Origin of the sequence: Marinifilum sp. D714 (assembly GCF_030851345.1) — a bacterium.
Lineage (GTDB): Bacteria > Bacteroidota > Bacteroidia > Bacteroidales > Marinifilaceae > Marinifilum.
Window position 1 is genome coordinate 230,687 of sequence record NZ_JALPNU010000003.1, and the last position, 115,343, is coordinate 346,029.

Genomic DNA, 115,343 nt, shown 5'->3' on the forward strand with positions numbered 1-115,343 from the left:
TATATATTTCATTTAGGCAGAGTTCTATTAACCTACTAAATTTAACCATCAACTTCTACAATTACAAATGCATGATATTAACTTATCATCTTTATCATTCAGACTAATTTTTCTTGATGGCTACATTCCCATAATTGTCTAATTAGAGCTTAAAATTTATGCACAATCATTCATGCATAATATTTCATAAAATTCTCAGCACATTAAAAAGGCCCAAAACACATCATTAGTTTCTGATAATCTGACAAAAAGAATCTATTATGAATGTTTAATAAAACATATAATCTATATGAATCCTACTACTTTTAGGCCTACAACATCACTTTTATATAAAAAGGTGATAGACGATTTAAAATTTGAATATACTTCTTGTTGAAGACTTAGTATGCTTCTTGTCGGAAACTTAGTATGCTTCTTGTTGAAGACTTAGTATACTTCTGGTTGGAGACTTAGTATACTAAGTTTTTGATTTGTGTTTCAATTCCACTATCAAACCAGAGCAATTTCAGTAAAATCAATCTTACCTTTAGTATTTTTCACTAAAGTGTAACCCGTGCAAATAAATCTACATTTGAATATTAAAAAATCCCGAAACAAAAATTTGCTTCGGGATTCTCAATCAATAAACAAAACTTGCGGATTAATTATCCACTTTAAAAACTTTTCGAAGAATATCGTCCATCAAACACCATTTGGTAATTGAAGATTGTAAGAGGTTTAAACCTACAAAGGCTGTTAATAATAACCAGTTAATGTTTACATAGACTGCCAGTAAAATACTAACCAATACCAAGGTCCCGGCAATTGCTCTTATAATTCTCTCTCTCATTATATTACTTATTATATAAATTTTTCAACATCCAACATATATGCATGAATTGGACTACAACCATCAATTCCTTCATTGAATTCTTCAATTTGCTTCATCAATTCTTCACCTTTTCCCTGATCTAAAAAAGAAAAAGTAGCGATAGAATCGTAATGGTCTTTATTGGAGGCAAACCAGTTTGGAGCCTCACATTGCTCATTACGTTTACTGGTATAACCTTTAACATCAAACTCACTATAAGCATCAATAGCTGATTTATTATAAATCTGTTTTAACTCTTCATAAAATGCTTTCACACAAAAAATGATAACAACTTTCATCTGTTTAAATTTTATTTATTGGCTAGATGGAACTCTCGATTAATTTAATCATTCTCATGTCTGTAATTTAGAATGCTAAAATTCATGATCGTTTCATATTTACCATATTATGTGATTATTCATTTGAAACTTCTAATTCTTCTTTTACATCGGGATACTTCTTCTTCTCAGTCATATAATAAATCAATGGAACAATAACCAAAGTAAGAAATGTAGAAGCAATCGATCCGCCCATTAATGAAATTGCAAGTCCCTGGAAAATAGGATCAAACAAGATAACTACCGCTCCAATAACCACGGTTCCTGCGGTCAATAGAATTGGTGTTGTTCGAACTGCACCAGCCTCAATTACAGCTTCTTTCAATGGTACTCCTTCGGCCAGTCTCAAGTTGATAAAATCAATCAACAGAATGGCGTTACGAACCATGATTCCTGCCAGAGCAATCATTCCAATCATTGAAGTTGCAGTAAAGAATGCACCCATTAACCAATGACCAATTAAAATCCCTACAAGGGAAAGTGGTATTGAAACCATCATCACAAACGGAACTTTAAAATTCTGGAACCATCCAATAATCAACATATAAATCACCAATAACACAACAGCAAATGCAGCACCCAAATCACGGAAAACTTCGTAGGTAATTTGCCATTCTCCATCCCACTTCAAACTGTAGTTGTCTTCGAAAAATGGCTGTTGTGTATACTCTTCCAGTAGTTCATATCCTTCCGGAACCTTCACATCACTTAAATGATCGGAGATTTCCATGATACCATAAACCGGACTTTCCAATTTTCCGGCAACATCAGCGGTTACATACACCACTCTTTTCTGATTTTTCCTATAGATGCTCTTCTCCTTTATTTTTTTCTGAATATCAACAATATCACCCAAAGGAATCAGATTTCCCGATTGAGTCAGAATATTTATTTTCTTCAGATCCGTTAAGCTGCTTCTATCCTTTTCCTGAAGTCTAAGGTCAATTCCAACCTGCTCATGTTCATGCTCCTGATATAATTGAGAAACCTCTTGTCCACTCAACCCCATGTTCAAAGTATGAACCACCTGCTGAGTTGAAACCCCTGCCAACATGGCTTTTTCCTTATCTACATTAAACTGAAATTCTGTCTGATCATCTTCCACCAACCAGTCTACATCAACCACATCCTGTGTTTTTCCAAAAATTGCTTTCAACTGCTTAGCCACATCAATCTGACCTTCAGTATTTGGTCCATAAATTTCAGCTACCAAGGTTGACATTACTGGTGGTCCTGGAGGAACTTCAACAACTTTTACATTCGCATTAAATTTCTTGCCTATTTCCTGTAAGCCCGGTCTCATTGCCTTGGCAATATCATGACTTTGTAAGTCTCTTTCTCCTTTGTGAGTAAGATTCACCTGGATATCTGCGACATTTGATCCTCTTCGCAAATCGTAATGACGAACCAAACCATTAAAGTTTATTGGTGCTGCAGTTCCAACATAAGTCTGATAATCTACCACATTTTCTTGTTGAGCGATATAAGCAGCCAACTCCTTTGCCACCACTGCGGTGCGTTCTAATGTTGTTCCTTCAGGCATATCAATCACCACTTGGAATTCATTCTTGTTATCGAATGGCAACATTTTTACAGCAACCATTTTAAAATAAATCAGTGTTGTAGAAGCCAGAAGTAATACACTCACAATTCCAATAAATCCCCAACGCTTCAATTTAGATTCTAACATTGGTCGAATGGTGGCTGCATACAACTTGTAAATTCGCGAGTCTTCAAGCTTAAACACTTTTTCCTCTTTTCCGTTCTTTTCATCATGATGAAGTAATCGGTATGCCAAGTAAGGGGTAATGGTAAGTGCCACCAATAATGAGAAAATCATAGCAATGGAAGCACCAATTGGCATCGGACTCATATAAGGTCCCATTAATCCGGAAACGAAAACCATTGGCAAAACAGCGGCAATTACCGTAAAAGTTGCTAAAATGGTTGGATTTCCAACTTCATCGATTGAACGCAGAGCAGCCTGAATCAGCGGTAATCGCCTCATCTTAAAATGCCTGTGCATATTCTCAGCAATAATAATTGAATCATCAACCACAATCCCTGTTACAAATACCAACGCAAATAATGTAATTCGATTTAATGTGTAATCCAGAAAATAGTAACTGAACATGGTTAATGCGAAAGTAATTGGTACTGAAAGGAATACAACCAATCCTCCACGCCACCCCATGGCAAGCATTACCACAAATGTTACAGCCACAATGGCTCCAAGAAGATGTAGAAGCAATTCAGCTACCTTATCTGAGGCAGTTTCACCATAATTCCTGGTGACATCAACATGCACATCCGAAGGGATCAAATCTTTACGAAGCGATTCTATCTTAGTCAGAATTTGTTCTGATACGTGCATGGCATCAGCACCACGACGTTTCGCTACCGATATAGTAACAGCAGGGTATTCTCCCTTAAATTGTTCTTTGGCATCGTTGATTTTACCATATCCAAAATTCACATATTGCGATGCAATTTCAGGCCCGTCAATCACTTGTGCAACCTGCTTCAGGTAGATTGGACTCCCTTTGTAAACGCCTACTACCAGATTGGACACATCGTCGGCATTCTCCAGAAACTTACCCGTTTCAACAAGGTATTCCTGATCGTTACTGTTAAAGGCCCCTGAACCAATTTGCTGATTGGATATCTGAATTTGCTGAGAGATGCTTAATGCATCAATATTGTAACCAGCCATTTGTTCACGATTCAACACTACTCGAACCTGACGTGAACGTCCGCCAATTATTTTGGTTTCCGATACTTCGTTAACCTTTTCTATTTCATTGTTTACTTCCTGCGCGATTCTCTTTAGCTGAAAATCATCATAAGTTTCGCTCCAGAAAGTCAGTCCCAAAACAGGAACATCATCAATTGCACGTGTTTTAATCAAAGGCATGGATGTTCCTTTTGGCATCTGATCCATGTGTTTCATAATCTCGTTGTACATTTTAACGAGAGATCTTTCAACATCTTCCCCTACATAAAACTGAACGATTAACATAGCCTGTCCCGGCATAGATGTAGAATAAACATACTCCACACCCGGAATATTCGTCACTACTTTCTCAAGTGGTTGCATTACCCGCGATTCAATTTCCGATGGGCTTGCTCCCGGATACATTAAAAAGATATCAGCTATGGGAACATCAATTTGTGGCTCTTCCTCTCTAGGTGTTAAATAGGCGCTGTACATTCCAATAATCATGAATGCAACCATTAACAGAGGAGTCAATTTTGAATTTATAAATAAGTTGGCGATACCGCCTGCAAATCCTGTTTTCATCTTTTAAGACATTTGATTTTTGAACTCAAATTTTCTTTTAACGATCGTACTACTTGATGCTTAATTTTGCACCATCCCAAATTTTACCTTGATAAGAAACGATATACTGTTCTCCATCGCTTAATCCTGATAATACCTCTGCCATATTATCTTTGGTTTTGCCAACTCTTATCCAACGTAACATGGCTGTTCCCATTTGACTAACCGTATAAACACCTATTAGTTGTCCTTTTCTTACCAAAACATCATTCGGAATAAAAATACCTGGCATCCCTCCTTTTTCAAGGCTCACCTGTGCATACATGCCACTATATAATTTTGTCTTTTGCTCTTTGGTGGGTTCCAAAACAATCTTGGCCTCAAATTGGTTTCCAGTATACAAAGCAGAAGGATTTACTTCCGTGATTTTGCCATTCACAACTTCATTCAAAGCAGTAATTTTCACCTTTACCACATCATTCTTTTGAACCTTAGAAATCTCTGTTTCCGGAATTCTAGCCATCACCTTATACTCTCCTGGTTTTTCAATGGCCACCAAAGGCATACCCGGAGAAGCCAAATCTCCCTCGTTCATATATTTTCTAGCTATGATACCATGGTAAGGTGCTTTTATTGCCGAATAGCGTAACATTTCATTTACTTCAGCTTCCATTTGTTTCACAGCTTCCAATTCGGCTTTGGCCATATTGTAGTGTGTTGTCACATCATCCATTTCTTTCTGCGAAGCACTTTTTTGTTCGAACAGTACCGTAAATCTCTTGTAATCCTTCTCTGCATTTTCAAAGGCAGATTCGGCTTTAATCATATTGGCTTTAACCTGTGCTTTTTTAGCTTGAATATCCTGATCTTTAATCTGAACCAACAACTGACCTTTGCTTACTTTTTGGCCAGGTTCTACATATATCCGAGCAATTTGCCCCATAATACGTGTACTTAAGTTAGAATGGGTTTCTGCCTCAATCTTACCCGAAAAATTCAAAAGTTCAGGTTGGTTTAGCATTTTAACGGTTTGTACGCTTACCGCAACATCCGCTTTCTGATCTTCCTTTGTATTTGATTCTCTACCGCACGATTGGAATCCCCAAGCAAGTGTGGCAGTCATTGCAATCAATAATATTGTCTTAGAGTTCATATTTATTATTTTTTTGAGATTTGTTTTGTTTATTGTAATTCCTTTTCAAGCAATAATTCCAAGTGGAAAACTGCTACATGATATTGATACAGTGAGTTGATATAATCCAGATTTTTCATCATCGCCATCGACTCCGACTGTAATACATCAATCGTTTTTTCCAATCCTTGCTTGTATCTATTGGTTCTGATTCTATAAGCCTCTTCTGCCTGATTCTTTGCCAATTTGCTCATTTCAATTCTGTCGAAGGCAACTTTCAAATTTCTTTTGGCAGCTTGTATTTCCATACTAGATTTGGATTGATAGTCGGCAAGATCCAGTTCTGCAATCCTTAATTCTGCCCTTGCTTTCTGCACCTTTCCAACATTTTTATAACCCTTAAAAATATCCCAGGATAAACTTGCTCCAATCAAATAATTGTTGGCTGATGTTCCCAACAGTTGAGAATCGTTCCATTCGTAAGCTCCAAAAGCATTCAAGCGCGGAAGAAATCTCATTTTTTCTGACTTTAGCATATTCTCACGTGCCTCCAGGCTTTTCCTGTAAGCCATAATATCGGAACGCATGCCTTCATCCTGATCCTTATTTAAAGCTTGTAAGAGAGAAGGCTTTTGATCTAATTTCTCTGTAGTCTCGATTTCAGTTCGAATGTCCAATCCTAATATATAAGCTAGAAATTCATTAGCTTGTTTTTGGGCATTTTTGGCATCGGCCAGCTGATTCTTCAATTCAAGAACCCTAACTTTGGCAGAGAGCAAATCAGCCTCCTTTACATATCCTTGCTCCAGGTTGTCTTTGGTAAGCTGTAAAGCTGATTTTGCAGTTTCCAAGGATTTTTCAACCACATTAACTGCTTCTTGCGCCAATTCCAATTGGTAGTAAGTCTTCTTAACTTCAAACCTTGTAAAATTTATGGTTCGCTCCGTTGTAAAATCTACAGCTTGCATTTTTGCATTAGCTGCTTTCCTCCCATACAAACCATCAATATTAATAATAGGTTGTTGAACTTCAATTTTGGTATTGTAATTTTCAATTCGATCCGGATCATTCAGCAAAACAGGATTAAAATCGGCTTGCGCAGTAATTTCCTGCTTCAATTTAAAACCAAAGGCAGCCAATGGATCATTTGTTGTTATTGCTGTATGAGATAAATTTAAGTTGGGAAGAAAAACCGAATTGGTTTGACGGAATTCTGCCTTTGCAGCTTTCCCTTGTGCTTTTGCTTTGTTAATTTGCCTGTTATTTTGGGTCGCTTTTAACAAAGCATCCTTCAAACTTAATTGTAGTTCTGCTTCTTGAGAAAATATCTTAGAGATATTTGCAAATGTCAGAACAAAGGTCAATAGGTAAATAATCTTTCGCATGTTTATTTATTGATTGTTTATTGATTTCGGTTCAAATGTATATACTTTAATCTATATATGCAAACATCTAGATATTTGTAGTTTTATTTAAATTTGTTGATTAAAGCATAAATTAAGATTAGCTATTGAAATTTAGGAAATTATGAAACAAAAACCAATAAATACTTTATATAATATTATCTATCTGAATAAAAACCGTTCTCATATTTAAATTGCCTACACTTGTAATCACAAAAAAAAGGCTTGCCATAAAGCAAGCCTTTCAAATCATCTATCTCATTTTATTTTTCCAATTCTTTTCGGAGTAAGTTCAATACTTTAAAAGCGGAAACCTTTATATTTCTTTCCCTTACTTTATATAAGTCGAGTTTTTCTGATCGCACACCAAAATCTCCAGCGAGTGCAATCCAAACCGTACCAACAGGTTTTTCATCGGTTCCTCCATCAGGACCTGCAATACCAGAGGTTGCTACTGCATAATCTGTATTTAGCACCTTCCTTGCTCCCACAGCCATTTGTTCAACCACTTCTCTACTTACAGCTCCGAACTCCTCTAAATCTTTAGAATTTACTCCCAATACATTTTCTTTGATTTCATTGGAGTAAGAAACAACGCTTCCTTTAAAATAGGCAGAACTACCCGCTTGCAAAGTAATCAAGTGAGCTATATATCCTCCAGTACAACTTTCTGCAGTTCCCAGGGTTTTTCCCTTCGATATTAAAAGTTTGGCTATACATTGCTCAATGGCAATATCGTCGTAAGCAAAAATATTATTAGGAAGTATCTTTTTCAATTTCTCAACTTCCTTATCAATAATCTTTTCAAGTGTAGGTTTATCCTCGCCAGTAATACTTAAACGCAACCTTACCTTTCCTGGGGAAGGCAAGTAAGCCAACTTCATCTGCCTTGGTAGGTTTTCCTCCCAATCGCTCAGTATATCAGCCAGAACCGACTCTCCTATTCCATCAGTCATAATGGTTTTATGAACTATTTCAGGAGTTTTAAAATACTCTGTAATTGCTGAAATTAAACCGTTCTGCATAATTCCTTTCATTTCGAACGGAACGCCAGGCATGGATATCAAAACCCGATTGTTTCTCTCGAACCACATGCAGGGTGCAGATCCAAAATTATTAGGAATGATTCTGGCACCATCAGGAATTAGAGCCTGTTCCCGATTGAATCGGTTCATGGGTATACTATACTTCGCCAATCTATCTTGAATTTTTTGATACAATTCATCATCCTGAATGAGCTTCATTCCAAAATAATCACTCAAAGTCTTCTTCGTGATATCATCATTTGTAGGACCTAAACCACCCGTCATTAATACAAGAGGAGATCTTTTCAAGGCTGCTTCAACTGTTGTTACAATATCATTTGCCTCATCCGATATACTTGTGATTTTGGATACACCAATTCCATATTTGTTTAACTCCTTCGCCATCCAGGCAGAATTTGTGTCCACAATCTGCCCAATCAATATTTCATCTCCTATGGTAATTATTTCTGCTTGCATTCCTTTTTTTAATTAGTCTTTGTTTCTAGTAAAATTAATTGCTTTCAACCTTTGCAATAAGGTTGGATGCGAATAATAGAAAAACACGTACGCCTTGTGTGGTGTTAGATTACTTAATGTACTTACCGATAGTTTTATTAAAGCATCCCCCAGTGATTGTCCATCGTAGTTTTGCTTTGCGTATTCATCTGCCTGATATTCATTAGCTCTGGATAATAAATTCATACCTAATCCTAATATGCTTGAAATTGGAGAGTAGAGTATTCCAAATGCAATCAATCCTAAATGGAAACCATGCTGTTCTGCTCCGAGAGCTGCCGATAAGTTTTCATTGCCAATAAATAGAGAAAAGATATAAAACATCAATCCGGTTTGCAGCAATGACAAAATGATCCCGCTTCGGGTATGCTTTTTCTTGTAATGACCAATTTCATGAGCCAAAACCGCAACAATTTCTTTGGTTGATAATTCACTGATCAATGTATCAAACAGAACAATTCGTTTCTTGGCTCCCAAACCACTGAAGTATGCATTTCCCTTCGACGATCTTTTTGAACCATCCATCACATATACATTATCAAGCTTGAATCCTGTTTTATCCGCAAACTTTTGAATCTCATCCTTCAATTCACCTTCCTCCAATGGAGTTTGCTTGTTAAATAATGGAACAATTAATGAGGAATAAAACATGGTCATGAATATCATGAAAGCGGCTAAAACAGCCCAAGCCATCCACCAAAAGTTATCGGTTGTCTGGAGGTATATCCAAATTAAAAGAGCTAGCAATCCTCCTCCAATTAACATGCCTAGTAATCCTCCTTTGATCAAGTCCATGATAAACGTTTTTAATGTCATTCTGTTGAATCCATACTTTTCTTCAATCACAAAGGTTGAATAATACGAAAATGGCAAGCTGATAATGCTTGATGCCAACATGATGACTCCAAAGAAAAGAAGGGCCAACCAAATAGGATTTGTTGTGTATTCTCTAACCAACTCATCAACCCAGGCAAATCCGCCAAGAGCGATCATTAAAAAACTTGTTACAAAACTTATTACCGATGAGATAAAACTAAGCTTGTACTTCTCTTTCTGATATTCCTGAGATTTCAAATACTTTTCTTTCTCATAAATACCTTCCAATATTTTCGGTAAAGTTGGTGACCAATTTCTTAGATTCAGAATATCCAATATACGTTCAAGAATAAAATCAAAACTTAAAATGATAAGTATGATGTATAAAATTGTTGTTGCGTTCATTTCTCAAATTTTTATTTGCTAAACAAAATTAAAAAACCCCTGAAACTATACTCTTTCAGGGGATCTTTTTTTATTCTGTTTTCTCTTTTCCAAAGAATTTGTCGAGTAAATAATTATTTTGCGTTCTACCGATTAATTCTTTATAATATTCTTTTACAAATTTAAATTCCTTTGGCTCTTTATCAATCTCTCTATACTTTTTAATTGCTCTTCTCACCCAACTACTCGCCTCTTGATATTCTTCCTTTAATTCGTATGCCAATGCCATGTTGTAACATGCTCTACCTGCTAATTTCTTATCTTCTGAATCCACATGTTTTTTCCACATTTCAATTGCCTGATCAACACTATCATTATTCAAATAATAACTAGCTAAAGAAAAATCCTGATGCCCGGCAATAAAATACTTTCTTGTGAAAGAAATCCATTTAGGAGAAATTAAATCAGCATAATCTCGACCTATATCATATGCTACTTCGGCATTTATCTCTTTACGTTTAGGCATTTTCTCCTCTATCAATTTTGTGTAAGAGTAAGAACTAGTTTCTGTAAATAAACTATCCGTAATCATTCTTTCATCATGAAATTTTTGTGATAAAGGATCATAAATTCTCCAGACAACAAAATACTTTACATCTGTTATTCCCCAGTTTTCTTCGCCTTTTATGATTTCATATTCATTATATATTTGAAGGTCTTCCAGGCATATTAAGATATCTGAACCGTTAGACTCACAAATACTATCAACTCTATCCCAAGACATGGGATCATAGTGTCTATCTCCTTCAATATGATTTTCTGGTAATCGTGTATATGAAACGCTGTCCAATTCAAAATATGCAGAGAGATTTTCATTTAAACCTAAATGACAATTAATAGCACGAATCTCTGAATAGTCTACACTATCCTTCAATCTTAAATTATTTACCTTATAGTAATTCGATAAAGTATCTAAATCAAAACTCAAATTTCTATCAACAAATCCAATTGTCTTAACATCGGGAGGAATAATTACCTTGGGCGCCTTTAACCCTTCAAAATCATATAATGCCATGGTTTGGCAACCAGCAAAAATAATTGGTAAAACACCTAATAAAAGGAATTTTCGAAAATTACGCTTTGTAAAAGATATTCGTTTTGTCATTAGTGTGAAATTTCATGTGGTTAGAATTAATTTCCTAGCCAATATTTTCTCAAAAACCATTCCAAAATCATTAATATGATAATGAAACTTAATAAATATATTAAACTTACTGCATTACCATAATTAGATTCATAAGAAATTGTAGGTTTTATATATTTATCATTCTGAAAGTGAGTTTTTATCTTTTTAGAATCAAAACTACCAAAGTAGATTCCATTCGTACTTTCTGAAATTTGTTTTAATGTTATAGTTTCCGCTTGCAATCGTTTCGATTCAATAGTATTGGAGCGAACTATAAATTCACCGGAACGCACCAAATTCTTAGATAATCCAACTGTCTGAACTTTATAATTATATCTTCCATTTTTTAAACTATTGATTGTTAAATCATAGTCATTTTCCTTTCTTGAGAACTGATAATTATAGGTCTTCCCATCTTCATTAGTTAATACAAATTGAAGGTCTAATTTGTTTATTAATTCATAACTGTCATTATACAATTCGGCTTGAATTTTTACTTGATTTCCTTCTGCATAGTCTTTATCATGCCTAATAATCAACTGATCTTTCTTCACTTTTAAAGCCAAATACTGGATAGTTCTATTGACAAAATCGTTAAAATGATTATTCGAGTCAAACAATTGAAATTCATTCAATTTCCAACGCCACATTCCTTCTCCAAATATCCAACCCATTTTTCGATCTTGCACAGAGCCAAAAGCAATTAATGGATATTGCGTATCTACTCCTTTTATTTTCTGATAAGCTAATATTTGAGATTCATTGTTCAATTTAATATCACCAAAAGGAGTTCGAATCGGAGGTAATTTTTCAAATACATTCTTTTCTTTTGATTGCAGATTAAATAAAGAAAAATTCTGATTCCCCATATAAACAGCATCCTGATAATACTCATTTTCGCTATTTAAACGAACTCCCAGATTTAAAGAATTCAATGAATTTAAATCTGAACTTGCTCCCACAACAATTAATGTAGGAATTTTAGCCAATTCAATTTGTTTGAACAAATCCTGATAATTCTTTCTTTTGGATGGTATTTGGTACAATACAATCAAATTGGTTTCTTCAAAACTTACTTGTTTCTGACTTAGATTAAGCAATTCACAGTCGAAATTAAAATTCTCCAAAATTGCTGATTTAATGGCTGCAATATCTGGATGATATTGATCGAAAGCAATCACAATTTTTCTTTTGGAATCCAGAACATCAACAACAAAATCCGCAGTATTATTTTTTAAAGTATATTCAGGGAAAGCAGAACTAACTTTTACACTATATCTTTGTAAACCTTTTTGCTCGGCATCTAACAAATAATCTTTTTCAAGATAAAAGTTTTCTCCCGCTACATTTATTTCATCTTGCAATAAGAGCTTAGTCTTATTTCTTATCTCGACAAATAGTTTTTTATTTTTAAAGTTTAAAGCCTTAATTCCTACTTTTACTGGTAGTTTGGTATTTGTAAAACCAATTCGATTAGATTTTATAGAGTAAATCGACACATCATTAATTTCCAATGTATCTCCAAGCTGAATCGTATGAATTGGCATACCAATATCAGAGCTTAAATAACGAGGATTTGCACCTGAATTGTATAATCCATCACTAGCCAAAAGCATTTGAACATTTCCCACACTTCCATAATTGTCTTTTACAAACTGAAATAAGGAAGAATAATCGGTTGAAGGTTCATTAAAATCCAATTCTGATAAAGCCGAAACCTTTTCACCAAAACTTAAAGATCTTACCTCATAATCATCTTGTAATGAAGCTATCAGTTCATGAAGATCTTTATGGTATTGATTTAAATAATAAGATGAGTCCTGTCCCAATTTCAAGGACATTGAATTATCCTGGGCAACAATTAATACTGGTTTATTTTTAATTCTCTTTTGGTACTTAATCCTTGGTCCTATTAATAAAAACAACAATAAAAAAACAACAAAAAAACGTAAACCAGCAAGCGTTGTAGTTTTCCAAACAGCTATTTCTTTTATTAAGATTTGTTTGTAAAAATATAAGCGATATACAATTGCTATCGAAAGCAAAAATATCGGTAATATCCACCACAATGAGTATTCGGTAACCAGAGAAATATCCAACTTTATTCTTTTTTATGTAGCAAATGTAATAAACTATTCTATATGTACCGTATTAACTCTATTGTTCACTTACATTTTGCTTTTGTAAACTCTTGTGAATTTTATTTACCTGCTTCAAAGCAGCAGAACCATACCAAGGATGTAGTTCCATTACCAACCTACCTGCTTTTATTGCCGGATCCGTCTCAGTTAAAGCCTTGGCTTCTTCAATGCTTTCAACATTAAAAATATAAATCCCCCTAATTTCACCATCATCAAAAAATGGACCAGCCAAAACCAACTTACCTTCTTCTGCCAATCTTTCAATATTTTCTAAATGAGCTTTCTGTAGTTTGGCAGCTGTAATAGAATCTTGACTGCGAACGGGACCTCGCTTTAAAAATGCCATAACATACTTACTCATACCATACTGATCAGCTTTCAATTTAGTTGCTAATTCAGCATTGTATCCGTTTTTTACTTTATTCTCATTTGGTTGGTTAGATGAACACGACAAAAAGATACCAAAGGCAGCAAACAGCCCATATTTTATGAGTTTCATAGCTATTATTTTATTCTGATTGATTCTAAAAAAGCAAGATAATTAAACTTTTAAACTTCTTTAACACTTTTTCGCAGTGCTTAACCGTTTTTGAGCCTACATTTGTAATATAACAAAACAGAAAAGTGGTTTTTTCATAGAGTTATAGGGTTATAAAGTGAATATAGAAAAGTCGGGGTGGTTCCCGACTTTTTTGTTTCTAGTAATTTCCTATCCTTAGAAGAGCTTTTACATCTTTCCCCTTCAATTCGGCAAAAAGAATTCCAATAAATATTAATAATCCACCAAATATGGTTTCTTCTGTAAGCGCCTCATTTAAATAGAAGTAAGCAGTAATTGCAGCAAACAAAGGCTCAAAAGAGAAAATGATAGAAGTTGTAATTTCAGAGATATACTTCTGATAATAATTCTGAACCGTATACATATAAGCAGTAGCAAACAAGGCCGTAAACAAAATAGCCTGCCACAATTTATATTGCATTGGGATATACAAATCGCCATTGATTCCAGCATGGGTCGTACAGATCACCCCTACCAACAGAAACTGAGTAACCGATAGTAATATGCCATCACACTTTTTACTAATGTTTCCAACCATGATAATATAAATTGCAAACAGAATGGCCGATAGAAATACCCAGGTATCACCAATATTTAAATCCAAACTACTGCTTAAGGTTAGCATGGCCAAACCCATTGTTGCCATCAGAACCGCAATAAAAATATTACTGGATGGTAATTTTCGCTGAATGATTGAGAGAATTACAGGAACAAATACCACCGAAAGCCCAGTTATGAAACCTCCTTTTGATGCGCTGGTATACTGTAAACCGATAGTTTGTGCCAGAAAACTAGATAGCAATGGCAAAGACATTAATGCTCCATACTTTAATGTTGTTCTATCCAATCTCTTAATCCTTTTAATAAAGATCAAAGCCAGAACAAATCCTGCCAACAAAAATCGATATCCCAAAAACCCCGCTACACTCATTAATGACACAGCATCCTTAATGAAAACAAAGGTCATTCCCCAGAAAATGGTTCCCAAAAGAAGTAGACCAATTGCTTTAAATCTTAAGCTCATCACAAATAGATTTTAAAATTACTACTCAAATTAGCTTCCATTGAAGTGAAACTCCGATACGAGATCCAGTATCTCTTCCAGATAGAAATCGGCAAATACTCAAATACTTTTTTGAAGTAATCGTACCAATACAACTTCACAAATCAATGATTCAACAATGAAGCTATGGTACACAGAGAAGGTCTGTGATGAGCAAAGGTGATATTCAAAATCTTCCATAGCAGGAATATCACCCGATAGTAACACTCAATCTGCTGCGAATATATGCTTTTTATTAAGAGAGACAAAAACATTTCTCTATAAGGTAAATTTCCCAAATAGAATCGATTTCTTTCAAGAAATTACAAACGGTCTTAATCTAAAAACGAAAAACTTTTTATTTATTAATTTTTAAAGCGTTTGGGCATTAAAAAAACTGTTTTTTTTCGCTTATATATCGAACCCGGGGCGCACAAAGTTTCTTGCCTCTGGAAATACTTCCTCTACCAAGGTTCTTAAACCCGAAAGAAGAAGTAATATTGGCAACATTCTATCTTCTGCTCCTTGAAATTGGTGCATGTAACTTGTCCATGCATCAATTGAATTGTCTATTGAAATCAGAGCTACTTTTGCTGATGCCACGCTGTCGTGAGCATAAAAATCGTTGCCAGTTTCTTCAGTATTCGCTTTACTCCGTAATGCTCTAAAAAGTTTACTTGGGATGATAAACTGAAACCAACGAATAATTTCAGATTTATCGAAAACAAGTAACTCCGCATCATTCATCTCCTCTTCTTCCTTAAAATCAAAAATTTCCTTTAAAGAGTGAGATCCTACGTATAAAAGTGACTCAAAATCAGCAAACCAGGCATCTACCAGTTCCGAATATTTATCAGCCTGAAGCATCAATTGGCTTTTAAAAATTAGCTCATCTTTTTTTTCTTCCTCTTCGGCATCAAAATTCGCTGATTGTTGTGGCAACTCCATACCTAAATCTTTTGCCGCCTGATTCAACAATTCCATACTCAACTGAAACATCTCATCCAAATTCTCCATTGCAGATGAAGCTTCTGCTTCTGTATCATGTTCCGTTGATTTTAAGTCAGGCACCCCTTCTTCCATCATCTTAAAATTAAGACAGTTGGAAGTAAATTTACAACGCTCACACCATCCATCACAGTAATTGTAAATTCCGGGAATAAGGTTAGGATTCTGTATTAGTGCAAAGAGTAAATCTTTATTCATTGAGTATAGTGATCTTAAGTAATAGCATAATAATCAGAAACAATACAGTTTACATATTTTTTATCAAAAATAATTGACATTCTTAATTCAATAGTTTATGTTATAAAAAGTATTGATTCAATTAAATTTTTGCATAGGCGTAAGCCTGGCTTCTTTTTCTTACAAAATCTATTGTACTAAATATTGTTCATTTTGTTGCATAAAAATCCAATGTTTTTAAAAAATAAAAATAGGGGCTCAAATTCAGGCAATGCTAATACTCTTCTAGTAAGCATTATGATTGCCATTTTTTTGGGTTTTTTTGTGGGTGGAATATTTCCAGAAATGGCTTTAAAATTCTCGATATTTGGCGAAATCTTCTTGAATATTCTGATGATGCTGGTGGTTCCCATGGTAATACTCTCCATGCTGGTTGGCATTTCAAAATTAGACAATCTTCGTAGTTTGGGAAAAATTGGCAGTAAAACTATGGTTTATTATCTCTCTACAACGGCAATATCAGTATGCTTGGGAATTGTTTTGGTTAATTTAATTCAACCGGGAAATGGATTAAATATTCCGTTGCCTGATGATTCCAATCAATACATATCAAAAAGCACGGCAATTTCTGAAACATTAAAGCAGCTAATCGTTGGAAATCCAGAACAAGAACAGCAAGGATTAATTGCATACAATTTATTTCTTGCCATGGCAAAAATGGACATTTTGCCTCTAATCGTCTTCTCTTTGTTTTTTGGCGCAGCTTTATCTTCTCTCGGAAAAAAGGCAAAGAAAACCATTCAGTTCCTTTCCGTTTTAAACGATGGAATCATGCAATTGGTAAATTGGGTAATGTATATAGCTCCTTTGGGTATTTTTGGATTAATTACTGCTCGAATTGGAAAAGCTGGTGGTTATGAAGGCTTTCTTCCCGAATTGATATCCCTTGGTAAATTTAGTCTTACTGTACTTTTAGGATTATCTATTCATGCATTACTTGTTTTGTGTTTACTCTTGAAATTTATTGGAAAAAGAAATCCCATAAGTTTTGCAAAAGGAGTTGCTACTGCACTAATGAATGCCTTCTCAACCGCATCAAGTACTGCCACACTCCCCCTTACACTTCAAGGTGTACAGCAACAAAATAAAATATCAAAAAAGATAAGTAATTTTGTTCTTCCTTTAGGTGCAACCATAAATATGGATGGAACTGCCATTTACGAGGCTGTTGCTGCAATATTTATCGCACAGTTATATGGAATGGAATTAAGCTTTGCACAACAAGCCGTAATTTTTCTAACTGCCACACTTGCTGCCATTGGTGCTGCTGGTATACCCGAAGCTGGATTGGTGACTATGGTAATTGTTTTAAAAGCAGTTCATCTTCCTATTGAAGGAATTGGACTTATTTTAACCATCGATTGGTTATTGGATAGGTTCAGAACTACAGTAAATGTTTGGGGAGATAGTGTCGGTGCTGCAATCATAGAAAGGTACGAAAACATAGAAACCACCTCTGAAGAGATGGTTTCTTAAGATTATTATTTCAGGGGGGGAAATATAATCAATGAATTACTTACAATTCTTCAATTTCTGACATATAAGTGTTTGTTTGTACCAATAATTTTTGCAATTCAACCATCAATTTGGTTTTATTCTCATCTTCCATTCTGCACATTGGTGAACGGAATTTTTCCTGTACTTTTCCCATCAAGCTTAAACCTGTTTTTACAGGTATGGGATTAGATTCAATAAAACAAAGCTGAATAATATTTAGATATTTAAAATGCAATTCACGTGCAGTAATTAAATCGCCTGCTAAAGCCGCTTGTATTAAGTCGTGAAACTCTTTTGGAAATAAGTTTGCAACAACCGAAATTACACCGTCAGCCCCAAGGCAAACTGCAGGAAAAGCAAGAGCATCATCTCCTGAAAATACCATGAATCCTTCAGGTTTATCACGTAAAATACAAGCCATTTGCTCTAAGTTTCCTGATGCTTCTTTAATACCTGCAATATTTTCAATCTCATTTGCTAACTCAACTACCAAATCAGCTGGGATATTAGAAGCTGTTCTTCCTGGAACATTATACATGATTACAGGAATCGATATTGCATTGGCAACATGAGTAAAATAGTCTTTAAGGCCTTTTCTGGTAGGCTTGTTGTAATAAGGAGAAACAACCAATACAGCATCTGCTCCCAAAGATTCTGCCATTTGAGAATTTGCTACAGCTGTAATTGTAGAATTAGATCCTGTCCCTGCTATAACAGGGATGCGTTTATTCACCTTATCAATAACGAATTTGATAACCTCAGAATATTCTTCTTTAGACAATGTTGCCGCTTCACCTGTGGTTCCACAAACTACGATTCCATCTGATTGATTTTCGATATGAAATTCAATCAAATCATCTAAAGCTCTGTAATCAACACTTTCATCTTCGTTAAAAGGTGTTACAATCGCTACAATTGATCCTTGCCAATTCATTCTCATTTTTACTTTTTTATTCTTTTATACAGTTAAAAGAGCATTAAAAATAATCCCGATAAACTTCTGAAATCAGATATCTAAAATCATAATCCTCGCTCAGAAGATTACCAGTATTATTCTCCTTGATTAAAATCCTACTTGGTTAATGTAGGGTTGTGGTTTACGTGGGCAAATATAGATGCAGTAAATAAATCAATAAAATTTTTAGAAAATTTATTCAAAAATTCTACATTTTGTGATAATTTCAACATCTTTGTGATGAAATTCAACAAATATCAAGAAACATGATAACAATTCCACAAGTTGTAGAGAAAATTGTGAGTACTCAGCCATTTTTGGCAGAGGCATTGGTCGAAGGATTAATTAACGTTTCTTCTTTAGCGCGCAAAATACAGAATCAAGTTGAAGATACCGTAAAAAAACCCGTAAAAATAGGGGCAATAATTATGGCTTTAAACAGATTGGCTCCAAACCTTGAAGTTAAAATCAATCCTGGCCTAAAAGACGTAATAACCAATGTAGGTGATATTATTGTTCGTTCGAATTTGGTTGATTTCACTTATAAAAATTCAAATACTTTAATTGAAAAGCACACCGAACTCTTGCGTTCCATTGGTCCAAACCAGGAGTTTTTCTACACCATGGTACAAGGTGTTTTTGAATCAAACCTTGTAGTTTCCGGATCCTTACAACAAAAAGTTGAGGAAGCATTTATTGGCGAAGAGCTGGTTGCCAAAAGTGAAAAGCTCTCTTCGGTAACCTTAAAGCTTCCTGCTACCAATTCTCAGCAATTGGGTTTCTATTATTTTATTCTAAAAAATATTGCCTGGGCAGGGATTAACATCGAAGAGGTAGTTTCTACAACCAATGAATTTACCTTAGTTGTAAACGATTCTGATATCGATAAAACATTTTCAGTTCTTAAAAATATGGGGAATAATTAATTATTCCCCTTAATTTTGCCAAAACAGCATTTCTTAAATTTCTTACCGCTACCACAATAGCATGGATCATTTCGATTCGGCAGTTTTGGTTTTATTTCTTTCGGATACTCCCCTGAAACATACACCCACTGTTCATCTTCCTTTTCGAAGAAGGAGTTTTCGTGCAAGCACTGATCTATTCCATCTTCTTTATAATAAGCTTTAAACTCAACATGCCCAATATTGTCAATTGAATTACCATTGTTGATATTTACAACTTCTAATCGTTGCCATTCTACAGATTTGGCCCAGTCTAAAATCTCTTTTACCTGGTTAACCGGACGAGTTTTCGATGCGTAAGTTTTTAAAATATAATCGATGTCGGCAATTACAAATGCAGAATAACGACTTCGCATTAGTTCCTCAGCAGTTTCAGCTTTCTTTTTTCCTGAATGAATGACTCCACAGCACTCTTCGTAGGAATTTGATTTACCACAATAACAAGATGAACTCATAACTATTTTTTATCGAATCCTTGAAAGAATTCATCAAGCTTATCGAAATCCTGTTCTCCAATTAGTCCCAAGAATTTTGAAAACTCAGGAGTTAATGTGGTAAGAGCATCCTTAATTTTAAACATTGCGTTGAATTCCGTAATAAATTCAGATCTCATATCGAATGCACACACCAAAGTTTCATAGAAAACACGGAATAAATTTCCTTGACTATATAAAACCTGATCATCAATAGATATTACCTTCATAAGATTCATCAACAAATCAAGGTTTTTAAGTTCTATAGCAACAGCAAATCCCTTTGTAAAGTTGGCAAATAGCATCTGAAGAGATTCCTTATCATTGTATTCAGGAATCGGAACTGGTGTAAATTTGCAGTCCTTAAACATTGCCAATGCCTCTTCCCTCTTTCCTGATGTTAGCAACATAAAGGCCTTAACATTTGTCAAACACAAGTGATAAAATTCTTGATATTTGTCTTCTGGTAAATCCTGAAAAGCCTGATCAAGAACTTGAACTCCTTCACTCATGGCATTTACAATCTTTTCATCTCCTCTTTTAAACGAAAACTCTGCCATAAATTGCAAAGCCCAATTCAATCCGTAAACCCATTTCCCATTTTTAGAACATGAAGAGTAACCTTTTCGATATTCCTCTCCTGCTTCTTTCAATTCTCCGAATAATGAAAATGCGCCTGCACGTAATTGCAGTATTTCCAGATAATATGCTGCATCATCTTTCAATTTTTCTACTGAATTATCAGCCAAAAATTCTCTGATTAAATTTGGGTTCTTCTCCTGAATACCTTTATTATACGATTCAATAAGAGCCTGATATATTTCTTTATTAGTCTGCATTTATGTTATTTTTTTACTTTTATTAATTGAACAAATCCCAAAGATATAACACTCAATACTGCTCCTGCCAAAAAAGGAATATGTCTGTCAATCATCCAAAGCATTCCTCCCAACACAGGAATGACAACAGCTGAAATGTGATTAATAGTAAAACCAACAGCCATTGAAGGTGCAATATCTTTTTGATCTCCGGTTTTCTGGAAGTAAGTGTTTATTCCCATTGAAAAACCAAAGAATATATGATCGATGATATATAGCCCGGCAACAATCCAGGCATTATCAATAAATGCATATCCCAGGAAAACAAATATCAAGCTAAAATACTCCGCTGATAACATTTTTCGCTCTCCAAATTTATTGATTCCCTTTGCAATATATGGCGAAATAAAATAGGTAATGATGTTATTTACAACAAATAAAACTGCAATATCCTGCACTGAATAACTGTATTTTTCAACAAGCATAAACACTGCAAAAACTACAAAAATCTGCCTTCTCGCACCGCTTAAAAAATTTAGTACATAAAACAGCCAATACCTTTTTCGCAATACCATTCCTTTATTCTGAGGAACAATATTTTTATCTGCAGGTTTCCAAAAAAAAGCCCAAACCCCTAGCGCAAAAACAACCGCTCCAATTAAAATAAAGCTCGCTTGAAGTGACATCACATGTGCAATTCCAAAAATGAATGCTCCCATACTCACATTTGCCACGGCAGTCCAGCTTTTTTGTTTGGCAAACACCATAGGAGAATCCTCAAGAGAGAAATATTGTAAGGTTAAAGATTTGTTGGTAGTCTCAAAATAGTGAAATCCCACTGACATAATTAATGTAGTAAAAACCAAACCCCAGAAACTTGGGAAAAATCCCGTACAAGCAACGCCAACACCAACAAATAAAACTGATATTGCAGAAAGTTTATGTTCTTTAATTACCAAAAGAAGGTAAACAACCAATAATGCCAAAAAACCAGGAATTTCCCTTACCGATTGAATGATACCAACTTGAAACCCATTAATTCCAACTTCATCAACTGCCAAGTTATTAAACAAAGTTCTCCACCCTTGATGCCCAGCCGTTGCCGCAATTACCAACAACATTAAATACTGGTACATGATATTTTTCTTCAAATCTTTGGTCATCCTAAACTCTCTATAAAAATGAGTGGCAAAGTTACTAAAATGCTTATTAATTCGAGTGTTTCTTGGCACATAGAATAGATTATTTAAAGTTCTCTTTTCTTCTTTTTAAATAATTCTCAATTTTGTATCCGAATCAAACTTACAATACATGGATTTTAGAACAATTATAGAAAACCGTTACTCGGTTCGCTCATACCAACAAAAAGAAGTAGAAGAAGAAAAATTGATTAAAATACTTGAAGCAGGTCAACTTGCTCCTTCCGCTGTCAATAATCAACCTTGGCATTTTATTGTGATACGTGAACCTGATAATCATGCAAAATTTTCTGAAATCTATCACAGAGATTGGTTTAAAGAAGCTCCTGTATATATGATAGTTTGTGGAGATCACAACACTGCATGGAAAAGAAAGGAAGATGGTAAAGATCATGCTGATATTGATGCAGCAATTGCGATTGATCACATGACTTTACAAGCTACCGAATTGGGATTGGGAACATGTTGGATTTGTAATTTCTATGTGGAAAAATGCAGAGAATTCTTTCAATTGCCAAAACACATTGAACCCATTGCAATCTTATCATTAGGTTATCCAAGCGATGATAAGATCCCTGCAAAAAAACGTAAATCATTAAATGAGATTGTACATTGGGAAAAGTTTTAAAAAGCATGAGTAAGATACCCGTAACCGTTATCACAGGTTTTTTAGGAGCTGGAAAAACAAGTTTACTCAATAATTTAATTAACGAATACTCGGATAAAAAATTTGCAATTATAGAGAATGAATTTGGTGAAGAAAACATCGATTCAACTCTTGTTGAAAATATTCAATCTGAAGATATTTTCGAATTAAGTAATGGATGTATTTGCTGTAACTTAAACCAAGAATTGTTTGTTGTACTTCAAAAATTGGTTGAATCAAAACATGATTTCAATTATTTACTTATTGAGACTACTGGAATTGCCGATCCGGGAAGTATTTTAGCTTCTTTTATCAGTGATCCAATTATCAAAAATCAATTTGAACTCGACAGTGTAATTTGCCTTGTTGATGCTAAAAATGCAGATTCGGATTTGAAAAAAGAAAATGTACTTTCAAAACAAATAGCTGTAGCTGATATTATTCTTCTTAATAAACTAGACTTGGTTGATGAAAAAAAGGTCAAATCAATTTTAAAGTTGATTCAAAAGCAAAATCAACATGCAGAAATCATTAAAAGTGAATTTTCCAGATTAGGAAATCATCAGCTACTTGATCAATTCTCGTATAAACCGGAAAATATTTTTCGCCACATCTTGGGTTTAGAAACGAATATGCAAGGCAATTCATCAGAAAATAATCATGGGATTCAAAACATGCTATTTAAATGTGATGAACCATTGGATCAAATGAAAATAGGCATGTGGTTAGATGCATTTCTGCAATTTAATCAGGATACCATTTATCGTGTTAAAGGAATTTTGAATTTAGCAGGCGTTGACAATAGGATTATTCTACAGTCTGTTCATACTCAAATTCAAGCAACCGTTGGAAAAGCATGGGATCACGATGAAAAACGAGAATCTAAAATTGTTATCATTGGAAAGGATTTAAATCAAGAAATCATCAAAAAAAACCTTTTAGATTTAAAAGCATAAAAAAACGAGAGTCTTAGCTCTCGTTTTATCATCCTGTTTCACTTATTCGTTCCAGCTGTTCAGCATTTAATACATTAAGATTTTTTCCATCCAATTCTATGATTCCTTCGTTGTGAAACTCCTTTAGTATTCGAATCGCACTATCTTTCGACATTCCTGTTAAATCAGCAATATCCTGTCGGGATAAATGCAATGAAAACTGATTGCTTTCATATATTCTTTTGGAAAGATATAAAATCCCATCTGCGATTCTACCATGCATTTGTTTTTGAGATAAACTAACCATTTTCTCATAGGAAAAAACACCTTTCCGCGTACATTGAGTTATAAAGTCTTCAGCAAAATTAGGATTTTGACGAATCATTTTCTTAAATGATTCTATTTCAATAAAACAGGCTGTACAGTCATCCAAGGCAGCAATAGAGTAATGATGTCTATTGTCAAAGTACAATGATGCTTGTCCAACAATTTCCCAAGGCTTTATAATCCTAATAATCAACTGTTTTTCCTGAACACCTTCCACATAAAACTTTGCCAATCCCGATGTTAGAATTAACAAATGAGTTGCAGAAGTTCCTTGCTTAAAAATGGTTTCTCCAGCTTTAAACTTCACTTCATATCGACTTGTATTAAGCTCGGTAAGTTCAGCTTTAGTAAGAAGCTGAAATAGGGGGATTTTTTTGTTACAATCAACACAATTCTTACAATTGTCAGTTTTCGTAAATTTTGCCATAATTTAGGATAAGAGGGTTAAGGGGTACATAGTTCATTTTTCTAAATCAAACATCTAATTAAACAATTCTAGTTGATATGATCTGTTCTAAAGATAGAAAAATAACAGTTATAAGCCTAGTTATTTGTTGATAAATGTCGATTTGTATTAGATAAATTCCTTTTTCTCTCGAAAGATATCTCGCCACCCCAGAATAGCTGTGCACATTGCAAATTTCTACCTTTAGGAGAGAGTGAAAAGCCCTTATTAACCGAAAACAGTTCATAATCTAAAATCTTTAATACTATGCAAAAGAGCAAAATTGTACATCTTATAACAATTTTAGCGACACTGCTCTGCTTTGTCTCTTGTGAGTACGACACTGTTGAGTTTGACGAAGTTGTTATTCCACCAGATCAGGAAGTTTCCTTTAGCAATGACATTGTTCCAATTTTTACATCGAATTGTACTCAATGTCATGATGGAGGTGTAGATCCAGATTTGAGAGCATCTAATGCTTATAATTCTCTTGTAAATGGTGGTTATCTTAATACCGAAACCCCTTCAAATAGTGAAATATATACTAAACTACTTGAAGGATCTCATAGTACAAGAGCATCAGCGAATGAAAAACAGCTGATTCTTGAATGGATAACCAGAGGTGCTAACAACGACTAAAAACTACAGACTATGCGTACAGAATATATTAACAAAAAAGCTAAAAACATTAGCATATTCGAATCTATAACTGGACTGTTTGTTATTTTACTGATTTTAGGAAGTTCACTAAATGTAAATGCGCAAACCGATGAATTTGCAAATGAACCTGTAAGCGGAACATTTGAATCTGGTTTACTTGCAGAAACTCAAACTGTAGCCACCCCATTTGCTGGTGAATTCGAATTACATATCCAACACCGATTTGGTCTTATTGAAAACGGATTAGAAGATGTTTTCGGAATTTATGCCACTTCGAATATCAGAATGGGGTTAAATTATGGTATTACTGAGAAATTTATGATTGGATATGGTTACACCAAAGAATTTAAATTACAGGAGTTCCATGGTAAATATCGTGTTCTAACTCAAACCGAATCAAATTCCATTCCCGTTTCTGTTGCGGTATATGGAAATTTAGCAATCAACTCTCAAGACAAATCGGTTTTTGGAAATGACTATAAATTCTCTGATAGATTATCGTACTTTTCTCAACTATTAGTAGCGCACAAATTTAATGATAACTTCTCCTTACAATTTGGACCAAGTTTTACTCATTTTAATAAAACAGATACTTTGGTTGAACACGATAAGGTGGCACTTTCTTTAGCAGGTAGAGCAAAGGTAAGTCCTTCGATGTCGCTATTTTTTGAATACGATCAACCTTTAAACATTGATGATATGAGAGAATTTGCTTCGGATGAGAACGATCCGGAAGCAAATCTATCTTTTGGTATAGAAATTGGTACAAGTACTCATGTATTCCAAGTATTTATGTCGAACTATGAGGGAATTACTCCGCAAAGGAATATACTATACAACAAAAATAAAATAGGAGATGGGGATTTTCTAGTAGGTTTTAATATACTGGTTAGATTCTAGCATCCCTCATTAAAACATTTAATTATGAAAACATTTAAGATTTTTATCCTAGTTGCCATTGCATTGGTGGGCTTTTCTTTTACAATTCAACAAAAAAAGGCAACCCCTTGGGAAATTCCAGCAGAATATAAGAAAATGGAAAATCCATTGGCAAATGACAAGGCTAGTGTAAATAAAGGTAAAATGGTTTATATGAAGCATTGTCGTTCATGCCATGGAAATAAAGGTTTAGGAGATGGCCCAAAAGCTGCAAGACTGAAAACTTTCCCTGGTGATTTTAGTTCAGCAGAATTCCAAGCTCATGGCGATGGAGAATTATTTTACAAATCGATAATTGGTAGGGACGAAATGCCTAATTACGAAAAGAAAATTCCTAGTAAAAAAGATCAATGGGCAGTGATAAATTACCTAAGAACATTCAAAAAGTAATATAAACATTTCAATTTTAAAAGGGTATTAGAAATGAATAATACCCTTTTTTAGTCATATCAACCTATCAGCAAAACCCATAAGCCTAATCTTTATGAAATTATCAAAATTAATATTGGGATTTATATTTTTATTGCTTTTCTACAGCGGAAACGCTCAACAAGAAACCAATAAAAACCATTCATGTCTTAAATGTCATGCACATCGCACATACAAATACATGAATGAGGATTTTGGTATGGAAATTAAGGAATCCATGTGTTCGAACCGAATGATTGATACCCTAGCCTACCAACAATCGAATCATGGCATGTTTAAATGTACAGATTGTCACTCGCCGGAATACGAAACATTCCCACATGCAGGCAATTTGAGAATGGAACTAATGTATGCTTGTAATGATTGCCATGCTGGTGATCCGGAATATGCAAAGTTTCATTTCGAAAAAATAGAAGAAGCATTCTACGAAAGCATGCATTACAATCGTGCGCCAGATGCATTTACTTGCTGGAGCTGCCACAATCCCCATACATACAAAACTCAGGCTCGCATAGGAGATAAAATTAGCGAGACAGTAAAATATGACAACAATATTTGTCTATCCTGTCACGCAGATGTGAACAAATTTGAATTATTAACGGAGAGAGAAAATATCAACATTCTTAAATCTCATAAATGGCTTCCAAATCAAGAACTTCACTTTAAAAAAGTGAGATGTATTGAGTGCCACACACAACTTTCAGACAGTCTTTTGGTTAGTCATGTTGTAATGTCAAAGGATAGTGCAATAAGAGAGTGTACCTCATGTCACTCTGAAAACTCACATCTCATGGCAAGTTTGTATCGCTATAAAAGTCTGGAGTCAAGAAAAGGAAGTGGTTTTTTAAATGCTGTAATTATAAATGAATCTTATGTAATTGGAGCAAACCGAAATAAATATCTTAATATTTTAAGTGTAGTTATATTTGGATTAGTATTAATCGGAATTTTCACTCACACTATTTTTCGAATTTTTAAAAGCAAATAACTATGGCAAACGAAAAACTTTACTTGTATCCTTTATGGATTAGAATTTGGCATTGGTTAAATGCAACAATTTTTATTGTATTACTACTAACCGGGATAAGTATGCAGTACTCCAATCCTGAAAATCCACTACTTATATCATTTGAATCATCAGTTCAGCTACATAACATTTGTGGTATTGCTCTTAGTATTAACTATCTCCTATTTGTTTTTGGAAATTTATTTACTTCAAATGGAAAGCAATACAAAATGAAAACTAAAGGTTTGTTCAAAAGATTATACGATCAATCCGTGTTCTATTTGTTTGGAATGTTTAAAAAACAAGATCCTCCTTTTCCAATCTCATTAGAAAATAAATTCAATCCATTACAGCGGTTTATTTACTCAACAGCTATGTATATTGGTTTTCCAATAATCATAGCAAGTGGTATGGCAATGCTCTTCCCCGAAATCATTATTCCTCAAATCTTTGGAGTTAGCGGATTATTGGTGACTGCATTATTACATGTTGTGATAGGATTTGTTTTGTCATTGTTTTTATTCATTCACATTTATGTTTGTACGATTGGCAATTCTATAATAAGCAATTTTAAAAGCATGATAACGGGTTGGCATTAACAACTAAAACATATATATTCAAACAGACACATTTTTTTTGTGTCTGTTTTTTTTACTCTGTATTAATCCATTAACAGTATTTTAACAAAAAATCTCACTTCCTTTTCACCCATTTTCAATCTTTGCCTGTCTTAATATCGTAAAGGATTAAAAAAAAGTATCTATTTTTACATCCAGAAAATGAAAAAAATGCTTCGAAATACAATCATATTGGTTCTTTTAGGATTTTACCTAACAGGATTTTGCGGCGTGCACTTTATTAAGCATAGTTGTTTTTCTTGCGAGCATTCCAAAATTCATTTTACAGTAGATGCTGATTGTATTGACCACGTAGACTGCAATTGCTGTTGTAGCGATCACGATCATAATAAAAAACATCATACCAAAACTTCAGAATGTGGCTCGGTTCTTTGTTGTGATTACAATCTGGTTTATCTAAAAACAGATCCTAATACTACATTAGTTGAAACAAGTAAAGCTCCCATAGCTCTTAAGACTTTGCTTCTTTTCACAAATCCCTTATGCACAATTTCCGATTCAATTACCAACACAACCAAATGTGGTCACCTTGATGATTATCCTGATGACTATATTCAGGTCGACAGGTGTAAGTTATGCACTTTCCTGTGTTGATTCCATAATTACCAAAATATAAATGCATAATGATGTACAAAACTATCATTGTGTAATATTCGCGTGCAATAAATTCTAAACTAATAAGATAACTCAAGTTGTACTATATACAATTTGAAGCTGTATTGTATTAATTTATTTTTATCATGAAGATTAAAATAATAACACTAATCCTCTTAATTGTACCCTTTTTATCAATGGCAAAAGGTACTGTTGTAAAGGGTAAAATTGTAGAAAAGCAAAATTCTGGAGAACAAGTTCCTTTATCGGGAGCATCAGTATTTTGGAAAAATACAAGTATTGGTACTGCTGCCAATATGGATGGTAACTTCACTATTGATGTTATAGATGGTTCAAAAACATTAGTCGTTCAATTCGTTGGCTATAAAACCAAAGAAATCAATATCGATGACTACATAAATCAAGAATTGTTAATTGAACTAGTCCCAAACATTGAACTGAACGAAGTTATCGTTTCGGAAAGAAAGCTAGGAACCATTTTGGATAGAGATAATCCTATTCAATCTCAAAGTATAACAGGAGCCGAACTTTGTAAAGCCGCCTGTTGCAATCTTTCTGAAAGTTTCGAAACCAATGCTTCGGTTGATGTATCATATGCAGATGCCGCAACAGGTGCAAAATCGATTAAACTTCTTGGTTTAACCGGAAAATATATCGAAATGATGACTGAAAAGAATCCAAATTTTAAAGGATTAGCTTCTGTTTATGGTATGGTATATGTTCCTGGACCATGGATGGAGTCTATTCAGGTTTCGAAAGGTGTGGGCTCAGTAATCAATGGTTACGAATCAATTACTGGTCAGATTAATATCAATTACCAGAGACCTCAAACTGCACCAAAATTTTATTTAAACACTTTTGCAAATAGTATGGGGATGGCAGAGGTAAATATGATAGCTTCTGCAAAATTATCACCTAAGCTTAGTACTGCTATTTTAGCTCACGGACAAGATAATGATAGAGAAATTGATCACAATCATGACCATTTTCTAGATGATCCTATGGTAACCCAGTACAATTTCATTAATCGTTGGAACTGGGACGCTAGTGAATTTTTTAAAGTACAGTTCGGTGCTAAGTTTATTGATGAACAAAGAATTGGTGGTCAAAAAGGATTTAAAAAGGACCAACCCAACGATTTAAACAATGCATACCGCATTAATATTGATACCAGAAGGTACGAAGCATTTGCTAAGTTTGGTTATATCATGCCAAATGATGATGACAAAAGTGTTGCTTTAATCACAAACTTTGCATCGCATGAGCAAAACTCATTTTATGGCTTAAGAAATTACGATGCAGAACAAAAGTACTTCTATGCAAACCTGCTGTTTCAATCCTATATCGGCAATTTGAAGCATAAATATACTGCTGGTTTATCCTATGTTTACGATGATTTTAAAGATTATTTGAGCATAGATAACTTGGGGACAGACAGAACTGAGAAGGTTGTTGGTGCATACATGGAATACACATGGTTACCCAATGATAATATTACATTACAAACCGGATTACGTTACGATGATCACAATATCTATGGTGCTTTTGTAACTCCTCGTTTGCATTTTAGATATCAATTTGCACCTAAAACTACAGCACGTTTGGCTGTGGGTAGTGGTAGAAGAACTTCAAATCCAATTGCTGAAAATAGCTTTTTATTAGCCTCAAGCAGATCTTTGGAAATTGCTGAAGAATTAAAACAGGAAAAAGCTTGGAACTTTGGCTTAAACTTAACTCAATATTTTGATTTGTTTGATAGAGGATTTACCCTTTCGGCTGATTTCTATAGAACCGTGTTCGACAATCAGATCATTACAGATTTAGACAATAGCGTTGATAAAGTAAGATTCTACAACCTTGATGGCAAATCATGGGCAAACAACTACCAAGTTGAGTTAAAGTTTGCTCCTATCGACAGGTTTGATATAACAACGGCAATTCGTTTTTCGGATGTAAAAGCTGACATTAATAACCAATTCCAAAAAGTACCATATGTAAATCGATTTAAGGGTTTGATTACAACATCTTATGCCACAAACTTTAACAAATGGCAATTCGATTTCACAACACAGTTTAACGGTGATATGAGAATTCCTTCAACAAAGGCCAATCCAGAACAATACCAAAGACGCGATAAATCTCCTGTTTATGCATTAATGAATGCTCAAGTCACAAAGAGATTTAAAATTTGGGAAATATATGTGGGAGCTGAAAACATTAGCAACTATACGCAGAAGAATCCAATTATTGGAGCTACAGATCCTTTTGGAGAGTATTTTGACGCTTCGATGATATGGGGACCAATCCAGGAAAGAAAGTTCTATGTAGGATTACGATTAACAATTGAATAAACAAACACTAATATATCTAAACCAATAAAAATTAAACAAATGAAGAATTTATCTAAAATTTTCAAAAGCACTCTTTTAGTATTAAGCATTGTAATTACATCTACTCTATCTTATGCTGCAAATAAAAACGATAAAAAAGTTGAAACGGTTGTTTTTAAAGTGGAAATGGATTGCATGGGCTGTGCAGGTAAGATTGAAAAAAATATTCCTTTTGAAAAAGGCGTTAAGAAATTAGACGTTGACTTTAAAGCTCAAAAAGTTACAATTTCTTATAAAGCTGATAAAACAAACAAAGAAAACTTAAAGAAAGCAATTGAAAAATTGAAATTTAAGGTTGAGGAAATAAAAGCCTAAGTTCAAGTGATAGAATAAAAATTAAGAGGGTGTCCTAATTAGGACACCCTCTTTTTATATTGATCAAATTTAGATTAAACTCCAGGAGTTGGTTCGGCCTCAACTGCTTCAATTGTGTTAATAAGCAATGCACGAATATATTTTGGATTATGTGCTCCAAAACTTCTATCTTCAGATAAGCCAACCCAATTAAAGAAAGCACGTGCTTGAACTGTTGGATAAGTACCAGGTACTGGTTCATAGGCTTCATCTTCTTCAACCCATTCAAGAACACCTAATCTTAGAAGTTCATCACGTAAAACATCTAATTTTGCAGCTATGTCAGATCTAACTCCACCATAGTTGAAATCTTCTTCATTCGCCTCATGACAAGTATTACATGCTACTAGAGATACATTCCATGTATGACCTCCCTCATCTCTGTCATTATCAAATTCAGCCATGTGACATCCTGTACATGAAGCTTGTTGTAAATGGAATGACGATCCAGCCTCAGGGTAGTCAACAGATCCTTCAATCTCTGCAAAACCAACACCATATACAGAGTTAGCTTGAGCTCCATGGTGAGGCCCCCAGTGTGTACTTGTAATTCTAAATGTATCTTCGCCTGGATTAGTCATTGCAGGTTCTGCTCTTCTTGATTGGTGACAATTTGCACACAAATTAGAATTTCCATTTAAATCCATAGTAATAGAAGGATCAAAAATAGGATTAACAGGATCTTTAAGTCTTAAAGCATAATCTCCTGCTTCCATTGTTTCATGTAATCCATGACAAGTGGCACATTCCCATGCTGTTGGGTTTGAAATATTACCTGTCACCTCTCCTGTAGTTGCAAATTGCACAAATCCTTGATGAGAGTGACATGCGGCACAAGAAGCTCTACCTCCAGCATAATCTACTGCATTCAAACCTGCATTATGAACGGACAAAGAGAATTGTGCTTCAATATTTGCTTTGGTTGTTGTATTATGACAGGCCATACAGGTAGAATTTCCATCTTCCCCGTCAATTCCGTCTGTACCATCTGCACCAGCTGGTCCCATTGGTCCTTCTTTTGTACAGCTGACAATTAATAATGAAATTGTAAAAATTCCAATGCCAACAAGTTGAAAAAATAAACGAGTTTTTTTCATAATTCCTAGATATAAGGTTAATATTTGATAGTTTACAATAGAGTGAATAAGAGCCCTACTCTTATAGTAATTAAATATATATCAATGTAAAAAGCTTATCAATAATTGCTCAGCGAGATTTATACCCCAGAATAAAGAGTTTTACTACATTAAAAGTACGAGAAATAGGCTATTAAAATCGATATTTATCTTGTGTGAATCGATTTTTATCGTCATGGATTACAACATTCATTGCAGTTAAATAATCTTGTAGAAATTGAAGGAATTTATTTCTATAGAAAAAGCCGACATTTGTCGGCTTTTTCTTTTAATATTCAAGTATTTCTGTTTCTTTTCGCAGTATCATTTTGCCATAATAGGAAAGTGCTCCAAGAACCTCTGCTCCTGGCTGGATAGATACAGGTGCAATTTTATTAACACGAGCCCTTATGGCTTTTACAAACTTCTCATCCTTCGCCATACCTCCTGTAATAATTATCGCATCCACCGTTTCATCCTCAAATACTGCATACATTGATGCAATTGATTTTGAAACTTGATAAGCCATTGCTGCTAAAACTTCAGTTGCTTTTACATCACCAGCATCTCTCATTTTGCAGACATCATAACCACTGTAAGTATTAAAATGAGCAAACAATCCACCCTGGCCAGTTTGCTTATTTAATATTTCCTCCTGTGTGAATTTTCCTGAGAAACATTCCCTAATCACATCGCCCATTGGCAAACTTCCACTACGGATTGGTGAGAATGGTCCATCCCCATCATAAGCCTGGTTAGCATCTATTACTTTTCCCTTTCGGTGAGCTCCAATACTAATCCCTCCTCCCAGGTGTGCTACAATTACATTCATTTCTTCATATTCCTTGTAAACACTCTTGGCATATTTTCGTGCTGCAATTTTTTGATTCAATGCATGAAAGATAGATTTCTTTTTGAATTCCGGACGCCCCGTAATTCGAGCAATGTCTTCTAGCTCGTCAACAACAACAGGATCAGCAATAAATGCGTCAGCATTGCTTAATTCAGATGCAATTGTATTGGCTAAAAGACCACCAAGATTTACAACATCGTCGCCAAATTCACAGTTTGCCAAATCTTTTACCATGGAATCATTTACTTTGTAAACTCCAGATTTAACAGGCTTAAGCAAACCTCCTCGGCCTATTACAACTGCAATGTCTTCAACTGCAATATCATTGCTCCTTAGCTCATCCAGAATAATTTTTGCACGCATGGCAGCTTGATCAACATAGCGATCGAAACCATTAAAATCTTCAGGTTTATGATTTATCTTCTTAAGAAAAACAGTTGTATTCATCCTATATACAGCAATTCGGGTAAATTGCATTCTAGGATTCAATGCCAGAATTAGTTCTCTACTCATATTGTTGGTATTTTGGGTTAAACAAGCTACAAATGGTTAGGAATTTGCAGCTTGTATTCATTAATTCTTTCTATTCATCCATTATGTATCTTGAAATCACCAATCGTTGAATTTCAGAAGTTCCTTCTCCGATTTGCAACAATCTTTGATCTCTGTAAAAACGTTCTACCGGATATTCTTTCATCAATCCATATCCTCCATGAATTTGAACCGCCTCATCAGCTACTTCCTTGGCGATTTCGGAACAATACAATTTCGACATTGCAGCCTCTTTGGCAAAAGGTTTTCCATTGTCCTTTAACCAACATGCTTTGTATAATAGATTCCTTGCCAATTCAATTTTAGTAGCCATATCGGCTAGCTTAAATGAAATGGATTGAAATTTTGCAATTGGTTTTCCAAACTGCTTTCTCTCTTTCGAATATTGCAAAGCCATTTCGAATGCACCTTGAGCCAATCCCAATCCCATTGCGGCAATAGATAATCTCCCTGAATCCAATGTATTCAACATGATTTTTGATCCCATACCACGCTCGCCAAGCATATTCTCCTTGGGGATACAACAAGTATCAAAAAACATTTCAGCAGTATCCGAAGCTCTCCACATTAGTTTTCCGTGCATAGCTCTTGACAACCATCCCGGTGTATCCTTTTCTACTATAAAAGTTGAAAACTCCTTCTCATCTCCATTAATAGCCGTAACAGCCTGAACCGTTACTCCCGAGCACATCGAAGTAGATCCATTGGTAATAAATATCTTGGAACCATTAATTTCCCAATTCACGCCATTGTCCTTAGCAAAGGTTTTTGATCCACGGGAGTCAGATCCTGCATCAGGTTCTGTAAGTCCAAATGCCCATAACTCTTCTCCACTACAAAGCGATGGCAAATACTTCATTTTCTGATCCTCGGTTCCAAACATATACAATGGTCCAATTCCTAAAGAATTATGAGCAGCCAATGTTGCCGCATGAGATCCATCAACTCTTGCTATTTCTTCAACAGCAATAATATAAGAAAGATAATCTGAATCTTGCCCACCATATTTTTCAGGAAGAAACATTCCAAACAATCCCATCTCTCCCATTTTCTTTGTTAATTCTAAAGAAAACTCCTCCTTCTCATCAAGCTCTTTTGCCAATGGCTTAATTTCGCGCTCCGCAAAGTCGCGAACAGCTTTTCTTATGATATTATGTTCCTCGTTTAATTCAAAATTCATTTTCTATGTACTAATTAATAAAAACCAAGTAAAGACTCACAGCTGTTTATATTTGTCGTCTTCATTAGTTATATTTTACACTATTTAAGTTAATAACAATTCTTAATTATCCCAATATAATTAGGCACTTTCACAAATTATTTTTGTGATTCAACCTTCATCATTGACGAAAGCAATTTTTCTGGAATCTTGATTTCTTGATTCAAAAGTGCTGTTGCAAATGTTTTCCCCTGTGCATCAATCATTAAGGATTTCGTTCCTCCTCCATCCAGCGATTCTTCCAATAGAAAATTTAATGCCAATAAATTATCTATTTCGTATCGATGTATTTTTCCTTTCACCATTCCAAAAAACATTTCGGAAAGCTTTTCTGCAGTCAAATCATGTTTCAAGTATTGATAGATCTCTTCCGAACGAGCTAAAACACCAATATTTACAGTATCACCCTTATCGCCAGAGCGACCTAAACAAATGTCGCGCAAAGGAACCGTTATCAATCGATCTTCCTCCCAGACTGGATTAATATAATCGGTATGCTCACTAGCTTCCTTAAAAGTCAACTCTTCTTCGTAGCCCAAAACCGAACCAATGTCATTAGATTCAGTCACCTCACCCTGTTCGTTTAGCACATGCACGGTTGATGTAATACATCCTTTAGGAATCAATGTTGGCCAATAGGTAATTACCTGTTGCATTCTGGCTCGTCCGCCCGTTACTGCCACTCCTGGAGGCCCACTCAAAATTAAAGGAGCAATACTCATTGAGAAATCCCTGATTTTAGCTACATCCGTATCGTAAACCGATAATCGAAGTAAGATCTCATTGGGATCAATATGATCTGCCAGATGTTGATGACAGGCATTGTATCCTACAAACTCGGTATTTTTCTTTAAGAAATCGGTATCCAATCGATCCCAAAAAATCTTTTCAAACTCCTGAGCCTTATTCAATACCCTACCTCCACTAATCACAATGGAACTTGTAGCTTTATATCCATCCTCATAAGCCATTGAAACTTTCAAGTAAGGTGTAGACGGATAACCTTTGGCTCCACTTACCAATACTTTGTTGCTTTCCAATTTCTCCAGCTTCAGATGGGTAAAGTCGGCTACTACATCAGGACTGATATATTGATCGGGATTGCCCATTTCATATACCAATTGCTCCCGAATGGTGTCTACACTTATTAATCCACCAGTATTCTCATGTTTGTAGACAGTAAAATCACCATTTTGTTTCATTTCAACGATTGGGTAACCCATATTATCCCAACGTTCCACTTTTTCCCAATCGGTAAAATTACCTCCTGTCGACTGAGCTCCACACTCAATAATATGACCAGCCACCAAACCTGCAGCCAGTTTATCCCAATCGTTCAGCTCCCAACCCAATTCATAAATCATTGGCGCCATGGTAACCGAAGTATCGGTAACCCGGCCTGCTAAAATCAAATCGGCTCCACTTTCTAAAGCTTTAAGCAAAGGAGGTACACCCAAATACACATTTGCACTTTGAATGTTCTGGATAATCGATTCGAAATCATCACCGGAATCCATATTTTTAAAGTTGGCTTTCGCCGGATAAAATTCATCTATGCGATCAACGATATTGTCACCATCAACCACCGCAATTTTTAAGGAAACACCTTTTTTTTCAAGCTCCGATAAAATCTTTCTTGCACATCCAATTGGATTAATACCGCCGGCATTGGTAATCATGCGAACACCTTTCGATTTCATCAAATCAGCCACATCTACAATCTGATCGACAAAATCAGTAACATATCCCAAGGCTTCATTCTTTAGCTGCTGTTTTCGAAGAATACTCATGGTAACTTCAGCTAAAAAATCGGATGAGATATAATCTACCTCGCCACCTTCCAGTTGTCTGCGTAATACTCCCAAATCATCTCCCCAGAAGCCTCCGGCATTTGCAATTCTGATTTTGGTTTTCATTTTGGTATGTTTTAATATTTAATATTCTATTTTTTATCTATTCAAAAGATTTCTGCAAACCTCTAATTCTTCTTTTTCAGTATTCAAATCTATCCTAATCAAATCAATATTCTTCGAGCCTATTTTAATGATTTTCAGGATGATCTCTGAGCCCTTAAAGATGAACTCTGTTTTCTTCTGGATGAACTTCGTTCCCTTGAAGATTGACTCTGTTTACTTCTAAATGAACTTCGTTCCCTTGAAGATTGACTCTGTTTACTTCTAAATGAACTTCGTTCCCTTAAAGATTGACTCTGTTTACTTCTAGATGAACTTTGTTCCCTTAAAGATTGACTTTGTTTACTTATAGATCATCTCAAAATCTTCCTAAACAAAACTCTAGTTCGCTGATAAACGAATCAGTTCTGTCTCATTCATTACCTGCTCACCCTCCTCAACAAACACCTTTTCTATTTTTCCTTCGAAAGGTGCCAATATGTTGTTCTCCATCTTCATGGCTTCCACAATAACCAATACCTCTCCCTTTGCAACTGATTGTCCCGCTTTTGCTTTCACTTTCACAATTTTTCCTGGCATTGGCGATAGAATCCTTCCATCCGTGGCTCCCGAATTATCATTCGATGATTCACCAGGTTTGGCTTGAACCTCAGACCAACGCTCCAATTGACGCACAATTCCCCTGCAACTTACAAAACTCTTGCCTTCTAAATTTTTCGATCGATAAAATCGATATCGAGCACTTTCATATTCAAATGTCATGTAATTCTCTTCAATCTGAAGATTCTCCAAACGATAGTTGCTCTCACCTATCTTTATTCTGTAAGGATTTTTTTCCTGAATTTCAACATCTAAGGTTTCACCATCCAATACACGAAGCCTTGTTCCATTCATACGCCAATAACCAATATGGTCCCATACAGAATCAGACTTTTTCGGACACAATTCGAACAAAACAAAGCTGATATGAAACAGGAAGGAAGGCACATCTTCTTTTTCCTTTAACATGATTTGATTCAACTCATCAGCATGATGCTGACAAAAATGAGTTGAAATCTTGTTTTGCTTAAATGATTCAGTATTTACAAGTGTATGTAGGTACATGATATTATTTTTGATACCATGTATTTGATAATCATGCAATGCCAAATGCAAGCGCTCAATGGCCAAGTCGCGATTTTCATCCCAAACCACCAATTTGGCAATCATCGGGTCAAAATCGGGATGAACAACACAAGGACCCGTTATGGCCGAATCTAATCGTAGCCTGCCTTCGAACAATTTTGGTACTTTGTAAAAACTGATCTCTCCAGGCGAAGGAATGAAATCTTTCTCTGGATCTTCAGCATAAATCCTTGCCTCAATGGCATGTCCTTTCAGTTGCACCTCTTCTTGCTTAAACGGCAAGTTTCTTCCGGATGCTACCAATAATTGTTGTTCCACCAAATCAATACCAGTAATCATTTCCGTAACCGGGTGTTCCACCTGAATTCGGGTATTCATTTCGAGAAAATAGAAGTTTAACTCCTCATCTACCAGAAATTCTACCGTACCTGCGTTGCTATAATTCATTTTTTGAGTCAACAATACGGCTGTTTCACCCATCTTCTGTCTTAGCTCGGGTGTTAGTGTTGGCGAAGGTGCTTCCTCTATCACTTTTTGGAATCGTCTTTGAATGGAACATTCCCTTTCAAATAAATGAATTACATTCCCATGTTTATCTGCCAGCACCTGGACCTCTATATGTCTTGGATTCTCGATGTACCTTTCAATCAATACAGCTCCATCGCCAAAATAACTTGCTGCTTCACGGGATGTTGATTCCAAGGCTGCTTCCATGTCCTTAGGCTCATGAACAATACGCATTCCTTTGCCACCACCTCCAGCTGCAGCCTTAATCAATAGCGGAAATTTCAAATTCTTGCTTGCCTCCAATAAGCTTTGCTGATCACCAACAACACCTTCCAAAACAGGCACTCCAATGGTTTTGGCAAACTCTCTCGCATTTACCTTGTTCCCCATGAGCTCAATGGCTTTTGCATCAGGACCAACAAAATCAATTCCTGAATCTGCACAAAGCTTTGAAAACTCTGCATTCTCAGCCAGGAATCCATAACCGGGATGAATGGCATCAGCTTTTGCTTTGTGAGCCACATCAACAATTTGCCGTGCGTTCAAATAAGTTTCCTGCAAACCAACACCTTTTAAAGGAAAAGCCTCATCTGCTTGCAATACATGTTCAGCATCTCTATCCTGTTCAGAATAAAGTACTACAGTGTGTATTCCCAGGTTCTTAGCTGTTTTTATCACCCTTAAGGCAATTTCGCCACGGTTTGCTATTAATATTCGTTTGTAATACATATTTTATACATGTGGTAGAGGCGCACGGCCGTGCGCCTCTACAGATATTAATTCTCTAATGTCCAATTTGGTTTGCGTTTCTCTAAAAATGAACTCATTCCTTCTTGTCCTTCTTCCGATTGACGCAAATCAGCAATCATTTTGGCAGTATTCTCCATGGCTTCTTCATGTGTCCATTGGTTTTCCACATCATATATCAATTGTTTGCATGTTGAAACAGCAACAGGACCGCTTGTTTTTAGCTTGGAAATAAGATCTTCCAACTTTGCTTTTAATTTTTTTTCTCCAAATGACCAATTGGCCAAGCCTGCTGCTTGAGCTTCTTTTCCATAAAATCGCATCCCCGTTAGCATCAGCTCTTTTGATTTGTATTCACCTACACGTTTTATCACGTAAGGAGAAATACAAGCTGGTACAATTCCAATTTTCACCTCGCTTAAGGAAAATACCGTGTTTTTGTGAGCCAATACAAAATCACAGGCTGCCAATAAACCATTTGCTCCGCCAATGGCAGCTCCATGAACCATTGCAATGGTCGGAAACTTGCACGAATACACGGCGTTGAAACACATTGACAACTTGTAACTTTCCAGGTAGTTTTCCTCGTAGGAATAATTTGCCACTCCTTTCATCCAATTCAAGTCGGCACCCGCGCAAAATGATTTGCCTTTTCCTTGTAGAATTACTACTCGTATCGTATTGTAATCCAATTTTTCTATTTCTTCAAAGCAATCGATAATCTCTGCAATCATACTTTCGTTGAATGCATTGTGAATATCTGGTCGATTCAAACTAATCGTTCCGATTTTATTATCGATGCTAAATTCTATGGTTTGATATTGTTTCATCTGATTCATTTTGATCCCTGGCATAAATATCAGGGCTATTCATTACATTCTAAACACTCCAAAATCTGGTTCTCCAAAATCTTTATTCAAGGATGCTGCAATTCCCATAGCAAGCACCTTTCGAGTATCAACCGGATTGATAATTCCGTCATCCCACAGTCTTGAAGTACTGAAATATGCTGATCCTTCTTCCTCATATTTCTTTAGAATTTTTTCTCGCAGTTTGATTCTTTCTTCCGTATCAAACTCTTTTCCTTGTTTCTTCAGTTGCTGTTCTTTCACCTGAACCAGCACACCAGCGGCTTGTTCGCCTCCCATTACTGATATTTTCGCATTGGGCCACATGAACAGCAAGCGAGGTTCGTACGCACGACCAGCCATGGCATAATTTCCTGCACCAAACGATCCTCCAACAATCACAGTGAACTTGGGAACCTGAGCATTGGCAACGGCATGAACCATTTTGGCTCCATCACGTGCTATTCCTTTGTGTTCATACTCCTTACCAACCATAAAGCCTGTAATATTCTGCAGAAATACCAAAGGAATCTTACGAAAGCTGCACAACTCGATAAAATGTGCTGCTTTTAATGAAGTTTCCGAAAAAATGATTCCATTATTAGCTACAATTCCAACGGGATAGCCCATAATTTTTGCAAATCCTGTTACAATAGTAGGAGCATAACGTTCCTTAAATTCTTGAAAAGAGCTATTGTCAACAATACGCGCGATTAACTCTCTGGCATCTATTGGCTTTTTTAAATCTAAGGGAGCCAATCCATACAAATCTTCGACTGGATATTGTGGTTCCTTAAAGTCTTCCCTTTCCAAAGGATATTTCTGCACCTTGGGCATCGATTCGAAAATATCCCTACAAATCTGAATGGCATGTCGATCATTTTCTGCCAAATGATCAGCAACACCAGAAATAGAGGTATGAATTTCAGCACCACCTAATTCCTCTGCACTTACTTCCTCACCGGTTGCAGCTTTTACCAATGGTGGTCCTCCAATAAAAATAGTTCCTTGTCCCTTCACAATAATGGTTTCGTCGCTCATTGCAGGGACATAAGCTCCTCCCGCAGTACACGATCCCATTACAATGGATATTTGTGGAATGCCTTTAGCTGACATTTTAGATTGATTGAAAAAGAATCGACCAAAGTCATATTTATCAGGAAACACCTTCGACTGCTCTGGAAGAAATACACCGCCTGAATCAACCATATAGATACATGGTAAATGATTTTCCATGGCTACTTCTTGAGCTCGAATGTGCTTTTTAATGGTTTCCTTAATGTAGGTTCCTCCTTTTACCGTGGCATCATTGGCTACAATCACACATTCACGTGCATGAACTATTCCAATTCCGGTAACAATTCCCGCCGAAGGAAACTGATTGTCATATTGATCGCAAGCAGCCATTGCAGACAACTCTAGAAAAGGAGTATTCTTATCCAGTAGTAGCTCAATTCTGTCACGAACCAATAATTTCCCTCTCTTCAAATGTCTTTCCCGAGCTTTTTCATCTACTCCATTCATCACAGAGTTTAAGCGATCTCGATACTCAGACATCAAGAGATTATAAGACTCTTTATTCTTAATAAAGTCTTCGGATTTGGTGTTTATTTTTGATTTTATTGTTTTCAATGTATTATAGATTTACAGCAGAGACGCAAGACCTTGCATCTCTACCTATATAATTTACATGTTACGTCTATATTGACCGCCTACTTCGTACAAGGCATTGGTAATCTGTCCGAGTGTACAATATTTACAAACCTCCATTAATTCAGCAAAAATGTTCTCATTCTTTAAAGCAGTCTCTTTTAACTTACTCAAAGCCAATTCTGCTTGCTCTTTATGATTCTCCTGAACCAACTCCTTGAATTTTACCTGATTTTCTTTCTCTGATTCATCTGAACGTATCACCTCTTTCGGCTGAACAGTTGGTGAACCTTCAGAGCTTAAGAAGGTATTCACACCAATAATTGGTAACTTTCCATTATGTTTCAAACTCTCATAATGCAAGGATTCCGATTGAATTTTACTACGTTGATACATGGTTTCCATGGCTCCTAAAACACCACCACGCTCAGTAAGTCGATCAAATTCCATCATTATTGCCTCTTCCACCAATTCTGTTAACTCATCGATAATAAATGCTCCCTGCAATGGATTTTGATTCTTCGCCAATCCCAATTCATTGTTAATGATCAATTGAATGGCCATTGCCCTACGAACCGATTCTTCAGTTGGAGTCGTTATTGCCTCATCGTAAGCGTTGGTGTGTAGCGAGTTGCAATTGTCGTAAATGCCAGTTAATGCCTGTAAAGTTGTACGAATATCGTTAAACTCAATTTCCTGCGCATGCAAAGATCTTCCTGAAGTTTGAATATGATATTTCAGCTTTTGAGAACGCTCATTGGCCTTGTACAGATACTTCAAGGCTTTGGCCCAAATAATTCGAGCCACACGACCAATTACAGTATATTCCGGATCCATTCCGTTGGAGAAGAAGAACGACAATTTGGGTGCAAAATCATCTACATTCATTCCTCTTGAAATGTAATACTCAACCAAGGTAAATCCATTTGCCAATGTAAATGCCAACTGACTAATTGGATTGGCTCCTGCTTCGGCAATGTGATATCCCGAAATCGAAACCGAATAAAAATTCCTAACCTGATTCTGTATGAAATACTCTTGAATATCACCCATCATCTTCAAAGCAAAATCAATGGAGAATATGCAAGTATTCTGAGCCTGATCTTCTTTTAACATATCAGCCTGCACGGTACCACGAACTCTGCAAATTGTTTCCGTTTTTATCTTCTCGTAAACCTCCTTCGGAAGCACCTGGTCTCCTGTTACCCCAAGTAACATCAATCCCAATCCATTATTGCCTTCCGGCAGATCTCCAATATATTTTACTCTCTCTTTTGACTTATAGATTTCTTGAATTTTAGCCTCAACCTCATCTTCCAATCCATTTTCACGAATGCATTTCTCGCATTGCTGATCAATGGCAACATTCATAAAATATCCGACTAACATTGGAGCCGGACCATTAATGGTCATAGACACCGAAGTTTTAGGATCTACCAGGTCGAAGCCGGAATAGAGTTTTTTTGCATCATCCAAAGAAGCAATAGAAACTCCTGAGTTGCCCACTTTCCCATAAATATCTGGTCTAATATCCGGATCTGCTCCATATAAGGTTACTGAATCGAATGCCGTTGATAAGCGAACTGCAGGTTGTCCTTTTGCCAGATAATGGAATCGCTTATTGGTGCGTTCCGGAGCGCCTTCTCCAGCAAACATTCTGGTTGGATCTTCTCCTTCTCGCTTAAAAGGAAATACACCTGCTGCATACGGAAATTCTCCAGGAACATTTTCTTTTAAACTCCACTTTACAATATCGCCCCAGCTTTTATAATCGGGCAAAACTATCTTTGGTATTCTGTTGTGAGATAAGGTTTCAGTGTGTGTATCCACACAAATTTCCTTGCCTCTTACTTTGTATATAAAAATATCTTCCTTGTATCTTTTTACTTTTTCCTTCCAACCCTCAACAATATCCTGATGCTTAAAATCTGTTGAAAGTTTGGTAAACTCCTTCTCAATTGACCTTTGGGCAATTTCATCATCTACCAAATCAGATGATTTTCTTAATGCATATAACTGATCAGCTATTTCAGCCTGATCTTCAACTTTTCTGTTGTATTTTCGAACGGTCTCTGAAATATCAGACAAGTAACGAACTCTGGAAGGAGGAACGATCTCAATCTTCTTACTTGCCTCTAATAATGGCTTTCCATTAATCTCAAACTGCTTCACTCCTTGTTTCCCAAGAAAATTGATTAAAGCATGGTACAAATCGTTAACTCCATGATCATTAAATTGCGATGCAACCGTTCCGAACACAGGCATTTCTTCAGGATCCTGATTAAAGAGCATGTGATTCCGTTGATATTGCTTTTTTACATCTCTCAATGCATCCTGCGCTCCTTGCTTATCGAATTTATTGATAGCGACCAAATCTGCAAAATCAAGCATATCAATCTTTTCCAATTGAGTTGCTGCCCCAAATTCAGGGGTCATCACATACAACTTCACATCGCTGTAATCTACAATTTCGGTATCCGATTGTCCAATGCCTGAACTTTCTAGAAAAATACAATCAAAACCAGCCGCTTTCATAATCATCAAAGCATCATCCACATGCTTCGATAAAGCTAAATTTGCTCTTCTTGTTGCTAAAGATCTTAAGTAGATATTGGAGTTATGAATGGCATTCATTCTGATTCTATCTCCCAATAAAGCTCCGCCGCTTTTCTTTCGTGATGGATCTACAGATAGAATTGCCAGTTTCAAATTGGGATAATCAATCTGAAACCTTCTAATTAACTCATCGGTTAAAGATGATTTTCCTGCACCACCTGTTCCTGTAATTCCAACAACTGGAGTATGATTTATTTTTGCATTGTTCTTTAGCTTTAAATACAAATCAGACCCTTGAATTTCATCATGTTCAGCTAAACTTATTAATCTTGCCAATGTATTAACATCAGAAAAATCAATCTTTTCGATACCAGGCAAATCAATACGATTCAACGCATAATCTGCTTTCTGAAGCACTTCATTTATCATGCCTTGAAGCCCAAGATTGCGACCATCATCCGGAGAATATAGACCTGCAATACCATAGGCTTCCAGCTCCTTAATCTCTTCAGGCAAAATTACACCACCACCTCCACCAAATATCTGAATATGTCCTGCATTTTTCTCCTGCAATAAATCATACATATACTTGAAAAACTCAATATGTCCTCCCTGATAAGAACTGATTGCAATTGCTTGAGCATCTTCCTGAATGGCACAGTCAACAATCTCTTCTGCAGAGCGATTGTGCCCAAGGTGTATAACCTCTGCACCTGAGGCCTGAATAATTCTGCGCATGATGTTAATAGAAGCATCATGACCATCAAATAAAGAGGTCGCAGTTACTATTCGTACAGCATTTTTCAGTTTGTATGTAGCAGGTGTGTTCATGATACTTAATTTCTATAATTCGAGTGCTTTCTCTATAATTTCGGCAACATCTAAATTCTGAAGTTCCGATTCCTTATTTTTTAGTTTGATTCCATCGGTAAGCATTGTCATACAAAACGGACAAGCCGATGCCACCTTATCCACTTTTCTTTCAATAATTTCCTCAGTTCGTTCTATGTTTACTTCCTTATCCCCCTTTTCAGTCTCCTTAAACATTTGCGCTCCACCAGCACCACAACACAAGCCAAAACTTTTGGATCTCTTCAATTCTTTCACATCACCAAAAACGGCCTTAACCACATTTCTAGGAGCATCGTAAATCTTATTTCCTCTTCCCAAATAGCAAGGATCATGATAGGTAATGGATTCTCCCTTAAATGGATTATTTTCCAGTTTCAACTTTCCAGCTTGAATCATTTCATCCAAAAATTCGGTATAGTTAATCACATTGTAATTCCCTCCTAATTCGGGATACTCATTCTTGAGTGTGTTGTAACAATGCGGACAAGTACAAATGATTTTATCCACTTCGTACCCGTTTAACACCTCAATATTTTGCATGGCTTGCATCTGAAAAAGCATTTCATTACCTGCACGCTTAGCAGCATCGCCAGTGCAACTTTCTTCTTTCCCCAAAACAGCATAGCTCACCTCAAGGTGATTTAATATTTTGGCAAATGCCCGTGCCACTTTTTGATATCTATCATCAAAAGCACCAGCACATCCAACCCAGTATAGATATTCCGGCTTTTCTCCTTTAGCAGCCAAGTCGGCCATTACCGGTACATGTAGTTTTTTATCTGTCATTCTATTTATATTTTATGGTAGAGACGTACGGCCGTACGTCTCTACATTAAAATCATTTTTAATTTATCCTTCTGTCCATTTCAGGCGATCTTCAGGGGAAAATTGCCATGGTGCACCATTGTTTTCAATATTCGTAAACATGGCATTCAATTCTGCAGGTGCTGCTGCTTCTTCCATCACCAGATATCTTCTCATATCCATAATCAAATTTGGATGACTGATATCAATTGGACATTCCTGGGCACATGCATTACAAGTTGTACATGCCCACAGTTCTTCCTCAGTAATGTAATCTCTCAACAAGGACTTACCATCATCCTCTCCTTTTATGGCTATAGGACCCTTTTCATCCATTCGCTTGCGCAAATCCACAAATATTTTTCTGGGTGATAAAAGTTTACCAGTAATATTGGCTGGACAAACATCCGTACACCTACCACATTGCGTACAAGCCAAGGAATCCATGTAATTTTTCCAGCTTACATCCTCAACATCTTTAACACCAAACCTTGCTACCTCTTCGCTTTCATCATAAGCCGCTTCAGGATCTAGCATTAACTTAACTTCTTTGGTAATGCTTTCCAGATTAGGGTATTTGGTAAGTGGTTCTAAATTGGCAAGAAAAACATTCGGAACCGAAAGGAATACATGAAAATGCTTGGAGTAAGGAAGATAGTTTGCAAATGCAAAAATCAGTAGAATATGTACCCACCAACCAGGCTCCTGCAACCAACCCAAATCCGCATTAACCAGGTTTACAATTGCTGCTGATACTGGATAAACCCCTTCATATCCATTGGGATGATTGCTGATGTATCCTACATTAAATGCTAACAAGGATAGCATCAGAAATCCAATAAAGGTTAGTGCAATTTGTGCATCCCAATAGGATTTGGATGACATCTCAACTCCTGAAAATCGCTTAACGCGAAGAATACTTCTTCTTAAGCTGAATGCTTTTATAAAGATGATAATTAGCAATGCAAATATATCTCCAGAAGCCATTACAAAATCGTAAAACCAGCCAGTAAATGCAAATGATCGCTCCAAGCCAAACACTCCATCAATCACAATTTCAATACTTCCAAGGGTGATGACCAAAAATCCCCAAAATACCAATGCGTGCATTAAGCCAATCACAGGTTTTCTGAAAATTTTGGTTTGTCCAAAAGCCACATCCAAAGTATGAGAAATTCTGGCACCAATGTTTTTGATCGGATACGAAGGCTTTGTCAGTTTAAAGAAAGCCCATAATCGTTTCACCGACCAGGCAAAAACCCCCAAGGTTATTGCCAATGAAATAATGAAGAGGATCTGTTTTGTCATTGTTTTTTAGAGTTAATCTTTGTTTATGATTTTGAATTCCTTAAAGCCTTCGTTAATCTTGGTAATACATCCATCACATCTCCAACAATACCATAATCGGCCACACTAAATATCGGTGCCTCAGGGTCCGTATTAATCGCCACAATACACTTGCTTCGGCTAATACCTGCAACATGTTGAATTGCACCTGAAATACCTGCTGCGATATATAAATTCGGAGCAATTACCTTACCCGTTTGTCCAACATGTTCTTCATGTCCACGCCATCCTTCATCAGAAACCGGTCGAGAACAAGCAGTTGCAGCACCTAGTACCTCAGCCAATTCTTCCACTGGAGTCCAATTTTCGGGACTTCGCATCCCTCTACCTGCCGAAACAACAATATCAGCATCAGATAGAATCACTTTATCTTTTTGTTCTTCCTCTTGAATAATCTTTACCTTAAACAAGTTTGTATCGATGTCTAATGCAAACTCTTCAATGGCTACATCACAAGGATTTGCCACCAAGCCAAAACAGTTTTTTGCAATAGTGAGTATCTTTTTATCAGACTTGATTTGTATATGCCCAAATGCCTTTCCTGAGAAAACACTTTTCTTCACCACAAATGGGTCTAAAGAAAGCGGCAATTCTTGAACTGCAGCTACATGACCTGCTTTTAATTTGACCGAAACTCTTGGAGCGATTGCTTTTCCACTGTTGTTATCAGACAACACAATTACCTCAGCTTCTACCGAATTAGCTGCCTTTGCAACAATATCAGCATAAGCTCTACTAGTTAATGTATTTAATTGCGGATTACTGACAGTGAGAACTTTATCTGCACCATAATTTCCTAATAGTTTTAATTCTTCTTCGGCAACCTCCCCAATAGAAAGAACCACCATATTTGTATTTAGCTGATTAGCTAAAGCTTTTGTATATGAGACCAATTCAAAGGTGGAATTCTTAAATTTCCCATTCCAATTCTTGGCAAATGCAATTACAGACATAGGCTAAGTTTTAAATGTTATTACTTAGTTTTAGATTTGAGAAAGAGAGGCTAACTTTACTACACTTCATTCTCATACCTATTTCTTGATTTCAATTAAAGCACTTTTGCTTCATTTTTTAGCAGTTCAACCAGTTGTTCTGCCGATTCTGAATCAATCATTTTACATGCTCCTTTTTCCTGTGGCAATTCAAACTTTATCGATTCAGTTAACACTTCCAGCTCTACAGCTGGTTTGACCTCCAGAGGCTTCTTACGCGCCATCATAATACCACGCATAGATGGAATTCTAGGTTCCGTTGCAATTCCCTTTTGAACAACCGCAACAAATGGAGCTTCAGTTTTTAGTACCTGCTTTCCACCCGGAATAGCTCTGTTTATCTGAATGTCATCATCATCCAGATTCACTGAGGTAACGGATGAAATTCCAGGATAATCCATAAACTCAGCGATCATGGCACCAACAGAAGAACCATTGTAATCACTCGATTCAATACCACTTAAAATGATATCAAATGGATTCTCCTTTAGGTATTCCGCAATTTGTCCTGCTACATGATAAGCATCTGCAGGACATGCATCAATTCTTACTGCTTTATCAGCACCAATAGCCAAAGCTTTTCTTAGAGTTGCATCTGCACTTGCACCACCAACATGTATAACACAAATTTCATTCACTGAATTACCAGCATCTTCTTTTAGTTCCATAGCACGAGTCAAAGCCAACTCATCCCAAGGATTAATAATCCACTGTACACCAGAGTCATCAAACAAGCTGTCTCCCTCTTTAAATTTAACTTTGGTGGTTGTATCTGGAACATTACTTATACATACTAATATTTTCATAAGCGATCTTTTTTATATGATATAAGAGAAATAGAAGATTCCTTTCTCTTTTATTTATTCAAATTTTTAATCAACCAATCCTCTCGAAATTACAATCTTTTGAATTTCTGAAGTACCCTCATAAATCTGCGTTAACTTGGCATCTCTCATTAATCTTTCAACATGATATTCCTTTACATAGCCATAGCCACCATGAATCTGAACTGCTTCTGTAGTGACTTTCATTGCTGTTTCCGCAGCATATAGTTTAGCCATCGCACTTGCATGTCCATATGGTTTACCCTGATCTTTTAACCATGCAGCCTTTAAACAGAAAAAACGAGCAGCTTCAATCTCCGTAGCCATATCTGCTAATTTGAAGGCAATTGCCTGATGGTTTATAATTTCTTTTCCAAATGTTTTTCTTTCCTGAGCATATTTCAGTGCCAACTCGTAGGCTCCCGAAGCAATTCCCAATGCCTGAGATGCAATACCAATTCTTCCTCCTTCAAGTGATTTCATTGCGAACTTGAATCCAAAACCTTCTTCTCCCAGTAAATTCTCCTTTGGTACTTTTACATTGTTAAACATTACCGAATGAGTGTCGGATGCACGCATTCCCATTTTATTTTCATGTGGTCCAACAGATATTCCTTCCGAATCAGCTTCTACAATTAAAGCATTAATTCCCCTGTGCTTTAATTCTGGATTTGTTTGAGCGATTACAATATATGTAGACGCTGTTTTTCCACTTGTAATCCAATTTTTGGTTCCATTTACCAGATAATGATCCCCCATATCAACTGCAGTTGTTCGCTGAGATGTGGCATCCGACCCGGCTTCAGGTTCTGATAAAAGGAAAGCACCAATTTTCTCTCCTCGAGCCATTGGCTTTAAATACTTCTGTTTCTGCTCTTCGGTTCCATACTTTTCAACCCCCCAACAAACCAATGAATTGTTCACTGACATGATTACAGAAACCGATGAGTCGATTTTAGAAATTTCTTCCATGGCCAATACATAAGAAATGGTATCCATTCCTCCTCCATCATAATCAAGACCTACAAGCATTCCAAGAAAACCAAGTTCTCCAAGCTTCTTTACTTGTTCAGTTGGATATATCGCTTTTTCATCTCGCTCAATTACTCCAGGCAACAATTCTCTTTGAGCAAAATCACGAGCCGCATCTCGAATCATCAATTGTTCTTCGGTGAATTCAAAATTCATAGTGTTTGTTTTTAGGTGTGATAAAATGAGCTAATAGCTGTTAGCATATTGCCATTAGCTCATTTACTTATTTCTATTTCATTCTAATCAATTTAATTCCTACTCTCCTCTCTTGTAAACAATTGCCACAAGAGATTTATCATCTCCCCCCATATTTACGGTCATACCGTAAGGTCTGTCTTCTTTCATTTCTATCTGGGCATCACCAGCTTTACCTGTTAATTGTTCCCAAATTGTAACTGCCTGATGCACTCCGGTAGCTCCTGTTGGGTGTCCCCAGCCAATAAGACCACCTGTTGTATTAAACGGCACCTTACCACAACGTGATGTATGTCCTTCCAATACAAAATCTACACCCTTGCCTTCTTCTGCAAAACCAATGGCTTCAGCACCCATGATACCAGCAATCGAGAAACAGTCATGTACTTCAACAGTTCCAATCTGATCCACTGTAACACCAGCCATTTCCATCGCTTTGGCAGCTGCTGCTTTCATGGTAGTCAAACAAGTCATGTTCTCAGGTTCCTGAGTAATATCAGAAGCAGCTTGACCAATACCAACAACTTCAACTGCATCTTTTGGATCAATACCTACTTTCTTCAAACCTTCTTCAGATACAATTGCAATGGCAGATGCACCATCAGAAACTTTAGAACAATCGGAATAGTTCAAATGATCTACAAACTTTTTAGGATTCAATGGCATTTTTGCCGTTCCTTCCAAATCTTTGTTTTGATTATGGAATTCCTGAGCCGTTTCGCACAAACGAGCATTTTCTATGGCATTGCAATACCACTTTGCCATAGCTTCCCTGGTCTTCTCTTTTCCAAACTTTTCGTAATAAGCTCCTGCTCTCTTACTAAATACGCCTGGAAAGAAATAAGCATGCCCCTCTTTTCTGGTTTTCATCCAGCCAGCACCTGCCAATACATCGGCACCATACATGGCTTTCATGGTGTTCTGAACCTCGAAACCAACAGCCAAAACAACATCCGCAGTTTCAGCCAAAATCGATTTGATTCCACTTGCCAATGCCAAGCCACCTGAAGCACAAGCTCCTTCAACACTAATGGCTGGTTTGTACTTCAAACCTTCATCAATCATAGGTAAAAATGCTGGCAAATTGGCCTGCTTATTAAAACGAGCTGCCATAAAGTTTCCAATTACTCCTTCATCTACATTTTCAGCGCCACCAATCATTTTCAATGTAGCCTGTCCAGCTTCCTTAATGTAATGCTCCAAATCCGGACGTGGCTTTTTCGGGTGAAACTCTTTTCGGCCGGTTCCCATTGAAACGGTATTGTAACCAGCTACCATATATACTTTTTTGCGTAAAGCTTTCATTGTTGTGTTTGTTAGTTCTTTTAGAAATAATCGTTAATGGGCCCGTAAGCATGGAAAAATCCTGTTTCCAATACTGTATTTACATCCTCCGCTGAAGCAGCTACCTCTGTATCAACAAGCATTTGACCAATTGCTTTAGAGTTCTGACCATATGCTACTGCAAGGTTTGCGCCTACACTATCAATCTGATGAAGTTCTTTGAAGAATTTCTCCAAATACTCAGCCTTGTTCTTATCTCTCACAACTGTTTTCCAATAGATTTTCAATGTTGGCAACTCACCCATTTTTGCTGCACAATCCATTTCAATATCTTCCTTAGAAACATATTTACCAGCGCCAAAATCATATACATGTGTGATTCTGCCTTTCTGATACTTGAAAACTCCATCCTTCTGAGATCCGTCGGCATACTGTCCACCTTTTACTTCTCTATCAAACAATTCATTTAATACACCATGTGATAGGGTTTCATTTGGGAAAGAAGGCTGCATGCTGGCCAAAATAAATTTGGTAACATCCACTCCTACATAATCGATTAACTGGAAGATACCCATTGGTCGAACCAATAAATCTCTACTAATGGTATCGATCATGAAGAAAGCTTTTGCCCATCCTTCAGTCTCCGCCAATTTTTGAGCTTGATTTAGAGCATACAAAGCATCGCGCATGAAGTGACCATTACCAATAAAACCAGCTACATCTTTCGATGGAACGATAATTTTACGCATCGATTTTGCCAATGCAATTGAGAATTCATTCAATTCATCTCCTGTATTATCACACTTGATAATTTCCAATAATTTCTGAATTACAGGAGGGTTATAGAAATGGTATCCAACGATATCTCCATTCAAGCCAGCTTCTTTTTCAATCTCCCCAATAGGAATGGAAGAGGTATTGGTAAGGAACCATGCATTTGGATTGTTTTGCTTGATTTGAGAGAACAATTTAACCTTCAAATCTTTATCTTCCTTAATTGCCTCAAAAATTAGATTTGATTCGTAAGTGGTTTCAATTCTGGTTGATGTTTGAATCATTGCCATCACATCTTCAACAAATTGATTAATGACATCTTCATTGTCAACAAGGTTTTCCTTGTCGGCATACCATTCACGAAGTTCAACAATATTCTTTTCTGCATGTTTCAGCAACTGCGATCTAACATAGCCTAATAAATTCACTAGAGCAGGCTGCGATACATCAATCGCATTCAACACAAATTGTTCGTTTGATTTTTTGCCAATCTTCAATTTGGCCATTTCGAATGAAAGTAATACCAGAATTCCGCTACCCATTTTCCCAGCAGCTCCCAATACACTCACATTTTTCATTTTAGGGACTAAATCCATACGTTTATTGTTTTATTTAATTTTCTTAATCAGTTCATGGTGTAATTCACCCAATTGAGTCAACTTAAAAAACCCATCATCACTACCTACAAATCCCCTTTACGGAGATAAGCTTCCCCACTAAAATTGAATGTTACCAATTAGGTTGACGCTTCTCCAGAAAGGCATTTATACCTTCTTCGCGTTCTTTCTGATCCTCCTTGAACAACCTACCGAACTCTTTCGATTCCATTTTACCAGCATCTTTGCTGCACATTTCCAATCCATTGCGAACCATCTCTTTTACAAGGCGCAATGCATTCGGACTTTTACCCGCAATCTTTTCAGCAAGTTTTATGGTATCTTCCAGAACCTGATCTGGTTCGGATAGTTTCTGAACAACTCCCAGGTTATAAGCTTCCTGAGCAGTTATTCCTTCTCCGAGCATCATTAAATACATGGCATTACCAGCTCCTACCAATCTTGGCAAACGTTGCGTTCCATTGAATCCAGGAATCAATCCCAGGTTGACCTCAGGCAAACCCAAGCGAGCTTTTTCACTGGCAACTCTGATATCGCAGGCTAATGCCAATTCCAAGCCTCCCCCAAGGGCAAATCCATTAATGGCTGCAATAACGGGAATTTCTAAATTCGCAATCAGGTCGAATACTCGTTTGCCTGTTTCTGAAAAATCGTAGGCATTTTGTGGAGAGTATTCCTGCATGGCTTTGATATCGGCTCCAGCAATAAAGGCTTTGCCTTCTCCGGTAATGATTAATACTCGAATGTCATTCACATTCTCGCTTTCCAAAAAGCAAGTCAAATCCTTAAAAACCTCTTCGCTTAAGGCATTTAAGGCTTTAGGACGATCAAGAGTTAGAATCCCAATTCTATCTCTTTTTTCAAATTTTAAATAATTGTACTTCATAGGTGTGAGTAAGACGTTTTTCATCTACATATCTAAATATAACAAAAACTCTTAACACTCAAAAGGCAATTTATATTGCATTATAATAATTGGCCTACACCCCCTAGATTTACAGGCTATTAGAAAGGTAAAAAAATTAAAAAAAGATCTGCAATTCTTTAATGAAAAGTGGGAAATAAAAAACCCGATTCAAGTTTGAACCGGGTTAACTATAATAAGAATTAAATCTTTTTCTAATTATGCCATGTTGTGATATACGTTTTGTACATCATCGTTATCTTCCAATTTTTCCAATAACTTTTCAACATCAGCAACCTGATCTTCAGGCAACTCTTTGGTATCCATTGGTATTCTTTCGAAACCAGATGAAATCACAGTCATGTCATTCTCTTCAAGGTAAGACTGAATTTTTCCGAAATCAGCGAAACCACCATAAAGCATGATGCCATCTTCTTCAGCAAATACCTCATCAACACCAAGATCGATCATCTCCAATTCCAATTCTTCTACATCGTAATCGGCATTTTCAATCTTGAAATGACATTTGTGCTCAAACATAAATTCAACGCTACCAGCAGTACCTAAACTACCCTTGCATTTGTTAAAGTATGAACGAACATCAGCTACAGTTCTGGTATGGTTATCGGTTGCTGTTTCTACAAGAATAGCGATACCATGTGGTGCGTATCCTTCGTAAACAATCTCTTTAAAATCCTTTTGCTCCTTTGATGAAGCTTTCTTAATGGCACGCTCAACATTATCCTTAGGCATGTTAGCTGCCTTAGCATTTTGAATAACCGCACGCAAACGAGCATTAGTTGACGGATCAGGGCCACCTTCTTTTACTGCAATAACAATATCTTTACCAATTCTGGTAAAGGCTTTGGCCATCTTATCCCAACGCTTCATTTTACGCGCTTTTCTAAATTCGAATGCTCTTCCCATAATTTATGTATAAAATTTTTTCGCAAAAATAACACATGTAATTCAATCTGTGAAACGAATCTGGAATTTTTATTGGTTAATCCAGTTAATGATTTAAATTTCTTTAATTTATTATCATCCTCAAGCCGGAAGGCTCTGACTTTTTTCATTGATAAAAAAGTCAGCAAAAAATCTAGGGCGAGTAAGCCCAAACTTCTTCTACTTAAAAACTTTAAGTGCGGCGGGGTGATCTTCTCTCCCGATTATGAACTTTGTTGTATTTGGCTCCCAAATGCTTACAAATTCTATTTCGGGACGAAGCTTCCCCTTCTTTCTAAAAGTTTTTTTTGCGGATAAGCAGTTTGTCCTTCCAATGCCCACTGACAAGGTAACCAGATATTAATGGGTCTCTTTAAATATCTATTAAAGAACAACATTAACAATTCAAAGTTGTCTACTCTCTATATCATTTATTGTGATTGTAAACTGAGATTGCTCATTGTTTACGGGTGAGCGATTTCTTATATTAGCCCTGTTAATTCAATTTTTAGATAACAAACCTAATCAGATGAAGAAAATTTTTATTCTTTGTGCTGCATTTTTAACTTTAGTAACCACTACTAATCAAGTTATTGCAGAAAAGAAGGCAGAAACCTCTAACATTACTGCCGAAACAATTAAATCGACCATTGAGGAGTTAAGCACCAATTGTTTGGACAAAGCTTTACTTGAAAAAGGCGTAAAACACGCTGCAAGTCTTTGGCGCATGAGCGACGGAACAGAAGCCGATTTCAAAAACTTCTGTAAGAAAAGCTATATCGCCGACAAGGCTGAAAAGGAAATGGTGTTCCAGAAAATTTCAAGAAACCTTGAGATCATTACAGGACACTTCAACAAGATTACTCTAGATTTATTGGAGCCTGTTCACTTGAACACCTTCGAGCAGCACCCTATCGACAATGCTTTTGGTGCTTATAGCGTTGGTTCGCACTGGATGAACGATTTCTACAACAACAAAATCGCTTTTACCATTGCATTGAACTTCCCATCGTTTAGCCTGGCTGAGAAAGAAGCAAATGCGAAAAACTGGACTCGCCAAGAATGGGCATACGCTCGTTTGGGTGATTACTTTACAGCAAGAGTTCCTTCGGATTTGTTGCAAGCTGCAGGAACAGCTGCTGCAGGTTCTGATGTGTACATTGCAGATTACAACATTTATGTAGGTCATCTTACCGATAAGAAAGGAAACCGTTTCTTCCCGGAAGATAAGGTATTACTTTCTCACTGGAACCTTCGTGATGAAATCAAAGCAAACTATGCCAACAAAAAAGATGGTTTAGACAAGCAAAAGATGATTTACCAGGTGATGAAAAGAATCATCTCTCAGGAAATCCCTGAAAAGGTAATTAACTCGGGTGATTTTGAATGGGATCCATACACAAACGTGGTTTACAAGGCTGGTAAAACAGTTGATGCAACTCCGGAACCAAACGAGAGATATCAGCAAATCCTGAATAACTTCCACGCAAACAAAGCAATTGATCCTTACTATCCAGATCAGAATACATTTATCAAAAGACAGTACGACGGAGCGAAAGAGATCTCTGCGGAAGCAACTGAAAAGATTTTCTCTGCATTCTTAAGCTCTGAAGAAACCAAAAAAGTGGGTAAACTGATTCAAAAGAGATTGGGTCGTAAGTTACAGCCATTCGATATTTGGTACGATGGTTTCAAGGCTCGTAGCGGAATGGATGAATCGAAACTAGATGCTCAAACCAGAGGTTTGTATCCTAATGCTGCTGCTTTGGAAGCTGATTTGGCGAACCTATTGGTAAAATTGGGTTACGACAAGGAAAGAGCTCAGTGGTTGGCAGACAGAATTGCTGTTGATCCTGCAAGAGGTTCAGGTCACGCCTGGGGTGGCGCTGCAAAAGGACAAAAAGCTCACTTGCGTACCAGAGTTGGTGCAAAGGGTATGGATTACAAGGGTTACAACATCGCGATCCACGAGTTTGGACACAATGTTGAGCAAACCATCTCGCTATATGATGTGGACAACTTTGTAATGAACGGTGTTCCTAACACTGCATTTACCGAGGCTTTGGCATTTATCTTCCAGAAGCGCGACATGTTGCTATTGGACGTTAAAGATGATTCGCCACAAAAAGAAGCTTTAAAGAAATTGGATCTTTTCTGGAGTGCTTACGAAATTATGGGTGTTTCCTTGGTAGACATTCGCATGTGGAGATGGTTGTATGCTAATCCTAATGCTACTGCTGCTGAATTGCGCGATGCTACCATGGATATCGCAAAAGCGGTTTGGAACGAGTTCTATGCTCCTGTTTATGGTGTGAAAGATCAACCAATTTTGGCGGTATACTCGCACATGTTGAACAGTCCGTTGTACCTATCGAACTACGCATTTGGTAACGTTATTGAGTTCCAATTGGAGCAACACCTAAAAGGTAAAACTTTCCCGAACGAAGTAGATCGTATCTTTAAGCAAGGTCGTTTGACTCCTAACCAATGGATGGTTGAGGCTACTGGTAACGATTTATCGGCAGAACCATTGTTGAATGCGGCTAAAGAGGCTTTACAAGAATTAAAGTAATAGCGATGGCATTTGCGCCATGAACACAATAGAATTGAAGGCCATCTCGAAAGGGATGGCCTTTTTCTTTCGGTACTATTTACAGTATTGCAATCCTAAGTAAAGACAGCATGAGTGCTGTCTCTACCACCAGCTATAATAATGGTAAAGAGGATGTCCAAAAAGTTCAATATAATTGTCATTCTGATCCCGAAGGTTCGGGAGAAGAATCTGTCCCTTTGATAAACAGATGTTTCACTTCATTCAACATGACACTATGTTCGATTGAACTTACTTTTTGGACACCCTCACTACATCATACCCTTTGCCTGAAAGGCAAATATCATTCAGCCCAGGGCAAGGAAGTGATAACGACCGTCGCCCTGTGGTAATGACACGGTCTATAATCGTCACAAGTGTGAATATGGTTTGTTCTGGGTTATTTTATGCGACGAATATGGATTGTTTATTTTGTCTTCGAGCCAGACGAGCTGTATTTTTATCCTCAAGCCGGATGGGCTCAAACTTTCTCCATTGATGAGAAAGTTTGCAAAGAATCTACGGCGTATCTACTCAGTGACCCATAACGGATCAAAAGCGAATAGAAATAGATAGTCTCACTCATGCTTCGTTCGACAGCATTTCTATTTGCCGCTTTCTCTCCTATGGGGCCCCACTTGCGCAGCTGATGCCGATCCCTACAAAATTTTTGGCTTACCACAGGACATCTTCATAAATAACCTACACGCTTATATACTTTTCACCACTTCCTCTCCTTTAGGAGAGGATTGAGGTGAGGTGAATTAATTGAATAAAAAATGAGGGCATCACATGAAGTGATACCCTCTAAACAATAGAACAAATATTTAAAAAAACAGAATTAACTTTTTACCAAGATACCCAAAACCTCTAATTGCTGAGGTGTATCGTAAAGTGCAATTTTTGCAAGGGTATCAAAATCATCCATCCACTCGCTTAATTCGTGAAGGGCTTGATTTTTAGAAACAGTAGCTGCTTGCGACTCCCCCATTTCTCTATCGAAATCTGCGCGAAGTGTAAGCAAGGCTTCCAGCTCTGTTAAACACTCGGTAGCCAATTCGGGCGTTAGATTAATTACAGCCACTTTAGCCTGAATATCGGTATTCGATTTTACCACAGAATAAAATAGCTTGCACTTGTCGAAAAAATCGTTGTAACGATAAGGAAAACGGCCTCTTATCCCCAGCTGTATCAATGTATCAGGATCTTTTTTACTGAGAATCAACACCAAATCGCGATGACGTTTGAACTTCATTTCCAAATTGCCAAAGGCTTGATGATAGGCATTGGATGCCAATCGAGTTTCAGACTCTTCTTCCTGATTTAACTCCCACCTTTCTTTGGCTTTGTTATACACTTGCCAACCTTCGGCATACTTGGCTTCATCTACGCCAAATGCAGCTAATGCAGCTTTAATTTCCGGGTGGGTTTCTGCATTGGTCAATGCAATGCGTGAACGTTCTAAAAACTTAGACTCCGATTTAATTGTTGTCATCTTTTTTAATTTTTAAAATTTTTGAAAATAAATTTAAGTTTAGTCGTAAGCGATAGTTAAATTACTTATTTAGAACGATAAATGAAAACATATTATAACATAAATTTAAAAACCCACACAATACAGGCGTTCTACTGCCCTGTTTTGTTGGTAGAATGAACAAATGAAGCTTCGGATTGACATTTTGCCTGGTAGAATTGACAAATCACTCTTTCGGATCGATTCTGCACGCTTCGAATCGACTTATTTACAGGTAGAATTGACAAATCACTTGTTCGGATCGGTAAATCAGTCGTTCGGATAGGCACTCTGTGCTTCGGATAAGTTCCGCAAGCGGTTTTATGCCCCCGCAGCTGGTAGAATTGATGTTTTCAGCATGGATCATAAACAAATTAATCGATTCTTTAAACTATACCATAAGATACAAGGCCCATTTCTTTGATTAACTATTATTGTTTTGTAAATTACCAATCGATTTTATAAAAGGTGCACATATCAACTAGTTAGACACAATTTGATCATTGCACAAAAAGAAAATTTGAATGAAACAAACTGAAGAAGAAAGTATTAATTCATTATTAATAGAATTAGGATTGGTGTTTTATTTAGGTCAATCTGTAGAATCTAATCTCGTTATACTATTAGGAATGGCTAAGAAATCAGGCGAGTTGAAATCTGACAAATCTGTACGAGAGTTAATGACAATGTATTTTTCTCGAACAATGGGAAGCATTAAAAGAAGCGTTTCTGAATTAGTTGATATTAATGAAGATCTTGAAGAGATTCTTAAAGTTGCTTTGGACGCAAGGAATTGGTTAGCACATAGTTTTTATAGGGAGTATGCCCCTTCAGCTTTTGATGAAAATTACCGGAGCAAAGCAAAATTAGTTTTAAACAAGGCGAAAGAAATATTTGAGAGAACAAATGAACTAATAACTAAAGAAATAGAATTACAAGGTGCAAAATGTGGTCTATCTCATGATAAATTAGATCAAATGAGAATTGATGGAATGCAAAATTATATTGCTTGCGAAAAAGCTCCTAATGAAATGTGGGATGAATCATTAAATAAAACTTCCTGGCAAAGTTTTGAAATATAAACTGTGCTAATAAAAGTTAAATTTCAAGGGCGGTGATGCCGAACTAGATAATGTAAAAAAACAATCCCTCCCCGCTGGTGCGCGATTCTATCGCGTTCCTTTTTAGCAGAACCACACGAGAGGACTCGTGCGGTAGCTGGGGGCAAAAGCTTAGTCATCAGTTAAAAATGAACAAAAACAAAGGATTAAAATGAAAAAAGAAACATGTTTAATTAAAATTCAAAAAAGACTTCCCGATGATATTATTGTCGTAGATGAAACTCCTTTTGAATTTACAGATGACGAGTTTATATGTATTCTCTCATGGATTAAATACTTTAATGCACATTATAAAGAGTATGGAAAAGAAAAATATCCAGATGTAATGTTCCCTATAATTTCCAAAAGACTTCGTCTTGATTTTGGAATATACCGTGTACCAAATAAAAACGAACCATATAGAGGCAAATATATAATTTACTTATCACAAAATGGTAAACGAATGGATGGAACGGTTAAGAAAAACCTAACAATAAAGGAGTTAGTTAACACTTGGCATCTTTGATACTTAAATAAAAAAAAATTAGTGCTAGTGCCTAATTGAGTAGGCAGTCCCCCCCGCTGGTGTGCTATTCTACCACGTTCCTTTTTAGAATACCACACGAGAGGACTCGTGCGGTAGCTGGGATGCACCTGTGCACATACAAACAAGTCATGTACAATTACACTAAATGAAGAATGATGAACTATAAAGACCCAAAAAAAGTTTTAAGCCCTAAAGATGCTATAAGTAAAGTAGATGTTATTTATGATGGAGGAGAAAACTCAATTTCTATCGCTAAAATAATATGGAATGGAGAAGAAGTAATTGGGATGAGATGGAATGTAGCTATGAGGGAATGGCATAATAAAGAAAAAATTGCTGGTAAACAATGTCTTGGTATGCCAACATCAAGTGGACATTCAGTTTGGTTTGTTGTACCAAATGATTTCTTTGATAGGAACTCTGATTTGTGGAAAGAAATTGAAAGCAAACTCTAATACATAAAATAATGAAAGAAGCAACGAAACAAAAATTAAGAGGTGAATATCTTGAGATTGATTATCCCTGCTGGTGCGCGATTCTATCGCGTTCCTTTTAGCAGAACCACACGAGTAGATTGATTTCATCGAACTTTGTTTTGTGCGATAACGAGGGGCAAAAAAAAGATTCTGTTACTTTTACATTCCATTTTCAGCTGTGTAAACGTATACAATCAAGCAGATATAAGAAAAATAATCACAACTGGTTGTGTTTATATATAAGTTATGGCCAAGCAAAAAAACGACATAGCAAATATTGTAACATAAATAAAAAATATTAATTTTGAATCGGACTTGTAGTTTAACAAGGTAAAATGCCTAGAAATAGGAGTTCCCGGTTCGATTCCGGGCTAGTAATACGGACTGTGGTTCGTATTACTAGCCTTGACAGACCAAAAATTATGATTGAAATATACAAGTCATCCGTCCAAAATGTTCGTGAGCTAAAATCTAGCCGAAAGAAATTCAAAAGGTTAATCAACCAATCAATTAAGGATAAAAAGAAAGATGTTCTTTCTATTTTGACGAAGAATTATGCTTTGTTGTATAGTTCTTTTGCTGAAACATGTTTTCTAAAAATGATTCATACGCCTTATGGATTTTCAGAAGACAAGATTCAACAAATTTCAAGACAAAGAAATCTAGAAGAAAAGTGGAATAAATGTTTGGAGTTGGCTTTAAGAGAAATCGATAATGGTAATGGAGAATTCAGAAACAAAACTCAAACATTAACGAGACTTATCCAGAAATATATAATTGAGCCTAGTCAAATAAGAAATAAAATTGCCCATGGTCAGTGGGTTGTAGCTTTTAATTCTGAAAATACTTCGATTAATACGAACACTACTAGCAAAATTAATTCTTTAGATTTTGTAAAAATTGACATTTTATTTGATGCCTATGAGAAAATTGGTCAAGTAGTAGAAGACTTGATTGAATCTCCGAGAAAAGCACATTTTCGAGATTTTTATGTACACCTAACAGAATTAGAACTCTTAGTCGACAAAACTAATGATTGGTCTATTAAGTCAAAAATAGCTGTATTAACAAAAAAATACGAAAAACAAAAGAATGCCAGGCCATAACAGCGGGTGCTATGTAATGCATAAACCATAACACTGCCCAATTTACGGCATTATTTTGGATTTTTCATCTTGTAAACCCCTCGCTGGTGCGCGATTCTATCGCGTTCCTTTTTAGCAAAACCACACGAGAGGACTCGTGCGGTAGCTAGGGGAAGTGCGAATTTAACGATAGAACAGTTAACAACAAACCTGCGGAATTGGAGGCAAGACGCCATACCCGCAAAACGTTAGTAACAATAACAAACAAACCTTGACATAATGGAAATATTTTTATTAATCGCAGGTGCAATACTTGGCGTCATATTTAGCGAATATTGGATAAAAATAAAACGAAATATCTTAAATAAAGTTAGATATAAGAAAGCAGTAAAGAACGTTCAAAATTTGGGATTTAGTCCTGAACCTGGATTTAAATATTTTGACCATGCAATCCCTGCATATGAAAGGAATCATCTAAAAACTGAAATGTCAGACAGTAAGATGATAATTGAGATACCTAAAGAATTCGCAATCCATCTAAATAGTTCTAATTTTATATTTCGTAAGCAAAATATTTCAGCATGGGAGGAACAACTTAAGAAAACATTCAACCATTTGGGTATTGATAATTATCAATCAATACTCAAAGAAAGTGCTTACGAAGTTGCTCTACAAATGCAAAAAGATATAAACTATGGTCTTCAACGATTTAATGGAGAAATGTTAGGTGTTAAACAAATACATTTACAACGAATTGGAGAGGATGAGCAATCCTCATTACGGATTACTTTTTATAAAACAGACTTTTTTACTTTTAGAGTATTTGCCAATATTTATCAGAAATATAAACATTTAATAAAAGTAAAAGGGATTCAGGATTTAAATAGCTATTATACTCCATTTTTAAGTTCATTTGGAATCTCAAATTATTTAATAATTGATGATGGGAAGGAAGACAAAGTTCTTTTTGGGTACAGAAGCAACAATGTATCAGTAGATAAAAATAAAATTCATTATAGCATGAATGAAGCTTTTAGTTTAAAAGACGTTGATACAACAGAAAATCATTTTAAACTATCATTAAATACTTGTCTAAAAAGAGGTTTAAGAGAAGAACTTGGTATTGCAAGTGACATTCAAGATTCGAATTTGGAAAAATTTGGTTTTATGAGTTTACTAATGGATGTAAACAGATTTGAACTTGGTCTTTCATCATATGCCCGTTTAAGAATTGATGAGAGCTTTACTTTATCTGACTTTAAGAGAGCATATCATTCAGCGCAAGATTCAGAACTAGAAACGGATGGATTAAGCCTAATTAAAATCAAGGATGTTCCGAATTTTGTAAAAACTAACAATTTAGAAATGAGTGTTGGAGCTAGAAACGTTATAAATACCCTATTAGCTAGATATAAGGCCGGATATTTTAAATAGTTACTGTTGCTAACAAAATGGATAACTTATGGCAGGAAATCGAAATATGCAACAACTTTAACCCCAGAAAGCGCGAGCTTATGGCTCGTGCTTTGCGAATGCAAAGAATCATTTGCAAAACCTATCATCTTAAGTAGAAATCCTTCAATAATTGCCAAGGCAGAGTACGAGCTATAAGCTCGCACTAGCGGGAGGCTACTATATCATTTGAACAGGCATTGGTGGTGGCGGAGCATCAAATTTCATTCCATGAAACTCTGTTAGTTTCTCTTTAAAGTACAATTCAAAACTATCATTTGATCCAGCTACCTTGTGCAAAAAATCATCGGCACCGGGCCCCTCATGTAAGGCAACGACTACCTTGCCACCCGGCGTTTCTGCCAGCCAGGCATTATGTCTGGTCAAACCATACTTTTTATTAAAATCATTAAACTCATTACTTTTCTCATTCGAAAGTGACTTAGCCCAAGCTTTCCAAGCTTCCACTTTCTCATCAAATAATGGAACAACAACTATCCCCATGACTTAAAATATTAATATTAAACAATCTATTTTATCTATAATAATTTAAGACATATTTGTCCTTTAATCAAGTTTTGCAATTTAATTATTACTAATTCATATTTCTTATAATCAAGCAAATACTACTTAAAAATAAATATATTGATGTTGTTGACTTATGGAATAATCCTAACAATTATCCAAACCCCAGTTAGGGTGAGCTATAAGCTTGCACTAGCAGGGATCTGCCCATATTAATCATACAAATAAGCATTAGTCCAAACAATTTCTCGTCTATTTTGTGTATTATTAATACTAAAACCAAATAGTAATACCATACAATGGCAAGATCACACGGCTCCGACACCTCTAGTGTTCCGAAAGGAAAGATTAACCGCAGCGGATTAAGCAGCGCTTTGCGTTTGTACAAATACATCAAACCTTACCGGGGACAATATTTTTTAGGAATGTTTTTCCTTTTGGGATCGAGTTTGGCAAGTTTGGCATTTCCCAAGCTGCTGGGCGATTTGGTAAATACTGGAAACAGTACCACACTGGGACAAAGCCTGAACCAAACCGTTATCCTGATTGCGGTTATTCTGGTGGTGCAAGCTACCTTTGCCTACTTTCGCATTGTGCTCTTTGTAAATGTTACCGAAAAATCCTTAGCGGCATTGCGTCAGGCCAGCTATCGCCATTTGATTAAGCTGCCTTTGCAGTTTTTCGAAAAAAGAAGGGTTGGCGAACTCAACAGCAGAATATCGGCAGATGTAATCCAGTTGCAAGAAACCATGACCAGTACTCTGGCCGATTTTATTCGACAAATTATTGTGATTACAGGTGGAATCATCCTATTGGCGGTGATCTCCATCAAGCTAACCGCCTTTATGTTGATTACGCTTCCTCCTACCATGATCGCCGCAAGATTCTTTGGGAGATTTATTCGTAAATTCTCCAAGGAAGTACAAACAAAGGTTGCCGATTCGAATACCATTATTGAAGAAACCCTGCAAGGGATACAAAGTGTAAAAGCCTTTACCAATGAGTTTCTCGAGATTGCCCGTTACAAGAAGAAAACTTTGGAAATTGCCGATTTGGGCATGACTCGTGGGAAATATCGTGGTGCATTCTCCTCTTTTATCATATTGGGATTGTTCGGAGCCATTGCTGCTATGGTTTGGCAAGGATCGAGATTGCTGCAGGCAGGAGAAATGGCTGCCGGTGACCTCTTCTCCTTTGTTATCTATTCGGTTTTTGTGGGTGGAACCATCAGCGGATTGGCTAACGTGTATACCAACATCCAGAAATTTATTGGTGCAACTGAGGATCTGTTCAAAATATATGATGAAGTTCCCGAGGAAATTCAAGAGATCAAGGAGGTCGATTCCAAATACAAAATGAATGGATCAATTCAGCTTAAGAACCTAAGTTTTGCCTACCCTTCCCGATTGGAACAAAAGGTTTTGAATGATATCAATTTAGAAATTAAAAGCAATCAAATGGTGGCCTTGGTTGGACATAGTGGGGCTGGAAAAAGCACTTTGGCTTCCTTGTTTTTAATGTTGCATCAACCACCGGGCAATAGTTTGTTTTACGATGAGCTCGATTGCCACGCTTATCCCTTATCGGCCTTAAGAAATCAGATTTCGCTGGTTCCACAGGATATTTTTCTCTTCGGGGGAAGTATCAAAGAGAATATAGGCTACGGCAAACCCAATGCCAGCGATCAGGAGATATTCGAAGCCGCTCAAAAGGCCAATGCTTTAGAGTTTATCGATCGTTTCCCTGAAAAGTTCGATACCATTGTTGGTGAACGCGGCACGCAGCTTTCTGGAGGACAAAGACAAAGGATCGCCATTGCACGAGCCATCTTAAACGACCCTAAAATTCTAATTCTGGATGAAGCTACCTCATCCCTGGATTCTAAATCGGAACTTTTGGTGCAAGAAGCTTTAGAAAAACTCATGCATGGAAGAACCTCCATCGTAATCGCTCATCGTCTGTCCACCATCCGAAAAGCAGATGAGATTGTTGTATTGGAACATGGTGAAATTGTAGAGAAAGGAAATCATGAAGAGCTAATGAGGCTATCTAATGGGCAATACAAAAAGTTGATTGAATTGCAGTATGCGACTTGATGGATAATCATGTTAAATTGGTTCGTATAAAATATAAACAAAGACCGAATGCTTACACCATCCGGTCTTTTGATGGCTTCCCAGCCATCACTCACACTTTACAACTACCTATTTGCTACATACAAGTTTTTCATGCATATCACAACCAAGCATTTACCATGTTTTGATTTAAGAATCGTTTTGATTCCTTTCTATGTAGAAACCAACTTTTTTCAAGCTCTTATTTCCTGCTTCATCCTCTACTTCGATTTGGAAGTAGTAATCTCCTACCACTGCATTTTCATCAACGCCTATGGCAAAATCCAAACAGGTCTCTTTCTTTCCGGATATAACAGGGATATCATTCCCATTTGCATCTTGTTTTGCATTTACCATGTGATTGCAGGAAAAATACTGAGCAAAGCTAAGTGAGCTGTCCCCACCCTTCGTTATCTTGATTTGGAAATCCTTTAAGGCCTGATTGTCTTTCACTAGCGCATTCACATTTACCGTTTCACCTTGCATCACTTTTACTGCATCAACAGGGCTAATTAAATTGATACTGGGTTTTATTACATCTCTTGAATGATCTGTAGAAAAAAGTGTTGTAAGCATAAGAATCACTGCGCAAAAAAAATGGTTCATATCGTATTTTCTATTAGAAGAATATTGCTTGCATTATTTCTGCAATACCCTCTTCATTTGAGTAAAAAATTTGGCAGGTCGGCTTATAGTTATATTTGCAGACTATGTTAATAATTCAATTTATAGAATAATGCCAACCTGCCCACAGACATATCGTTCATGTTTTCTTAGGAGAATAGAGAAAGGGGACTTATTAGGGGTATATTCCCCTTTTCTCTAGTCTGCCACTAACTAAAATTTGTGTAAAGTTTACTCCACTGGCCATTGAGTTATTGAGAAGAGCTCCCCCAATAAACTGGGGGAAAACTCTAATTGTTGTTGTTGTTATAAAAAATAATCTACTATTGCTTGGTGAAAACGGTTTCTCCATAATATGCAAAAGATCCTGCAGATACGGTTGGAGCCCACATTCCTGTGGTAATGTTTCCATTTTCATCAATTGTACATTCGATGTTATCCTGAGGATGGTACACCACATCTTTTTTGCCATCACCATTATTGTCAGGAACGATTTCAAAACTCACTGCAAAACAGTCACCATACGTGCTATGCACAAACAACAACTGTCCTGGGAGAATACTCATCGTTTGGTTTTCAATATCAACCGACGCTACAATGATCTTGTCGTTGATTCCCCAGAAACCTGTCATGAAAACTTTAGTATCATCATTAGGATCTGCCTGGATCACCATATCATTTCCAGAATTTGAATCATAGGATCCATCAGTAAAATAGTCATCCTGAACATAGTTACCCAAGATTAATGCTAAAGGATGCTCATCATCAGAAATGTTAACCACACATTGAGTATCCGCTCCATCTGCCAAACCTTGGTTTATGCCAGCAGAATTAGATTTCAATTTAATCACAAACTGCTTGTCGCCATCCTTACTGTCATTGTCGATGGTTTTGATGCGAATTTCATCAACAAGCTGAGTAGATGAAAAACTCAATGTTTTTGATTCGTTCATGATTTGGTAATCTACTCCTTCTTCAGCCGGAGTGTCTAATCCTTCAAGAACGATTTCATATTCCAAAGTCACATTTTTCGGGTTAACTGTTGAAATCCTTACCGGGATTTTCAATTCATCGGTTGCATTCTCAGCTACTGCAGCAGATGCCACATTGAATGCAATGTAAGAATCATCTTCCTGAAAGTATTCAGGATCGGCATCACAGGCTCCAAAACCAATGGAAACCAGTACGATAAAAAGCCAATATATATTTCTCATTTTATTAATTTTTTAGTATCCAGGGTTTTGAACCATATTGTCATTTGCAAAGATTTCCTCAATTGGAATTGGGAATACAAATCGATAGTCTCCCGCTTCAAGATCTGCATTAGATGCTAGTAGTCCATCCTCTTCGATACGATGAATCGATTTCTCAAATCTTCTCAAATCATAGAATCGGTGCCCTTCGTAAGCCAATTCTTTTCTTCGTTCCAGTAAGATTTCGTCCATTGCCAATGTTTGTGAAGCAAAGCTGATATTGGTATAATCAGCAATACGATTTGCTCTTAGCATATTGATGTCATCAGCTGCGTTTGCAAGGTCGTTGCCTTCATTTCTTCTAGCAGAAGCTTCGGCACGAATCAAATACAATTCAGAAATACGCAATAGTTTCACATCTACAAGGTTTAATGTTCCACCTACTTTGCCTCTGTGCTTCGCAACAACATCTTTGCCATCAACCTGAGTAAAATAAACGCTGAATCTTGCATCCTCAGCAGAATACTTTGACATCAGGTCAACTCCAGGGTGGAAAAAGATATCTCCGTTACCAGAGCGAGTGTAAATATCACCCAATAAACCTTCACCAGGAGTAGTACGAGCTCTGCGGAACAATACTTCTACATCCTCAGCAGACTCATCGGTCCAAAGACTCGCAATTTCAGAAGCATTCGCCATTCTTACAGCAGAGTTATCAATCACATCGCTTGCATAAGCAATGGCATTTGCCCAGTCGTTTTGGTACAAAGCAACTCTTGCCAACAATGCAGTAGCTGCATCTTTGGTTGCGCGAGTGCGATCTGTAAAATCAGCAGGAAGAAGATTCTGAGCATCTTTCAAGTCACTAATAATATTGGCATAAACAACCGATGCTTTCTCTCTTGCTGGCTCAGCACCAACATTTGATTCAAGCATGTAAGGAACTGCCAAAGCATCTGGTGAATAGTTACCAGAAAACAAACGCACCAATTCAAAATGACAGTAGGCACGCATAAATTTAGCTTCTCCAACAATTCTATTTACCAATGCAGCATTTTCGTTATTCGCAGCAAATTTTTCTGTAGCTGCCAATACTCGGTTTGCACGGTCGATGGTATGAGCCATATCTACCCAAACACTCCCTGTACTACCTTCGCTAGCTGTGAAAGTCCAGTTGTGCATTTGTACACCCTGACCTGTATTTTCATCAGATAGTCTTAAATCATCACCTGCACGAGATGAATTCACAATTGCCCCTGAACCACCAAAAGAGGAATAAACTCCTAACATTCCTGGCTCAAGATCTTCTACATTTTCAAAGGCCTTCCCTTCGTCAATTGAGTCGGTTGGTTTCAAATCCAGCAGATCCTCACAGGAACTGGACAGAACCATTACTGCCAATAACAGGCTATAAAATATCTTGTTCATTATTTCTATAATTAATCTCTAAAAATTAAAAAGCAACATCAACACCTACAGTAAAGAATCTTGAAGATGGATATTCATACTTTGCAATGTTGTCGCTATCCTCAGGATCGAAACCAGTGTAGCTGGTCCAGGTATACAAGTTTTGTCCTTGCGCATAGATTCTTACATTATCAATTACCTTTTGATTTTGAAGCAAGCTCTTAGGTAGAGTATATGCAATCATCAGGTTTCTAAATCTCAAGAATGAAGCATCTTCAATGTCTTTAGAAGAGAATTCTCTCTCGGTTCCCAAACGCTGAATTTCTGTGATATCGCCAGGCTTTTGCCAGATGGTATTCATCACTGTAGAAAGGTTAAATTGTGCAAAGTTTGGATTCTCCTGGAAGAAGCTCTGGTTGTTGAAACGCTTGTACCCATGTGCGAATGAGAAGTTTGCAGAAAGCTCGATCCCTTTGTAAGATAATTTGGTATTGAAACCACCAATGAATGGAGGCTCGCTGGTTCCGAAATCGGTAACCGCATCAGAGCTACGGTAAGTATCAGTTAGCTGTCCATCTTTTGTATAATACATTGGGTTACCTGTTGTTGGATCAACACCAGCCCATTTTACGATGTAATGAGATCCCAAAGGTAAGCCTACTTTCACAATAGAAGTTCCCTGTTCGAACTCATCTACCTGACCCAATGATAAGATTTCATTGTCATTGTAAGAAAGGTTGGCTCCAACACTCCAGGTAAAGTCTTTGGTACGCATCACATCCGCGCTGAATAGGAATTCCACACCACGGTTTCTCATTTTACCTGCATTTACGCTTTTTGAGTCGCCAGGAACACCCGCCCAAGAGCTTAAGGATTGTACAATAAACAGATCGGAAGTGATATCATTATAGAATTCAACCGAACCCGAAATACGATTATTAAACAAGTTGTAATCAATACCAAGGTTGAATTTCTTCCCGATCTCCCATTTGATGTCCGGATCACCAGCATGTGTCAAGCCCATTGAAGGCTGTCCATTATATGATCCTGCACCGTAAAGAGTTTGCGATTCATAGCTTCCGATACCTTCCTGGTTACCGGTTGTACCATAACTTGCTCTCAATTTCAGGTTGTTCACCCAGCCAAGGTTACTCATGAATGCTTCCTCTGTAATATTCCAGGTAAAACCTAATGAATACAATACCGCATATTTGTTGTTCTCGCCAAACGCCGAAGACCCATCTCTACGCAAACTTCCGTAGAATGAGTATTTTGAATCGTAAGTATAATTCAGAATTGAGAATACAGAAAATAAGTTTCTCTCCGATTTATAACCACTTACATTTGGAATAAAGTTATTATCAGGAGATCCCGGAGTAACAGCAGCAGGTGTTTCAGGCAATTTACCGTTTAGTCCATATCCTGTATATCCGAAACCATCATATTTTCTTTTGATTAACTCAGAACCAACCAAAGCACCAATTACATGCTTCTCACCAATTTCAGTTTTGTAATCGGCAGTATTGGTAAAGTTCATTTCACTTCTTCGGGCAAAATTTTCGCTAATAGAACCTTGCTGTCCATTGGTTACTTGCTGACCAGCATATGAATTCGGATCAAGCCAACGCTCGTAAGTCGTCATTCTATAGTCGATCCCAACTTGCGACTTAATGGTTAAACCTTTAATAAGGTCATATTCTAAGTGCATGGCTCCAACACCTTTGGTTTCTGCTTTGTTATTCGATGAGTTCAACAAACGATCCAAAGCATTAGAACCTGTGCGACCACCTCCAGTTACAATATTTCCTTTTTCATCATATGGATTTTCATATGGATTTGCCAGGTAAGCTGCAGCAAATGGATTAGCCAAAGCAATTCCACCTTCCGATTCAATCATGCTTGAAGTTGTGTAACCCATAGAAGTTGACAATCCGAAACGTAACTTGTCGTTGATCTTATGATCCAGGTTCATACGTCCAGCCGTTCTTTCCAAATCGGAACGAATGGCTTGTCCTTCCTGCTCGAAACGCTGTAAAGCAAAATAGAATTTGGTTTTATCGTTACCTCCAGACATGTTAATCTCGTGACTTTGAGTTTGCCCCGTACGAGTAAATACATCTCTCCAGTCGGTATTTGTATTTCTTAAGCGGTTTAACTCTCCTTCATTGGCAGCCAACTGAGCTTCAGACAAACCAGCATTGGCTGGATTCATTGGAGACAATCTCCATCCTTCCCCTCTCATGGCCAATTCTTCAAATGCCAACTTCTCAGTTGAATTCATCATGTCAAACTTATCACGAGTTCTGCTGGTCCAACCATTTTGAAAGCGATAGTTAAACTTGGTCTCACCTGCCTTACCACGCTTGGTTGTAATCAAGATTACCCCATTTGATGCACGAGAACCATAAATTGATGATGCTGAAGCATCCTTCAAAACAGAAATCGATTCAAAATCGTTCACATTTAAAGATGCAAATACTGAAGGCTCAATAGGCACACCGTCCATTACATACAATGGAGCATTATTACCAGTAATAGATGCATTACCACGAATACGCACCTTAGTATCTCCCGATCCTGGCTGACCAGAACCCGAACTAATGTAAACCCCAGTGGTTTTCCCCTGCAGAGCCTGATCGAAAGTTGCCATCGGCACCTGCTCCAACTCGTCTGACTGTACCGATGTTACAGCACCTTTCAAACCCACCTTACCTTTAGAACCATAGGCTGTTACAACAACTTCCTCCATACCAATGGTTTCTGCTTCCATTTCCACGTTTACAACAGTTCTTGCACCAATGGCAATTTCCTGCATTTTCATCCCTACAAAAGAGAATACCAATACATCCTTGCTATTTGCCTGAATGGAATAATCACCTTCAATAGTGGTTACCGTACCTACCGTTGTACCTTTTATTACAACAGATACGCCGGGGATTCCAAGTCCATCCTCCTTACTGGTAACCTTACCAGTAATTTGTTTGGCTTGCGCGACTACCATCTGCACTCCCAACACAAAGAAGAGTACCGACAGTCCAATGATTTTTTTCATAGAAAACTTTTTAAATTAGTAATTGAGACAATTAGTTTAGTATTTCTCATTCCCATATCTTAACCTCTTTTCGCCTGAAAAGAGAAGCTATAAGGCTTTTTAAAATTGAAATCCAATCAAGTAATCCTTATACATTATTTTGAATTCCACTTCATCAGTTACATTGCCCGAGACAAGTATTCTCTTGTATCTTTTCCCCTTCTAATCCTCTCCATTTTTCGAGCTGCACAAGGATAAATCTTCCTACTTTTATTCTTAAAAAAACAGCCCTATCATAACTCCTACACGAAAGGCTTTTAGCCATATATTTATTACTACTCCCAAGTTTCTTCAGCATATCAACACCACTACAAGCAGGGCTTTTATATCTGGTTTTATGCCACTTATAATCTGACCAACTCTTAATGTGAGTTTTTTAAAAAGAAGTACAGAATGCTCCCATTTGAAGAAATCTTCCATTACATTATCTCAAAATCAACAAGGCAATGAGAAATAGAAAAGGGATTTTCACTTTGGAAAATCCCTTTCTCTTATTCTTTAATTTTGGAAGCTAAGGTTCAACTGCGAATATGGAGCACAAAACGTACGCAGCTTCCAAATAATTAGGAGAACCGTACTTTTGTTCTCCATGGAGTAATCTACTAATGATCCTCGATTTGCTCTATAAAATCCCTATCTTTTCTGAATTGAGTTCAGTTGTCATTGATTAACACCTACAATTTAGCGCATAAAAACGCTCTTGACTGAAAATCAAGCAATCTAAATGAGGAAATTAAGCTCAAAAAAAAGGGATCTACTTTGCAGCAGACCCCCCATTTTCGCATATCAATTTCCAATTAAGGACGGGAAATTTCCAATTGTAATGTTTCTTCACTTCCATTACCAGCTTGATCTTTTACTGATAAAGTGAAAGTATAAAAACCGGCACGAGCATTATCAGCTATGCCAATATCAAAGCTCAATTCTGTGGATTTCATCCCCTTTATTGCAGGTAGTGAATTTCCATAAGCATCCGTATCAGTATAGGAATTAAAAGAAAACTCCTCTACATTTTTAACAGACTTTGTGCCTCCGGCTGAAATGGTAAGTACATATTCTTCTAATCCAATATCATCTGACAGGCTGGCGCTAACTTTTAATACGCTTCCCGGTAAGATAGTCGTGGCTTCTGTTGGACTATTTAGTGTGATACTTGGATTTGTTCCATCAACAGAATCATCTCCACCACTACCACAAGCAAACAAGGCCAAACCTATGAATAAGCATATGATTTGATTTACTATTTTCATTTGTTTTGTTTTTAGTTATTAGTTCAAAATTGTTAATTACTCCTTTGCTCTTACTCTTTTGAAGAAAAGAACTCCTGCACTTATTAAAAAAGCTACGGGAAACAAACTAGTAATTCATAAATTAAATAAAGAGGGGAAGCCGTGAAGGCTTCCTCTTCTTATTTTTTAACAACTTTTCTCACGATATCACCATCGTTTGTACGAATACGAATCATATAAATACCTGATGGCATATTTGCAATATCAAGCTTAGTTACATATTGACCTTTTGATTTGGTTAGCTTGGTGTTATACTGACTGCTACCAATAATATTTAATACATCAATAATTACTTCACCTTCAATTTCGCCACCCAATACAATATTTAAAGGACCATCCGTTGGGTTAGGGAATACTTTGGTTGAAGATTCTGTGATCTCTTCAATACCTGTAACAGTTGCAATTATTACTTCGAAAGTAGTTTCTGCTTTTAATCCTAAAGGATCAATAGCAATCACCTTCACTGTTGCAGTACCTTCTGCCAATGGCTCAATCACAATACCTGTAGCTGAAGTGTAAATATTCACCACAGACTGATTGTCCACAGATACTTCATACCTCAATTCCTCACCGTCAGGATCGATAAAATGTTCATTTAAATCGATGTTTTCCAAATCTTCATCTTCATAGTATTCTTTGGTAACAATTGAATTTGTCAATTCAGGAGCACGATTCACATTTACAACCTCTACCTGGAAATTATAAGAACTCTTTGCTCCATGCTCATCGGTTGCAATCAACTCTAAATCATGAATACCCTGATCGAAGTATCCAGGCGCAAGGCTAATCGTGATGCCTTCTGCGGTAGAAACATAGGTATAATATTCACCAACTCCATTAACTTCAATATTATAACTATCACCTTCTTTATCAGTAATTGTAAATGGTACTTCCAAAGTTTCCATCTCAATCACTGTTGGGTAAGGAACTGTTGTCGTAATATCCGGACCTTCGTTCATTAACAGATTCACATCTAACTCAAATTGCTCGTTATTCGGATCGTTGGTATTTACCAAAATGGTAGCATTGTTACGAATCTCCTGAGCATATTCTGCCTTAAAATTCAATGTTAATGTTGAAACCTCTCCTGTTGCTGCAGTTCCTGACATCTGATCAACTGTAACCCAGGTTTTCATATCTTGCTCCTTCTCCATGGCTTTCACCATGAAAGTATAAGTTTCAAAACCACCCTGAGAAGTAAGATCATACCAATCTCCCTCATACTCAAAGAAGAAACGATCTGCCACAGCATCATCTTTTTTCTGTAGAATTCTAGTTCCCTGAGGGTTGCTTACTCCTAATGGATAGTGAATTACCACATAAAAATCTTCTCCCGGATAAACAAAAGGAACTTCGTCCAATTCAACGGTATAAAATTCTCCTATATCATCATTATCACCAAACGAGTAATCCAATTTTCCTTCGGCCACTTTCGTTGCAGTTGCAATACCATTGCCTCCTGCACGAATTTCAACATGCAGAACTCCTGTATTAACAGTTTCTCTTCTAAACCAAGTCTTAATATGAGATGGTGAAAATCCATCTAATGGTGCCGTAAACTTGGTTGCTGAAGTAAAGCTTAAGCTAGCACCAAATCCTAACCAGTTATCTACTTCCGTATCATTGTTATCATACTCCAATACACGGTTGTACTCCTCCGATTGGGTAGCCTTTACTGATGATGGAGCAGGATTGTTATTCATTTCTGAATCCAGAGATACTGGTGCCTTCACAGCAAATGTTTGTGCAGAAGTAGCAGACTCTTCCACTTGTCCTCTATTGAAAACAAACTCAAGATTCCACTCCAAATCATTGTTACCATCTTCGTTACCAATTACAAATTCACGAGTATCAGTAAATGTATAATCATCGGCGTGCAAAGTAATGCTTTCATCGCTAATGGTAGCGGCAGGTGGCAACATCGCATTTACAGATGCATTCCAAACAAGCGCCTCGTTACCATCCACATCAACAATCACAACATTGGCATTGGATGCACCCGGTGCTGTTGGTGTATAGGTTACAAAGAACTGCCAAGAATCACCAGGAGCCAATTGAGAACCATCAGCAACTAAAATAGGTCTTCTTCCAGGAATTATAATTTGTTCACCAATAAAATCCTTAACCGGAACATATCCTTCTGGATATCCGAAGATACCTGGAGCTCCAGGGTAGTAGAACTCCACTTTCATGTCGTCATTCATGGTAACCTGAGCTGAATCCAACTGAATGGCTTTGGTACCGGTATTGGTAATGGTAAACCCTTCTACCACTTCCATTCCTTCGGTGTACCAAATATCTCCCAACTCAACATCTGCGGCCGTCAATTCCGGTGAACCAATCACAGTTAAGTTCAGAGGCACAAGTTCTACACCTTCACCAACAGTATTGTTATTTACAACAATATTCGCATTGTAAGTACCATCACTCAAGCTATTTGCATCCAAACGCAGGGGTATATCCTTTGTTGTTTGAGCCGGAACAATTTCCTTCTTCACAGGGAATACAGTATAAGAGTATGTATTAACCCCAGTAGGCATCATCCCGTAATGTACCAAAAGACCTTGCTTTTCATCTGGACTTTCTACACCAACAAAGCCAAAAGATTTTACGATCTCAAAATTCTTATAATTGAAATCTATTCTTCCATTATTGTATAGAATCACCTGGAAATCGTAATTTTGACTCATAGCAGTCATATCGATATACTCGTTCCAGGTTACAATTACCTTGTCTTCATCTATCTGATAATAAACACCATCCTTTTTATCAGCTACTGTTCCATTAGGAACATGAAAACCACCCATAGGAGCAATTGCACCTGGAACATTATCCTCTAAAGGAATTCCATTTACACGATCCCACATTGATTCTCCTTTAGGTTTTACAAAACTGACCCAACCCATGAAGCCAATGTATAGGGTATCGTAGGTTTGACCATAGTAAGGAATTGGATTATCCAATTTCACAGCCTTGTATGGAAGTTCATCAAAAACAAACTGATCTCTCAAATTCGTTTCCGCAGAAGTTTCGGTAATATCAATCCAACCATTTCCATCTCCTTCTACATAGATGTACTCAAAATCTTTGATATCCATTGCTGGAGAGGAAGTCTCCAAAGGATAATACCACGAATCCGGAAGGATTGCGAGTTCTAAATCCCCCAAGCCATCGTTAGTGATCTGAAGCACTGTATCCTTTATGGTACGCGCAGGCATTTCCCAGGTAATACCATCAGCAGGAGCAATGCTAATCAATGGATTCTCCACCACATTTCCTTTCAGTACTACTTTAAACTCCTCGCCTGCAGCAGTTGTTATATATATTGCACCTTCCAGTACAGCAGCTACTTCCGTATTGATCTTCACAGGAATATAAGCAGACTGTCTGGTTCCCACTTCGATTGGTACCGACCTGTTTGTGCTGAAATTACCATTTTCGAATCGAATACCAGTAATTGTTTCTTGTGCCGTTCCGGCATTAACCACCTGCACAGCAATTGAGTCCTGAGCCGTTTTGAAAACCTCGCCAAAATCGATGGTATCCTTTTTTACACTCATTATAGGAGCTCCTCCTGCTACGAAATTTGCATACGTAGTGAAAGTTGAAATTGGTGAAGTAATATCATTACTGATAATAGGCAGCTTCTGGTAAATTGAATCCTGCAACACTTTATCAGTATTGTAGCTCAAAGTGATATCAGCTGTCTGACCTGGCATCAAAATACCTGATGCATTGGTAGCAGAAGTAATCATATCCTCGCCTGGATGATAGAATCTGAAGTAAGAATGATATGAGGTAGTTTCACCCATATTCAAACTGTACTCACTGTTTGTGGCAAAACAAACATCCTCATTCTTTTCGTCAATCAAACCTACAAGCCAGCCTTTAGCTCCTTCAGCCGCAGTACCCGTTTTATTAAAGAGTACATCTACATCACCATTGGCGTGCAATACAATCTGGTAGTTAGGAAGCGACTTTCCATATTTCAAATATTTGAACTGAACACGGAATGTACCATCCTCTTTTTCATAGTAGATTGCAGCATTTGAATTGTTCAAATCAGCTCTTGCCATTACTGCGGTAATCATATCTCGATCCTTCAAATAGCGAGGATCGAGAGGTGTTCCACTAGCCCAATCTAATCCTACGTTACCATCCTCACCAAAAATTAAGGCTCCTTCATAATTGATCCAAACCTTGTCGTAAAATTTATCACGGAATGGGAAAGAGAAACCAAGATCTACTTCAATCGCAAATACCTGATTGGTTTTGATTTGAGGAAGAATATTGTTAGAATATATGTTTTTCCAGCCATATTCCTTTGAGTCATTGTATGTACCTCCAATCACATAGTCATATGAATATCCAAATTTGTTGAAAGGTCTTTTCAGTCCTTCCACCTCGTAACCGGGAGCAAATTTAGGAATCATATAATCCAACGGATACTTTCCATCGTTGCGAATGGTAAAAGTACGATCAGCAATTGTATCGCCAATAGTTAAATCACCTGGTATAGTATCTCTTTCAGGTAAAATAGTCAATTTAGCAGGTTCTGTAGCAACTCCATGTACATTAAATGTATATGGATGGCTTCCATCAGTAATGGTGATGGTTTCGTTGAAAGTACCTGCTTCTGTTGGTTTAAAAGTCACTCTTACCCAACCTCCATCACGGGCAGGAATGTTATTCCCGCTGGTCTTATTATCCGTGAAGAATATATTTTCGTTTGAAGATGAGTGAGCATAACTGCCTAGTTTATAACCAACATATCCTTCGTTTACAATCTGAATATCCAGAGTCTTCGTATTGCCAACAAATACGTCTCCAAAATTTACGGTTTTCTCAGATTTCAATATTGGAAGGTGTCCATCAACATCCAAATTAATTTTGGCTTTCATCACCTTATTAACAGGGTCGTTGGAAGTGAACACAATGTTTTCGGTATACTGTCCGTCCACAAGGAAATCAGAAACCACATCAATAGCAACCTGAAGGGAATCCCCTCCGTCTACTACTCCATTATCAGGGGTTAAAGTTATGTATTCACCAAGATCTTCGAACTGGCTTCTTAGGGTCATTGCCCAGGCCCAAGTATCATCTTCTATAACCTCTGAAAGGGGTTGCCAAGATTGTCCACCGTTAAAACTCATCAAACAGTTGTCTGATCCGGTTTCGGCCTTTTCAGGAGCAATCCCCAAAGGATACAAGTTCCCTGCCGGCACATGTATTACCACCCAGTAATAGGATCCTTTCTTCATGAATACCTGTTCATCCATATCCACAAAACGAGAATAATCAACGTTTGCTTCTGAAAAAATATTCTGAGCAGTAATTAACTTAGCTTCTTCAAGTACAGGACCTTCCCAAATTTCAAGCACTGCAGGTCCAATTTCCGGATCAAATTTTAAATGTGTCCACAAACCCGTTAAATTAAAACCTTTATCCCGCTCTACATAAAAACGGGAAGCCGAAGAATTGGTAACTGTAACGTCATTATCTCCAATAAGTCTCCAGGCTTGTGACCCTTCAGTATTACCCATTCTCTCGTCAATAGCCATGGAGGTTGGAGCCATTACTTTTTCAACCTGTGGAATCTCGTTTCCACCCAAACTTGTACTTTGCGAAAAGGTGCTTACATTTGGATAAACGACATCCTTAACACTAAAAGCATCAGGTTCAAGACCCACCAAACCAACATGAGCATCCCAGTTTAATACACCAATAGAGTCGTTGTACACCCATAGAGCATCTGAAACGTTAGGGTTAACTGCTACGTCAGCTACAATATTTACATCTTCTCCCAAGCGAATGCCAGGGCCAGAATTGGTAGAAACAACTTTCACATCAGAAAGTTCTGACTCATTTCCCCAACGGTCATAAGCCTTAATCGCAAAATAATATGGAGTATTGGCATCCAATTCTTCGATCAGGTAATTCAGTTTATCACCTGCATTTGAATAGAATGATTTAATTACGGCAGAACTTGCATATTGAACCTTTTCGGCATCAAACTCATTTTTGCTCCAATAAATAGAATAGCTAACTGCTTTTCCATCATCTTCATCTGCAGGCACAGACCATGTTAGGGAAGCAAAATCCTGAGCTGCATTGACCGCTAAGTCGTTAATTTTTTCGGGAGCTTTGGTTGCATCACCTGCTTGAAGAGCCATGGCTGCATCAATATATCCATTCCCCATCTTCCCTTTCGCAAAATCTTCAACGAAAGGATCAATATCGTGAACTGAAGTCAGCAAGTGTCTTTTCAAACCCTCAGCTGTAATATTCCCTTTGAACTTCGATACGACCAAAGCAGCAATACCTGAAACATGTGGACAAGCCATTGAAGTACCCTGTAAATAGGCATATTTATCTCCAGGAGAAGTACTTAAAATCCCCGCTTCACGTGCAATTCCCATGTTTCCACCAGGAGCCGCTACATCAACCCAATCACCATAATTGGAGTAACCTGCACGACCGTTGTCAGGACCAAGTGAAGATACAGCAACACAAGGCTCATAATAAGCAGGGTAAGCATTCATTTCAGCTCCATTATTACCAGCGGCAAAAATGGCAACCCCACCTTTCATAGCGCTACCTAAATAATTACCTGCTTCTGCAATAAAGTAGTCAATCGCATCCAATACTGCCTGGTCGTAATGATTGTGAGTCTTCCATCCCCATGAGTTCTGAGAAATAACGGCTCCCATATCAGCTGCGTAAACCAGAGCGTTAGCAAAACCACCAACTCCACCATCTTCAGTAAAAATCTGGCAGGAGATCATTTTTACACCAGTACCTTCGGTTCCATCACCACCAGCAACACCAGCAACACCAATACCATTGTTGTTTACCGCACCTACAGTTCCTGCAACATGTGTTCCATGGTAATGATCTGTGATCTCACCTGAGTTGGTTACAAAGTTGTATCCATAGATATCATCAGGGTAACCGTTTCCATCATCATCAACTCCTGCCACTCCATTCAGCTCTGCCTCATTCACCCACATATTAGCAGCTAAATCCTCATGATCAACATCAATACCACCATCAATAATAGCTACCACAACATCTGAAGAACCTGTTGTTTCCTTCCAGGCTTCAAATAAATTAATGTCAGCACCTGGTATAGCTCCATCCACAACAGTTCCATCATTATTGTAATGCCATTGTGCATTCAAAGCTGGATCATTCATTGGCAATTCTTCGGAGGTAAGAACAGGAGCCTCACTTGGCTGTGGTCCATCGATTAACTGAACTTCACCAATGGTTTCTGCAATGCTTACTTCTCCTAATTGTGTATAAGATTTTGCTACTTCTGCGGCATTTAAACTAGCATCGAATTTTACTTCATACCACAAGTGTAAACCGTGTTTGCGGTGTTTGTCTTCATGTGCTGGAGCATAAGGGAATACACGCTCCAAATGATATGCTGACACTTTTGCTGATACTGCATCAAAAGCAGATATGCCAGTTTTTACGCCACGGCGTGTAGTTTTAAAGCTTTTCGTGGCTGCTGATAATTCGGGTTTAAACTTTATTCTAATGGCACCTTTCTGTGCTCCATTCTCGTATTCCTGTGCATTGGCAACTCCTGTTACGAGGATGCAGGATACGAGTAGTAAGAATAAAAATTTCAATCGTAATCTTTTTTTCATAGAAATTTGTTTTGAGTAAATCACTTTATTAATTCATTAGATTCAGGACATCCACTATGGGCTGTTGTTTTGGGTATTCATTGTTTATGGGTTATTTTGTCTTGTTGTCTTTTCCTCTTGGCCAAAAACAATCGTTCATGACCATTGTAAAAAAACCAGAGATTGATAATTTCAACTCCCAAATTTTATAGTTCGAAAAAGCAACACTTGTAGTTATTTCGTTTTTTGATCTCTCTTTTTCTCAATCGACTCCAGTATCTTTCGCAAAGCTTCTGTCTCATTTTTTTTCTTATCAATGAGTTCAAGAATTTCTTTCTCTCGATCTGTTAGTTCTTTAGTTTTCTTTTCCCAATTCATATGCTGGCAATTTTATTTGCTCACAATGATAGACGGTATTTAATAGAGAAAAGAAGGATGTGCCTTATCAGGAATCTTCAACAATTAAAAATGACCTTAGAAATGGCTCTACATTCCTATTTAGACACCATAGCGGCACCTTAACAAAAACACATTAACAATTAATTGTCTGACACTTACGAATAGACAGTACTCAAAACACTCCAAATCTTAAAACAGAGTATGAATACAATTTTTAGGGGTAAAACAGTTGGCGTTAGGAAAGTAGAATTAAAAGGAAAGTCCTATACTATCGGAAATAGTAATCAGCTGATTTCAAATGAAATTCAGCTGATTAATTCAATAAAAAAAGAATATTTCTGGCGAGTAAATAAATCAGACTTGAGATGTCCTGATCAATTGCTCTGCATTATAACATTCAATTGGCATTAATATCTCATTTCATGCATGTTGCAAACACTCACAACAAAGGAAATGAATCTTTACAATTCGGATAAGAAAGTAACCAAATTCACATCCTTGCCCGTAAGATCCAGCTTCTTGCGAATACGGGATCTGGACACTTCAATACTTTTCACACTTTGGTGAATGATACTGGAAATCTCCTTGCTGGTCATGTTCAGTTTTAAAAATGCACAAAGCTTAACTTCTGAAGGAGACAAGTTTGGGAATCGTTCCTGTAATTTCTTGTAGTAATCGTTATGAACCTGTTGAAAACGCAGCTCAAATTCTTCCCACACATCCTGATCGGCGCCAGCCTGAAGGTCGAAAATGATCTTTTGAATGGGCTCCTTGTTTTCTTGTTTTAGCTGGGATTTCAGCTGTAACAAACGACTGGAAACACTTGTAATCAATTCATTTTTCTTTAAAAGGTACATGACATTGGTGGTAAGCTCCTTGTTCTTAATCTCCAAATCCTGATTCTTCAGAACCAAATCTTTTTCCAATGTCTGCTTCTCTAAACTAATTGCCTTGGCTCTACTCTTTATAAAACCATAAAGCAATCCGGTAATGATCATTCCCAAAACCAAAATGGCCATCAGAAAAAGGTAAATCATTTCCTTGCGTTGCTGCTTTACCTGCCTCTCTTTTTCAAGCTTATCGAACTCGTATTGCATTTGTAGACTGGTAACTTCGCGAACCGATGCTTCATTGATAATACTATCGTTATATGCATGAAATTTCTGGTAAGCCATCAAAGCTCCATCCGAATCGCCCAACTCTTTTTTTATTTGTGAAATAGTCTGGTAGGCTTCCATTAAAGACAGCATCGATCCTGCTTCACTGGCCAAATCTTTCCCAATATTGGCCTCGTCCAAAGCTTTTTGAAATGCTCCTGTTTTCCGATAATACTCGGCCATAAACAGGTGTGATCGAGACATGCCATTTTTATCATTTATTGCCTTACGTGCTTGTAACGAGAGTTTCATATATTCCAATGATTCTTCATACTTGCCTGTTTCCATGGAAACTTTTCCAAGATTGTTATAGATAACACCCAAATTCAATTTATCATCAAACTTTTTGGCTCCTTTCAAAGCCTTTAGAAAGTAAGTTTTGGCTATTTCATACTCTTTTTTCACATTGTAACAGTTCCCAATGCTATTGTAAAAAGCATGATGTTGAGTATAGTAAGTCGAATCTCCCATCGCTAGAATTTTATTCTGCATGGAAAGAGCTGCCTTATAATGTTCCAATGCTTTATCGTACTCCAGCAAGCGATAAAAAATACTTCCCATATTGTGCTCCACCCCCACCAAAGAGGTATGGTCCTTTTCTTCTTCAAATATCTTTTTACTCTTTAGGTAATGGTCCAGGGAACGATCATATATACCTTTTCGAAATAAGATATCAGCTATTTTCTTATGGCTTCTAGCCTGTAGTAATCTCAACTTACCTGAATTAGCAAGCCCAAGGGCTGAATTTGCATATTCAAGACTTTGTTTAAAATCTGTAAACTGATAGGTATCTGATAATTCAAGAAGTATTTTAACTTTGGTACTATCTTCCGTTGCTGCTTCCATTCGCATACTCAAGCTATCGACCAGAAAACGTTCCTGGGCCAGAAGCATCAATGGGAGCAAAAGAACTGATAGTAAAACGTAACGTTTCATAGATTGAGGGGTTTGTTTGGTTGTTTGTAATTTTTTCTTGATGTGCCAAATTATTTGGCACATTGCTTATACGATGCAGGCAATACCCAATGGTTGCGTATAAACAATCTCTTTTCTTCCTAGTCCTTGCTTAGACTTCTCTACCCCAGAATATACGAAATTTACAGGGAAAAACATTTATTTGTTTAGATAACGTGAAGAATCCCATTTCAGGTAAGAATAAAATAAATAGGCAATTGCACCCACAATGGGAATCAAAAGAATGACAAGTGAGTAAATCAGTAAGAATCTGTTTTTTTCATTTCGGATCACAAAATAGATAGACACAACACTTAGTAGTAAATGAACTATAAGTAAAAGAATCCAATCATCAGGGCTAATTACATCAGACATATTCATACGATGATATTTTGGTTCGATCGAAAGAATTGAAAAATTGTTTACAAACCCAAAGCTTACTCCTTAGGAATTTACCTTACCTGCCATAGCAATACCATAGCAGCAACTTTCATTCTCTTGATAATAAGATTAGAAAAAAGATAGAAGCAATATTTACTTATTTATCCCATTGATCTGAAACTATTCGAATTGAATTTCCAAAACTGTTATTTGATTTCGAAATGATTCAATAGGTAAGTACTTTTTCAATTGAAGGATGAAATATTTTTCGAAGCCAAATAAAATCAATCCCTACAAGAAATTAATACATAAAAAAGGCAACACAACGTGCTGCCTTTAAATATTATCTAATAAGTTGAATTCTTACAATCCAAAGAAATAAGTAAACACCTTACGAACGTATGTATTATCTTCTACTCCACCTGTTTCGCGAACCGAGTGCATTCCGAACATTGGGTTACCTATATCTACAGTGCGGATATCAACCTGACCTGTTGACACATTACCAAGAGTGCTACCTCCAACTAAATCGGAACGGTTCACAAACTTTTGATAAGGAACATCAGCATTCTTACACAATGTTTCGAATACTGTACCCGAATCACCATCGGTAGTATATTTTTGATTTGCGTGGATCTTAATTACCGGTCCTTTATTAATAAACGGGCGGTTGGTAGGATCGTGCTTCTCACCAATATTTGGATGTACAGCGTGAGCCATATCCGCCGAAATCATGAAAGAGCTGTAGATGGCACGGTGCAATGCTTCCATATCTTTACCCAATTTGAAAACAATGCGCTGCAAGATGTGACGCAATACTGGAGAACCTGCTCCCTGCTTGGTTACACTTCCAACTTCTTCGTTATCGAAAATAGCAAGCATCTGCGTTTTCTTAGAGTTACCAACCGACAATAAAGCCTTTAAACCTGCATGAGCCATTGCCAAGTCATCCAAGCGTGGAGAAGAGATAAATTCATCATTCAATCCGAAGATGCATCCTTTTTCAACTTCAAATAGATTCACATCAAAATCGATAATGGCTTCAGCATCAATTTTCAATTCTTCGGCAATCAATTTCACCAAACAATTGTCCTTTTCCATTTCTTCTGTAATCATAGAAAGCAATGGAAGCATATCTTTCTGCTTGTTCAAGGCAACACCATCGTTTACTGCACGGTTCAGGTGAATTGCCAGATTAGGAATCACCATCAAAGGACGATCAATCTTTACATACAAATGTTCTGGATGCAAAGGATCATTTGATTTTACCGACACACGACCAGCAATAGAAAGTGGACGATCCATCCATGTGTTCAGGATTGGACCACCGTATACTTCTGTATTTAATTTGATATAGTTTCCTTCAACTTCAATTTCAGGATTTGGTTTGATTTTAAAACCTGGTGCATCAGAGTGAGCACAAATCATTTGGAATCCTTCCTCTTCAATCTCTCCTGTTCCAATCTGAAAAGCGAAAATAGCTGATCCATTTTTGCTTGTAAAGTACTTTCCACCTTTTTCAATTTTCCATTCTTCACGAAGATCTAACTCCTGAAAACCAGCATCATTCAACTCCTTTCTGATGTTATTAACGGCATGATAAGTACTTGGACTTTCATGAATAAAATCGATTAATTCTTGTGCTTGTTGTTTTGAATTACTCATAGTGTATGTTTTAATATTGTCTTCAAAATTTGAGTTTCAAATCTACATTATTTTTTAGGTTTGGCAAGTACTTTAGGTACTATATGGACTCATTTTTCGTTCAATAGTTTTATATTTGCTCTAATCTGATTACCCTAATAAAAACTAACTATGACAAACGATCCAATACTGGAACTATATAAGCATCAATTTGCCATTATCTCACTTGAAACAACCGGTATTTCACCTCAACATGGTGATCATTTGGTTGAGTTGGCCATTCAAACCGTGAACTGGAACGGAGAATTATTGGATAGCTATGAAACATTAATTCACCCAGGAAAAGATATTGAAGGATTTCAAATTCATGGCATAACCGATGACATGGTGAAAAATGCACCTTCAGCTTCAGAAATTGTTCCTGATATTCTTTCTCGCCTAAATGGCAAAACTTTGGTTGCTCACGATTTGGATTTTGCTGTTCGCTTTTTAGAACCAATTCTAAATGACAGCATGCCTAAATTGAAAGGGATTTGTACTCTTAAGCTATTCGATTTGGTTGCTCCAGATTCTGGTCTACGTAGATTAGAACAGCTATGTACTTATTACGATATTGAATTTTCAGTACGCCATTCTGCCAAGTCTGATTCTTTGGCAACGGCCAAGCTTTTCTCCATACTGAAGAATTTATATGCTCAGCAAAACGAGATCGAAGACTTCGTTGAAAACTTCCTTCACCTAATAAAAATTGAAGATTGCCCAAAGGAACGCAATATCTTCATGAAGCGAAAGGAAGCAAAAAACATAGCTAATATCCAGAAAAACAAACTTTACGATTTACTAAACAGGTTAACTTCAAGTGCTGGAGATTCTGTTCCTGTACGTCAGTATTTGAATGTTTTGGATCGTGCTTTGGCAGATCGCATTTTAGAAGAAAAAGAGATTTTCTCTTTGGTAGATTTGGCAACAGCCTACAAACTCTCGAAAGAGCAGGTAATGGAAATTCATGAGGAATACTTGCGCAAGCTGATTCGCATTTACCTATTGGATGAAATTCTAACAAATGCCGAAATGGATGATCTTCATTTGGTTTCTGATTTGCTTTGTATTCTTCCAAAAGAGTTGGATTTGTTAATTAAATACGAGCGCACTAAAATTCCAATTACTACACCTGGAGTACAGAAACAATTAAAATCATTGACAGGAAAGAGCGTTTGTTTCTCTGGTCATCTAAATTGCAAAATCAACGGCCAACGAATCGATCGTGAATTGGCTCAACAGTTGGTAAAAGAACGTGGACTAATCGTTAAAAGAGTAGTCTCTAAAAATGTAGATTACCTTATCACTGCTTATGCTGAACAATTCTCTGGAAAAGGTCGCAAAAATCGCAAAGCCATGGAATATCATGTAAATGTAATAGATGAGAAAATCTTCTGGGAGATGATTGGCGTAGTTGTAGACAATGAATAACTATCAATTAACAATGAATAATTATTCCTAGTCGATGATCAAATCTTCCATCTTCATCCTCTTTCTGGCTTTTGGATGTTCATCAGGATAACCAATTGGCAACACCGCTACCGGATACAGGTTTGCATCCCATCCAAACAGTTCGCTAATTGCTTTCTCATCAATCAGTCTCATCCAACAGGTTCCTAAACCGAAATCCAATGCTCTTAAAGCAATATGCTCTACTGCAATTGCGATATTAAATGCAACCGACTTGGCTAAATCTTCCTTTTTTAATAATGATTTTGCTTTTGTCGTTTTATTCAAGATTTCACAAATCTCATTATCGAAAACTCCTATTTCTCCCAGATCCTGAACTCCTGAAACACGACCATCTATGTAGCCCTGAACATCTGCACAAATAACCAAAACAACTGGTGCTTGACTCACAAATTTTTGATCAAATGAATATTCCTGAAGCTTTTTCCTGGTTTCGATATCTCGAACGATTTTAAATCTCCACGGTTGGGAGTTACATCCTGAGGGAGCAAGTCTAGCTGCCTCCAACAATTCCATTAAAATCTCATCTGAAAAATCATCAGGCTTAAATTTGCGAATACTTCTTCTTTCTTGAATGGCTTCTTTTGTACTAAGCTCTCTATATTTCATCTGTGTGTTTGCTTTATTTTTTAAGGGTGGCAAAACTAATAAGAACAGATTAAAGTATTTAAACTTTTAATGAGAATTAAATAAATCTGGGACAGCTCCTACTTATTGCGAATCTCACTTGGAGTAAGAGTCTCAAGCCTCTTCATTCGCAATTATTAATTCGTAATTCGTGATTGATTTATACACTTCATATAATGCAGAGCTTGCAAATACCAATGGATACATATCCTCAAAGTACCAAAGTGAGGCAAAATACAATCCTATAGGAGTAGCTTTAATGTCATTCAAATCATTAGGAAGATGCATTTTAAGCCACTGCAATCCATTATTTATTTCTTCCTGATTTTGAATTGAAGCCAAAGCTCGTACTGCCAAAGAAGTTTCCTCAATGGTAGAGATTAGACTCGCATTTCCTCCCCATCCACCATCTTCATTTTGAACAGCTTGTAGAAAGGCCGTAGCTTTGTTTTTAACTTCACGTAATCCTTTTAAAACATCTGGGTTTAAATCACTTATAGAATACAGTACTATTGAAGTTCCATATACAGGGTTTTCATGCTGCAAATCGTCCTCATTTCCAAACCATAAAGGCAACCATGAGCCATTATCCAATTGTGAATTGTTTAAATATCTCCATGCCTTCTGAATACTTTTATCCACTTTGCTTCTGGTCTGAGCATCCAATTTATCTCGCCAAAGCGAAAATGCTTTTATACCATGAGCAGTAATATCCGGGCAAGAACAGTCGAAAGGCAATTTCCCCCAACCTTTACAAAAAGTTGGCAATCCTCCATCGTTATTCTGTAGGTCAATTAACCAGTTCACACCATTTTTTATAGCCTCAATGGGAATATCCTGGTATTCGTTCAATTTATGTAGAGCAATCAATGCTCCCGAAGTATCATCGGCATCTGGTACTCCTCCTTGTAAATGGGTCCATGCCCAACCTCCCGGTTTTGCCTTTGTAAATGGGTGAATATTCTTTAACTGGTAATCCAGGTAATAAGAAGGAAGCTTCTCTCTATCAGCCATTTCAGACAAAACACTATTATCCAAAGCATTTACAGATAATGATGTTACCCAAGTTGCCAAATGTGTGTCAATAGGCCAGGATCCATCCTCACGTATCGAATGTTCCAAAAAGTTTGCTGCCTTTTTACAAACTTCAAGCTCTCTCTCTCCTGCTCCAATCAAGCTCATTAGTACAAATCCCGTTAAAGGTGCAGCTTCTAAAAAGCCACCATTGCCAGGCTGTTTTTCCGATAGAATTTGTAGAACTTTGGGTTTTACGGATTGGTTTAGCTTCTTTGTTAACTTATTTGGTTTGCTATGTTGTGCTTTTACCAAGCCAATCGCAATCAATGCCGGAATGGCATAGCTTACCACTGATAAGTTCAGAAACTTAAAGAGCTGATCGGGAAATACTGCCATTTGAAATGGAAGTTGTGGAACAAATTTCCATCCATTTTCTCCTAACCTTCCTGATAGTGCACACATGGAAAGGATAGGTACCGAAAAGGTTTGATCGCTTTGATAATGATTCAATATGGCAGAACTTATGGATTCCGGATCCAATTTTTTCAGACGATCAGTCAACCAATTCTCAGCATTATGAATGCACTCAGCAAACTCAGGACGATCTTTGGCAATCGAAAAACAAGCCCATGTAAGCAAAGTAGTACTTAAATTGCTTTTGCTTCTTATGGTATCTCCCCAGCCACCATCTAAATTGACATTTTGAGTCAACCAGAACAGTCCTTTGTTAATCTGAAAGTCATACTTCTTTTTATTGTATTTCCATAATGCAAAAACCGCAACCGCTGTTGACAAGGCACTACTGGATAATTTTCCATCCCAGTATCCATTTTCATTTCTAAGGGAAAGAATATGATCGTCAAGTTTCTCTTTTAGGTTTTGTATGCAGTTGTAATTGGAAATCATGATCTGGTCACTGTTAGTAATTGGTTATCTTTTCATCTACACATGGATTCTCTATCAAGACAAAATACCCAAGCCAAGAAGAGCATAATAGGTATATTCCACATCACAGGACATATCAGCAATGCTACCGAAAAAGCCTCCTGACTCATCCCAGTGAAGGTTGATGAAATTTAAGGAATTTTCGGCAAACGAGTCCATATTTTCTCCAGACAATTTCAAAGCCAACAATGCAGTTGCTGTTGATAAAAGATCAGAAACAGGTACATCTTTAGCAGCAATAAAGCCACCTCTCTTCGATCTCATTTGAAGCAACCAATCTTTACTTTTTCCATGATCCAAATTCATGATCATACCAGCAGAAGTAGCTGATGTTACCCCATCTGAACTGTTATTTTCATTCGCATAAGAACCATTATTCAATATTAATGACCGGTTCGCATTTTGAATTTCCTCAATTGTATCCTCTTCTATTTGCAAATCTTGATATAAAGTCCACATTAAATAATTGGCATAAACGGTAGAGTGTTCTGCGTCTTTTCTATTGTGATTGTAACCTTCATCTTTTGCGATATAATTTTCCAGTTCCCACAATACTTCCGAACAATCAATCATCGTTCTTTTGACCAATTTTCCTATTATTAAATCTTTAGCAAATCCTATTCTTAAATATTTGGTGGACTTAAATCCTGTTTTTTGTTTTAAATTTATAAGATGTAGCAAATAGAAAGCCCTTACCAAACATACTGAATGTACAAAATCAAGATTTTGTTGTTCAAATTGCTTCAGATATTTTTTCTCATCAGCTATATTCAATTTCAAATCCAAAACCAAAGCAAGCGTATATCCAAAAACCGAATAGTACAAATCTGATTTGCCAGCCTTATCGATAAATCCTCCTGATTCACATTTTTGGGAACGTAAAAACGAAAGAATATGATTTTGAGCTTCTTCACTTAAAGCCTCTTTTGCCTTTAGCAAGCTTTCCAGTATGAATTGGTTACAATTGATTGATTTCTTAGACAATGTCATATTTACTCAGGTACAATCCTATTCAATAGGCGGGTTAATAATATCTTTAAATTTGAATTGGACAACTTGCAAAGACTTTTCATGGCTTTTTGCTTGTAATCACTTAGCATTTCTTCTGCTTCTTGCATTGCCGCTTTGGTTTCATCCCATTTTAAAATGTCTGAGTCCTGATTTCGACTCCACTCCTTCATCTTTTCAGGATATTTTTCATTCAGAATACATGAAATCATCGACGGCTGAACTGTATTAAATCCATTGACAATTTCATTCTGTTTGAAATCATCCAAATCATCATTAATTTGATAAGCAATGCCCAATGCAGTGCTGTATTCTGAAATCACCTTCATAACATCACTTCCTGCATTTGCTTGAATGGCACCAAATTGCAATGCTACTTCAAAAGCTGGTGACGTTTTGTTACTAAATATTCGAATGATTTCTTCTCTGCTAAGCAATTTCCCATTCGATCTCCAAAGTAACTCTTCACCTTGTCCCAATGATAAATCACGATGAGCACGAGAAGCTACCTTTAGCAAACTTTTAATATGTTTAGCTCCTGATTCTGCAATCATTTGGTAACCATATCCTACGATCAAATCTCCAACATTTAAGGCTATCGGAACATCAAATTCCTTGTGCAAACTCGGTTTACCATATCTCTTATCATCATCATCTGCAATGTCATCGTGCACAAGCGATGCTTTATGAAAACACTCTATCGAAACTGCTAATTTTTGAATCGTTTCGTTATACTCTCCTGATTTTCCGATCAAAGCATCATAAACAGCAGTCATCATTATAGGACGCCAACGCTTTCCATCCTTTTCAATCCAGTCGATGGCAATATCAACGGTATCATCTGTATAATCAAAAAACTCTAGCAATTTTTCTTTGCTAAACCATGAGTTTACAGATTTCTTAAGCTGATCCAAATCGATCCAGCCATGCCAATTGCTTTCCTTTCGATTGGCAAGAATTTCACTAAACCAAACTTCATCAACTTTGGAATCTTTACAATCGTTATTATACAATGGTATAGCAATGGATGGAACCGCTTCTTTTACTGCCAAAGGGAAAGATCTTTCGAAAGAGTGCAAACAACCTACACCAATTACACATTCAACCTGACCAGATGAAAGCAGAACACTTGCAGATGTTGTTCCCTCGCTTACAATGGTGTGATAACCCAAATCATCCGCTTTAGAGATAATATCGGCCAAATCACACCTGCCACATTGTTCGCAGAGTAAGCCCAACTCATCAAATTTTGCAGGACAATCAGCATGACTAAAGCACTTAGGGAGTAATAAAATTCGGCGATTGAAAGGAATGCCAGCTACAATATTTTGCCATGCAAAATTATTAATCATTACAGCCAGTAATTTCTGATACAGAAACAATTCAGGATGCATTTTGATTAGTTCTCCTGAATGAAAAATCACCTCCGATTCCTGCAAAGGAGGAACTATTTCCGTTTCAGCAGCATAATCACGAATCAAATCCCTGATTTGCTTTAGCTTCTCAGGAGATTGAGGTAGCGCATTTCCTAAATTGGTATTTATCTGATCTTTCCTTAATATCATTGCAATCTCATTATCGTATTCTTCTATATTTCCTCTTGTACAGACGCACGGCCATTATTGATTTTCCCTTGTACAGACGCACGGCCGTGCGTCTCTACAGTATATCAAAAACGGCCGTGCGTCTCTACAGTAATCATTTATCCATATGCTCCAAACCCAAAGAATGAATATTTCTTTGCAAATCGGTATACCCACGATTTTTCGGGAATTTCTTTTCCCGGGATATGATGACCAGCACATGGCTTCATTTTTTGTAATTCTTCGAATGCTTTGCTTCTTTTCGATGAATCGTATGCATCAGCCTCTTTCAACATGGCATGTAATTGCTCTGGAGCATCCAACAAAATGCATCCTTGTGTACAATCAGTGATGCCATTTCTTAAACCTGAAATGTATTTTGAATTTTCAATTAATTCAGGAATATTGGAATCCGCCTCAATTTTTTCACCTGCAAATTGAATTGGCGGACAAAATTCAATATCTCCATATGGATTAATATGATGTGATAAACCTATTGCACCCGGACAAAGCGCATTTCCTTTCTCATCCCAATAGGTATCAATAATCATTAATGGCGCTTTTACACGAATGTCAACCATAAACTGTCTCAACTCCAGAATTTCCTCTTCAGACAAGGCCAATTCTGTTGTTGGACGCTCTCCTACTGGTCTATAAATGTAGTACCACAAGTAATGAATTCCCTTCTTGATGCAAGAATTCACAAATTCTTCACTCACCAAATCCTTAAAATTCGATTTGCAAACACTTGTAGCCACACCTGTAAATAGCTTGTTATTAATGGCTGAATCAATTCCAGTCATTGTTCGGCCATATACATTGTTTGCTCCTCTTCTGATGTCGCTTACATCCTGCAAGCCTTCTACGCTAATTAAAGGAGAAACATTCCCTAACTTTCTTAAACGCTGAGCCACTTCATCGGTCAACAAAGTCCCATTGGTAAACAATTGAAAGTAACAATCGGAATAACGTTCGATTACATCAAACAATAGAGGATACATCAATGGTTCACCACCTAAAAGACCAAAAAAGTATGATCCTTTTTTCTTACTGGAATTGATGATGTTTTCCAGTGTTTCCACATCCATTCCCTTCGAAGTATTGTTAATTGTTACCCAACATCCCTGACAATTCAAGTTACAATTATCAGTAACCGAAATCATCATAAAGGCAGGGTACAACTCTCCTTTCTTTAAACGCTTTTTATGCTTTGCAACTGCCTTCATGCCTTTAAAGCCAAGATTGTAGCCTAATTTCCAAAGCAACTTTAAATCAACAGTGCGTAATATTCTTGATCCTAATGAAAATATCATTCTCTCCTTTTTAACAGCAACATGAATTCGAATCACCATCCTTGCAATCGCAATTACAATCGCAGCTTGCCTCTGGTTCTTCCTTGCAATTACAGTCGCAATCGCATTTCTCTTCTTTTTTCTCTTCCGCCTTATCTGCTCCGCTGCAACAAGCTCGTCGCTCTTCCTCTGCCATTTGTAATTGATCTTTCTTCAATAATGACACCTGAAAATTCTTTCTTCTTGCACTTAGTACTGAATAAACATCATCATTTTGAATTTGTTCGAGGATATCTGTTTTTTCATTTTCAGAACCATCGCCTTCTCCTCCATCAATCGGACTTTCGGCATGTTTAGGAAAAATGATTGCATTTTGTGGACAAACCCTTGCGCAGGCAGGACACATGTCTTTGCAATTTGCCGAAGCCGATACTACAACTGTTCCATCATCTTCAACCGAGTAAACGCTAAACAAACAGAAGTTCAAACACTTTCTACAGCCATTGCAACGTTCATAATCAATAACAGGATACCAAGGTTTCCAATCATCAGAATATTTAATCTTTAGTGGTTCACCTGTTCCCGATTCCAAACTCGAAATCAATTCCTCCTTGTCATCATCAATATGGTGGTACGTTGTTGTACTTTCTTCTATTCTTCTTCCTGAGTTGTCAACCAAATTCTGCATGGCACGAACCTGACAGCCAAAAACAACAGCATCTTCAGCTGTGTACAGACTTTCCAAATCATCTGGATTCTTAAGAATTGTGCCACACATATCTTCAATATAAGTGAAGCCAATATTCTTCTCTTCCAGAGTCTCTATCAATTTTTGAACAGACTCTTTTTCGATTTTTCCATCTTTCTCACAACCACATATAAATATTTGCTTACTCATAGTCTAGATTTTTAGTATCAAGATTCAAGTCTCAAGAAATTGCTTTTGCGTAAAAAACTAATTGCTGAAACTTTAGGTTCTATATTATTCTTAGTGAGTGACTTATTAAATAGTACTTAAAATATTTAAAGTGCTTAAAGTTAAAATGTATGCTATAAACACTACAATCACTCATTTAAGCGTACATTTAATAAACTGATAAAAAAAATATTATCATACTAATACTTTAAGTACTCCAAGTATTCTAAGTACTTTAGGCAATTCTTTATAATTACCCATTATAAATTATACTGCACCAAACTTTTATTCTATTCTTCTTCGAACAATTATTAATTATTAATTGCCTTAATATCGTATGCCATTAATGCATCGCCATGACGGATATACAATACACCATTGGCAATTACAGGTTGAGCAAAGTGCTCTTTGGTTCCTTTGGTAATTTTGAATTGACTTACCAATTCCATCTTTTCAGGACTTACTTCTACTAATCCAACTTGTCCTCTCTCGTTATAACAATACAACATACCATCGGCAGCAATACTCGAGCCTCTACCAAATTTCAAAGTATCTCTGGTTTCACCAGATTCAGCATCAACACTCTTCCAAGATTTCTTGCGATGTGCCGAAGCAATGATTTTACCATTTAGCTTCACAACACCACCCATGATATTGTCTAGTTCTTCATTTCTCCACACTTCAGTGATTTTAGCACCCTCATCTTCCAATTTTAGTTTCACAGTACCATTTCCACATCCGGTAACGTAATACAAATATCCATCTTCATAAATCGGCGTATTTCCATTTACATCACCTTTGGTAGTATCCTGCTGGTGAGTCCATAAGGTTTTACCTGTTTGCGATTCTACGGCTAAGAGTGCATGTTCCGAGAAGGTTACCAATACATTTCTTGTTGGATATTCAATCAATAAAGGAGAACAATATGCAGGCATTTCACCAACGCCCGAATTGATCCATTTGGTTTCTCCTGTAAATCGATCCATTGCAATAATGTTTTTTTCTTTCCCTCCAGGTGCAGCAAAAACCAAGTCTCCATCTACCAAAAGAGACTGAGAATATCCAAAACGTGTATTTTTACCTTCAAATTTTTCCAACATGTTGATTTTCCACTTCAATTCACCTGTTTCAGCATGAATACAAGCAACATCTCCCAAACCAGAAGCTACGTAAACCAAACTATCAACAACAGTTGGAGCAGAACGAGATCCGATAAAATTCTTCATCCAATCTTTACCAAATTCTGTTTTCCAAAGCATCTTCCCTTCCAAATCCATTGCAATCAAATAAGCAATGCTATCCATCTCTCCATTCAAATAAATGTTACTATCAGTAATAACAGGCGATCCATAACCATTTCCAACACCTTCTACATCCCAAAGAAGATTTGGACCATCCTTTGGCCATTCTTTTAAAAGGTTCGTTTCTGCATAAATTCCTGAGCGGTTTTCACCTCTCCATTCACTTACTTTTTTCTGTTTCGATGTACATGAAAACAGCGACAATGCCATTAAGATTAAGACGTAGTTCTTCATTTGTAAGGGTTTTATTGTTTAGATTTTAGATAATTTTCCGTTATCAAGTTTGTATATTTTCTTCATTTTTTTTGCCAGGTCCATGGAATGCGTAACCACAACAAGTGTTACTTTTTGTTTTTCGTTGATCGATACCAATAAATCTCCAAGTTGATCAGCAGATTGCTTATCCAGAGAACCTGTAGGCTCATCCGCCAATAACAATCCTGGTTGATGAATTAAAGCGCGTACCACAGCAGTTCTTTGACACTCTCCTCCCGACATTTGTCCGGGCAATTGACTAACCTGGCCTGACAAACCAACAAAATCAATCAATTCCTGAGCCCTTTGTTCTGCCTCAACTTTTAACTTCTTATCTTTTTCAGGAATCAGGGGAACCAATACATTCTCAATCAAACTCAATTGAGGCAATAAGTGATGCGACTGAAAAATGAAACCCAAGTTTCTATTCCTGAACTGGGCAACTTCATCTTCTCCCAGCTTCCCAATTTCTCTCTCTCCATGAAGAATAACTCCTGAATTGGCTTGATCCAATGAGCTAATCAAGTTTAGCAATGTACTCTTACCAGAACCCGATGGTCCAACAATAGCAACCGAATCACCCGATTTTATTTTTAAGGATAAATCGTCAAGAACCATTCTCTTTTCCTTGCCCGGTACCTGATAATATTTTGAAATTTGCTTTAACTCTATTTCCATACTTGTAATCTTTTCGAATCCTTAATACCGATTAGTTGTTAATTTTACTCCCTTATATCGCTACACTCATAATTAAGTATTAACAATCTATCGGCATTATACCCATGTAAATTAATCTCTAAAATGGTATAAAATATTACTATTCGCTTGTTAAATCACTTTTTTTCGTTCTATGCCCTAATTTTCCTGATAAAATGATCATCCTTCTGGAAAATTTGTCGTCCTTCTGAAAAGTAAGCTTCCCTTCCACATAAAAACTCTTCCCTTCTGAAAAGTAAGCCTTCCTTCGGCAAAGTATCGATCCCTTCGCAAAAGTAAGCTATCCTTCGGGTAAAGTACCCGTCCTTCTAATAAGTAACCTCTCTTCACGGGGCTTTCAGAAGGTTCTATACCGATTATTAATATCACAGTTTCGCTAAAAGCTCTCCCGATAGCTATCGGTACTGAAATTTAAATGGGTTCACTTCTCACCAAAGACATAAACAGAACCATCCATTGATGTCACCACAATCATTCCTTCAACCACGGCCGGTGTTCCAATTAAAGCTCTTCCTATTTCATATGACCATATTTTCTGTCCATTTTCTTTATCCAATAAATATATGCGACCGTCACCAGATGCCATTACTACCCCATTAGCTGCAATCACAGGCGATGCTTCTATTTTGTTCCTGGTTTTAAATTGCCATTTTATTTTTCCTGATTTCTTATCAAAACAGTACACCTGTCTGTTCTCTGATCCAATAATCACAATATCATTGGCAATGGCAGGCGATCCCAAATAAGAAATCGCTCCTTCTTTCTTCCAGTTGACCTGATTTTTCCTGAAATCCACACAGTAAAACTCCCCATCGTGATTTCCGAAGAATGCATGATTTTCATCCAAGGCAACCGATGAAGCGATATAGGTTTGGATATCCAACTTTTTCTTCGATTTTCCTGTTTTCACATCCACTTGGTGCAGAAATCCATCACAACCACCAAACATGGCAATTTCGCCATTGCATGATGCTGCTCCGTTGATGTAGTTATCCGATTCATAATCCCACAGTTTCGTTCCTGTTTTGGCATCCAAACAGTACAGTTTAAAATCGTAGGAACCGAATAGGATTCTTTTCTGCTTGCTAACCTTATCGTAAAACCAATTGGCAGATCCTGAAATTTGACCTTCAGTTGTGAACTTCCACTTCACCTCGCCAGTACCAGCATTCAAACAATAGAAAATCCCATCCAAAGCACCGAAATACACATTTCCATCCAGATATAAAGGCGATGCTTCCACCGAAGTCTCCGCATTAAATTTCCACTTCAACTCTCCCTCTTTGCTTAATGCATACAGGTTACTATCATTCGATCCTACATATATGATCCCATTACGAACAATTGGCGATGATTTAATGGCATCACCAGTTTTGTACGACCACAAAAGAGACGGATTCTTAGGCAATTTTGCTTGAGTAATACCGCTCAACTGCGCATTCCCACGAAAAGAAAGCCAATTGTGTTTGTTTTGAGCTATCGATGATAGGCTCAAAGCGACTGTTAATATGGATAGGAATAAATGTTTCATAGTTCCAGGACCCTGACAGGTTCAAGAACGCTGTCAGGTCATTATTAATTGTTATTCATTTAACCTCATCCCCCTAACCCCTTCTCCTTAATGAGAAAAGGAAGGGAGCTTTTGTATCATTTTTTCACCTAACCTCTATTCTCTGCGTTTCCCTCTCCTCGAGGAGAGGGACCAAGGGTGAGGTAATATTATTAATTGTCAATTACCAATTCTTAATTAGAGCGAAGCGACAAAGCTCCCGTCGGACAAACCTCGGCGCACTCCTTTCCTGCAACAGTTAATGCCTCGCTCAATTGCTGATTAAAAGGAACTGACACTTTCACCGTAAAGCCTCTACCAATATTGGTCAATCCCGTTTTCTCACCATGCCTTTCGGCGATCTCTATACACAATCCACATTTGATGCATTTTTCTGGCTCATAAATCACAGAATCATGATTGATGTATTTCAATACAGAATTTCTTTCGCCTAATGCAAATCTTCTGCGATCAATCTTGTATTCTTCGGCACAATCTCTCAAACGACAATTGTCCAGCTTGCGGCAATCGCAATGCATACAGCGCTTTGCTTCTGCAATGGCTTCTTCTTTTGTATATCCATTCGGAGATTTTGCATCCACTCTATCTCCTTCAAGCGATTCTTTCAAATACTCAGTCAATTCCTCTTTTCGAAGGGTGCCAAATCTGGAATTAAATATACGCTCCGTAGCTTTAGCTTTTCCGTTGTTTAAATAAGCATCAACCGACCAGGCAGCTTCCTTTCCCATCGCAATGGCTTTTACTGCCATTTTTTGAGTTCGAATTACGCTACCACATGCAAAAACCTTCGGATCGGATGTTGTATAAGTTCCTGAATCCACTTTCAAGCTGGTTTTTATAGCCTCCAGACCAAATATTTCTCCATCTGTTCCGTTGGCAAGGATCACTGCATCGTACTCTTGCTTTAGGGATTCAAATTTCTCTTTGGAAACTTCAACATTGCAATTTGTTACTAATCCCAATTGATCCAAAACAGCAACTTCTCTAACCATCACTTCAGTAGGCAAGTCACCATTTAAGACTGATGCCAATAACATTCCTCCAACACCTTCATATTTTTCAAACAGTTCACAATCGTGTCCATTCAACAACAAATGGTAGGCTGCTGAAAGTCCAGATGCTCCTCCACCAACAATGGCTACTTTCTTACCGCTTGCCTTCTTCTTCTCAGGCAAATAGTTTTGAGTTTCCTCTTCCGAGAATCGCTTCAACAAACAAATGGAAACTGGCTGGTCCACATCTTTCCTACGACAAACTTTTTCACATGGAGCAGAGCATACATATCCCAATATCCCCGGAAGGGCAATTTCCTCTTTTACAATTTTCAATGCCTTATCGAACTGATTATTGGCAATAAATCGGTTCATTTTTGGAATATCCATATAAGCTGGACAAGCCACACGACAAGGAGCTTCGCAATCACCAACATGATCGCTCATTAATAGCTCGATGGCTTCTTTTCTGGCCTCTTTTACTTCTGTGTCCTCACTTGCCAAATCCATTCCATCCACTACCTTGGTTGCGCAAGAAGGAATCATTTGCTGATTGGCATTGTTTTTCACCATACAAACCATACAGGTTGGATGATTGCTGCATCCTTCCATATAACACATGCTAGGAATGTGAATTCCTGCAGAACGGGCTGCATTCAAAATGCTGGTTCCCTCTGCAACTGTAATGGTCTGATTGTCTATTTTAATTGTTGGCATTTTGTTTCTTTTTCCAATCCACGGGCTAAAGCCCGTGGCAATTCATTTTATTTCTGGCAATTCATTTTATCTCCACTGCATCAACCGGACAAATCTGTTTACAGATATCACATTTGATACACAACTCATTGTCCACAGTGTGCAATTCATATGGTTTTGCCTGTATAGCATCCACCGGACAGCGTTGAGCACATTTGGTACATCCAGTACAATCATCATTAATTTCGTAGCGAATCAAGTTTTCACACTTCCCGGCAGGGCATTCGCCTTTGATGTGTGCCTCGTATTCATGACGGAAATACTTTAATGTTGACAGTACAGGATTTGGCGCAGTTTTTCCCAAACCACAAATACTTCCCTTTTGGGTATTAATGGCCAGCTGCTCCAAGAGATCCAAATCACTCAACCTTCCATTGCCTGATTTAATCTTTTCCAAAATCTCAAGCATTCGTCTTGTACCAATTCTACAGAATGTACATCTGCCACATGATTCTTCCTGGGTAAAAGACAAGAAATAATGAGCGATATCCACCATACAATCGGATTCGTCCAAGACGATCAAACCTCCTGATCCCATCATGGCTCCTACTTCTTTTAGAGAATCAAAATCGATGGTTGTATCCGCCATTTCAGCAGGAATACATCCTCCTGATGGTCCTCCGATTTGTACTGCCTTAAATTTCTTTCCATTGGCAATTCCTCCACCAATCTCTTCCACAATCTGACGAATGGTAATTCCCATTGGCACCTCAATCAAACCTCCACGATTGATCTTGCCTGCCAAAGCAAATACCTTGGTTCCCTTGCTGTTTTCGGTACCAATCTTCTTAAAACTTTCTGCGCCATTGCGAATGATAAATGGCACCAATGACAGGGTTTCCGTATTGTTGATTAAGGTTGGTTTCTCCCACAAGCCTTTTTCTGCCGGGTACGGCGGACGTAATTCAGGAATACCACGCTTTCCTTCTATTGAAGCAATTAGTGCAGTTTCCTCACCACACACAAAAGCTCCCGCTCCTTCGAAAACCTTTAAATCGAAAGAAAAATCACTACCAAGGATATTCTCTCCAATTAAGCCTTCCTTCTTACAAATTTCCAACCCCTCTTTAATACGAGTTACTGCTAACGGGTACTCCGCACGAATGTACAATCGCCCTTCGCTTGCACCTACTGCATAGGCTGCAATTAGAATCCCTTCAATCACTCTGAATGGGTAGGATTCCAACAACATGCGATCCATAAATGCTCCAGGATCTCCCTCATCACCATTACAGATGATGTATTTTTCATCGGCTTGGGCATTTTTCACCAAATTCCACTTGATAAAGGATGGAAAACCTGCTCCCCCTCGACCTTTTAATCCACTTTCTTCTACTTGAGCGATAATTTCATCTGGTGAAAGTTCTTTCAAGCATTTTGCGAATGCCTCAAAACCACTTTTCGATTTGTATTCTTCAAAATCTGATGGTTTAATTTCTCCTCTATATTCAGTAGCAATGTTTACTTGCCCCTTTAAAAACTCTGCAATAGGCGTATCCTTTTCAGTTGAATTGTACCTATTTGAGCTAACCGGAACATCCGAAAAGGTAAAGTTCTCGGCGTAATTGTAGAATCTGTTTTTGAAACGACTCATCCAATTTTCGGAGCGAAAGTGGTTTTTAATGATCTCACTTACCTCATTCGCCTTAATTTTCGTGTAAAAAGCGGGTTCTTCACCATCCTTGTGAATCTCTAACATTGGTACCTGATTACACACACCAACGCATCCAACCTGCTTTACATCCACTTTAATTTTATTGTCCGCAAGAGTTCTTTCCAACTCTTCCTTTACTCCCGAGCTACCACTTGCAATACAACAGGAACCTAATCCAATCCTGATTTCTCCCTGTGAGATTCCATCTTCGGTAAGCTCACGTACCTGCTTTTCTTCACTTGGAGCAAGGTTTTTAAAATCTTCTATGATCTCAGCAACCTTTCCGGTTTCTACATGTCCGTAGGTCACATCATCAATCTGCACAACAGGAGCAATGGTACAACATCCTAAACAGGCCACCTCTTCTACGGTAAACAGTTTTTCGGCATCAGTATCTCCTTCAGTAATTTTCAATTCACGCTTAAAACTATCGTAAACCTGCTTGGCTCCCTTTACATGACAAGCTGTTCCAACACATACCTTTACAATGTGCTTCCCTACTGGATGGTGTCTAAACTGAGAGTAAAAGGTTGAGATTCCCGTAATCTGAGATTCTGTAATTTCCGTAGTATCGCAAACTCTTTTCAAAGCCTCTTCAGGCAAATAGTTGAATTTCCCTTGAATGGCCTGAAGAATTGGAATCACTTTATCAGAATCTTTCCCTTTTTCAGCAATTATCTTGTCAACAATATTTTGAATCTCATTCATAGTTATTTCCCTATACAATAAAGGTGTTTCTCTCCGCGGATATATACTCTTCCATCAGCAAATGCTGGAGTCATATCTGATTTCTCTCCTAGTTCAGGAGCTGCGATCTCCTGATATTCTTTATCAGCTTTAAAAATGTGCATCACACCTTCTCTATCAAGCAGATATACATTCCCATTGGCAAGAATTGGAGATGCATAAAATCCATTACCGAATTCCTGCTCCCAACGAATCTCTCCGGACTTGGCATCATAACATACCACGGCTCCATAACTGGTTACAATTATCAAATTATCTCCTGAAATAACAGGGCTAGGAACATCCGATAGGTAATCATATGCTTCCCACAAAATTTCCGGGTTTGCACCTGGTTTAATGGCTACAAGACTAGCATATTCATTCAAAGCATACACAATTCCATCACCTACCACCACCGATGGCCCAACCTCTCCGGTTATGCAATCTAATTTCCAAAGCTCTTTTCCTGTATTCACATCGTATGAAGCAACGCAAGGATCAGCTGCCACAATGATTTCAGTATTTCCTCCAATTTGAGCAATTACCGGCGATGCCCATGATACACGTACTTTTCTTTTTGTACTCCACAGTTCGTCACCAGTCGCAGTTGATAGTGCCAATACTTTAGCTGCTTTCTTGTGATCGTACTGCACAATTAGTTTATCCTGATACACCAACAAAGATGAAGAGTGTCCATAATGATTATCAGGAACACCTAGATTCTTTGCCCATTTCTGTTTTCCATTAAAATCCAAGGCAATGATATCACCATTGGCAAAAATGGCAAATACTGATTTTCCATCTGTAGTAACAGTAGAGGCCGCATGACCTGTATCTGGTGTTACCTCAGGCGATTTTGCCGGAGAACCTGCAATGCCTTCTACTTTAGCTGTCCAAAGTAGCTTCCCATTATTTCTATCATAGCAGTATACTTCTCTTTGGGTGGCATTAGCTCCTGACAAAAACAGTTTATCTCCCCAAATTACAGGCGAGTTGTAGGCATGAATTGGCACCTGAACTTTCCACAATACATTCTTGCCACTTGCACCATCCCAATCGGTTGGGATATTCTTTTGATAAGACACTCCCTGTCCAGCAGCTCCACGAAAGGCCGGGAAGTTTGCCATCATTTCTTTTGTAGGATATGATGCACTGGCAGCAACTTTTTTGACAGGAGCTTCCTTTTTTACTTCCGGTTCTTTCTTCTCCGCTACTTCTTGCTTCTTTTCTACAACAACAGGTTCTTGATTCTTAGGTTCCTCCTTTTTCACCACTTCTGCAGTTTTCTCTGCAACAGGTTCTTCTTTTTCAACTGACTCTTCCTTCGCAACTTCTTTAACTGGCTCAATCACTTCCACATTATCACTGGTTTCTTCAGGAGTTGATTGTGCCACCAAAGCAGCTTGGGTAAATTGATTCCCCAATTCCTTATGAGTCAAAAAGGCAATCAATAAGGTTATCGCCACCAAGCCAAAACCTCCAACACCAATCCATTTACGGGCTTTCTCTTTGAATAACACAATATTCTCTTGTTCACTCTCTGTTATTTCCGGCAGTTTTTGCTTGCCTGCATAAAACATCTGCAAAGCAATTGCTGTAACAATAACACCTAATAACAAGAGATAACCACCAGCTTTCACCTGCCACTGATTGGTGAAATATGCTTTACGCACCAGAAGATCCATTTCACGAATCTGCTCTCGCAATTGATTGTCATTTGGATTTTCTTCCAATCGTTGCACCAATGAGTTAATTAATTCTGTATTTACAGGATCAATTCGATTGATTTGTATGTAATTCACCAAAACCAACATGCAGATGATAAACGAGAACACTCCCGCCACAATTGCCATATTTCTCCATAGAGATAGGTTGGTTTTTCTTAATTTGAACTTATTATTCATAGGTTAGTAATTTACTACTGAATATTTTTTGATATAAATGATTCTCTTCTTGTAAAACCCCTCTGCCAGTTGGCATCTCCCCTAAAAGGGAGAAATCCAAAATTGTAGCATTGCTCGATATAATCGGTACATCTCGAAAATTTAATTCGGAATCCTAATTACTCATTATTAATTGTTAATTCTTAATTGCTTTCCACCGGACAATATTTTAAACATCTGGCACAGCTTACACACTCTCCTTTATCTGCCTCATAATCTTCTCTATAACGATATCTGGTTAATCCTGCCAATGACAATCCAAATACCAAACCAATAAAGGCACCTAGCATCCACGATCCATAATAAAACTGCTTTAATATAGCTGCTGATTCCAGATATAGTTCCTCCTTGGTTTTTCCAGAGGTTCTGAATCCTTCAATTTCCAAGCTTTCCTTCATCGTGTTCGAATTGAAATGAAGCAATTCATTGGCCAAACGTACTTTCGAATTCACCATAGCCAAATTTTCATGGAAATTAGAAACAACCCAACCACCAATAATCATTAAGGCGGGAATAATCATTCCCAAAAGAATGAAACGTCTCGTTGCCGATCTTTTATCCTCCATTTGTTTGACTTCAACAGGCTTATTGATGGCATCCAATGGACATGAATTCTCGCATAGTTTACACTGAATACAACTTGCCGGAGTAATGCTTAAGTGATTTTTGGAAACTCTGCTCACCAAGTTCAGAATCACACCATAAGGGCATAAAAATCGACAGTAAGGGCGTGCAATAAAAACACTAATCAGCAGAAATGCAGCTCCAATGGCAAACATGAAAAAAGTTGCGTTGAACCTGAATATTCCAACAAAAGGATCATATCTACAGATAATAAAATCGGTTCCCGTAGCTGCATAAAGAATCGCTAAACCAAGATATATCCATGGAATTAACCCCAGAACTTTCTGCAACCATTTCTTTAAACTAATCGGTCTTAACAGAAAAACATCTTGAACCGCGCCCAAAGGACATACTCCAGCACAAAAGGTTCTTCCAAAAAAAAGTGTATAAACCAATGGAATAACGAAAAATGCTAATGCCGAAAGTGGAATGTGGTATCCTGGATTGAATAAAGCCAACACAACATTTTGAACTGATCCTACAGAACATACACATCCCTCTCTAAGGAATCCAAAATATACAATGGAAAATAGCGAAGTAATTACAACGCCTGTACGCGAACGTTTTTTATGAATGAACCAGGTAATCAAGCTTAAAGCTGCAATTAAAAGCAATACGTCCACCAATGCGAATATTCCAGCTCGAGGTTCTGGCATGGAAGTTACTGGTTGCGTGTAGCCAGATTCAAATTCTGGTCTTGGAAATCGTTGAGTTTGCGCAAAAGCTGCAAAATCTATGATTAGTAGTACTAACAGAGAGAATAAGGAAAAGATTTTCTTCATTTCTTAAATCTTTTTATTGGTTTTGAAGCCAGCAAACTGGTAGGCTTCTTCAAGAGGAACTCGTTTAAAGGCATCTGATGGACAATCGCGTGCAATGGCACATTCGTTGCAATTCACACACAAATCGTGACTGATTTGCAATTGCAGGGAACCATTTCCAAATGCACCACAACCTTTTACACATTTGCCACAGCCAATGCACAACTCATCAATGATCTCATATTTAAAATAAGGATCTTCTACATAAGTACGTTTGATTGCTCCTGTTGGACAAAGCATATTTTCTGCTCCCGTAGATAGGTTCTTTACATTAGGTCGAAAATATCCACCACACAAATCACAGTACCCACACATGTCATAAACATGAATGCATTTTACCGCCGATGGTGTTACAACGCAACTTGTTGCACAACGCCCACATTGAGTACATTTGGTTGGATCAAGTTGCCAAAAGAAATCTCCTTTTGCACTTTTGCTCGCCAGAACTCCTGCTACTCCAACAATGCTTGCTCCCGCCGCAAAACGAAAGCATGTATTTATAAATTCTCTTCTGTCTTTTTTCATACTGACTAGTAATTAGTAACTAGTTGTTAGAAACTTTTTGATCTCTTTTGAATTTTAAGCCTTCTGGTTTTTTACAACTTTTTAACTGTTTACAATCCTGACATGGAGTTGTAAACTCACAAGTCTCTTTCGTTGTATAGTTTCTATAAACAAATACCCCGCTAATTGCTGCCAACCCTGCAATTATTAATCCTCTCAAGCCACTTCTTAAAAAATCTCTTCTTTCCATTCTATTTTGCTTCAAATATTCTGATTAATCTTTTAGCTGGATCCAAAACCAAAATCCTATCTTCCGAATCTACAGCCAAATCAATACCAACCGTTCCAGGTTCAAACAAGTCCGGAGCAGCCACTACCGATTTAAAATCACCTGAAGGGAGATGTATTTTTACTCTTTCCAATCCTTTTTCAGCGGTCACAAAAGAACCATCAGATAAGATGGCAATATTCGACGGATTGCAACATCCACTAAAGCCTTCCACACTCATAGAGGTTCTGTTCCAACTTGATATTTGTTCTCCTTTAAAGTTGTAGGCCTCAAAAGCATGTCGTCCCGGATTTACCGCCCATAATTCACCTTGTCTACCAATCAGCAAATCAAAGTATGGACTAGGAATTACAAAACCTTTTATTCCTTCCGCCTGATTTTCTTCACCAATTTCCTTTATTTTAATGCCATCAATACTGTAATGATGAATGATTTTCTGACCAGCATCGGCGATAAAAACATTGGTATCCTGAACAGCAATGGATGTAATGTAAGTTCTATCCCCTTTTACAACAAAACTATTTCTTAGGCTGCCATTGGGTTTTCTGATATCGATACGATTACTCATTCCTACCAGAATATTACCATTCTCCATTACTGTGATACAAGATGCTGCTTGTCTTAATTTCAAACTGTTAATTTGCTTGCCTTCCGAGTTGAGTACAAGTACATTTTTATCTGTTCCAACATAGATGTTATCATCCTGATCTACTGCAATGGCATGAATCTCTCCTGCATCAATTTTGATTTGCTTGCTCTCTTTATGACTGATTTTTGATTCATCTACATGGCGCAAAGAATTCAAATCATACTCATAAACATTCTCCTGGCTAACATTACCTGTTTTAAACAGATCTTTTGCCATGAATACTATCAATACGATTAGCAAAACAACAGACAACCATAAAATCAATTTATTCTTCATTTTTATAAGCTTTTAGCTATTAGCTTTAGGCTTTTAGCTTATTCAAAACTTGATTCCCCTAACTAAAGAGGGATATTTTTAAAATTCAGATTACAAACTTTAATTCCTTCTCACATCAATACACACCATATGTTTGTCATCTCTCATTAGCAAACGTCCATCAACCACAACCAAAGGTCCCCAAGCATCGTGTCCATCCATAATTTTGGCTTTATCCAAAAACTGGAAACTCTTTGATGTAGCCTTGGCAATACTTATGGTTCCATCATCTTTAAGGATAAAGAATTTACCATCAGCAACTACATATGGTCCCAAACCAAATCGATGTGCCGAACCACTATCCCAAAGTATCTTTTGACTATCATTTGGATCAACGCAAACAAAACGATTTCTCAATCCTCCAGCATCCTTAGGAAGAATACTAAACATGTGTCCATCATATAAAATAGGTGTTTGCTGTTCAGATGCTATTCCATCCTTAGGCTTGAATTTTTGTAAGGTTTCAACCGAATATTTATTACCTGATTTTTTTACCTGCAACAAAATTCCTCCTGCACCATATCCTGCTGTCATGTATACTTTGCCATTGCCAAAAACAATTGGCGAAGGAGCCACAACCGAAGGAGCAAAATCCTTTGTTTTCCATAAGATCTCTCCCAAATCATCACCTTCTGCAGAAACACCAACAATACCTCCTACGGCAGCATATACCCACATTTTTTTACCATTCAAATTCATTGGCATAACAGATGAATGAGACATCTTCCATCCATCAGGATTTGGGGTTTCCCAAACTACTTTTCCCGTAGCACAATCCACCCCCATTAGTAAAGATGATCCTCCTGGAGCAATAATGGCAATATTGTCGACGATAATCGGACACTGACCAGTATACCAAAAAGGAATTTCAGACATGTAATCCTTAACCAAATCAATTCCCCATAAGAAATCTCCCGTATTGGGATCTGTACACATCACGTGACATCGAGGTCCAATCGTAATTAAATACTTATCGTTGATGGCTGGAACAGTTCTGGATATCCCATGATTTCGTTTGATACGTACTCGATACCATCTTCTCCACAACTCTTCGCCCGTTTCCAATGAAAAGCATCTTAAAGCATCCGCCTTTTTTACCTCATCGTAATCTAGCACATATACCTTTCCATTGTAGACCACAGGAGCAGCATGACCTTCTCCCAGTTCTACCTGCCAATCAATTTTAGGTCCGTTTCCCCAGGAATTAATCAATTTTGTTTGGTCTGCTGAAATATTATCCGAATTGGCTCCGCGAAACTGAACCCATTTACCCTTTAAATCAGTAGATAACTCTTTAAAGAAATCAAATCCTTCTCCAATCTTAACTTTTCCTCCACTGGATTCACTTTCCTTCGGACGATTGTCCATCCCCGGAATACTTGCATGAATATCTTTAACCGGATTGTATAACAACCAATACACAAACAATGCCGTTGCTACAACAACAGCCAAGAGAATTAATCCTTTTTCGCTTCTTTTCGACAGCATATACTTATTCGTAAGAAACCTGTCAGGCTTTTAAATCCCGACAGGTTTAGCATTTACATTATTCTTTTATTGAATAGGCCATTAGTGCATTTTCATGACGCACATACATCACTCCATCTTTTATTACCAAATGAGACCAGTGAGGTCCTTTCCCATATGGCACTTTAAATTCACTGATTACTTTGAATTCTTTAGGATCAGCTTTCACCAAGGCAATATTTCCACCTTTTTCATCGTAGCAGTACAACATGCCTTCTGCCGAGATAATAGAGCCCTTGGTTTGCCATTTGGTTTCATACATTTTTTCTCCCGTATTCCAATCCAAACAACACCAGTTTCCCATTCTATTATTCACCCAGTTTGCACCATAAATGTATCCATCTACCAATACGGCTCCTCCATGATGCACATCAAGCAAAGAATCCACATAGGCCAATTCAACCCCTGATGCATCTTCGTTCAAGTTCAACATTACCGATTTGTGGTCGTATCCATTGGTCACATATATCTTACCATCTTTGTACAAAGGAGTATTGGTATTGATATTTGCTTTCCATTTGCCGCCAGCGTATGCTCCATAATCAAATCGCCACTCTATTTTTCCAGTATCAGGATTTACTCCAAACACATTTTTCTCAATTACCGTAACAATTTGATTTTTACCATTGCGATTGATCATTAATGGAGATACGTAACCAGGATTGTCATTCAAACTTTCGGATTGCCAAATGGTTTCACCTGTCATTTTATCCAAAGCAATCATGGTAGTCTGTTCTCCACAAGGAGTATAATAAACCATATTCTTATAAAGAAGTATCGATTCTGAAATCCCCCATTTACCAAAAGTTCCACCAAACTTTTCACTGGCATTTACTTTCCAGTTGATTTCTCCATTCAATGCATTTACACAAGCAACATCTCCCTTTCCACTGGAAAGATAAATTCTGTCATCTTCAATGGTTGGTGTAGCACGACTATCTACAAAAGAGGCATCCCATCCTTTTCCATAGGCTACCTGCCATTTCTTGTTACCATTCATATCTAAAGCCAGAAGGTAATCCAAAGAATCAACTAATCCTGTTAGGTAAATTGTATTGTGAGCTATGGCAACCGAAGAATAACCAACAGGAATGCTATCATTATACCATAACATTTTTGGTCCCTCAGCAGGCCATTCCTTAAAGAGTCCTGTTTCATTGTAAACTCCAGTTCTATTTGGTCCTCTCCATTCGGTAAAAACCCTTTCCATGGTTCCTTGAGAAAAAGCCAAACAAGCAAGAAGTCCAAATCCTAGTAATCGTTTCATAATTTAATTGGTTATAGGTTATCGTAGTGTTATAATTTTTTATTTCTCAATTGAGTACACCATTAATGAACTTCCATGGCGTACATATAGCTTCTTGTTGTGAATTACCAAATGAGCCCAGTGCTGCTTTTCACCATAAGGAACACGGAATGAACTCACTTTATTGAACGAACCATTGCTTACATCAACCAAAGCAACTTCTCCACTATCTCCATAGCAGTATAGCATTCCATCTGCATAAATCACGTTTCCACGACTCAACATTTTCGCTGAATAAAGGGTTTCTCCGGTTTTCCAATCCAAACAGAACCACTCTCTGTTTGCATGGCCTGATCCATAAATTTTACCATCCAATAAGATCACACCCCCCATTTGGTTGTCCAGTTTCTCATTTCGCCACAATTCTTTTACACTTGAACCATCATCAGACAACTGCAACATTACACCACCTTTGCCATATCCACTAAAGCAGTACAACATTCCATCTTTATACACAGGAGTATTGGGATGAATAGAATATTTATTGGGATGATCAACACTCCAAAGCATTTTGCCATCTTTTGTATCGATACCAACAATTGAATTTTGTGTATGGGTAACCAATAGACTTCTGCTATCTAAATTTATCAAAGCAGGTGAGCAATAGGCCGATTTTTCACCCTTTGCGGCAGATTTCCAGATTAGTTTCCCATTTTTCTTATTTAATGCAACAATACTGGCATCACTTCCACCTGGTGTACAAAAAATCTTTTCTCCTTCAACCAACAAGTTCTCTGTTACGCCCCAGCGAATATTACTGCCTTCATATTCATTTAAAACATTCTTCTTCCAAACAATAGTTCCATCATCAGCATTCATAGCAACAAGCTCACCATGTCCTGTAAGTACATATAGCATTCCATCATTAATCATAGGAGTCGTTCTCACACCATCATAAGAATCCATCCATTCTTTGCCATAAATTTGCTTCCAAATTTGTTTTCCTGAATGATCAAATGCAATCACAAAGCCTTCATCACCTTCTGTTCCTGCAGTGTACACATACTTTTCAGTAACAGCCGCAGATGCGTGGCCATCTCCCAATTGATCGAAATGCCATAACATTTTAGGACCTTCAGCAGGCCAAGATTTTAAAAGATTAGAATCAGGATATTTACCATCTCTGTTTTCTCCACGCCATTGAGCGTTATTCTGTGTAAAACCAGCAAAACTTGAAATAAGAATTACCAGGGATAAAAAAATACGTAGCATGCTTGAATCATTTATATTTGTTAAAACTCTATAAAGATAATTGCTATGAGTTTTATTATAGACAAATTCACCCCTACACCTTCAAATATGTTTTAGGTCTAAATAAAAATGCAATTCTCCTAGCATTTTTTGTACCAAACATGAAAAACAACTACTGTCCACTACTGTAAGCAACCAAACACTATTTAGATCCCATCTAATCATGTCCGATTTCGTTACATCACCGTCCGTTATTGAACTTTTCAGACTTGCAAGTCTTTATTTTATTTACAATAACATTCCAAACTCACCCCAAGCAAATAAAAGGCATTATTAATTGGCTCTGGATATTTAAAACTGTTTTAACAAGTTTTTAACTTTCTTCTTTCTTCTTATAAGAATTGATCAAAATAAAACCATTATATTGTAGATCAAATTAAGATATACACCTATGAAAAATCTATTATTATCCTGCCTTTTTATTACTGCCATTTTATTATCGGCCTGCAAAAATGAAAAACAAAGCAAATCGATTGACGTCCCTGATGGAAACGAAAAAATTAAAGTAACAGAATTGATTAATGGCAATACATACACCTACATCAAGGGAAACAACGAAAACAGTGAAATTTGGGTTGCAATCAGGAAACAGCCAATAGAAATAGGCAAAACCTATTTTTACAAGAATGCCTTGCCAATGAAGGATTTTCACAGCAAAGAGTTAAACAAAACGTTCCCATTAATCTATTTCTTAAACTCTATTTCAAGTGAGCCATCTGGGAAAGCTGATCCTCACAGCAAATCACAAATGAAAAAGCCAAGTGCTGTAAAAGTTGAAGTAGACATTAAAGCCAGCGACGACTTTACAAACATCCAAAACATTTTCAAGAATAAAGATAATTTAGTCAATTCAGTTATTAAAGTAAAAGGAAAAGTAACCAAGTTCAACGAAAATATATTAAACAGAAACTGGATACACATTCAAGATGGAACGGAGCACAATGGCAATTTTGATTTAACGATTACCTCTACACAAACAGTTAGCATTGGTGAAATAGTTGAATTTAAAGGCGTTTTAATTACCGACAAAGATTTTGGAGCCGGATACAAATATGATGTTCTTATTGAGAATGCCGAAAAATTAAACAATACAAAATCTCAATAAATTTTATAATAAACTTTTGATCATTTAATTTATTTTATATAATTTTAATAGTAATCTCAATTACTACATACAACATTACTTTTTACCCACTATGAAAAAACGGCTTCGGCCGTTTTTTTTTATCACATTTTAACCGACAATCGCTAAAAAACATACCATAACAATTTCAATTAAAAATCGATTTGTTAATTTTAATGTTGATTCAAAACGAAGCTATGCAAAAAAGTAAGCAAAATCATCACATACTTTTTATACTTGTTCTTCTTTCTATAGCGAACATGTTTGCCTGTAAATCAGACAACAATCCAATTTTCCAATCAGATCAATTTAATATCTACCCAAACCGTGTTGAACAAGGCGAATTCATAGCTATAGCCAAAAACAAAAAGGAAATTAATTCCTCATACCCTTCCTTAAAAAGTAACAAGTGGAAATTAAAACGCAGCTTATTTCATTATCCCTCATACCAATCGAATCATGAAATATTAAATGCAATATACAATTTGTCTTTAGAGGAGATAGACCGAAAAATTTTAAACGACAGCATCTTTTCTAAAGAAAACATCACAAGCACTACCTTGGGGTATTCGGGCATGTTGTCATTGGCAATACTTCATCCTAAAGCATGTCAAAATAGTCTAATGCAAAGGGTGAAGAACGATAGGATCATTCAAGATGCAGGAACCGGAGGCTCGTGGCCCATTAGTTCGGATCGTTTGATATGGGCTACAGCTGCATGGGATACTTACAAAGTAACTGGCGATACTGATTGGCTTCGAAGAACCTACTTCATTATTAAAAACAGCATTGATGATGACATCAATTTAATATGGGATTATCATTCTCATCTGTTTAAAGGAGAAGCATCATTCCTAAATCGCCAGGAACAATCCTACCCCAAATGGATGTCGCCTACCGACATTTACGAAACCTATTCCCTATCTAACCAAGTTGTTCACCATAAGGCTTTGCAAATACTTATTGAAATGGGAAACCTCCTTGGTAAGGATATACAAAAGTACAAACACATCTCTGAAGCTTTAAAAAAGAGCATCAACAGCAAATTTAAAATAGAAGACAAAAAATACCTTGGTCAATTTCGATACAACAAATACAATTTGGTATCACCACATTCCGACGCACTTGGAGAATCGCTTGCCAATATTTGGGATGTAAGGGAAAATTCAGTTGAAAACATTCCAATACATCAATTTGGAGTAGCTTGTTTTCATCCACAAATTCCCAACGTAGCTAACTATCACAACAACAGAATTTGGCCTTTTGTACAGGCAACATGGAATTGGGCAGCAGCAGAAAACAAAAATACAAAAGCTGTACTATGGGGGCTTGCCTCTTCGATTAGATCAACAGCACTATTTCTAAACAACAAAAGAAGCTATTCGATTGAAAATGGAGATTTCCAACCTACAGAAAATGATTCGAATGAGCAACTTTTAAGTGCATCTGCTAGCATATCTAATTTTCTTCATGTTCTGATGGGAATGAAAATCACTACAGAAGAGCTGGAATTTAAACCTGTTATTCCACGAGAATTTAAAGGAAAGCAAGTACTAAGTAATTTCAAATACAACAAGGCCATCCTTCATATTGAAGTGTTGGGTTTTGGAAACAAGATTAGCTCATTTACTTTTGATGGAACACCCTACAAAAGAGCCGTTGTACCCAAAAACATCGAAGGGCATCACAAAATTGTGATTAAAATGAACAATGAAATCCCAATTGATGAGAAAATAAATGTAGTTGAACATTTGTATTTGCCAGAAACTCCAAGCTTATCCTACAAAAACAATCAATTACAGTGGAATGAGATAAACAACGCAACACATTATAAGGTTTATCAAAATGGAGAACTTTTGCTCGAAACAAAAGACAAGCACATGGTTGAAGTTAATTTTACGAACCCTGTTGAATTTTGTATACAAGCAGTGGATAGCTTAAATCAACACTCCTTTCTTTCCAAACCAGTTCTTCTTTATGAAAGCAAGTATGAAAAACTGATAGAAGCAGAGGCATTTCTGAGCAAGCGAATATCATCCTTTGTTACATTAAAGAAAACCGATAAAGAACCATACTACTTTC

87 protein-coding genes (2 of these 87 running past the window's edge) are annotated in these 115,343 nt (G+C 37.1%); 21 read left to right on the forward strand and 66 right to left on the reverse strand.

Annotation, left to right across the window (positions count from 1 at the left end; translation table 11 throughout):
* From M0051_RS04560 to M0051_RS04620, 13 genes are all read right to left on the reverse strand, one after another.
* Positions 1-12, reverse strand: partial view of an ATP-binding protein gene (locus M0051_RS04560; RefSeq protein WP_306740364.1) — the 5' portion only. It extends 2,052 nt beyond the left edge of the window; 12 of the gene's 2,064 nt are visible here — the first part of the coding sequence; its start codon is at positions 10-12; its stop codon lies off the left edge, out of view.
* A 628-nt stretch (positions 13-640) separates the two neighbouring features.
* Positions 641-829: a DUF2892 domain-containing protein gene (locus tag M0051_RS04565; RefSeq protein WP_306740365.1), complete on the reverse strand. Its 189-nt coding sequence runs from the start codon at positions 827-829 to the stop codon at positions 641-643.
* A gap of 11 nt (positions 830-840) precedes the next feature.
* Positions 841-1,149, reverse strand: a complete 309-nt coding sequence (locus tag M0051_RS04570) for a hypothetical protein (RefSeq protein WP_306740366.1) — start codon at positions 1,147-1,149, stop codon at positions 841-843.
* A gap of 115 nt (positions 1,150-1,264) precedes the next feature.
* On the reverse strand, positions 1,265-4,489 hold the full coding sequence (locus M0051_RS04575) for an efflux RND transporter permease subunit (RefSeq protein WP_306740367.1): 3,225 nt from the start codon (positions 4,487-4,489) through the stop codon (positions 1,265-1,267).
* 49 nt (positions 4,490-4,538) lie between these two features.
* Complete coding sequence (locus tag M0051_RS04580) at positions 4,539-5,621, reverse strand: efflux RND transporter periplasmic adaptor subunit (protein WP_306740368.1); 1,083 nt, start codon at positions 5,619-5,621, stop codon at positions 4,539-4,541.
* A gap of 29 nt (positions 5,622-5,650) precedes the next feature.
* The gene (locus M0051_RS04585) at positions 5,651-6,985 is read right to left on the reverse strand and encodes a TolC family protein (protein WP_306740369.1); all 1,335 of its coding nucleotides are present in this window, start codon (positions 6,983-6,985) and stop codon (positions 5,651-5,653) included.
* A gap of 281 nt (positions 6,986-7,266) precedes the next feature.
* Complete coding sequence (locus M0051_RS04590; RefSeq protein WP_306740370.1) at positions 7,267-8,505, reverse strand: competence/damage-inducible protein A; 1,239 nt, start codon at positions 8,503-8,505, stop codon at positions 7,267-7,269.
* Positions 8,506-8,517: 12 nt separating this feature from the next.
* Positions 8,518-9,765, reverse strand: a complete 1,248-nt coding sequence (locus M0051_RS04595) for a M48 family metallopeptidase (protein ID WP_306740371.1) — start codon at positions 9,763-9,765, stop codon at positions 8,518-8,520.
* A gap of 70 nt (positions 9,766-9,835) precedes the next feature.
* The gene (locus M0051_RS04600) at positions 9,836-10,909 is read right to left on the reverse strand and encodes a DUF6340 family protein (protein ID WP_306740372.1); all 1,074 of its coding nucleotides are present in this window, start codon (positions 10,907-10,909) and stop codon (positions 9,836-9,838) included.
* Between the two features lie 26 nt (positions 10,910-10,935).
* Complete coding sequence (locus tag M0051_RS04605; RefSeq protein ID WP_306740373.1) at positions 10,936-13,029, reverse strand: hypothetical protein; 2,094 nt, start codon at positions 13,027-13,029, stop codon at positions 10,936-10,938.
* Between the two features lie 58 nt (positions 13,030-13,087).
* Positions 13,088-13,570 (reverse strand): YciI family protein, encoded by a 483-nt coding sequence (locus M0051_RS04610; RefSeq protein ID WP_306740374.1) that lies wholly within the window; start codon positions 13,568-13,570, stop codon positions 13,088-13,090.
* Between the two features lie 199 nt (positions 13,571-13,769).
* Positions 13,770-14,654 (reverse strand): DMT family transporter, encoded by an 885-nt coding sequence (locus M0051_RS04615; RefSeq protein WP_306740375.1) that lies wholly within the window; start codon positions 14,652-14,654, stop codon positions 13,770-13,772.
* 429 nt (positions 14,655-15,083) lie between these two features.
* Complete coding sequence (locus M0051_RS04620) at positions 15,084-15,878, reverse strand: hypothetical protein (RefSeq protein WP_306740376.1); 795 nt, start codon at positions 15,876-15,878, stop codon at positions 15,084-15,086.
* 210 nt (positions 15,879-16,088) lie between these two features.
* Between M0051_RS04620 and M0051_RS04625 the strand changes: the two genes are divergently transcribed.
* Positions 16,089-17,393: a dicarboxylate/amino acid:cation symporter gene (locus tag M0051_RS04625; protein ID WP_306740377.1), complete on the forward strand. Its 1,305-nt coding sequence runs from the start codon at positions 16,089-16,091 to the stop codon at positions 17,391-17,393.
* A gap of 40 nt (positions 17,394-17,433) precedes the next feature.
* On the opposite strand, the gene dapA is transcribed toward M0051_RS04625, so the two are convergent.
* Positions 17,434-18,354 carry a 4-hydroxy-tetrahydrodipicolinate synthase gene (dapA, locus tag M0051_RS04630; RefSeq protein ID WP_306740378.1) on the reverse strand — a complete coding sequence of 307 codons (921 nt, stop codon included), beginning with the start codon at positions 18,352-18,354 and terminating at the stop codon, positions 17,434-17,436.
* A gap of 281 nt (positions 18,355-18,635) precedes the next feature.
* Here dapA and M0051_RS04635 point away from each other — a divergent pair, with 281 nt between their 5' ends.
* Complete coding sequence (locus M0051_RS04635; RefSeq protein ID WP_306740379.1) at positions 18,636-19,295, forward strand: hypothetical protein; 660 nt, start codon at positions 18,636-18,638, stop codon at positions 19,293-19,295.
* Here M0051_RS04635 and M0051_RS04640 read toward each other — a convergent pair.
* Genes M0051_RS04640 through M0051_RS04650 form a run of 3 tightly spaced genes read right to left on the reverse strand, consistent with a single transcriptional unit; the run spans position 19,292 to position 21,857 of the window.
* Positions 19,292-19,789 carry a YchJ family protein gene (locus M0051_RS04640; RefSeq protein WP_306740380.1) on the reverse strand — a complete coding sequence of 166 codons (498 nt, stop codon included), beginning with the start codon at positions 19,787-19,789 and terminating at the stop codon, positions 19,292-19,294. The two genes, M0051_RS04635 and M0051_RS04640, sit on opposite strands and share 4 nt — an antisense overlap.
* Positions 19,790-19,791: 2 nt before the next feature.
* Complete coding sequence (locus M0051_RS04645) at positions 19,792-20,646, reverse strand: hypothetical protein (RefSeq protein ID WP_306740381.1); 855 nt, start codon at positions 20,644-20,646, stop codon at positions 19,792-19,794.
* A 5-nt stretch (positions 20,647-20,651) separates the two neighbouring features.
* On the reverse strand, positions 20,652-21,857 hold the full coding sequence (locus tag M0051_RS04650) for an MFS transporter (RefSeq protein ID WP_306740382.1): 1,206 nt from the start codon (positions 21,855-21,857) through the stop codon (positions 20,652-20,654).
* 79 nt (positions 21,858-21,936) lie between these two features.
* Here M0051_RS04650 and M0051_RS04655 point away from each other — a divergent pair, with 79 nt between their 5' ends.
* Together M0051_RS04655 and M0051_RS04660 are read left to right on the forward strand one after the other, a co-directional pair.
* Positions 21,937-22,452, forward strand: coding sequence for a nitroreductase family protein (locus M0051_RS04655; protein ID WP_306740383.1), 516 nt, complete (start codon positions 21,937-21,939; stop codon positions 22,450-22,452).
* Between the two features lie 5 nt (positions 22,453-22,457).
* Complete coding sequence (locus M0051_RS04660; protein WP_306740384.1) at positions 22,458-23,426, forward strand: GTP-binding protein; 969 nt, start codon at positions 22,458-22,460, stop codon at positions 23,424-23,426.
* A 28-nt stretch (positions 23,427-23,454) separates the two neighbouring features.
* On the opposite strand, the gene M0051_RS04665 is transcribed toward M0051_RS04660, so the two are convergent.
* Positions 23,455-24,159: a Crp/Fnr family transcriptional regulator gene (locus tag M0051_RS04665; protein WP_306740385.1), complete on the reverse strand. Its 705-nt coding sequence runs from the start codon at positions 24,157-24,159 to the stop codon at positions 23,455-23,457.
* Between the two features lie 285 nt (positions 24,160-24,444).
* Here M0051_RS04665 and M0051_RS04670 point away from each other — a divergent pair, with 285 nt between their 5' ends.
* The 7 genes from M0051_RS04670 (at position 24,445) to M0051_RS04700 (ending at position 31,169) form a co-directional block, all read left to right on the forward strand.
* On the forward strand, positions 24,445-24,816 hold the full coding sequence (locus M0051_RS04670) for a hypothetical protein (RefSeq protein WP_306740386.1): 372 nt from the start codon (positions 24,445-24,447) through the stop codon (positions 24,814-24,816).
* Positions 24,817-24,828: 12 nt separating this feature from the next.
* Positions 24,829-25,737, forward strand: coding sequence for a DUF5777 family beta-barrel protein (locus M0051_RS04675; protein WP_306740387.1), 909 nt, complete (start codon positions 24,829-24,831; stop codon positions 25,735-25,737).
* 24 nt (positions 25,738-25,761) lie between these two features.
* Positions 25,762-26,166 carry a c-type cytochrome gene (locus M0051_RS04680; RefSeq protein WP_306740388.1) on the forward strand — a complete coding sequence of 135 codons (405 nt, stop codon included), beginning with the start codon at positions 25,762-25,764 and terminating at the stop codon, positions 26,164-26,166.
* A gap of 94 nt (positions 26,167-26,260) precedes the next feature.
* A complete protein-coding gene (locus M0051_RS04685; protein ID WP_306740389.1) occupies positions 26,261-27,193 on the forward strand; it encodes a cytochrome c3 family protein in 933 nt (310 codons plus the stop codon).
* Positions 27,194-27,195: 2 nt separating this feature from the next.
* On the forward strand, positions 27,196-27,810 hold the full coding sequence (locus tag M0051_RS04690; protein ID WP_306740390.1) for a cytochrome b/b6 domain-containing protein: 615 nt from the start codon (positions 27,196-27,198) through the stop codon (positions 27,808-27,810).
* Between the two features lie 779 nt (positions 27,811-28,589).
* On the forward strand, positions 28,590-30,815 hold the full coding sequence (locus M0051_RS04695; RefSeq protein ID WP_306740391.1) for a TonB-dependent receptor: 2,226 nt from the start codon (positions 28,590-28,592) through the stop codon (positions 30,813-30,815).
* 39 nt (positions 30,816-30,854) lie between these two features.
* Complete coding sequence (locus M0051_RS04700) at positions 30,855-31,169, forward strand: heavy-metal-associated domain-containing protein (protein WP_306740392.1); 315 nt, start codon at positions 30,855-30,857, stop codon at positions 31,167-31,169.
* Between the two features lie 74 nt (positions 31,170-31,243).
* On the opposite strand, the gene M0051_RS04705 is transcribed toward M0051_RS04700, so the two are convergent.
* The 17 genes from M0051_RS04705 to M0051_RS04785 all read right to left on the reverse strand — a co-directional run bounded on the left by M0051_RS04705 (position 31,244) and on the right by M0051_RS04785 (position 54,845).
* Positions 31,244-32,305, reverse strand: coding sequence for a hypothetical protein (locus M0051_RS04705; RefSeq protein WP_306740393.1), 1,062 nt, complete (start codon positions 32,303-32,305; stop codon positions 31,244-31,246).
* Positions 32,306-32,612: 307 nt separating this feature from the next.
* The gene (buk, locus tag M0051_RS04710; protein WP_306740394.1) at positions 32,613-33,689 is read right to left on the reverse strand and encodes a butyrate kinase; all 1,077 of its coding nucleotides are present in this window, start codon (positions 33,687-33,689) and stop codon (positions 32,613-32,615) included.
* Between the two features lie 70 nt (positions 33,690-33,759).
* A complete protein-coding gene (locus M0051_RS04715; RefSeq protein WP_306740395.1) occupies positions 33,760-34,908 on the reverse strand; it encodes an acyl-CoA dehydrogenase family protein in 1,149 nt (382 codons plus the stop codon).
* Positions 34,909-35,045: 137 nt separating this feature from the next.
* Complete coding sequence (locus M0051_RS04720; RefSeq protein ID WP_306740396.1) at positions 35,046-36,863, reverse strand: acyclic terpene utilization AtuA family protein; 1,818 nt, start codon at positions 36,861-36,863, stop codon at positions 35,046-35,048.
* Between the two features lie 378 nt (positions 36,864-37,241).
* Positions 37,242-39,221, reverse strand: coding sequence for a biotin carboxylase N-terminal domain-containing protein (locus tag M0051_RS04725; protein ID WP_306740397.1), 1,980 nt, complete (start codon positions 39,219-39,221; stop codon positions 37,242-37,244).
* 47 nt (positions 39,222-39,268) lie between these two features.
* Positions 39,269-40,069 carry an enoyl-CoA hydratase-related protein gene (locus tag M0051_RS04730; RefSeq protein WP_306740398.1) on the reverse strand — a complete coding sequence of 267 codons (801 nt, stop codon included), beginning with the start codon at positions 40,067-40,069 and terminating at the stop codon, positions 39,269-39,271.
* Between the two features lie 42 nt (positions 40,070-40,111).
* The gene (locus M0051_RS04735) at positions 40,112-41,644 is read right to left on the reverse strand and encodes a carboxyl transferase domain-containing protein (protein WP_306740399.1); all 1,533 of its coding nucleotides are present in this window, start codon (positions 41,642-41,644) and stop codon (positions 40,112-40,114) included.
* Positions 41,645-41,773: 129 nt separating this feature from the next.
* Positions 41,774-45,124 (reverse strand): methylmalonyl-CoA mutase family protein, encoded by a 3,351-nt coding sequence (locus tag M0051_RS04740; protein WP_306740400.1) that lies wholly within the window; start codon positions 45,122-45,124, stop codon positions 41,774-41,776.
* Positions 45,125-45,136: 12 nt separating this feature from the next.
* Positions 45,137-45,931, reverse strand: a complete 795-nt coding sequence (locus M0051_RS04745) for a (Fe-S)-binding protein (RefSeq protein WP_306740401.1) — start codon at positions 45,929-45,931, stop codon at positions 45,137-45,139.
* A 63-nt stretch (positions 45,932-45,994) separates the two neighbouring features.
* A complete protein-coding gene (locus tag M0051_RS04750; RefSeq protein WP_306740402.1) occupies positions 45,995-47,257 on the reverse strand; it encodes a 4Fe-4S dicluster domain-containing protein in 1,263 nt (420 codons plus the stop codon).
* 23 nt (positions 47,258-47,280) lie between these two features.
* Positions 47,281-48,249 (reverse strand): electron transfer flavoprotein subunit alpha/FixB family protein, encoded by a 969-nt coding sequence (locus M0051_RS04755; RefSeq protein ID WP_306740403.1) that lies wholly within the window; start codon positions 48,247-48,249, stop codon positions 47,281-47,283.
* Positions 48,250-48,344: 95 nt separating this feature from the next.
* Positions 48,345-49,094: an electron transfer flavoprotein subunit beta/FixA family protein gene (locus tag M0051_RS04760; RefSeq protein WP_306740404.1), complete on the reverse strand. Its 750-nt coding sequence runs from the start codon at positions 49,092-49,094 to the stop codon at positions 48,345-48,347.
* A gap of 66 nt (positions 49,095-49,160) precedes the next feature.
* On the reverse strand, positions 49,161-50,300 hold the full coding sequence (locus tag M0051_RS04765) for an acyl-CoA dehydrogenase (protein ID WP_306740405.1): 1,140 nt from the start codon (positions 50,298-50,300) through the stop codon (positions 49,161-49,163).
* A gap of 99 nt (positions 50,301-50,399) precedes the next feature.
* A complete protein-coding gene (locus M0051_RS04770; RefSeq protein WP_306740406.1) occupies positions 50,400-51,644 on the reverse strand; it encodes a beta-ketoacyl synthase N-terminal-like domain-containing protein in 1,245 nt (414 codons plus the stop codon).
* A 20-nt stretch (positions 51,645-51,664) separates the two neighbouring features.
* A complete protein-coding gene (locus M0051_RS04775; RefSeq protein WP_306740407.1) occupies positions 51,665-52,993 on the reverse strand; it encodes a 3-hydroxyacyl-CoA dehydrogenase family protein in 1,329 nt (442 codons plus the stop codon).
* 133 nt (positions 52,994-53,126) lie between these two features.
* Positions 53,127-53,900 (reverse strand): enoyl-CoA hydratase/isomerase family protein, encoded by a 774-nt coding sequence (locus M0051_RS04780; protein WP_306740408.1) that lies wholly within the window; start codon positions 53,898-53,900, stop codon positions 53,127-53,129.
* A 237-nt stretch (positions 53,901-54,137) separates the two neighbouring features.
* Positions 54,138-54,845, reverse strand: coding sequence for a YebC/PmpR family DNA-binding transcriptional regulator (locus M0051_RS04785; protein WP_306740409.1), 708 nt, complete (start codon positions 54,843-54,845; stop codon positions 54,138-54,140).
* A 547-nt stretch (positions 54,846-55,392) separates the two neighbouring features.
* On the opposite strand from M0051_RS04785, the gene M0051_RS04790 reads away from it, so the two are divergent.
* The gene (locus M0051_RS04790) at positions 55,393-57,435 is read left to right on the forward strand and encodes a hypothetical protein (RefSeq protein ID WP_306740410.1); all 2,043 of its coding nucleotides are present in this window, start codon (positions 55,393-55,395) and stop codon (positions 57,433-57,435) included.
* Between the two features lie 859 nt (positions 57,436-58,294).
* Here the strand turns inward: M0051_RS04790 and M0051_RS04795 are convergent.
* On the reverse strand, positions 58,295-58,948 hold the full coding sequence (locus M0051_RS04795) for a hypothetical protein (RefSeq protein ID WP_306740411.1): 654 nt from the start codon (positions 58,946-58,948) through the stop codon (positions 58,295-58,297).
* A gap of 542 nt (positions 58,949-59,490) precedes the next feature.
* Between M0051_RS04795 and M0051_RS04800 the strand changes: the two genes are divergently transcribed.
* The 5 genes from M0051_RS04800 to M0051_RS04820 all read left to right on the forward strand — a co-directional run bounded on the left by M0051_RS04800 (position 59,491) and on the right by M0051_RS04820 (position 63,608).
* The gene (locus M0051_RS04800) at positions 59,491-60,048 is read left to right on the forward strand and encodes a hypothetical protein (RefSeq protein ID WP_306740412.1); all 558 of its coding nucleotides are present in this window, start codon (positions 59,491-59,493) and stop codon (positions 60,046-60,048) included.
* A gap of 190 nt (positions 60,049-60,238) precedes the next feature.
* On the forward strand, positions 60,239-60,592 hold the full coding sequence (locus M0051_RS04805; RefSeq protein WP_306740413.1) for a hypothetical protein: 354 nt from the start codon (positions 60,239-60,241) through the stop codon (positions 60,590-60,592).
* Between the two features lie 176 nt (positions 60,593-60,768).
* Positions 60,769-61,068 (forward strand): hypothetical protein, encoded by a 300-nt coding sequence (locus M0051_RS04810; protein WP_306740414.1) that lies wholly within the window; start codon positions 60,769-60,771, stop codon positions 61,066-61,068.
* Between the two features lie 443 nt (positions 61,069-61,511).
* Entirely contained in the window at positions 61,512-62,195 is a 684-nt protein-coding gene (locus M0051_RS04815; RefSeq protein ID WP_306740415.1) for a hypothetical protein, read from the forward strand.
* 258 nt (positions 62,196-62,453) lie between these two features.
* Complete coding sequence (locus M0051_RS04820) at positions 62,454-63,608, forward strand: hypothetical protein (protein ID WP_306740416.1); 1,155 nt, start codon at positions 62,454-62,456, stop codon at positions 63,606-63,608.
* Between the two features lie 198 nt (positions 63,609-63,806).
* Here M0051_RS04820 and M0051_RS04825 read toward each other — a convergent pair whose 3' ends face one another.
* Positions 63,807-64,130, reverse strand: a complete 324-nt coding sequence (locus M0051_RS04825; protein WP_306740417.1) for a hypothetical protein — start codon at positions 64,128-64,130, stop codon at positions 63,807-63,809.
* Positions 64,131-64,450: 320 nt separating this feature from the next.
* Between M0051_RS04825 and M0051_RS04830 the strand changes: the two genes are divergently transcribed.
* Entirely contained in the window at positions 64,451-66,247 is a 1,797-nt protein-coding gene (locus tag M0051_RS04830; RefSeq protein ID WP_306740418.1) for an ABC transporter ATP-binding protein, read from the forward strand.
* 168 nt (positions 66,248-66,415) lie between these two features.
* Here M0051_RS04830 and M0051_RS04835 read toward each other — a convergent pair whose 3' ends face one another.
* From M0051_RS04835 to M0051_RS04880, 10 genes are all read right to left on the reverse strand, one after another.
* Positions 66,416-66,871, reverse strand: a complete 456-nt coding sequence (locus M0051_RS04835; protein ID WP_306740419.1) for a DUF4625 domain-containing protein — start codon at positions 66,869-66,871, stop codon at positions 66,416-66,418.
* A 341-nt stretch (positions 66,872-67,212) separates the two neighbouring features.
* Positions 67,213-68,103, reverse strand: a complete 891-nt coding sequence (locus M0051_RS04840; RefSeq protein ID WP_306740420.1) for a Calx-beta domain-containing protein — start codon at positions 68,101-68,103, stop codon at positions 67,213-67,215.
* A 12-nt stretch (positions 68,104-68,115) separates the two neighbouring features.
* Positions 68,116-69,510 carry a RagB/SusD family nutrient uptake outer membrane protein gene (locus tag M0051_RS04845; RefSeq protein WP_306740421.1) on the reverse strand — a complete coding sequence of 465 codons (1,395 nt, stop codon included), beginning with the start codon at positions 69,508-69,510 and terminating at the stop codon, positions 68,116-68,118.
* Positions 69,511-69,535: 25 nt separating this feature from the next.
* Complete coding sequence (locus M0051_RS04850; protein ID WP_306740422.1) at positions 69,536-72,541, reverse strand: TonB-dependent receptor; 3,006 nt, start codon at positions 72,539-72,541, stop codon at positions 69,536-69,538.
* Positions 72,542-73,377: 836 nt separating this feature from the next.
* On the reverse strand, positions 73,378-73,830 hold the full coding sequence (locus tag M0051_RS04855) for a DUF4625 domain-containing protein (RefSeq protein WP_306740423.1): 453 nt from the start codon (positions 73,828-73,830) through the stop codon (positions 73,378-73,380).
* A 158-nt stretch (positions 73,831-73,988) separates the two neighbouring features.
* Positions 73,989-81,527, reverse strand: a complete 7,539-nt coding sequence (locus M0051_RS04860; protein ID WP_306740424.1) for a S8 family serine peptidase — start codon at positions 81,525-81,527, stop codon at positions 73,989-73,991.
* A 213-nt stretch (positions 81,528-81,740) separates the two neighbouring features.
* Positions 81,741-81,884 carry a hypothetical protein gene (locus M0051_RS04865; RefSeq protein WP_157471519.1) on the reverse strand — a complete coding sequence of 48 codons (144 nt, stop codon included), beginning with the start codon at positions 81,882-81,884 and terminating at the stop codon, positions 81,741-81,743.
* A gap of 482 nt (positions 81,885-82,366) precedes the next feature.
* Positions 82,367-83,998 carry a tetratricopeptide repeat protein gene (locus tag M0051_RS04870; protein WP_306740425.1) on the reverse strand — a complete coding sequence of 544 codons (1,632 nt, stop codon included), beginning with the start codon at positions 83,996-83,998 and terminating at the stop codon, positions 82,367-82,369.
* A 177-nt stretch (positions 83,999-84,175) separates the two neighbouring features.
* Positions 84,176-84,397, reverse strand: a complete 222-nt coding sequence (locus M0051_RS04875; RefSeq protein WP_306740426.1) for a PLDc N-terminal domain-containing protein — start codon at positions 84,395-84,397, stop codon at positions 84,176-84,178.
* Between the two features lie 363 nt (positions 84,398-84,760).
* Positions 84,761-86,062, reverse strand: a complete 1,302-nt coding sequence (locus tag M0051_RS04880; protein ID WP_306740427.1) for a M18 family aminopeptidase — start codon at positions 86,060-86,062, stop codon at positions 84,761-84,763.
* 150 nt (positions 86,063-86,212) lie between these two features.
* Between M0051_RS04880 and M0051_RS04885 the strand changes: the two genes are divergently transcribed.
* Entirely contained in the window at positions 86,213-87,511 is a 1,299-nt protein-coding gene (locus M0051_RS04885; RefSeq protein ID WP_306740428.1) for an exonuclease domain-containing protein, read from the forward strand.
* A 27-nt stretch (positions 87,512-87,538) separates the two neighbouring features.
* Here M0051_RS04885 and M0051_RS04890 read toward each other — a convergent pair whose 3' ends face one another.
* From M0051_RS04890 to M0051_RS04980, 19 genes are all read right to left on the reverse strand, one after another.
* Complete coding sequence (locus M0051_RS04890) at positions 87,539-88,159, reverse strand: nitroreductase family protein (RefSeq protein ID WP_306740429.1); 621 nt, start codon at positions 88,157-88,159, stop codon at positions 87,539-87,541.
* Between the two features lie 132 nt (positions 88,160-88,291).
* Positions 88,292-90,100, reverse strand: a complete 1,809-nt coding sequence (locus tag M0051_RS04895) for a prenyltransferase/squalene oxidase repeat-containing protein (RefSeq protein ID WP_306740430.1) — start codon at positions 90,098-90,100, stop codon at positions 88,292-88,294.
* 54 nt (positions 90,101-90,154) lie between these two features.
* The gene (locus M0051_RS04900) at positions 90,155-91,129 is read right to left on the reverse strand and encodes a prenyltransferase/squalene oxidase repeat-containing protein (RefSeq protein WP_306740431.1); all 975 of its coding nucleotides are present in this window, start codon (positions 91,127-91,129) and stop codon (positions 90,155-90,157) included.
* A gap of 2 nt (positions 91,130-91,131) precedes the next feature.
* A complete protein-coding gene (locus tag M0051_RS04905; RefSeq protein ID WP_306740432.1) occupies positions 91,132-92,712 on the reverse strand; it encodes a polyprenyl synthetase family protein in 1,581 nt (526 codons plus the stop codon).
* A 137-nt stretch (positions 92,713-92,849) separates the two neighbouring features.
* Positions 92,850-94,043 (reverse strand): radical SAM protein, encoded by a 1,194-nt coding sequence (locus tag M0051_RS04910; RefSeq protein ID WP_306740433.1) that lies wholly within the window; start codon positions 94,041-94,043, stop codon positions 92,850-92,852.
* A 10-nt stretch (positions 94,044-94,053) separates the two neighbouring features.
* Positions 94,054-94,920: an ATP-binding protein gene (locus M0051_RS04915; protein WP_306740434.1), complete on the reverse strand. Its 867-nt coding sequence runs from the start codon at positions 94,918-94,920 to the stop codon at positions 94,054-94,056.
* 329 nt (positions 94,921-95,249) lie between these two features.
* On the reverse strand, positions 95,250-96,473 hold the full coding sequence (locus M0051_RS04920) for a PQQ-binding-like beta-propeller repeat protein (RefSeq protein ID WP_306740435.1): 1,224 nt from the start codon (positions 96,471-96,473) through the stop codon (positions 95,250-95,252).
* Positions 96,474-96,491: 18 nt separating this feature from the next.
* Positions 96,492-97,172, reverse strand: coding sequence for an ABC transporter ATP-binding protein (locus tag M0051_RS04925; RefSeq protein WP_306740436.1), 681 nt, complete (start codon positions 97,170-97,172; stop codon positions 96,492-96,494).
* Positions 97,173-97,632: 460 nt separating this feature from the next.
* Complete coding sequence (locus M0051_RS04930) at positions 97,633-98,742, reverse strand: PQQ-binding-like beta-propeller repeat protein (protein WP_306740437.1); 1,110 nt, start codon at positions 98,740-98,742, stop codon at positions 97,633-97,635.
* Positions 98,743-98,954: 212 nt separating this feature from the next.
* Entirely contained in the window at positions 98,955-100,490 is a 1,536-nt protein-coding gene (locus M0051_RS04935) for a 2Fe-2S iron-sulfur cluster-binding protein (protein ID WP_306740438.1), read from the reverse strand.
* A 61-nt stretch (positions 100,491-100,551) separates the two neighbouring features.
* Positions 100,552-102,891, reverse strand: a complete 2,340-nt coding sequence (locus M0051_RS04940) for an NAD(P)H-dependent oxidoreductase subunit E (RefSeq protein ID WP_306740439.1) — start codon at positions 102,889-102,891, stop codon at positions 100,552-100,554.
* Between the two features lie 2 nt (positions 102,892-102,893).
* Entirely contained in the window at positions 102,894-104,813 is a 1,920-nt protein-coding gene (locus tag M0051_RS04945) for a PQQ-binding-like beta-propeller repeat protein (protein ID WP_306740440.1), read from the reverse strand.
* A gap of 182 nt (positions 104,814-104,995) precedes the next feature.
* Complete coding sequence (locus M0051_RS04950) at positions 104,996-106,258, reverse strand: 4Fe-4S binding protein (protein ID WP_306740441.1); 1,263 nt, start codon at positions 106,256-106,258, stop codon at positions 104,996-104,998.
* A 3-nt stretch (positions 106,259-106,261) separates the two neighbouring features.
* The gene (locus tag M0051_RS04955; RefSeq protein ID WP_306740442.1) at positions 106,262-106,822 is read right to left on the reverse strand and encodes a hypothetical protein; all 561 of its coding nucleotides are present in this window, start codon (positions 106,820-106,822) and stop codon (positions 106,262-106,264) included.
* A gap of 19 nt (positions 106,823-106,841) precedes the next feature.
* Positions 106,842-107,051, reverse strand: coding sequence for a hypothetical protein (locus M0051_RS04960; RefSeq protein ID WP_306740443.1), 210 nt, complete (start codon positions 107,049-107,051; stop codon positions 106,842-106,844).
* Position 107,052: 1 nt separating this feature from the next.
* Positions 107,053-108,015, reverse strand: a complete 963-nt coding sequence (locus M0051_RS04965) for a hypothetical protein (protein ID WP_306740444.1) — start codon at positions 108,013-108,015, stop codon at positions 107,053-107,055.
* A gap of 99 nt (positions 108,016-108,114) precedes the next feature.
* Complete coding sequence (locus M0051_RS04970) at positions 108,115-109,542, reverse strand: PQQ-binding-like beta-propeller repeat protein (RefSeq protein WP_306740445.1); 1,428 nt, start codon at positions 109,540-109,542, stop codon at positions 108,115-108,117.
* Positions 109,543-109,600: 58 nt separating this feature from the next.
* Positions 109,601-110,848 (reverse strand): PQQ-binding-like beta-propeller repeat protein, encoded by a 1,248-nt coding sequence (locus M0051_RS04975; RefSeq protein WP_306740446.1) that lies wholly within the window; start codon positions 110,846-110,848, stop codon positions 109,601-109,603.
* Between the two features lie 39 nt (positions 110,849-110,887).
* Positions 110,888-112,099, reverse strand: a complete 1,212-nt coding sequence (locus M0051_RS04980) for a PQQ-binding-like beta-propeller repeat protein (protein WP_306740447.1) — start codon at positions 112,097-112,099, stop codon at positions 110,888-110,890.
* Between the two features lie 430 nt (positions 112,100-112,529).
* Here M0051_RS04980 and M0051_RS04985 point away from each other — a divergent pair, with 430 nt between their 5' ends.
* Together M0051_RS04985 and M0051_RS04990 are read left to right on the forward strand one after the other, a co-directional pair.
* Entirely contained in the window at positions 112,530-113,243 is a 714-nt protein-coding gene (locus tag M0051_RS04985; RefSeq protein ID WP_306740448.1) for a hypothetical protein, read from the forward strand.
* A gap of 215 nt (positions 113,244-113,458) precedes the next feature.
* Positions 113,459-115,343: the 5' portion of a hypothetical protein gene (locus tag M0051_RS04990; RefSeq protein WP_306740449.1), read on the forward strand. Its footprint extends 311 nt past the window's final position; 1,885 of the gene's 2,196 nt are visible here — the first part of the coding sequence; it begins with the start codon at positions 113,459-113,461; its stop codon lies off the right edge, out of view.

Coding starts and splice junctions, on each gene's coding strand:
- M0051_RS04565 (WP_306740365.1), bottom strand. CDS start 829: ATGAGAGAGAGAATTATAAGAGCAATTGCCGGGACCTTGGTATTGGTT.
- M0051_RS04570 (WP_306740366.1), bottom strand. CDS start 1,149: ATGAAAGTTGTTATCATTTTTTGTGTGAAAGCATTTTATGAAGAGTTA.
- M0051_RS04575 (WP_306740367.1), bottom strand. CDS start 4,489: ATGAAAACAGGATTTGCAGGCGGTATCGCCAACTTATTTATAAATTCA.
- M0051_RS04580 (WP_306740368.1), bottom strand. CDS start 5,621: ATGAACTCTAAGACAATATTATTGATTGCAATGACTGCCACACTTGCT.
- M0051_RS04585 (WP_306740369.1), bottom strand. CDS start 6,985: ATGCGAAAGATTATTTACCTATTGACCTTTGTTCTGACATTTGCAAAT.
- M0051_RS04590 (WP_306740370.1), bottom strand. CDS start 8,505: ATGCAAGCAGAAATAATTACCATAGGAGATGAAATATTGATTGGGCAG.
- M0051_RS04595 (WP_306740371.1), bottom strand. CDS start 9,765: ATGAACGCAACAACAATTTTATACATCATACTTATCATTTTAAGTTTT.
- M0051_RS04600 (WP_306740372.1), bottom strand. CDS start 10,909: ATGACAAAACGAATATCTTTTACAAAGCGTAATTTTCGAAAATTCCTT.
- M0051_RS04610 (WP_306740374.1), bottom strand. CDS start 13,570: ATGAAACTCATAAAATATGGGCTGTTTGCTGCCTTTGGTATCTTTTTG.
- M0051_RS04615 (WP_306740375.1), bottom strand. CDS start 14,654: ATGAGCTTAAGATTTAAAGCAATTGGTCTACTTCTTTTGGGAACCATT.
- M0051_RS04620 (WP_306740376.1), bottom strand. CDS start 15,878: ATGAATAAAGATTTACTCTTTGCACTAATACAGAATCCTAACCTTATT.
- M0051_RS04625 (WP_306740377.1), top strand. CDS start 16,089: ATGTTTTTAAAAAATAAAAATAGGGGCTCAAATTCAGGCAATGCTAAT.
- dapA (WP_306740378.1), bottom strand. CDS start 18,354: ATGAGAATGAATTGGCAAGGATCAATTGTAGCGATTGTAACACCTTTT.
- M0051_RS04635 (WP_306740379.1), top strand. CDS start 18,636: ATGATAACAATTCCACAAGTTGTAGAGAAAATTGTGAGTACTCAGCCA.
- M0051_RS04640 (WP_306740380.1), bottom strand. CDS start 19,789: ATGAGTTCATCTTGTTATTGTGGTAAATCAAATTCCTACGAAGAGTGC.
- M0051_RS04645 (WP_306740381.1), bottom strand. CDS start 20,646: ATGCAGACTAATAAAGAAATATATCAGGCTCTTATTGAATCGTATAAT.
- M0051_RS04655 (WP_306740383.1), top strand. CDS start 21,937: ATGGATTTTAGAACAATTATAGAAAACCGTTACTCGGTTCGCTCATAC.
- M0051_RS04660 (WP_306740384.1), top strand. CDS start 22,458: ATGAGTAAGATACCCGTAACCGTTATCACAGGTTTTTTAGGAGCTGGA.
- M0051_RS04665 (WP_306740385.1), bottom strand. CDS start 24,159: ATGGCAAAATTTACGAAAACTGACAATTGTAAGAATTGTGTTGATTGT.
- M0051_RS04670 (WP_306740386.1), top strand. CDS start 24,445: ATGCAAAAGAGCAAAATTGTACATCTTATAACAATTTTAGCGACACTG.
- M0051_RS04675 (WP_306740387.1), top strand. CDS start 24,829: ATGCGTACAGAATATATTAACAAAAAAGCTAAAAACATTAGCATATTC.
- M0051_RS04680 (WP_306740388.1), top strand. CDS start 25,762: ATGAAAACATTTAAGATTTTTATCCTAGTTGCCATTGCATTGGTGGGC.
- M0051_RS04685 (WP_306740389.1), top strand. CDS start 26,261: ATGAAATTATCAAAATTAATATTGGGATTTATATTTTTATTGCTTTTC.
- M0051_RS04690 (WP_306740390.1), top strand. CDS start 27,196: ATGGCAAACGAAAAACTTTACTTGTATCCTTTATGGATTAGAATTTGG.
- M0051_RS04695 (WP_306740391.1), top strand. CDS start 28,590: ATGAAGATTAAAATAATAACACTAATCCTCTTAATTGTACCCTTTTTA.
- M0051_RS04700 (WP_306740392.1), top strand. CDS start 30,855: ATGAAGAATTTATCTAAAATTTTCAAAAGCACTCTTTTAGTATTAAGC.
- M0051_RS04705 (WP_306740393.1), bottom strand. CDS start 32,305: ATGAAAAAAACTCGTTTATTTTTTCAACTTGTTGGCATTGGAATTTTT.
- buk (WP_306740394.1), bottom strand. CDS start 33,689: ATGAGTAGAGAACTAATTCTGGCATTGAATCCTAGAATGCAATTTACC.
- M0051_RS04715 (WP_306740395.1), bottom strand. CDS start 34,908: ATGAATTTTGAATTAAACGAGGAACATAATATCATAAGAAAAGCTGTT.
- M0051_RS04720 (WP_306740396.1), bottom strand. CDS start 36,863: ATGAAAACCAAAATCAGAATTGCAAATGCCGGAGGCTTCTGGGGAGAT.
- M0051_RS04725 (WP_306740397.1), bottom strand. CDS start 39,221: ATGTATTACAAACGAATATTAATAGCAAACCGTGGCGAAATTGCCTTA.
- M0051_RS04730 (WP_306740398.1), bottom strand. CDS start 40,069: ATGAAACAATATCAAACCATAGAATTTAGCATCGATAATAAAATCGGA.
- M0051_RS04735 (WP_306740399.1), bottom strand. CDS start 41,644: ATGTCTGAGTATCGAGATCGCTTAAACTCTGTGATGAATGGAGTAGAT.
- M0051_RS04740 (WP_306740400.1), bottom strand. CDS start 45,124: ATGAACACACCTGCTACATACAAACTGAAAAATGCTGTACGAATAGTA.
- M0051_RS04745 (WP_306740401.1), bottom strand. CDS start 45,931: ATGACAGATAAAAAACTACATGTACCGGTAATGGCCGACTTGGCTGCT.
- M0051_RS04750 (WP_306740402.1), bottom strand. CDS start 47,257: ATGACAAAACAGATCCTCTTCATTATTTCATTGGCAATAACCTTGGGG.
- M0051_RS04755 (WP_306740403.1), bottom strand. CDS start 48,249: ATGTCTGTAATTGCATTTGCCAAGAATTGGAATGGGAAATTTAAGAAT.
- M0051_RS04760 (WP_306740404.1), bottom strand. CDS start 49,094: ATGAAAATATTAGTATGTATAAGTAATGTTCCAGATACAACCACCAAA.
- M0051_RS04765 (WP_306740405.1), bottom strand. CDS start 50,300: ATGAATTTTGAATTCACCGAAGAACAATTGATGATTCGAGATGCGGCT.
- M0051_RS04770 (WP_306740406.1), bottom strand. CDS start 51,644: ATGAAAGCTTTACGCAAAAAAGTATATATGGTAGCTGGTTACAATACC.
- M0051_RS04775 (WP_306740407.1), bottom strand. CDS start 52,993: ATGGATTTAGTCCCTAAAATGAAAAATGTGAGTGTATTGGGAGCTGCT.
- M0051_RS04780 (WP_306740408.1), bottom strand. CDS start 53,900: ATGAAGTACAATTATTTAAAATTTGAAAAAAGAGATAGAATTGGGATT.
- M0051_RS04785 (WP_306740409.1), bottom strand. CDS start 54,845: ATGGGAAGAGCATTCGAATTTAGAAAAGCGCGTAAAATGAAGCGTTGG.
- M0051_RS04790 (WP_306740410.1), top strand. CDS start 55,393: ATGAAGAAAATTTTTATTCTTTGTGCTGCATTTTTAACTTTAGTAACC.
- M0051_RS04795 (WP_306740411.1), bottom strand. CDS start 58,948: ATGACAACAATTAAATCGGAGTCTAAGTTTTTAGAACGTTCACGCATT.
- M0051_RS04800 (WP_306740412.1), top strand. CDS start 59,491: ATGAAACAAACTGAAGAAGAAAGTATTAATTCATTATTAATAGAATTA.
- M0051_RS04805 (WP_306740413.1), top strand. CDS start 60,239: ATGAAAAAAGAAACATGTTTAATTAAAATTCAAAAAAGACTTCCCGAT.
- M0051_RS04810 (WP_306740414.1), top strand. CDS start 60,769: ATGAACTATAAAGACCCAAAAAAAGTTTTAAGCCCTAAAGATGCTATA.
- M0051_RS04815 (WP_306740415.1), top strand. CDS start 61,512: ATGATTGAAATATACAAGTCATCCGTCCAAAATGTTCGTGAGCTAAAA.
- M0051_RS04820 (WP_306740416.1), top strand. CDS start 62,454: ATGGAAATATTTTTATTAATCGCAGGTGCAATACTTGGCGTCATATTT.
- M0051_RS04825 (WP_306740417.1), bottom strand. CDS start 64,130: ATGGGGATAGTTGTTGTTCCATTATTTGATGAGAAAGTGGAAGCTTGG.
- M0051_RS04830 (WP_306740418.1), top strand. CDS start 64,451: ATGGCAAGATCACACGGCTCCGACACCTCTAGTGTTCCGAAAGGAAAG.
- M0051_RS04835 (WP_306740419.1), bottom strand. CDS start 66,871: ATGAACCATTTTTTTTGCGCAGTGATTCTTATGCTTACAACACTTTTT.
- M0051_RS04840 (WP_306740420.1), bottom strand. CDS start 68,103: ATGAGAAATATATATTGGCTTTTTATCGTACTGGTTTCCATTGGTTTT.
- M0051_RS04845 (WP_306740421.1), bottom strand. CDS start 69,510: ATGAACAAGATATTTTATAGCCTGTTATTGGCAGTAATGGTTCTGTCC.
- M0051_RS04850 (WP_306740422.1), bottom strand. CDS start 72,541: ATGAAAAAAATCATTGGACTGTCGGTACTCTTCTTTGTGTTGGGAGTG.
- M0051_RS04855 (WP_306740423.1), bottom strand. CDS start 73,830: ATGAAAATAGTAAATCAAATCATATGCTTATTCATAGGTTTGGCCTTG.
- M0051_RS04860 (WP_306740424.1), bottom strand. CDS start 81,527: ATGAAAAAAAGATTACGATTGAAATTTTTATTCTTACTACTCGTATCC.
- M0051_RS04865 (WP_157471519.1), bottom strand. CDS start 81,884: ATGAATTGGGAAAAGAAAACTAAAGAACTAACAGATCGAGAGAAAGAA.
- M0051_RS04870 (WP_306740425.1), bottom strand. CDS start 83,998: ATGAAACGTTACGTTTTACTATCAGTTCTTTTGCTCCCATTGATGCTT.
- M0051_RS04875 (WP_306740426.1), bottom strand. CDS start 84,397: ATGAATATGTCTGATGTAATTAGCCCTGATGATTGGATTCTTTTACTT.
- M0051_RS04880 (WP_306740427.1), bottom strand. CDS start 86,062: ATGAGTAATTCAAAACAACAAGCACAAGAATTAATCGATTTTATTCAT.
- M0051_RS04885 (WP_306740428.1), top strand. CDS start 86,213: ATGACAAACGATCCAATACTGGAACTATATAAGCATCAATTTGCCATT.
- M0051_RS04890 (WP_306740429.1), bottom strand. CDS start 88,159: ATGAAATATAGAGAGCTTAGTACAAAAGAAGCCATTCAAGAAAGAAGA.
- M0051_RS04895 (WP_306740430.1), bottom strand. CDS start 90,100: ATGATTTCCAATTACAACTGCATACAAAACCTAAAAGAGAAACTTGAC.
- M0051_RS04900 (WP_306740431.1), bottom strand. CDS start 91,129: ATGACATTGTCTAAGAAATCAATCAATTGTAACCAATTCATACTGGAA.
- M0051_RS04905 (WP_306740432.1), bottom strand. CDS start 92,712: ATGATATTAAGGAAAGATCAGATAAATACCAATTTAGGAAATGCGCTA.
- M0051_RS04910 (WP_306740433.1), bottom strand. CDS start 94,043: ATGATATTTTCATTAGGATCAAGAATATTACGCACTGTTGATTTAAAG.
- M0051_RS04915 (WP_306740434.1), bottom strand. CDS start 94,920: ATGAGTAAGCAAATATTTATATGTGGTTGTGAGAAAGATGGAAAAATC.
- M0051_RS04920 (WP_306740435.1), bottom strand. CDS start 96,473: ATGAAGAACTACGTCTTAATCTTAATGGCATTGTCGCTGTTTTCATGT.
- M0051_RS04925 (WP_306740436.1), bottom strand. CDS start 97,172: ATGGAAATAGAGTTAAAGCAAATTTCAAAATATTATCAGGTACCGGGC.
- M0051_RS04930 (WP_306740437.1), bottom strand. CDS start 98,742: ATGAAACATTTATTCCTATCCATATTAACAGTCGCTTTGAGCCTATCA.
- M0051_RS04935 (WP_306740438.1), bottom strand. CDS start 100,490: ATGCCAACAATTAAAATAGACAATCAGACCATTACAGTTGCAGAGGGA.
- M0051_RS04940 (WP_306740439.1), bottom strand. CDS start 102,891: ATGAATGAGATTCAAAATATTGTTGACAAGATAATTGCTGAAAAAGGG.
- M0051_RS04945 (WP_306740440.1), bottom strand. CDS start 104,813: ATGAATAATAAGTTCAAATTAAGAAAAACCAACCTATCTCTATGGAGA.
- M0051_RS04950 (WP_306740441.1), bottom strand. CDS start 106,258: ATGAAGAAAATCTTTTCCTTATTCTCTCTGTTAGTACTACTAATCATA.
- M0051_RS04955 (WP_306740442.1), bottom strand. CDS start 106,822: ATGAAAAAAGACAGAAGAGAATTTATAAATACATGCTTTCGTTTTGCG.
- M0051_RS04960 (WP_306740443.1), bottom strand. CDS start 107,051: ATGGAAAGAAGAGATTTTTTAAGAAGTGGCTTGAGAGGATTAATAATT.
- M0051_RS04965 (WP_306740444.1), bottom strand. CDS start 108,015: ATGAAGAATAAATTGATTTTATGGTTGTCTGTTGTTTTGCTAATCGTA.
- M0051_RS04970 (WP_306740445.1), bottom strand. CDS start 109,542: ATGCTGTCGAAAAGAAGCGAAAAAGGATTAATTCTCTTGGCTGTTGTT.
- M0051_RS04975 (WP_306740446.1), bottom strand. CDS start 110,848: ATGAAACGATTACTAGGATTTGGACTTCTTGCTTGTTTGGCTTTTTCT.
- M0051_RS04980 (WP_306740447.1), bottom strand. CDS start 112,099: ATGCTACGTATTTTTTTATCCCTGGTAATTCTTATTTCAAGTTTTGCT.
- M0051_RS04985 (WP_306740448.1), top strand. CDS start 112,530: ATGAAAAATCTATTATTATCCTGCCTTTTTATTACTGCCATTTTATTA.